The following is a 115,343-nucleotide window of genomic DNA, read 5'->3' as shown; positions in this document are numbered from 1 at the left end:
TCCGCGATAACGAATCTGTCATAGGTACCTTTTTGTAACTGTAATTCTCCAACAGATTTGCCACCTCGGAAGCAATTACTTCGTGCTGAGCGGATGGCTTGAGCTCCAACATCCCTTCTTCCAAATTCACACGGGGTTTTGATCCGCATGCAATAACAGAGAACAACGCAAGACCAAAAACAATATTCTTAAACATATAAGATAGTTTATTTAAATACATCGACTAAAATCCTTTTCCTAAGCCAAACGGTACTCTTCCAATTTTGGCTGCGCTAAACTTAGATAAATTTAGCTGCATATACAATAGCAATATTACTGAATATGATAGCACATTATCCTGCTCCGACACGCAACGAAGACTTTTTCTTCCAGTGGAAAAATACTGAAAATGAAGCAGAAAATAATTGCAGTATTTAAAATAATACACGGATTTTACTGCTTTTTGTTTTTATTTACTTTAAGATAACCAATTATCCCGCCAAATATTGTGCATGTCGGAGCCTATAATCATTAGAAGCCGTTACAGAGGGGTTTATCAAGCGTTAAGGATTGTTAAAATTTGCAACCGAGCGATGGATGGCCGACCTTCCACCATGTATCGCAGGTCTGGACAATTGTGGCTTATCTTCACATTAGTTGATTTGTTTCATGTGCTTACGAATTGTATTTGATACAGAATTTTGATAAGTTTGGTAAAATAGGGAAATAACTATATGCAGTTTGATAAGCAGGGAATTTTATATACACTGATTTTTTTAGGGCTATTTATCGGCATTCATGATGTTCAGGCACAGCAACAGGATGAACCCCTCGACCCTGCCGGTTATGTGACTAAATATGACCGCAGCTTTAACGGTATCGGTCCTCGGGTATACGTGCTGCCCGCTCCACGAACACGCGAGGAACTCCTGACGGATTCTTACAAAGAAAAAATAATCTTTCAAGATAGCATCGACAAAGCGCTCGACTTTCAACAGCTGGTCGATGAACTGAGACCGACTAGTAATGCCCCAAATATGCAGCATCTACTTGAACCCGAACCAAGCAGCGCGCAAGAATGGAATCTTCTGGTAGAAAAGGAAATTCAGCGGGAAAATTTCAGTGGTGCTTATGGTCTTCTCCACATTTACGCCGAATCTATTTTAAAGAAAGGAGATGTACAGGGAGCGTTGAATCTTCTGCAAAGTGCCTTGCAGCACGCTCAAAAAACAACACATACTTCGGACATTGCCACGATACAATATAACCTGGCCAATGTGTACCTCTTTAGCAAGAACGTACAACAAGCAGGATATTTCCAAGAAATATATTATAAAACAGCCATAAAGCGTGAAAGTATACTCGATCAGGCAAATGCGCTTACGAAGATTGCGCTCATACAAGCGTATGACAAGGATTACCGATCGGCAGAAAACAACATCATTCGTAAAGCGATACCCCTAATCAATAGAGCAAAGGCCTATGACCGGAAGATCATAGCTTGGCAGACCTTGGCCAAGATCTACCAACTGCAAAACAAACACACAGAAGCTCAGTGGTTTCTAATCCAAGCGCGTGATCTAGCAAGACGGCGACAACTGACAGAAGATCTTGCAGAAATCGAGTATATGTTGGCCAGCTCAAAATTCGTGCAAAAGAATTACAAGGTTGCGAAAAAGGAATTTATACAGGCAGACGAACTGGCAAAAATGGAGGATAACCGCTTACTTCGGCTTGCTATTGTGGATAAACTTGGTCAAATTTACATGTCGCAAAGCGATCTCGACGAAGCAGAAAACGCATTAAGTACTTATCAGGAACTACGTAACGAACTCTTCCAAGAATAGTGTATCAGCTGCCGGCTACGACATACCCTAACATGTAATCCTGGAACTTCTCATAGTATACCTGAAAAGATTGGGTTTTCCTGTCCTTTCTTAGCATCAAGGTCATGACACCTTGTGGTTTGTACTGGAACGGCAGAATACTCATGTCTTCAAGAAAGGAAACTCCTTTATTGCCCTGAAGCTTGTAAACGGCTTCTTTAGCACACCAACAAGCGTACAACTGCTCTACGTTATTGTCTTGTATAAAGGCGAGTTCGGTTGGTTTCATAAACTTTTCTTTTATGCGCAGAACTTTGTCTTTCACAATTTCTAGATCGATTCCGCATTCACCCTGCGTGCTCATCAGCACCCCGGCATAGTCAAAAGAATGTGTCAATGATATTTTAAATGGATAATCTGGTAAATAAGGTTTCCCGTTTGCATCGGAGGGGCAAGCGATATACTCTTCGGTTTTGAGCAAATAGCGCAGCAATACACGTGTGGCGAGCCAGTGTAATGTCCGCTTGCCTTTGCTTAGACTTTCCAGTTTTGCTTTTTCCCGTTCATCTAGCTGCAGACGAGCTAACAACTCTTCCGTTGTTTCTTCAATTTTCCAGATCGCGAACTTCGTTTCGCTATTTAATTCCCGAAGATAGACTAATCCCATGTTGATATCAGTTGATATATTGCCCGTTGCTAATAATGGTTATTGCAAACAATAAATGTAAGAAGTAAAACGTAAATAGCAAACACGTTGCAATAACTTATATAAACGATCGACATTTAATTGAAAAAGCAAAAATTGGTAAATGTTACTTTATAAGTTCAAAGTATAATTTCGTAAGGCAGGCAGCTTTTTTCAGTAAACATTTTAGTAGTACCTAGCAACGGAAATTGTATCAGTTTTTGCGACGGTTAGCCATACGTGATTTTACCTTTATGTCCCTTCCTCGATTTATGCTTACAAAACACGTTAAAGATGAAAAATATTGTCGTGTAAAATCCTTTGAATTATTCAAAATGTACTCTACCATAAAAAGTTGCTGAAATAGAAGCAATAGTGTATTTTTGATCTCCCTTTTCAGTGCGTAACGCGAGAGAGGATACTCATGCAACAACGATGATATTATCAGACAAAAGAATTTTAGAGGAAATTGAAAAAGGTACCATTGTAATTGAACCTTTCGACCGGAAGTGTTTAGGTACGAATTCCTACGATGTACACCTAGGCAAATACTTGGCCACATACAAAGATCCAGTACTGGATGCAAAAAAACACAACGAAATCGAACATTTTGAAATTCCGGAAACGGGATTTGTTTTGCAGCCGGGCACGCTATATCTGGGAGTTACATTAGAATATACTGAATCTCACGGCCATGTGCCGTTTTTAGAAGGTAAATCCAGTACGGGGCGTCTTGGCATAGACATTCACGCTACAGCGGGGAAAGGAGATGTTGGTTTTTGCAACACATGGACCTTAGAAATATCGGTCGCACAGCCGGTTCGCGTATACACGGGTATGCCAATTGGGCAACTGATCTATTTTGTCGTGGAAGGCGAAATCGAAACCATGTATAACAGCAAGGGTAATGCAAAATACAACAACAAGACGATCCGACCAGTGGAAAGTATGATGTGGAAAAATAAGTTTTAAGAGCGAGGCCACATGAGCCTCGCTTGCTTTTTATCCACCGAATTCCATTAGGTACGCTTTTAGAAACTCATCCAAATCACCATCTAAAACGGCCTGCGTATTGGAGGTTTCGACGCCCGTACGCAAATCTTTGACCAACTTATAAGGGTGCAACACATAGTTCCGAATCTGTGATCCCCATTCTATTTTCTTCTTTGACCCTTCTATCGCGGCGGACGCTTCTTGGCGTTTCCGCATTTCGATCTCGTAAAGTTGAGATTTCAACAACCGAAGCGCATTCTCCTTATTTTGGAGCTGGGAGCGTGATTCTTGGTTTTTGATGATGATACCGGTAGGTTTGTGATGCAGGCGAACGGCTGTCTCGACCTTATTGACATTCTGTCCCCCAGCGCCACCAGAACGAAACGTATCCCACTCTATTTCCGAATCTTTGACGTCAATTTCGATATTATCATCCACGAGGGGATAAACGTAGACCGACGCAAAAGAAGTATGTCGTTTGGCGTTAGAATCGAATGGTGAAATGCGAACCAATCGATGTACTCCGTTCTCGCCCTTCAAATAACCATATGCAAAATTTCCGGAAAACTGAAGAGTGACGGTTTTAATTCCAGCGACATCCCCTTCCTGGTAGTCCTGCTCGGTGACTTTGCATCCGTGCTTCTCGCCCCACATGATGTACATACGCATCAACATCGCTGCCCAATCACATGATTCTGTACCTCCAGCACCCGCTGTGATCTGCAAGATGGCATCAAGCTGATCTTCCTCGGCGCTGAGCATGTTCTTGAATTCCAGCTCTTCCACTTGCGTTAACGCCTGTCCGTATTGGTCGTTGGCATCTTGCTCACTCGCATCCCCTGATTGAAAAAATTCGTACATAACCCCGACATCATCGACCGAGGCCGCAACCTGGTCGAAGTGGTCAGTCCATACTTTCAGGTTTTTGATTTCGTGAAGCACTTTTTCAGCCGACTTAGGGTCATCCCAAAAATCTGTCTGTAAAGTTATTTCCGTCTTTTCAGCAATTTCTTCTTTTTTCGCATCAATGTCAAAGATGCCTCCTCAGGGACGCCACTCTGTCCCTCAAGTCTTGAATTTGTTCTTTCGTCATTCCCAAAAGTAAGTGTAAAACTTCAAAAATGTAGAATCAATCACCTTTTTATATTTAATGCCGTAAAAACTTCTGGGGACTAGGTGATGATATCGTTTAAATCTGCCAAGTTTTTTTGATCAAGCCTATAATACAACCTACATCAATACCCTTTTCACACCGATTTTGAAATTTGCATGGTAAGTACCATGCACAGACAGTTTGTGGTAGGTATATTTCTGATTTCCCAATTAATTTGCATGACTTGTCAGTATAGATCTTTTATGCCAAGGCTGGCTCCAGCGCTCCGAATAATACCTGTAGTGACTATAGCAGATCATAAAGTATTCAAGAAAGCATATAAAGAATCTTAAAGGAGAATTTTCATTATCAGAGCTTTTATTAGGAGTATTACTTCATTGGTTAAATGGGACGGACTCCAGGTCTTTGAAGAACCGGAGTCCGTGCTTTTTATTCAATAACTCGCGCCCTGGAAACAGCTTTTATTTTATTGCGGCCAGCCTGGCAAACATCTCAGCAATAGCAAACTGATCCAGCAGCCACTTTTTGTCCGCAGAAGCCTTCTCTGCAGACCAATCCTTTCCGAACAAACCATGTTGATCACGCATAAATGTCCAGGCGTGATCAAGGTTAGCTTTGAAAGCATTTACATATTGCGGGTTATTATCTTGGTGGTACAATTCAATATATCCTCTCAGCATAATGGCGATAAACCAATTGTCGCTCTTGCGTAGAACCGGATAAGCGACCGGCTGACTTTCCGTTTGATTCACCGAAAAAAAGTAGGATAATCCGGCCTTGGCAGACTCCTGCGCGTCGACCAGAAACTGCTTTTGTTTGGTAAGTTTATACAGTAGCGCACCAGCTTGAATCATCTGCCCCGTGTTGTATGGATATTTAGCTTTCTGAACTTTTCCTTCAAGGCTGATGTTGTCCCAATAGAGTTTATCACTTGGATCTTGCAAATTTTTCTTAGTCCAAGAGTATAGATCAACGGCTTTTGTTAGAAATGCTTTAGATTGTGTGGCTTGATACAACTTTAACAAATACACAACAGCGGGTGCGTTGGAACATGTATTTTTCGATTCCTTACGTTGTTCGCACCAATAGATGCCTCCTCCCAGCTTATTATCCATACCACTTTCCACAAAAGTCCATATCTCCTTTGCTTTATCCAAATAGGCTTGTTCCTTGGTGTGCAGGTAAAGGTCGACAAAATCGATTCCAAGCCAGATATTATCATCGTAAAAGCGATCCGATTCTGGCGCACTGTTCACATAAGAGGCGTACGCCACAGGCGTCCGTTGATCGTAATAGTTTTCCAATCCAGGCAGTACCTGTTGATCAATATGTTTTTTGAACTTCTGATGGTTGGAGGTTTCCAATAAGGCTACATAAGCAGATAGGCTGCCAGAAAACGGCCATAAGTAGGAATACGGATTAGATTTCTTTTCGTTATCCCCACCACCAAGATATGTAGCGCTATAGGTATCGTCATAGGGAAAAGTTTCCCGGAAAAGATGCGTACCATCGGAAACTCCATACCGTTTTTCGATCGTAGCAAGACTCTCCTCGGCACGTTCTTGATTCATCGATCCTTTAGATTTTTGTGCGTATAGGCCGGTTGCTAGTAACAAGGCTATACCTATCGCGACTGTTTTTTTCATCTTCATGTTCCTCTTATTTTTTTTCAAATAATGCTATACTCTCGAACAACATCGCGGCGCTGGTTTGACTTGTCAACTGTGTACTTCCAGCGGGCGGTTGTGTCCAAGATGGACCGAAGAGGAGAGTCTGTTGGTTGGTCCCCTGTGTCCACGCTATCCTTGCATTGTTGCGCAGGAAACTTTCGAACTTCAAGCGAAACGCTTCGGAGATACCTTCGCGCTGTAGGTATTGTACGAAGTAACGCATAAATATCCCTTTAAACAATCCTCCGTCCCCATCGCCTTCGTTTCTGAGTACATTATTACCCGGGTCAATACACTTGGAAATGGTATAGTTCGCTATTTTTTGTCCGTCGTTCAGGTATAATGGATCTTTAGTTATATCGAAAAGCTCAACGGCCGTACCCAAAAATGTACCCTGATTATAAGTCAAAGCAACAGTACTGATTACGTCGGTTTGGCCGTTTATATTGTCATACACCGCACCCGTGGCACGATCGAAAAGGATATCTTTTTGCCAGTCATATATGCGCCTAGCCCAGTCCAGGTATTCTTCTTCCTTGGTGAGCTTATAAAGCCGTGCAGCTAAAATACTGGCAGGACCGTTGGAGCAGGCATTTTTTGAGTACAGCATGTCCTTTTTCCAAGCTAGCCCTCCTCCTGCGTACTCGGTATTCCAAGCTTTTATGATATCCTCCCAGAGTAACATGACCGCATCCAGGTACTTCTGCTCCTTGGTAATCTCATAAAGGCGTAACATGGTAAGCGCATTCCATTCCATATCATCATAGAAAACATTGTAGTAGCTGCCTCCATTTTTTGTTTTCACACCGTCAAACCACTTCCCGAAGTAGGCACTATATTTCGGATCATTTGTTCGCAAATAAGCATCTATAACCACATCCATAGCATGGGCGTTTGGCCAGTAATGAAAGTCAAGATTTGATCCCTCGCTTCCGTAGTTAAAATATCCGTCGTTATTCCAGAACTGTTGTATCAGGGTATGCGTTGTTTGGTCAGCCATTTCCTCCCAGGAGACGGTCAGGTCGTCATTATATTGGTATTGGTCCTCTATTTTTCCGCAGCTCCAGCTACAAAGTACACCCAATAACATGACGAAAAAATTCCTTCGTTTCATCTTCTTTCCGTTAATTTACCGATACGATATGTGTATACTCCTTATCTCCTTGCAGGATCACCTGAATGGTTGTTGATTTGCCATCCACAGCATCGGCAAACTTCCACTTGTCATCCCACTGGGTGACCGCAGGGAGCAGTTTGATATGGTAGTAAGAAGGATCACTCGACGCGTTGGGACGACTGTCTGTTGGATTCTTAGCGCCGAGCTGCTCCACGGCCGTCTTGCCGTCGCTTATCGTCTGCAATTGGAATTTGTACCGTTCATCTTTTCCCCAGCTCTCTTGTCTAAAGTTTACCACACCCGTGCCGCTCCAGATGCCTTTACCCTGGTAAGGGAGATCGAAAAGCACTTTATTTTCTGGGGAAAACCATAAGCCCAGCGTTTTCACTTCGGTAAATTTTACCGTGGCGACATTGAAGTCCATTTCAATGCGATAAATGCCGGTACGCTCTGTTTGCATAGACGGGTCTTCTGTCGCTTCTTTCAATTTCACTTCATCGTCTGTGTAAAACATACGAGCATTCCCATCTCGTCGGTCTACAAAGACATATTTTTTACCTGCCTCCAGTTTCGTGTAGATTTCAAATTCACCGGGAGCTGTTTGCTTGAATGGAAGAGCGTTTGCGAGCGATGCACCCCCTTCGGATCCTTCGCCAGAAACATATACCGTATTTGGTATTTCTGCAAAGCCTTCCAGGCTGGTTATGTTAAGTTTCCGTACCGTTGTAGATTGTACGCGATTTACTCCTCGGGAAGAAATCACTGTCCATTGTACGTCTCCGCTTTCTCCAGGATTGATACCTGCCAACGCGGCCACGGTATTAAGAACCTTATGGGTTATATACGCGTTGTTGGCAAACCCCCGGTTATTGGACGTGAGCTTATACAGAGGTTTCGAAAAATCACCGCCAACTTTGTCAAATACGACTTCGTACAACGGGGCACCGCCATCTTGTACTAGAGCTGTCTCCCATTCGAAAAATAAGGAAGCAGTACTGGAACTCACCAGTTTGACGGCTTTGTTATCAAGGGGTTCAAATAAATTGTTTACAGCGGTGATCTCTACATCTGTATAGTTCATATCGTCTGTTTTGCATGCTCCAAACATGGATAACAATGTGCAAATGCAAATAAAATTAAATATTCTTTTCATGGCTTGTTAGCTTATATTTTTAGTTGGCGTGGCCTGGATTATTTGGTAACAAATTTCTGTTTAAGTCTGTTTGCGACTGGGGAAGAGACCATAAGTAGTCACGGTTTTCATCGAACCGGCGGGTATCCAGGCGAATATAGTCACTATTACCGTTGGCGAATCGCGCTCCATATACCGGTCCATCTAAATATTCTTTGCCTGCCTTCCAACGTATGATATCATAGTATCGCAATCCTTCTAAAGCGAGCTCGCTACGGCGTTCGTTACGGATTAAGGTTGTCAGATCCGCCGTTCCGACCGCCGAAGGGTAATCTAGAGCTGTAGATTCTGTGAAACCTGCTCGTTCACGGAGAGGACGTATAGTTTGATCCCACACTGTAGCATCAAATTGTCCGAGTTGCTGTTTTGCTTCCGCATACATGAGCAAAATATCTGCATAGCGAAACATGATAATATTCAGCCCTGCATCAAATGTTTGCGTCGCGGTTTGATCGTAATATTTTTTTACGTAGTATCCCGTCGGTGAAGTGTTGGCGGCGGCACCTGAATATATGTCCATCTTTTCTGTGTCGTTGCCCCCAGTGCCGGGTTTGGTAAAAATTGTGCGGGTAGTCCCATTAAAATCAGTCCATTGCCCACCGTGAAAGACAAGAGTAGCCTCCATACGAGGATCTCTATTGGTATAGGGGTCTGATTCCGAGTAGTCTGGATCATTAGCAATAGTAAAGCCTTTCAACGTTATGTAATTATCCGCTAGGCTCTGTAGAGGAGCATAAGCATTTAGACGAGCTCCCGCTGAAAGTGGAGCCGCATCATAAAGCTTTGCCCAAGTTTTTAAGGATGGAACGTAAGCATAGTCCAAGATGACTTCTTGGTTATACTCATTAGCAGCTTTAAAGAGACCAGCATAGTCTGGGAACAAGTCATAACTACCATATGTCTCCTGATCATTCATGAGGCTGTCGCAATAATCGGCCACCTTCTGCCAATTACTTTCGTAAAGGTATGCTCGAGCTTGGAATGCAAGGACAGCTCCACGGGTGATACGACCTCGATCGTCGACGGCTAAATCTTCACGTTTGGGTAACATTGGACTTATTGCCGACAATTCCTCATGGATAAAAGCCAAGATCGTTGACTTAGCTGTTCGCTTTATAGTTGCTGACTCTTCAACCGTGATATCTGAGGTGAAGAAAGGTACATCGCCGAAAAAATTTATCAATCGAAAATAAAGAAAAGCCCGAATAAACCGAATCTCGGCATTTTTTCGCTTTTTCCAGTTATCTGTTGCATCAGGAACTCGATCCATATTTGCCAAAAAAACGTGGCATGTTTTTAGACCCCCGTAGGCTTCTGACCATTCGGCACTTAAACGGCCAAGCGTGGGTGAGGAAATCCCATTCCGAATTGAGCGTTGATCAGTGTTAGATCGTCCTTCAAAAATATTATCACTCAACGCTTCGTCATTCCACATCTTATCCGCCGAATACATCTGATTGTAAGCCATATTAACCATCTGTTCCGCATTGGCCGTCGAGAGCCAGAAGTTGGCGTCGGTAAAGTCATCTGTCGGCAGCGGATCTAATGTATTACAGGAAAACAGGCTAGCTACTAGTATTCCTCCTCCGCATAAAAATTGAATTATTTTTTTCATGGTCGTATTGTTAAAACTGAATATCTAATCCTACACCGTAATATTTCAATGTCGGATAATTTCGCGCACTGTTGGCGCTCCCACTCATATTGCTATCGAACTCAGATGACTCGGGGTCTATCCAAGAGTTGAGACTGAACGTCAGTAGATTTTGAGCATTTACGAAAATACGTGCCTTTTCCAGATGAAGGCGACCTGCCCACTCACGCGGTATCGTATAACCCATCTGAATATTTTTGAGACGGGCATAGCTACCATTGAACATATAGATATCGGATTCCATTTGGTAATTATTCGTGGTTGATGTAGAGCCCGCAGCCGTCAATCTAGGCCAAGTTGCATCTGTGTTGGTTGGCGTCCAGTAGTCGAGCTGATGCTTGTAAATTGCATACGAATAGTTCTCATGAAATGGCTCTACCAATTCACCTCGAATCATCATATCGCGCTTACCAACACCTTGCCAAAACATGCTAAAATCGAATCCTTTGTAAGCCAAATCGTAAGTCAAGCCGAAACTATACCGTGGGAAACCATGACCGAGCACGAATCGATCTTTAGAATCTATTACGCCATCTCCATTACGATCAATATACCGAACATCACCAGGTTGCAGATCAGAAGCCGTCACGCCAACGGGTAAGGCAGCTGATTCAATTTCCTGCATATTCTGAAACAGCCCCTGAACTTTATAACCATAATACGAGTTTAGCGGCAACCCTTCTCGGATGATCTTCCGTATTCGATCAGCTTCGGAAAATTGTTCCTTTCCTTCAAAGTAAGTGACCCTGTTGTAGGAATCACCGATATTTGCTGAAATTCCATGCTGAAAATCGCCTGTACTGTTACGATATGCAAGCACAAGCTCCCACCCTTGGTTAGTCATCTCTCCAATATTGGTTTTGCTGAGTTGTGTACCAAAAGTTGAAGGGATGTCGGGCGTTATGAGAATATCAGTTGTATTCTTATGGAAGTAATCGAGGCTAGCTGTCAGTTTGTTCCTAAAAAAAGAGGCGTCCAATCCGATATTAAAGTTTTTGGTTTTCTCCCATCTTAGATTTTCATTCGCATATGTAAAACCCGCCCCGTTGACCGGTTTATTGTTAAACCCGTAACTATTATTCACTGTCTGATAGCGGGTCAAAAATTGATATGGATCCATATCCTGATTTCCAAGAACACCGTACGAAGAACGTATTTTCAACTCTCCAACCGATTCCCGGTAGGTTTCCATGAAATCTTCCTCTGATAATCGCCATCCAGCAGAAATTGACGGAAAAAATCCCCAACGGGTAGCCTTAGCAAACCGCGATGAACCATCGTAGCGGAATGTTGCTTCCAAAAAATAACGTTGGGCGAATGCATAATTCAACCTGCCGATCAGCGAAGTGATACTCGTTTCATACGTCCCGTCGAGGGATGTCCGACTAGTCGGATCGAACTCTGTACCCGTAGTTGGAGTACCTAAAATAGGATCCGTGAACTTCAACTTGATTTCATTTTGTCTTCGCGTATATGATTCATTGGTCGCTCCAAAAAGCCCTTTTACTTCGTGGCTTCCAAATGTTTTGTTATAATCAAGCATTAACTGATAATTAAGCATAGATGCTTTTTCGTTGAAATCTTCTGTATTGCGAGTAGAGTTAACGTATACTGAGGGTTTTTCAGCCGTTGCACTGGCATATAGCGGCACTTGAATACGACGTATAAATCGATGATCGGAATTGATATCTGCCCCGAAGACACCACGGAGTTTAAGGCCATCCATCAATTTGACATCAAGCGCGATATTCGCATTGAAATAATCATTTCCGTTTTTGGTATATCCTCCTTCCCGAAGTTCCGCAAGTGGATTTTGGTCTGTCAGCGCATTATTTATTAAATAATGTCCATTGTCTGCCTGCATGCGATAATAATAGTATGGAGGTATACGCGACGAGTTAATGATTGCATTTCCTGCCGTCGTACTGAGCCCGTTGTTACGTGCATAAGCCAAGATACCGCTCAGCTTAACGATGCCGATTTCAGTGGACAGGTTTGACCGAAGATTAAAGCGTTTTATGCCGTAGTCTTTGTTGCCCACAAAATTGCTCCGTTGGTCCAAATACCCTCCAGAGAAAAGGTAAGTGGAGCGGTCGCCACCACCTGATATGGTTACATTGTGATTTTGCTGGAGAGAAGACTTCATTATTTGGTCGTAATTCCATACTTCCGTAGCGCGGTTATCATAAAGGTCTTGTATCTGATCGGGAGTAAATTCCGGATCTTTTCCAACATTGGTCAATGCTAAATTTTTTAATGTGGCATTTTGATATCCCATGACCGGTGAAAAAAGAATTTGTGGATCTTGCATTCCAGTCAGCGCAGATAATGTAACACGCGGCTTTTGGTTCTGTTTTCCTGTCTTTGTAGTAACTAAAATCACCCCGTTGGCTGAACGGGAGCCGTAGATTGCTGCTGTACCGGCATCTTTTAGGACTGACACGTTCTCGATATCGGCAGGATTGAGTTTGTTGAGCGTACCTACGTCTGTTATTAACCCGTCAATAACCACCAACGGGCCGTTACTGTTCATTGTTGAAATACCACGAATGTTAATGTTCATCGTGTTACTATTCGGATCCATACTCCGCTGTTGTATATTCAAACTAGGAGAAGCCCCTTGAAGAGCCTGAGTAACGTTTGCAACGGGCCGATCCGCGATCGTTTTGGCATTAATCTGATCAACGGCACCGACGACAGATCTACGTGTTGTGGTACCATATCCTACCACAATAACCTCGTCCAATGACTGGTTGTCAGAAGACATACGAATAGTCAGTTCTGTTTCTTCTACAGACACCTCTGAATCGCTATATCCAACAAATGTTGCCCGCAACTTGTCTCCAATCTTGGCCTGGATGGCAAAATTACCCTGTACATCTGACATGGCCGAAACGGTGGTTCCAACGATCACTACAGTTGCTCCAGGAATAGGACTTCCATTTTCGTCGACTACTTTCCCCCGTACCGGCACCTGATCAGCCATGTGGCCCCATGCCCCACGCAATGTTGTCGCCTGTACGGCGGAAGTTGCCAAAAGCAATATACTGGCGAGCAGTATTAAATTCGACTTTCTAAACATATTGAATGGTTTATATTCTGGTTTTAAAAATTGTTAGCAAAACCGGATTAGCTATATAACTAAACCGGTTTAACAAATGTATTAGATATAATTTTATAATCCTAAAAAATCTTTATTTTTTTTGTTTGCCATGAAATGATCGATTTGTATGTTGGTAATGCCCCGGATAACGCAACGGTCTCTGGAGTTAGTTGAATTAAGGTTATCGCCCCAAAAAGCGCTTAGTACCAAAATTTAAAAAATCCAAAACAGATCGCATTTCAGCAATTAGGAATAGCAAAAACCTTATGAAAGTGTACCCAATTATTGATAGAACCTTCTAAAGCTCCTCCGAGAGCTGCCGTTTACGACCTTTGATGACCGACTAATCAAATTTCTTCTAACGTTTTTCCTTTTGTCTCGGGCAAAAACAGGATAAAGACAAAGGATACGATGACCATTGCGGCATAAAACAGGAAGATATAAAATCCCCCATCCGCGATGCCCTCAACGATTACCGGGAACAACCAGGATATGATGGCGGCGAATATCCAATGAGTAGTGCTACCAAGAGACGAGCCGGCGGAACGTATCTCGTTAGGAAAGATTTCCGCTAAAAAAACCCAAATAACAGCACCCTGCGACAACGCAAAAGATCCGATAAAACCAATGATATAAAACAGGAGCAATGAAGATTGTTGGCCTTTAAGACCATAAGCCGTCAATAATAGAAATATAAACATACCAATCGCTCCGAGTAATAATAATTTTTTACGCCCCACGTGATCGATGATCGTCATACCTAAGAAGGTAAATAAAACATTGGTACCGCCAATAAATATAGGTTGCAGATACGCAAGCTGCGCGTCGAATCCTGCCATTTCGAAAATTCGCGGAGCGTAGTAAAGGATCGCGTTAATACCCGTCATTTGGTTGAAAAATGCCAGAAGGACGGCAAATAGTATCGGTCTGCTATACTTCTTTTGCCAAAGGGATACTCTTGACGATCGCCCCAAATCTCTTTCCGCATCTAGTAAAGCATGTTGTCCGGTCTGACTGAACACGGTGCCAGCTTCCTCCATACGGTCATGTCGGCTTAGCCAACGTGGGCTTTCCGGAATATTCCTTAACAGAATGAAAAATAACGCTGAGGGTACGGCCATAATTCCAAGCATATACCGCCACGCCGCGTCTCCCGTACCGGCAAAAAGAAAATTTGTCAGATAAGCAATAAAAATCCCTGTAACGATCATAATCTGAAAAAGTCCGGTTAACTTGCCGCGGTTATGTGCCGGTGAAATTTCAGATATATAAACAGGCCCCACTACCGAGCTGATACCAACAGCGACTCCCCCTAAAAAGCGGAATAGCAGAAACATACTCCAAAACGGAGCGCAGCCACATCCTATTGCCGAAAACAAATATAAAAGTGCAATAGCGCGTAACACCGGCTTTCTTCCGTATTTTTCGGAAAATCGACCGGCAACTATTGCGCCGAATATTGTACCCAGTAGTGAAATAGATACCGTTAATCCGTGCCAGAAAGCGTCTAATTGCCACAGCTTTTGAATTATTTGCTCGGCCCCGGAGATTACCGCTGTTTCAAAACCAAACAGAAAGCCCCCTAAGGAAGCTATCAGTGCAAATTTCCATACATTTTTCATAGGTGAATAGTTGATGCTAGTCCAATAAATAAATTCCATTCGTCAAATGATGCCACGTATAATGGTACAGACATCCTATCTTGAACCGCGGACAAAAACCGCTCATGCGCCTTGGTAATACTTCCTCCTAGGACAATGCCCTCGGGCTGCAATGGAGCGATATAGGTACTGAGGAACTCAGCAAGAGCGGCAGCCAAAAATGCAAAGGCGGCACTCTTTGTTGACTCGTCTGTTTCATTGATCAGTAATGCTTTTACATTTTCAGGGCGTTGGAGGCCTAACCTTTCTACGTAGGTCAATATACCACGTGTAGAAATATAATCTTCCGCTATGCCTTCTCTAAATGGCGCGGATCCGTAATTTAAATCACGTACCTGCCGATGTTCATAGATCGCTGATCCCAGTCCTGTTCCCAAAGTTAGTCCGACGACACGCTTAGCCCCTAGGTTATGGTGATGGATCTCTCCCAGCAAAAATGCCTCGGCATCATTGAGAAAGTAAATATTTTCGCAAGGGACGTCAAATGTGGTACTGAAGTGGGATTTCACGTCCATATGCAACAAAGACTGATACTTGTGCATTCCATCCATTAAGCAAATACCCCTTTCATAATCGAAAGGACCAGGCATGGATACAAAAAAACCTTCAATGTTTTGGTTCTGTTCCTCCACAACACTTCTGATCACACGATCCCAGGTAGCCAATATTTGCTTCCGATCAGCCATGCTATCCACCTCGCCTCTCTCTTTTCGGATTGGGATAAAAATATCATTCTCTCTGTGCACTGCTGCAGCGGTGATATGAGATCCGCCGATGTCTAGGCAAATAATTACTGGCAATCCCATAGTTGATATTTGTGTACTAGATATTCGCCGACGGCGATAATACTGTTTTTCTGTGACATGATTTATAGCGGTTGATTAGCGCAACAGCAAAACCGGTTTTGCTGTTGCGGTAAAACTAGGATATTTCCAGTTGATCTCCAAATTTTTATTTTTGGTTTTTTCGTACGATTAGCTCGGCGGGGATTATTTTTTCTTCTAAAGGAGCACCTTTGTCTTTTAACTGCCTGACAAGCATTCCTACCACTTGTTCAGCAATTTTTTCTAATGGCTGGCGAACGCATGATACTTGGGGTTCGACTAGCTCGAAAATCTCGTGGTCATCGAAGGCCATTATACCTACAGAACGTTTATTTTTCAGATTTTTGATGGCTTTAAGCCCCGCAACACAAACATAGTTGGTACTAAAATACAGAGCATCAACCTGTGGGTTGTCTTGTAACCACTTGCCGATTACGACAGCGGGCCTATCATCTTTTTCAATGAAAGATGTCCGTAGTACGTAAGGCTTCAACTTCTTTTGTTCGATGGCATCGCTGTATCCCTGAAATCTGTCAAGCATCTGTGGTTGACCCGACGGGATGGTGATTAATCCAATATGCTTATATCCCTGATCAATAAGATATTCCACCGCATTTCGGCTGGCCTGATAGTTGTCTGTTCCTACGTAATTGGTGTCGATCTCGGGTATTTTACGATCAAAAACAACCAAGGGGATATTCTGCTTTATTATACGTTGTACATCAAATTCTTGCTTGTCTGTTGGGGCGAGAATAATACCATCGACATGTTTGTCCATCATGGTTTGTACTACTTCCGAAGCGATATCGTTTTTTCCAAGCGTGCTGCTGTAGAGTACCTGATATTCATACTTACGCAAATATTCCTCAATATATAAGGCGATGGGTCCGAAAAAGGAATCGCCTATATTCTCGACTATTAAACCAATCGTCCGTGACTTCCCGGTGGCTAAGCTTTTTGCTAATGCATTAGGTTTGTATCCTATTTCATCAATATAATCTAGAATACGCTTAGCAGAAGCCTTGCTAATACGACCCTGCTCAGCTTTTCCGTTAATTACCAATGATACGGTGGATTTCGATACCTTAAGGTGCTTAGCAATTTCACTTATGGACATAAAAACATGTGTTAGCCTACCAAAATACATATTTCCAGTGACATTTTTTTAATAGTGATTCCGTGGCATAATGATTCGTCTTACAAAGGGTTATCGCCAAGCACAGTTTTTTTTGAAAACTGCATTCCTTATCTTTGATCAAAATAAAAAAGACACTTATGTTTCCTAACGTAGATTTCACCACAACCCAAGCTTACAAATATTTAGCGGATCATTATATCTCCATCAACGAGAAGAGTATAAAGGACCTATTTGCGGAAGATCCGCAGCGGTTTGAAAAGTTCTCTCGACAGTTTGACGATATTCTCTTAGATTTTTCAAAGAACCGAATAAATGATGAGACGTTTGCACTGCTCATGCAGCTGGCAAAGGAGTGCCGATTGGAAGAAGCCATACAGTCGATGTTCAATGGTGAACGCATCAATGTGACTGAAGGCCGGCAAGTATTGCATACTGCTTTGCGCAATCAGTCAGAGCAACCGGTTATCGTAGACGGCGAAGATGTGATGCCAAAGGTTAAGGCTGTTCTTGCGCACATGAAAGATTTTACCAACCGTATTCTTTCTGGCGACTGGAAGGGTTATACTGGTAGGGAAATTACTGACGTTGTCAACATCGGAATTGGGGGCTCAGACCTTGGTCCTGTTATGGTCACAGAGGCATTAAAAGCGTATAAGACACGTCTAAACATGCACTTTGTATCGAATGTGGATGGCACCCATATCGCCGAAACGTTAAAGAATCTAAATCCAGAGACTACGTTGTTCCTGATCGCGTCCAAAACCTTTACGACGCAGGAAACGATGGCGAATGCATCTTCTGCAAAAGAATGGTTTTTAGGATCTGGCGCTGCGCAAGGAGACGTCGCTAAACATTTCGCTGCCTTAAGTACGAACGAAGAAGGTGTTGCTTCGTTTGGCATTGATACACAGAATATGTTTGAATTTTGGGATTGGGTCGGCGGTCGTTACTCCTTATGGTCTGCCATTGGTTTGTCAATATCTTTGGGAATTGGATACGATAACTTCGAGCAGCTTCTACAAGGTGCACATGCCACGGATGTGCATTTCCGCACCGAAGGATTCGAGGAGAATATTCCCGTCATCTTAGGCTTGCTAGGCGTATGGTACAATAACTTCTTTGATGCCGAAAGTCATGCGATTCTTCCATATGACCAATATTTACATCGTTTTGCCGCCTATTTCCAACAAGGTGATATGGAGAGTAACGGAAAATACATTGATCGCAATGGAAACCGTGTTGATTACCAAACGGGGCCTATCATCTGGGGAGAACCCGGCACGAACGGGCAGCACGCGTTCTACCAACTTATTCACCAAGGCACCAAACTTATTCCCTGTGATTTTATTGCACCGGCCGTTTCGCACAATGCGATTGGAAATCACCATCAACTCTTGCTATCCAACTTTTTCGCACAGACGGAAGCTTTGATGAATGGCAAAACAGAAGAAGAGGTGATTTCAGAATTACAAAAAGCCGGAAAGACCCTTGAGCAGGTGGAGGCTTTGAAGAACTTTAAGGTATTCGAAGGCAACCGACCGACAAACTCTTTCCTCATCAGGAAAATAACACCGTTTACACTCGGATCGCTCATCGCTTTGTACGAGCACAAGATTTTTGTCCAGGGTGTTATTTGGAATATCTTTAGTTTTGATCAGTGGGGCGTAGAACTTGGCAAACAATTAGCCAATAACATTCTTCCGGAATTACATGGATCGGAAGAGGTTACCACGCACGATTCTTCTACAAACGGACTGATCAATCAGTACAAAGCTTGGCGATAACCGCGTCAGCAGGCATATATAAAAGAGTAACCCAATCTTTGCAAGATTGGGTTACCTTAAGCGCTTGCTTCGAGCGATTACTATTTCCGATTGCTACCTCTGGTAATTCAGCGTTATAGTTTTGAATCGCTTCTTTTGCCAGAGTTTCAATTTCATTTAAACGATAAGGTAATACGGCTCATTACCGTTAAATTTCCAACTCTTCGTTATATCAAAATATTTTATGTTCAATCATCTGTTTCGGTAACTAAACCGGCAAATGAATTACCATTTCTAACGACTTCCTGCCTCATATATCTTAAAATTTATAGGTCCCAAAACATGTCCAAAAAGCATCAAAACTTGATTTACTCTTGTCAGACTTAAATTTTCCTTTCCCTGCTCAATTTTACGTATAACGGTCAAGGCGACCCCAGCATTTTCAGCTAAATCTTCCTGCGTAAGACTTAATTGTTTCCGTTTTAACTTTACAAATTCCGCAAGTGCATTCATAATTATATGCTTTTACATACCAAGATAACAAAAATATCACGCTATATGTAAAAGCATATAATACAAAGACTTGAACCATTTTTATATGCAAATAGATATAATCCATTATCTTTATGGATAGTCCGCTAAAAAATACGCCACCATTCTGGTCTAGTTGACGAAGAAATACGCAGGGTTAGTATTCACAATGTACGTGTGACGGAGTGTCGCTAACATCCCACCCACGTAAACAATGGGCGGGTTTTACGCTCCATTACGTAAAAATAGTAAAGAATGATGCGATGCTATTCCAGAAAAAAGATTTTTAGTATCAATAACGCACCATACAGGCTAATATCTTTTTTCTTAAACACAAGCTTCAAAGCACTGAGCGCCTTAGACCGAGCAAAATAGATGTTATTGGCCGTTGTACCTAATAACGCACAAATTTCTTGTGTATCCAATCCTTCCAGGTAAGCTAGACGAAACACCTCTGCTTGATATTTCGGTAGTTTTTCCAACTCATTTACGATTTGTTCAATCAACTCGCTGTAGATTATCTGAGTAAGTATATCCGAACGGTTTTCTATCTTATTCCACAAAAGCTCTTCGCCTAGGTCTACAGCTTTATAGTACGTAGAGTCAACATAATCGTAACATGCATTCCTCGTCACCAAATATAGATACGATTTCACGGCCTGAACCGAGACAGCTTTTGTGCGTCCCAGCCATAACTTACAAAAGGATTCAGAGACAATTTCCTCAGCCACCTCCCTGTTTTTTGTGATACTGTACGCAAAAAAATGTAGCCCCTCGGCAAACCTAGACATAAAATACCGCAGTCCAAGTTCGTTGCCAAACTGTAGCATTTGAAGGTGTTTTATACATTTAGCAGACTGTCTTTCGCTCTGTTTCACAAGTAGTATAAAAATACTGATTAATTTACGAAAATAAAGACCGAGTGCCGTTATGTTTTTGTTAAGGTAATGTGGCGCACAGGTGCCCGTGCGCTACATTATACCTATTTTATTATCTCAATTTATCATTTTTCCATACAAACCGCTCGCCCCAGAAAGGCAGTATAGTATTTTCGCAATTCACGCCGGGGAGATGTTTTAGCGTCTGGGTAATTGACGCCTGACCTTTAGGCTCGTGCCGCAACTCGATCAAATGGGACAACACCGCATAACGAGGGTTTACTAATCCTTTCTTTCTGCCTATGATATCGTTTTCCCTAGGAGCGCCCCATCGGAGTATCAGCATATCAACATCTCCCTGGACATTAGCGAAGCGATCCGATTCAAATCCCGAATCCCCACAGGACAGCACGGAGAAATTTCCAGAATCCTCTCCGCAGTCTACACGGATGGACATAACGAAATTAGGAAATTTTGGACTTCTCAGGTGACTGGAAATATCTGTACGGATCTCAAATGTGCCAATGTTGTAACTTGCTGCTTCTGTCGATTTATATTGCGTACAGCCCTCGTAAAAATTGGTGACAACAGGTTTTCCCGCTCTCACCATGGCTTCCATCAGTTTCCTATGGGCATGATCTCCATGATTATGCGTGATAACCAAAAAATCTAGGTATGGTGCGAACTGTTCGGCCAAACGATGTTCCACATCAATACCGAAACACCCCGATGGTGTCTTGACAATGAATCCCATATTGTAAAGTAGCCAAACCAATGCCGTCCCCTTTTTGACCTTCATGTTTTTCACCTCGTGAAGTACTTTGTCAAACGCCTCCCGGTAACAATAAATCATGGGTATTTGTGATTCCATCAGCACGGCTTCCCCTTCAGGTTTTTTCAAGTACTCTTTAAAGGTTTCGGCCTTCAAACTATCAGCGTAGACCTGAAACTTTTTTAAGAACATTAACCTTTCACCATCCAACAAAAATGGCGACGTTTTCCGGAACCCCTGCATTGTCTCCACTCCATCATGTATCCCTTGTTCCTTTTTCTGGGCAAAGCCAGCCTGACCTGTCAGCATGTCCAACAGAAAAATTGTCAGAATTATATATATATTTCTCATTGTACCGTATTTTATCTTTTTTTTACTATTGACCCACCACCTGATCCCCAGAGATCACCGTCTCTAGATAGTTGGGGGTAACCAATGTATCAATATCACTTTCGTTTATTAGATAGCGCGTCCTACTCCGAACGACGCCCCCTTTTTTGGGATTGACCAAGGTGAGCCGCTGCACTACGCGGATCTCATCGGTAAACTGTCCATTAGTTTGCTCATAGCTCACTAAATTGTCGACTGCACCGATCTTGTTGTCAAATTCTATAACTTGGTCCTTGGAAATAAAGCGTGCGAATGACGGCATAAGTGTTTGTACATAATTCTCACCATATACATATCCTCCTTTATTTGTCAACAACGATCTGTTTCCAAAAGCATCGACATTCCACGCCTCAATCAGCACATTTCCTTCTATGTCAGGCAGGGGTAACACGGCATAATAGCCTTCATCTCCGTCAAGCTTGTTACTTGCCGTATACTCGACCTTAACTGAATCTTTTGTCCCCGCAGCCGTATTCCAGCGCATCATGCAATAAGCTCTGTTCACATCTTCAGCCGGAAGTATACGTATTCCTACCCGTTGGTAGCCAGACTTAATATTCAACTCTTCTATACGGCCGGCATAGATGATGGGGCCTTTTTCAATATATTGATCCAATAGCTCGTCGGCATTATCGCAGCTGACACACATCGCGCAAAACACTGCGCCGATAATACGGGATATATTTTTCTTCATATAACAATAGTTCAAAACAGTTAATTAATAAGCCTGGATCACCTCACCGAACATCTTGAACTCATTGATCGTGTAAAAATTTTCGGTAGCAGTATAGCTCTCCATAAGTTGAATCCGCATGTAACGAAAAGAAGCAGTGGGTGTAGCCTCGGGGTTGACATTATCTTCTGAAATAGCATATTCCTGTCTGCTGTAAAAGTAATCGGTTTCTTCCTGCGTGATACTTGCCGGATTGGCCGGCATTTTCCCTACGTATTCACCGATTAATGTCCAGTCATCTGGAAATTTCGACCAGCGCGCCGCATTAGCGTCATTTGTTCCCCAAATCCTAAATCTTTTCACACTCGATCGGGAATACAAATAGCTTGACGAAGGCCGAGGGTAGATCTGTACACGACTAAGCCTCAGATCCTGATGCAGGTCGAAGGTCACATACACATCATTAAGATAGGTACGTTCCCCGCCGGGAGCCTGCATGTAAAATTTGCGGGCAAGAAAGTCGTTCGCAGTTGTTACTCCATTAAACATTGTCTGGGGTGCAAACGTCGCGCTATGTGTGGTTGCATCATTCTGTATTCCTGTTAGCGGATCAACCCCAAATTCTGCATAGTCTTTGCTTGTTGTTCCATATGTGGGATTAAAATAGGACACAGCTTCTATCCGATTAAAATCTATGATATCTTCCTTATAAGGTGTTATCAGCTGGATCAATGTGTCGGTTCTATTTCCCCATTTATCCGAAAGCACAAATCCAAATTTCTGCTCTATATTATCATATTGTCTCAAATAAGTAGCCGTATTCAAGGAGTCAGAACTATAGACCGTTTTAGAAGGATCTTCAATCAACGTTTTAACACCTTTTTGTATCTCATCTTCTGTTAACACGTGAATCGCAAAGCGGTGGGCCTGCTGGTTTTTCCACTCCAGCTTAACCCCACCGAACGCTGGCGAGGCAGCCAAACTTTGTCTTGCGATTTCTACGGGCGATAACAATGGTTTTTCCTTTACCTGCGTAACATCTGACCTATTGCCGCTCTCGTCTACCACGGCCAGATCAACAGTCACTTCATCCGTGCCTGTAAACCCCTCGACCAATATCTTATTGCTATAACGCGAAACCTTAAATTCCATTTGGCCACCCATTTTATTTCTGTATGTCGCAACAACCTGTGCATGGTTCGGATTTCCTGCAGGTAAGCTAAAATATATTTCTAAGCCGCCCGCTGCGGGCACCACTTTGTCCACGGTCAGTTTTTCTGGTCTATCGGTGCCTAGGTCCAACTGCTCTATCCCTAAATAGGAATCCATACATGACACAAGCATCAAGTTGCTTACCAATACGACTAATGTGTATATTAAATATCTCTTCATGATCATTTTCAAATTAGTTACCATCCAGGGTTTTGTACAAGATTTCTATTCTGAAGCAAGGTGTTTGTTTCTATTGGCATTAGATAATCTTTCATGGAAAACCGTGGCTGCACTAGAACTTTCAATACATAAAAATCTTTCTTATTCTCCCCTTCCTTATTCCATCCCGTAATTGGGCGGTTGTAGACCTGTTCGGCAAGAAGCCACCTCCGGACATCGTAATAGTAATGCCCTTCAAATGCCAGCTCATTGACCCGTTCCTGTCTGATTATTTGCCTTAACCCGTTTTGGGATTCTGGCTTTGACTTATATGGACCGGACGCATATTTGGACCAGCTTGCCACGACTCCCTCCATTCCCGATCGGGTGCGGATGACATCCAGATAGTGGTAGGCATTATTCCCCTTAGAATCTGTCGTATTTGGTCCCCCCATCTCGTTAAGACACTCGGCCAGGAGCAGATACATATCTGCTAAACGTACAATAGGGAAAGAATACGGTTCATATATCAACTCTACCCGCGTGGCTGTATAGGTGGTCTTAAGATGAGTTAGTTTCTTCGCTAAGTAACCTGACAAGGAATAAAACCCATAAGTCTCTCCGTATTTGAATCCGCTACCCATATGACGTATGAAATTGGGAAAAGCCGGATTGGAGAGCTGCTGTGACCGCCCTTCCCATATACCGCCGTCAAAGCCTACCGATGCATAAAACCGCAGCGAACGGTTGTGATGCAACAACGCTGTTTCTTGCCCGCTTTTAATAAAGTATTTACTGTGCTCTTCATCCGGCATCTGGGTGGTATACCTATTTTGGTACCAACCATTGGCCTCCCACTCCGCGTCTTCTTCTATAGGAACACCACTTGACGAGTAGAACGATTCAACCATATTCATTGTCGGCGCGTGGCGCTGTCCTATATCTGGGGCGCCAGATCCAGCCATATTGTCCCATTCAGAATTGCTTAGCATGCTGGCGAAACGTTGTAGCTGCCGGGTATTTTCATTGGTCGCCCAGATGATTTCTGGGTTCCAGGGTAGTGTTACCGCCTGCCTTAGGCTGACCATTGCCTTGGTTTCCGGACTGATATTAGTAGTGTTAACATCTGGAATTGCACCCGCACCCGCGTCTGTGGTCACCAGTATACTATGTCCATCTTCTTCTGCGGACACGACGGCCTCATCGCAGGCCTGAAGTGCACGTTGCCAACGCTGTCTGCTGTCACCGGCCGGGAAAAGGTCGATTCCACGCCCATCTTTAAACCCTGCGTAATAGTTGTTGTTATTAAACAATGGGCTAGCCGCAAGTACTAGCGTCTTAGCCTTTATACAACGGGCGATCGTTTTGGTAAAGCGTCCAAATTCCGTCGCCGGATCGAGTTCCGCTGACATAGGCAGTCCTTCGATGGCTTCGTCCAATAGCGCGACGATATAATCAGTTACTTTATCTACGGGCTCCCTGTATAATGCCAGTTCTTCTCCTTTGCTCGCAATTGGAATAACCTTATCTACTATAGGGATTGGACCGTAAAGCTGAAACAAATAGTAGTTCAGATATGCTTTAATAGTTGTAACTTCCGCAATCCATTTAGCTCTTTCCATTTCGTCCATATCCCGGGGCCCTCCATCCTCTAAGCTGATGTGTTCCAAAAAAACGTTACAATGACGTATTCCCTGCCAGATATTTTCGCTCGCACCGTTCTTCCCGTCCCAGAAATTCATATATGGATTGACTGCATTATTGCCATTAAAAAACATCAAAATGGTGTTGGGAACATGTGCCGGATTACCTCCGGGCATATTTCTTGGGTCGTATACAATATCACCACCTGCGGTGAGCCCCAACGTGTTGGCGGGGTTTGCAAAATCCGGAAGACTGGCATAGCAAGTAAACAGATACTTCTCGGCGTTAAATCGGTCTTTGAAAGCATCCTCCAATACAGGTTTGTCGTCAGGTAAAATATCCAGGTACTTATTGCAACCTGATACCGTCAGTAAGAGGACCGCTATCGATATATATATTATATTTCTCATATCCTTACGTCTATATTTCAATTAAAAATTAATCTGTACACCGAGGTTAAACACCTTTTGCAAGGGGTATGCAAGTCCGTTACCGCGCATTTCAGGATCCCATAGCTTGAAATCAGAAAGCGTAAGAAGATTCGTCCCACTTGCATAAACACGGGGGCTTACACCTTTGACATCCTTAAACTTATAGCCCATTTCCACCGATTTAAGGCGAATGAAGCTCGCCGATCGCATCCAATAATTACTGCGGACAAAATTGTTGCTGTTTCCAATGGACGTCGCCCCTGCCTCCGGTGAAAGTCGCGGCCATTGAGCGTACTCATTTCGGTTGGTTTCCGTCCATAAACTCTCCTTTATAAAGTTCAACATTGCTCTGTTTCCCCTCTTCCCGCCGGATGTCACATCGACGAAAGGAGCCATTGCATTGGCATCTAGGAAAAAAGAAAAGCGTGAAGACCCTTGTATAAATGCTGAGATATCAAAATTTTTGAATCCAAATGAACCTCCGATACCATATTGAATCTCTGGATTGGCCGGATAACCCATAGGGACAATATCATATTCATTGATCATACCATCGCCATTAATATCTCTGTATTTGATATCGCCTGCCTGATATACGCCGCCACTTCCGTTGACCATTTGTACTGGGGAATTGAGTACCTCATTATCATCAATAAATAACCGCTCAGCGACATAGCCCTGCGATTGACCTACCTTACGTCCGACGACGGATTTCCAGGGAGCAAAACCTGAATAATCCAATTCATCATATACCGTGATCTTTGAAGATCCATACGTAAAATTTCCTCGCAAAATATACCACATCCCATTATAGAAAGACTTGTTATAGTTTAGCGTTAAATCGAGTCCTTTTCCAACCGCTTCTCCGTAGTTCGTTCGCACACTAGAGCTCAACCCTACGATAGAAGGTATATCTTGCCGTACCTGCACGATGTTCGTGCGGTTTTCGTGATAAACTTCAGCGATCAACGAAAGCGCGTCGTTAAAGAAACCCAGCTCTAACGCTAAATTTGTTTTATATGACACTTCCCAGGTAATGTTTGGGTTTGCATAGCGCAAGATCTGTATGGTAGGGCGAGTAAATGTGGAATTTAGGTTATTACCAAAATAACCAGCATTAGGCCCATCGAGGTTGATGTTCGATGTAAAAAAGAAACGATCAAGATCGGAAACGATCACATCGTTACCAACCAGACCATAGGTTCCCCGCAATTTAAGTTTGGAGAATACAGGTTTCAGCTTCTGGAAAAAAGGCTCATCGGAAACCTGCCAACCAAGTCCGATCGACGGGAAAAAACCCCATCGGAAGCGGGGATCAAACCGTTCGGATCCGTTGACACCGAAATTGAGCTCTGCAAAATACTTGTTTGCATATCCATAGGTGAAGCGTCCTGCCAGAGCCACATTTCTGGATGGCAAAGAAGAGTCCAGGTTGCTGGGACTGCCATCCATTCGGTCCTTGATCGATCCGACCAACAAACCTCCCACGTCATGGCCTCCAAACCTGCGGTTGTACAAAACTGCGCCCTCCGCATATCCCCTTGCCTCGACAAACTTATTACCTGCGGAATAATCTATATGATCCGATCCCTGTTCCGGATTTAATATGGATAATTGGTAAGGATACGGATTTGTGGGGTCATAAGTTCCTTTTATATATTGATAATAAAATGGTTTATAACTCCGCTGGATATTAAAGCCAGAATAACGGGTAATACTTCCTATAAATCGTGCTTTTAAGCCCGGTGTCACAGATGCAAGATCTTGATGTAATTCCAACTGCGTCAGCAACGTATTGTTACGTACGTCCTCGTAGCCCTGCATAATGTCGGCATATGGATTAATATATCCTGGCGCTCCATTGCCGAAATCATCCCCCGAATAATTACCAAATAAAATTCTGTCTGCATATTGTGTATTGTAGTCCGGTTGATAGTATGCTGGAAATAGAACAGGATTGGCCAATAATGTTTTTCCGTAGGTGTTGGCGCCACCACTTCCGGATTCTCCGATAGGTCCTGTATAATCATCAAAATTGGCGCTTAGGCGAACCTTGGCTTCTAGCGTTTTGTGAAGGTAAAGGTTTACATTGGAGCGTACCGAATACTTTTTTAAGTTGATATTCGAGTTAAACGGATTCTTGTTATCCACTTTAAGGATACCATTGTCTTGTGAAAACGATCCCGCTAAGTAGTAGGTAGCGGCATTACCACCTCCTGTCAAATTGATATTAGTACGGTGATTTACTGAATAATCCCTCGTCAGGAGGTCTTTCCAATCCACTGCTGGGTATACATTCGGATTTCTATTCGGGTCCCTAGTAAAATCTATCTTACTCTGCGGATACATTAGTTCACCATACCGTGTCATGTGTGCTATATTGGCATATTCCATATAGCTGATGGGATCAGCCATATCCACTTTAGTAGTCGGAGTTGATACGGAACTTTCATGTCTGAAAGAGGTCTTTACGCGTCCTTTCTCTCCTTCTTTGGTGGTCACAAGAACCACACCGTTCGCTCCCCTGGCCCCATATAAAGCGGTAGCTGAAGCATCTTTTAGAATCGAAAAACTAGCAATGTCGTCTGGATTTAGCCGGGAAAGATCCTTAGAAGACATTTCTATATTATCTATCAGTATCAATGGTGCTGTTAAACCACTGCCAAATGACGTTACGCTGCGCACGAAAAACTGCGCGTCTTCTTCCCCCGGGGCACCAGTTGATTGATACGCCACCAGTCCTGCCATACGCCCGGCAAGCGCCGTGGTAAGGTTACTGGCCGGTGTACGCAGATCTTTAACATTGACCGTAGTGATAGATGACACTACGCTCTCTTTGGCCTGCCTTCCAAAGGCTACCACAACGGTTTCTTCTAGTTCGCGATTATCTTTATTAAGCCGCACATTGATAATTTTTGAAGTGCCGACCTTCACCCGCTGTGGCATGTAGCCTACCATGGAAAAAATGAGCGAGTCCTGCTCTTTTACCGACAGCTCGTACACACCGTCGGCATCCGTCCAGGTACCTACAGTAGATCCTTTGACAAGAACACTGACACCAGCGACGGAAGAGTCGTCGATAGCATCAGTCACTTTTCCCGTTACTTTGCTCTGTTGTTGGACGGGTCTTCTGATAGCAACTTCCTTGACAACCTCGGAGGTCACCATTTTGGGAGCTTTTTCAGCATATGGCCTAGGTTTAATGACGATAGTGTTCCCTTGCAGCAACCAAGCGGCAGGTTTACCCTGCAGCAACACGCCCATCGCCCGTTCGATAGGGAGATCACTGATCTCTGCGTATATCTTAATTCTACCGAGATCTCTGCTTTTGATAAAAAACTCATAGCCGGTCTGTTGCTGAATTGTTTTCATGGCCTGTAGCAAAGACATCCCGCTGGCTTTCAGTGTGACATCCTGAGCAACCCCCTCGGCCATTACTGTGGTCATGTTGAGCAAGATAAGTACAACTATCCATTTCATAATAAGGAAAAAACGGTTTACAGCGGGCCTACAGAGACCTACTGGTTTTGTGCTAAAATTCATACATTTGTACGGTTTAGATCATATTGTAATTTGTTAAAATGTAAATCCTCTCTTACCCAAGAGATAAATGATTGCGATAGATACTAAATCCATGACGGGCAGTGTTGGCGCATTGCCCGTTTTTCAGATCTATCTTTCTGTCGGTGGCATGTGCTAATTCATAATTGATTTTCGTTTTTTTAGTTAAAAATTGTGAGTTTATTTCTGTCGTGAAGCCGCTCCAATTTAAATTTTATGCCGCTGCTTTCAATTATTTTGAGCACCTCCTTTAAACTTTTACCGCGGCTAATGCTGGCGTAGAGATAAGTGGGTTTTACCTGCTGATCGATATCAAAATCAAAATCGTACCATCGGCTTAGTACTTTTAAAGCTTCCTGCAGTTCCACTTCTTCGAAAATAAATCGGTTGTCTTTCCACGCGATATACGGTCCAACGTCTACTTTTTTCTTATGTAACTTCTGACCGTCGTTAGATGCTTGTTCGCCCGGTTCCAAGGGTAATTTATCATCGCCTGCGTGTAAAAGCACTGATCCTTCTACTAGAGTTGTACGAACGTCATCTTGCTCATTAGCATAGGCCTTCAAATTGAACTGTGTGCCCAACACCTCAACCTCCTGATTTACGGTTTTTACCCGAAAGGGTATTTTTTCACCCTTCACGATTAGCGTTTCGACATCAAAGTAAGCTTCTCCTACAAGCTCCACGATTCGTGCATTTCCATTAAATGAAGAAGGATATTTTAATTTGGAATCGGCATTCAGCCAGACCTTTGTACCGTCTGACAAAGTAATCTGATACTGCCCCCCTTTGGGAGTTGATATAGTCGAATAGCTGGTCTCATCATTTTTTAGGTTGTGGATCAAAGTCCCGTCCTCATACTGCATCTCCTTTCCTAAGACAACCCCCTCCTGATCCTGGCGTAACTCTATGACATTTCCATCGGAAAGTGTAATATAGGCCTTATTACCGCCAGGCTTCAGATCTGCGACTGAAGTAGCCTGCAGTGTATGATGATCTTGGTTACGGTATACCAGTAAACCCACTGTTAAGACCGACAGGCACAATGCTGCGTAAGGCAAATAAGACAGGTACCGCCGCCAGATAGGCACATTGATAGTCGGCTTTTGATTGCCAGCGGAATATATTTTAGCCATGGTCTTCTCCTCAAATGTTTTGATCCAATCGGTCTTAACATTATACGTTCTAAAGGCCAAGCGATCTTTTAGGTCGCTAACTACCACTTCTTCGTCTTCGACCTTCCTAAGCAGTTCGGCATGCATTGGATCCTCGGCTCCCCATGCTTCCAGCATCTGAAGCTCTTGATCATTAATGGTACCATCCATCTTCTTCCTGAGTAAAAAGATGATATCAGGATTGCTTTCCAAGTCGTCCATATTGGCATTGTATCCGCTCATTCTATTAGTTCGTTAGCATATATACGGACGACTGAAAAAAATCTTAGAAAAAAAATGATTTTTTTTCAGAAATCGGTCAATAGAATAAAATGACGAATGATACGAGCGACACAATGATGATCAGTATTGAGGCCAACAAAATATTCACCGTTTCCAACGCTTATGCGTCCAGAGCCAACCATATGGTTCCTCCTTAATATTTTCTGTTAATAGGCCAATATACTTTCGGGTTATTTCTCCTTCTGCTGTAAGTTCAGCGTGGAAACATACCGGTACGCAGGCAATTTTGTAATTTCCTTTTGACAGCTGTGTAATATGGAGATAGATAACGGAATTGTGTCCTTTACGAGCTAATTTCTCCATACCTGAAAAGAAATATGTTGGCTGATTCAGAAAAGTAAACCTGTACTTTTTATCTTTTGTCCGTGGACTTTGGTCTGCAAGAAGAAGATAAACAGCAGGACTTGCGGTGGTAGATAACAACAAGCGGGCCACTGTGTTATCTGCTAATAACCTCATGCCGAAACGCGACCTCAGTTTGATCATCAACCTATCTATGACTACAGACCTAAGAGGTCTATAAACCGCATAGATTTGATGACTTATTTTGTGCGACATAAAATTTAACATCTCCCAGTTCCCGCAATGTCCTAAACAGACAATAACACTTCTGCCCGAATTTATATATTGGTCTATCAGTTCCAGGTTTTCAAATTTTAATTTCTTATCTAGCACAGCTACTGGAACAGAAACATTTTTTATAATTTCAGCAAAATAGGCGAGGAAGGAAGCATAAAATTTTTTCACGATGGCCTGTACCTCCCCGTACCGTTTTTCAGGAAAGGCGCGGGCAACGTTTTGATATACCACCGATTTTCTATATCCTACGCCATGATATACAAGGAAAGAAATGAAAGAAGCTATTGTATATAGAAATCCCATCGGCAGCAAACTTATAGCATACGTGACCATATAAAGAACCCAAAATGCCACAATCTGTAGGGCTTGCTTTATTTTCATGGCTTAAATTTCATTTTTAAACCAATGGATCCATAGGGAGAGACCGAAAAATGATAGTCATTATCACTGGCAAATACCCCTTTCAATGTTCTGTCACTATATGCGGCGGGACGGTAGAGGTTCAATCCCGCCATAGCCGTCACGGATAGTCCTTTTTTTCCAAGTTTTATTTCGGGACGGAATCCGGTAACGATATATTGATGAGAAAATATCTTGTCCTTGCCGTCCTTTTTCAATAAGGCTGCCTGTCCATTCATCTCCAGGGCATATGCCAATTTGAATTTCTCGCCAAACTGATAACTCGCCGATAATTCAAGCCCCTCGATCACTTCGATATTTACGTCGTATTTCCCATGGAGCTTCCATTTAACATAGACTGCCGGAAATATCATCGGATAACCTAACGAACTATTGATCGCCACACCTCCTCCAATATCCAAATTTGGGTTTAGGTGGCGGATAAAAATAAGCCCCCCACTTGCAAGCATATTTTTAAAAGAAATTTTAGATAAATCGATAGAAGGGGAAAATATCCCCATGCCTATACTTGCCCGCATGGACCATTTGTCGTCCAAGGGACGTAAATGATAAACTCCTAACTGTAAATTTAAAATTTCAGACACCATACTCTGAGAGAAGTTCGTGTTCTTCATGGAGACGTATGTCCCCCCGAAACCTACTCCCCATGCTGTTGGACGATTGTTCTCATTTAACTTCGTTGATAAAGGCATACTGAACGTTCCTTGGTACACTGCGGCCGAGCCTTTCGCATCACCAATCTTTTCCCTAGGTTTCTCACCCGGGGGTAAATAATAGTAACCTGAATTTCCAATGTACTCTGTCCTAAATGACACCTGCTGCGCTTTTGATACCAGTGATAATGACATAACCACTGTTGTCAAGAATAGTATGATAGATTTCACGATCTAGAATTGTTTATAAATAACCTGTTTTTTTAATAAAGAGTTATGACATGGTCGCTCGGCAGTCGTTTACAAGGATTTCGTAATGATCCGATGAAGGCGAACATGGCTGGACGGAAAGAAATGCTAAAGTGCTGGACAAACTTCGAAACTATTACGTACCGCGACTCCGGAACCGTTTTGTACAAGTCCGAACCTCGATACGTAATTAGTGCATACCAACTTCTTGATTCTTAAAATTTGTAGGCTAATCCGATAGATGTCACCTGAGTCTTCATCGAACCTCCGTTTGTTTTCTTCAGGTCTGCAAGGCCGAACTGGTAAGTTGCATTTATTTGCCAATTTTTACCCAAATCGTAACCGATAATACCACCAACACCGTAGTCCAGGCGGTTCATTGTGGATCTGCCTGTCGTACTGTTCGGCTTGAATAGGCTTACACCACTAGACTTGGCGGAGATACCATAACCGATATATGGACCAGCTCCAATAAACGCTTTTCCGCGGCCCAACTCGCCCTGTACAATCCCATATAATGGGATCTCCACACCGAAAGACTTGATTTTATCGGTTTGATTTCCCAGCTTTGAAGTCCTGTAATAAAAGTCGATACCAGATTGCAGCGCGAAATTCGGGCTGATATCATATTTGACGATACCTCCAAGCGAACCGCCAATGCTCATTTTACTGTTGCCCTCCACGCCACCGCTCAATCGATAATTGGAAAGGTTTGTTGCCGCCTTAAAACCGACTGACACAGGGAATTCTTGTGCTGACAATTGAGACGAGAAAATCCAAGCGCCCACTGCAAGAAAAAATGTAATTACGTTCTTTTTCATTGTTCTAAATTTTGATGTTATTTTTAATTCTGAACAAAAGAACGACAAACGGTGCGGCCACCGAACAAGTAAACGATGGGATTCAGATTGGAAAGGATGAAATGAAATATCCAAGGAGTGGATTTTCAATATCAGATTAACTACATTATACCATCCATCCACTTTAGAAAGTCCGGTACACGTACCCGACTTACCAAAACATCATGAGGGCATTCCGGTGAAAAGGAAAGTTTCAGCCGGCTGTTAAAGTACTTTGCAACATTTTCAATGGCTTTAACATTTCCTATACAATTACGGGATACACGAAAAAACAAACGGTTATCCACCTGTTGCTCCAGTTGGTCTAATGTGTAGTTAATAATATACCGCCTATCGTTGAATGTATGGAGAAAGACGACACCATCCTCACTATAAAAATGGGCGATATCCTTGGTTTCAATATAATGATAATTTTCACCTTTGGCTATTAGAAATCGATTTTTGGTATTAAGAGGCAAAAGATGCTCAAAATTTTTCGCCTTGTTTTTATGAGCATGTTTATGGAAGATATTTTCAAACTTGGTTAGCGCTGCCTCTAGTTCGTTCTCATCAAATGGTTTCAATAGATAATCGATACTATTGAGTTTAAACGCTTTTATAGCATGTTCGTCGTAAGCTGTAGTAAATATGACTGGTATGGTAATTTCTATATGGTTAAATATTTCGAAGCAGCTACCGTCTGCCAGACGGATATCCATCAGTATTAAATCAACACTAGATTCGTTAAGAAACCCAATGGTATCTATGACCGTTTTTGTTTGTTTCTCCAGTAGATAACCTGGACGTAATTTCATCATCATACGTTTTAATTCTTCGTATGCGAACCGCTCATCTTCTACTATCAAGTAATTCATGACTCTATATAAGGTATTTTTACAGTAAATATTTGTCTGGTATGCTCCACCTTGACTTCTTTAGCATGGATCTTATACTGCTCGGTAATGTACTTTAGTCCGATCCCCCTTTTGTCAGCACTGCCTGATGGTTGGATATTGTTGGTGACTGTGAGGTAACTGCTATCAATAGTAATGATAATATGTAATGGTGAGTCTTCGGTTGCGATGTTGTGTTTGAATGCATTCTCGATCAATAGTTGAAGGGTAAGCGGAATGATTTTGTTTTGTTCACTGAACACTAATTTATTTACCGTGTAAGTAAAAGAGCTCTCGAACCTCATCCTCATTAGGAATATATAAGACTCCAAAGCCTGCAATTCTTCCGCAATAGGTACTACAGGTTGTTGAGAGAGAGATAAAACGTACCGATAGGTTTTAGAAAGGGCTTTAGTGAATTTATTGGCGTTCTCGGGGTTTATGTAGATTAAGGAAGATAATACATTTAAAGAATTAAACAGAAAGTGAGGGTTAATCTGTGACCTCAATGTCTCGTGCTGAAATAGTAGGACCTTACGTTTTGCTTTTTCCGAATCAGCAATAGCTTTTTGTTCGGACTGGAAGTAATGGATCAGTTCGAATACTAACAGGATTGGAATGTTTGCTGCCATTGCGAAAGCGAATTTGACAGAAAAAGGAGGCAATCCGTGACGGGACACAAGAAATACATCGTATATCAGAAAATTGAATAGCAATAGTAGAAGTAGTGATATTAACGTTATACTTAAAATGTCGGCTAGAATACGCAGAAAAATATTCTTGGAATACGGCAAATATCTGTTCAAAAATAATAGCAGGCGATAATCTGCTATACACATCGCAAAGATGAAGACATAATGGGCTGATAACTGTACATGAAAATTATTCCACAGATCTTCTTTCATTAAAATAATGCTGAACAGCATTTGGCACAAAGCATATATCAATGTGGAGAAGAAAAAGATGAGCAGCCTCTTTATATTTATTTTTCCGATCTGAACCATTTATCAAAGGTAAAGTTTCTGTATAGGACTGATAAAAAAACTGACCGGCTTTCTGATGAACTTCATTATTTCATGGATGAATTGAATAGTTGATTAGCTAGATGCTTTAAGCTCATACATAAAAATATAAATCCATTTGTATTGACAAACGGATTAACCCTAAAAAAAGGCAATTCAAGTGTAAAAAATTACTGATATGCCTTTGATTTGAAATGATTCGCTTACTTAACAACCGTTGCTTCCAATTCCACCTTCAGGGTTTCGAATAGGCTCACAACTTCAAGTAAGGTCAATGCTTGTTTAGTTCCGTGTCTGGCAATCCAATCTTGAAATATTGAAAAATGAGGCCATAATTCTTCGGTTGATGTTGTATATACATTTAATCGAACGATGTTACTACAGGAGTATCCGGCCTCCGTAATTACGCGTTCAAGGTTAGCCAGACTTTTAATAAGCTGAGTTTTCATGTCTTCAGTACTGGATATTCCATCGTCATCGATGGCTGTCTGTCCTGAAACATATAATGTACCTTCTACATTTTTGACCTCAATTGCTTGGGTGTAACTTCTGGCATCTTGCCATTTCCATGGGTTTATTGCATTAATTTCCATACCTATAATGTTATAAATGAACAATACAAATATGGAAAGAGCGGAAATGAATAACGTTGATACTAGGCACATTTTTGATGTGACAAATATCACAGGCCTCTACTTAATGATTCTCGTGAGACACCTAGATAGGCTGCTAATTGACTTTTTGGCAATCTATTTTTTAGTTTGGGATACTGTTTTAAGAAATGTTCATAACGTTGCGCGGTATTTAACGTCAACCATGAAAGTATCCGCCGTTGTAATCCTAAAAAACCATGGTTAGCCTTTTCTAAGAAAAATCTAAGCATTTTAGGATGCTCATTGCATAATTTAATATAGTCATCATAATTTAATGCCAGTACAGTTGTATCTTCCAAACAAATTAAGGAAAGGGTAGCTGCTGTTCGGGTATAAAATGCATAAAAATCACTTTCCCACCAATCCTCCATAGCAAACGATACGATGTGCTCCTTACCGGATTGATCCAAATAAACCAATTTAGTGAGTCCGGAAATAATAAAATAATGATATTTCGCCTTATCGCCTTCATTAACCACATATTGGTGTTTTTTATATCTTTTTAACCGGAAATGACCGACTATAAATTCTTTATCTTCTGGAGTTAAAGAAATTACAGTCTCAATATGTTTAATTAATGTTTCAAAATTGGTATCCAATGCTATACGTATAAAATTTGTTTAAATAAACAATAATACAAAGAAATGTCGATGTATCGGAGCTACGAACAGTGATGTTACTATTAAAATACCTGGACAATTGCGCCGGTAAGGACGTCCGAGGCAGGAACTTTTATGCTCGTACTGCCAACACAGAGCTCACTTCTGTAACATCCACAGTGTGTGAACGAATGATTTTGCTCGTTGTTTGTTAGCCAAACGATTGCCGAAACTCTAAGGGAGATAGATTGGTTTTGATCTTAAATAACTTGTTGAATGATTGCACATGCTCAAAGCCAAGTTCATAGGCTATTTCACTAACAGTCAGACTTGTAGTGGAAAGCTTTTCTTTCGCTTTTCCGATGAGCATTTGCTGTATGTGCTGGCGGGTATTCAGTCCTGTTAATGATTTGAGTAATCCACTCAGATAATTCGCCGAAACATTCAGGGAGTCAGCGACAAACTGAACCGTCGGTAATCCCCTGTTTATGGGCTCCATGCTGTCTATATAATCATTTAATAAAGCCTCTAATTTTGACAAAATTTGGTGACTACCTTTTTTCCGCGTAATAAATTGACGGCTATAAAAACGTTCGGAATAGTTTAACAAGGTCTCAATATGGGAAATTATTATTTTTTGCGTGTATGCATCGATACTGGTGGCTATCTCGTTGTTTATATTTTGAAATATGGAGTCGATGATCTGTTGTTCCTGATCAGAAAGAAATAGTGCCTCGTTTATCGCATAATTGAAAAACTCATAATTTTTGATTGTATTTGCCAACGACGTATTCCAGATAAAATCCCGGTGAAAAAAAAATAACCATCCACTGCGGTTGCTGTTGGTTGATTCGCTTTCCACCACAATATTCAAAACTTGGTTCGGAGCAAGAAAAGACATTAAACCTTCATCAAAATCGTATTCCTGTTGTCCGTACATCAATTTGGCATCCAAATTTTTCTTCATTGCTATAGAATAAAAATTATGTAGCCAATTCACATTGTTGTGTTGTGGCGAATCTATTATTTGAGAATAGTCCACCAGGCTAATAAGTGGGTGCCTGGGACTCTCCAAGCACCTTAGCTTATGATACTCTGAAATGGTATTTATCTTCGTGATTTGATTTGCCATAGTTGTTCTGCTAAAACAAATTTACGAAATAGCTTATTGTTTTTTGGTAGATAACATTTTGATTTCTCGCACGGTTTGACCTCCCACCGCATAGTTATCGTCACCTACGATATCAAAAATAACATGTATGTATTCTACAGGGATTTGTGTGGCGGAATGAACACTTGCTGTAATTGATTTAACCAAATCCGTTTTTGCTTCTTCATTTAATGAAGCGGTTGTAATTTTTATACTTGGCATAAACTACTATATTAAAGATTGTAACCACCAGAAATTTCAATACGTTGTCCATTTATCCATTTTGCATCATCTGTACATAAAAAGGCAACCACACCACCAATGTCGTGAGGAACACCAACGCGACCGAGAGCAGTCTGTGAAGCAAGATTTGCATTCATTTCTTTATTGTCACGTACCGCACCGCCCATAATATCTGTTTCGACAGGCCCGGGAGCAATTACATTTGCACGTATTCCTCTTTTGCCTAATTCCTGTGCTTGATATTTGGTCAACGTCTCGATTGCTCCTTTCATTGAAGCATACGTGGCGAATCCCGGAGTTGAAAAACGGGCCAACCCAGTTGACACATTCACTACGCCGCCGTTATCATTAATGCTTCTAAGCAATTTCTGAGTGAGAAAAAAAGGTCCTTTAAAATGAATGTTTAACAAATCATCAAACTGATCTAGGCTAACATCTGAATAAGGGACATAATAAATGAATCCCGCATTATTGACAAGATAGTCTATTTTGTCTGTTCCGAAATTTATTTTCAATGAACGAGTTAATGAAGCAACAAAAAGATCCAAACCCGATACAACAGTCATATCCAATTCTAAAGCAATGGCTTTTTGTCCAATTTTTCCTATTTCAGATGTTACCTGTTTTGCTAATTCTTGATTGGAATGGTATGTAATTATTACATCTAATCCCTTTTTGGCGAGATTGATAGCCATATCTCTGCCCAGCCCCTTGTTACCTCCTGTAACTAATGCGATTTTGTTTGACATTTTCCTACGTTTTTAATTATAAACAATGATCAAATGTCGGTACATATTCGCTGTTAGACTTAGCCGAATCTAAGGATATTGTATCCGAAACCTGCCTTATATTTTATGCCTGATCTTTCCGGATTTCTAGGCTTATCTTAAATGAAACACTCCTTGGTCTTCACAAAGGAAGCGCTTGTACCCAATGTTATTTCTGATATCATAGCGCTCCCCGAATGGTTCAGATGCAGGCTTATCTATTTTTCGACAGTGTTAAACACGGCCCTAACAACTTCTAAATCTCCATTACCGAATGCTTTAACGACAGCATATGGATCCCAATATTCCCTATAAAAATTTATAAGGCCATCTTTTAGCGTAAATTGCATCACCCAATTTTGTTGATACAATTGCCCTGTGGTGGGAATACGGGTTTCTCCATAGACTTCCGCCCAATAAGTCTGTTCATCTACCTGATATACCCTGATGTTGTCATATTTTATATTTGGCATACTGGGCAGTCCACCTTTCAGATAGTTGTACCACTCGTCATAGTTCATGTTTGGGGTTGTACCGAGTGAGGATGCATAAGGGAATTCCACGGTAGTATCAGGATGAAATAAGCTGATGACCGCTTCAGCACTATCATTCAATCCCATTAATAGTTTGTTGAAAATTATTTCTCCTGCGTTTTTAATAAGATCTTGATCTTTTTCTAATTTAGTTACCATATTATTTAACGTGTTATACATAAATTGCTTTTAACAAAATTAGGCCTAATTTTATACATTAGAAAGTAGTCACCCCAAAGTATAGTATATACCTTTAAGTATAAATTGAACACAATGACCCATAACAAAGAAAAAAAAGTTGATAATTATTTGAAATTGCAGCAAGGCTTTTTGTCAAAGTCTAATCTAGACACAAGTTGTATATTAAATCAATCGCTTGCGCTCATCGCGAATAAATGGACATTACTTGTCCTAATGGCGTTAATGCAGGGGGTGAAACGAACAAACGAACTTCAAAAGCAAATTAATGACATTTCACCAAAGATGCTGAATGAAACGCTTAAGAGATTGGTTGATTACAAGATGGTACAACGGAAGGTGTATCCGGAGGTTCCGCCTCGTGTTGAGTATTGCCTAACAAAGTTTGGAAAAAGCACTGCTGACCCATTAGCCGCATTACTGGATTGGTCTGTAGAAAACGAAGAGATATTGCGGTCTCTTTTCGAGCGATTCAATCAGAAGGCTTAGTCTTCATTTTCTATGATCAGATCAAATACTTCCATAATGTTTGTCTCATTTTTCGTCCAGATGTCTCCCAATGTCGTAGCCTTTTTTATCGATATTCCTTTTGCTTCCAGTTTTTTAGCGGCTTTGAGCGAATCAAGCTGTAGTGCTTTGAACGCATCGGCAATGGAGGCTTTTGATATTCGCTTCAAAATTATGGTATCAACTTTTGGACTGTATTGTTGCTCCACGATAAATAGCAGGGATATTAGGGTCAAGGCCAAGGTGGCAGGCATGAAAACGCCTCTTTTGAAATGAATTTTCAGAGCTTTCCAATTAAGTATAACGTGAAAAATGGCACAAATAAAAAAGAATAAGCCTAAGAATTCGTGTACGACTTCCGTATAGCCGTCAAATAAATGAAAAAACATAAGCACACCAGAAATTCCAACGACAAGGAAAGTTAAGGAGATGAATGGAGTGACATAATTTCTGTTCAATTTCATAGCGTATGTATTTATTTAAGTTTTGAAAACCTGGTTTCAAGGTTTGAAAGCCATTGCACGCGCTTTTCTCGGTTTACTGATCTTACCGAGGTAAAACTGATCCAATGAAGGTTTTTATAGCCCATCGTCTTAAAAACGCTTTTGAGCATGACTCTTCGGATCAAGTTTCCAATGAGCAGAGCATATAAAATTTTTGGTTTATTCATGGTGGTGATGATGGTTATGCTGTTTAGATTTTTCAACAGCGGTACCAATCCAAAACCTCGGGGATGATGGTCATACATAACCCCGGGACCCAAAACCCGGTCAATAAAACCCTTGGTTGTCGCTGGCATAATGTCCCACCAAATAGGGAAAATGAAAATTAGGTGGTCAGCTTTTTTCAAACGTTCATTATAGTCGATCACCTGCGGGTCAATGGGTTGGTGATCGACAAATGCTTTTAAGTCTGCTTTTGACATTGCGGGATTAAATCCGTCATTGTCAAGATGCATCAGGTCAACTTCATGACCGGCGATTTGAAGTCCTTGGATTATAGATTGTAAGATAGCATTACAATAGCTACCTCCATTGGGGTGATTGAATACGATGACTGTTCTCATTTTTTTACTCTCTTACAGTACAAAATTGAGAAGCCAGTCCGCTGTCAGACGATAACAATTGTTAAGAAATTAGGACGGGCCTAGAAGAAAAAATTAGCAGAAATGGGATACAAAATTATCGCCTATTTCGGATTCTGCTTAATGAAACGGGTGTAATACCCAAATAAGAGGCTATATAGTGTTGAGGAATACGCCGGATAATATGTGGGTATTCTGCAACAAGTTCTTCATAGCGTTTCTGCGGATTGTTTTTCAGATAGGAATAGAATGTTTTTTGAGAATTTAAAAACCGTCTGAACAGATGTTTGTGCATTTCCTCCTTGACTTCGGGTAGATCTGCCAAAACATGCTGAAAATCTTTTTGGCTAAGGGTTTGTAAAATACAAGGTTCCAAACTTTCGATGCTATATAAACTCGCTTGGTTTGTCATGAAGCTTTCAATAGAGGATACGCGATCACCTTCAAAGAAAAATTGCGTGGTAATATCCATACCATCATTATTAATCCAGGTACGCAAACAGCCTTTCTCAATAAAATACATTGTTCTTGACATCTCTCCCTCCTGTAAAAGGATGGTTTTGGCAGGAACTTCCAAACGTTTAAATAGCGGTTTAAATTTATCCATTGCACCTGTCATTGCCATACCTTTAAATCAGCCGCATCAGTAATAGGTTCAGCATCGGTATGCTCTTGCTTTTTATAAAAATCAGTCATGAAATCACTCCCCCAATTTTCCATCATATCAACAAGTGGCAAAAGAGATTCACCCAATTCAGTTAAAAAGTACTCAACTTTGGGTGGAAGTACTGGATAAATAACTTTTTTTACTACGCCATATGCCTCCAGCTCTTTCAATTGTAAATTTAAAACTCTTTTGTTCGCAAGGGGATGTTTTTTCGCGAGATCACTGGGTCTTCGGATCCCTCGATTGATAGAGTCGATTAGGCAAGGTTTCCATTTACCGCCTATAATCTCAAACGTTATGCTAATTCCACAACTAAAATCTTTCGGTATTTTCTTCTCGTACATGCTATTTTTATTTAGGGATAAATCTACAACATATTTCGTTTTCAGTAGTATAGGGATAATATTATCCCTATACTAATATTTTTACCTATATTTTTTCACGTGTATAAGGTCAGTAATTTTGTCAAAACAATTCATCATAATAATTAAAAAAATGGAATTATCAAATAGAGACAAAGCTGAGGCTATACAAAATAGCATCGAAACAGAAACATTGGCAGAAGTGGGACTGATCAATCCAAATTCGTATAAGCAACATAATCCACATGTGGCAACAGGTCTACAGGCAATTTTAAATTTGCATGAGCAAATGCCTATGGATAAAGTTTATACAAATGTCGTTCGAAAATTTCAGGATGGCGATTTTGGATTTGTGCATGTGGACTACTTCCTCTTTGAACCCACAGTTGCTTTTGATATACACCGGTTCGAAAATGGTGTAAGTGTTGAACATTGGGATAATCTTCAGGTCACTCCAAAAAAGTTGAATAAAAGCGGAAGAACAATGACCGACGGAAAGACCAAGGCAAAAGATCACCATAAAACGGAGCTCAACAAAACCCTTGTAAAGAGCTATGTTAAAGACATTCTTATGGATAGGAAAATCGAGCTGGCACCAAATTATTTCAGAGCAGACGAATTGATCCAACATAATCCACATATGGGTGATGGGGTACAGGAATTCCTCGAGGTGCTGGAACAATGGGAGCATGAGGGGAAACCTCAAGTGTATAATAAAATACATAAAATACTCGGAGAGGGAAATTTTGTTCTCGTATTAAGTGAAGGCTTTTTTAAGGGAGATCATGTGGCATTCTACGACCTGTATCGAGTTGAAAATGATAAAATTGTGGAGCACTGGGACGTCGTTGAACGAATACCTGAACCCGAAAATCGGAAAAATGATAATGGCAAATTCTAAGAAGGATAGACGCTACACGATGGTCAATACCCTTTTTGTTGTTCTTCCGACAACGCTTATCACGGCAGTCCTATCAGGTTTTATGAAAGGGTGGACGGTTGATAATTGGACTGGTGAACTTCTTAAGTCATGGCTTTTTTCTCTGCCTATTGTCTATGCCTGCGTATTATTCTTATTGCCGTTAGCAAGTAAATTGACCAACAAAATCTTAGAAAGGAAAGAAAATGTATAACTAGGGCACATCCCTGGAGTTTACACGTTTTTGGGATGCTTCGTATGTATGCTTTAGTCCCCAAGTGTTAACGGTCCACTGACCTTAACGATAAGAATGTTGCTTAGCTATTGCTGAAATTGAGAAATGATATTGCCGATACGCAAAAAGAAAGGGACTATATCATATTCAACAATGATAAAGTCCCTTTCATTTTAGTGAGACCTATAGGAAACTTAGCTGAAGCTAATAGCCCACTCCCGTTCTCCTAGGCTGACGAATAGCCGGCCATTCTCCCCGGTTACCATCCGGCGTAGTAGGCAACACTCGGCGTTCACGATCAACCAGGGCACCTTCCTGCGCAGCTTTATAAGCTAAGACTGCCGTGAGTATAACATTGTATCGTAGATCTTCGAAGATTAACTTATCGTAAGTATCTAAGTTGGTATGCCAAGTATTAGTAAAATATCCCCACGATAAGGAACTCAACATAAAGGCAGGGACACCTGCTGCAATAAAGGACGCATGATCCGATCCGCCGCCACCAGGGCTGCCAGGAAATGTCGTTTTGATATCTTTGGTGATCTGGGTTGGGGCAGCCTGCAGCCAGCGGCCAAGAAAATCATAGGCATGTACAAAACCCGAACCATTGATCTGCTCAACCCGTCCTGTACCGTTGTCGAGGTTAAATACGGCCTGTGTTTTTTCTGTTATTGCTGGATTATCGAGTACGAACGCTCGAGATCCGTTCAAGCCCTGTTCTTCGCTCCCCCATAAGCCTACCAGGATGGTCCTTTTTGGATTTGGAAAAACCGCTTTTAAGACCCGTGCAACTTCCATCATGGCTAACGTGCCCGTACCATTATCGGTGGCTCCCGATCCACCTTCCCAAGAATCTAAGTGAGCAGATAAAATCACATATTCATCAGGAAATTCTGTTCCTTTGATCTGTGCAATGGTATTGAACGATGGAACATTTCCTAAATCCTTGGAACTTGTTTCGACCTTAATTTTTGGTGCCATACCGTTTTCTGCCAACCGGTAAAGTAGCCCATAATCTTCAAGTGAGATATCAACAGAGGGCACGCGCTGCGTGCGTGCACCGAAAATTTTGTTCGCCCCGAATTCTCGAGACCAGAAACTGGATACTATTCCAGCAGCACCTGCTTCCTCCAATTTTCCCGGCAACGAATTGGCCGATAAGCCGATAGCACGAAAACGCGCATCAAACGCTTTTACAAGGGAATCACGTTCACTTTTCATTCGGGCAAAAGATTCCTGCCGTGCATATTGCTCCCAATTATGATCCGGACGACCTGTCGGCTGGTACATTGATGTCAGCACATATTTTCCCTTAACCGCAGGAAGCCACTGCTGAAACTCTGCCGCGTTCTTAAAGTCAGGTAATGTAATCACCTCTCCTTCAATGGCCTTTCCTTTTGTGCTAGGACTCCATGCAAGCTGTGTTCCAGCCAAGGTTTTTAACCGCGGATACGTCATGTCTATATGAGAAATACCTCGCTCCCAACCGCGCCATTCGCCGAATTGTTGATTTTCCGCCGGGATACCCCAGCTTTGAAAAGTTTTAACGGCCCATTCATTGGCTTTATTCATGCCAGGCGTGCCCACCAAACGGGGGCCGACAACGTCTAACAATTCAAATGCTAGCCGTTCTAACTGGGAATTCTGTGTTGCCTCTCGAACGATGCTGGTCACCACGGGATCCGGCTGCTGTGCGACGGACCTTCCAATTTGCGCTTGCGTAGTGACTATTATGAGTAAACTGCTCCCACAGAGCCATGTGCGTAAGTTCCTTGATAAATGCATATAATATTGGATTAGTTATGCTCTAAATTTCGACATTTTACCTAATAAGTTGGTGTTTGTCCCCATAATTTTACGCTATGAAAGGGCTTACAGATTTATTGACGGTCTTCCAGCTGCTCTTTTTTTAGCGCCAAGCGTTTGTTTGCTTTATAGATTTTTACCGCAATCAGAAAATACGCGAGCAGTAACGGACCATATACGAGCCCCATGATTCCGAACAATGGTAAGCCAATTATGACCCCAACCACGGTGATCAATGGATGAATATCGCCCACTTTCTTAGCAATGACAAAACGCAGCACATTATCAATATTGATAACCAATCCAAATCCCCAAATCAATAGAGCCACACCTTGCCACGTCTGCCCTTGCGACAGTAAGATTAGCGCCGCAGGAACAAAAATCAAGGGTGGTCCCAATAGAGGAATAAAGGACAAGATGGCACATATAACTCCCCAAAACAACGGATCACGAACACCAAACAACATAAATCCCAATGAAAGACAAGCCCCTTGAACAATGGCAATGATGGTTTGCCCAATGATATTCGAATAAGTAATGTTCTTAAGTTCTGTGCCGAATACGAGCGCCTGCTCTTCGTCAAATGGCATGTAGTGAATGAAACTATTTTCGAAGCCTTTGTAGTTCACCAATAAGAAATACAGGATAAAATACATCACTGTGATCTCCAGGAAAACGTTTGCAGCTCCGCCCAGAACTGTTGTAAGCAAACTCCCAAAATATGCAGCACTGGCCTCCACCTGCTCTTTCAGTATATCCGGCTTACCAAGCTTATCCCCAGCAAACTTATTTACAGCATCTATGAGCTGTCGTACCCAATCCGGGTTTTCCTGCAACTCCATAGCCTTACGCACCAACATACTACCAATTCCTACGAAAGGCAGCACGATAATAAATACGGAAATAATAATTATTAAGACCGCCGAAAGCGGCTTTGGCCAGCGTCCACGTTCAATCAAATATCGATTTAATGTCCGGAACAGGGTGTACATGACCAAAGCGCCCAATATAGCTCCATATATGCCGCGCATAGCATACAGCAGGATGCCCCCAAGCACCACGACGATAAGGAGAATAATGAGATTTCTCTCCTTTTGTGAAAATACTGGATTGTTCATACAGATAGTGGATAATGCACGCTAATATCTGTATGAACAACCGTCTAAAAATTTGGTTTGCGCTTTTCCAGAAAAGCCCCAACTCCCTCGTGGAAGTCCGGTGTTGTGAACGCATGAGCGAAGGCCTCAATTTCAGCCGCATAGCCGAGTTCTGGCGCACGAAGACCCGTGTTTACCGCATTTATACCCGCAGTGAGCGCTGTAGCAGATCGACTATACATTTTTGAGAGAATCTCTTCGCATTTCACAGCAAGGTCTTTTGCTTCCACAACATGGTTCACTAGTCCCCATTGTAATGCGGACGTAGCATCCACCATATCTCCTGTTAGGATCATTTCCAGCGCTTTTCCTCGTCCCACCAATGCAGGAAGACGTTGCGTGCCACCATAGCCGGGAATCAACCCTAGCGACACCTCAGGCAATCCCATTTTTGCCTCTGCTACTGCCACGCGTACATGGCAGGCCATAGCCAGCTCCAGTCCGCCTCCTAACGCGAATCCATTAATGGCCGCAATGATCGGCTTAGGGAAATGGTAAAGCACATCCATAACCTCGTGATGCCCCCACTCCGCGAGCTGACGGGCCTCTTCCTGCGAAAGCCCGGTAAACTCGGCAATATCTGCCCCGGCAACAAACGCACGCTCTCCGGCGCCTGTCAATACAATTCCCCGGACACCATTGTCTGTCTTTAGCCGTCGGAGCACCTGTCCGAGCTCCTGTAAAGTATCCCGGTTTAACGCATTTAACTTTTCCGGCCTGTTCACCGTGAGGTAGGCTGTTTTATCTTTTATTTCCAGCAACAAATTTTTCCAAATTTCCATATCGCTAAAAGTTTAAATGAAGACTTAATCGGTAGCTATCTTTATCCACATTGGGTAATCCTAAGTAATTCAAACGTCGTACATATTCTACACGCAGTACACGCAGAATATTATCTATGCCGACTTTGCCCTCCCAATAGGGTGATCGGTCCATTACGTGTGTCATGACCTGTCCTTCTCTGTCCCGGTCAAATCGGATAACCGCATCGCTCAGATATGGATTGTTCGCATCTGTTAACCGGCCGTAAAACATCTTCACGCCCCATATCTCGCGTAAATTTAATTTTTTGATCAGTGGGATTTTGTTAAAAATGAACCCTTCTAGTTGATGTTCGAGTGAGAACCGTACATACTCGTCCGCTACGAATTCCATGCTTCGCATCATCGAAAAATCAATGATGTGGCGGTCTTCCTCCCGGAAAACGTCGGGAAGTTCGAGTAGCGGATAGGGAAGCGTGCCCCAAATTTTACCTCCAGCTACCGTCATATCAGCAAATCCGAGCTGCTTCAAGAAAAATCGCTTGGACACAAACGCCCGGAGGGCATCAAACGCATAGTCTCCATTCCAAAATCCTTTGAGCCCACGGTTGTACTGGAGGTTGAACACGGGATATTTTTCGACGATAGTGCTGCGAACAAGATTTCGGTAATAAAATTTTTCCTTGGGTGCCCACCGGAAAATAAGCTCCAACTCGTTCGTGTTTATGTTTGGAAGGTTGAGGGTGGGATCTCCCGATGAAATAAAAGAGAGATCACCGACTGCCCGGCGGCGGTGATGCAATAGTGATGTTTGTAAACTGATGTGATTACCAAATTCGATTAGGTGCTTCAATTGATAAGCATAGGTGTCCATCCACTTGGTGGGGCGGTTACTTCGTATGGACTGAAAAAAGCTATCGCCTTTTTTAAATCCAAGATTACGTCCGGGATCGAAGATATCATGTTGTATCGCCACTTGAAGGAAATGTGCGGGATATGAGGCCACAGACTTTCCATTCAAGGCCAATGTAGGCCTGATAAAATATTTAACTTGTTTATCCTGCATCCCGTAGGCTAGGTATCCTTCCAAAAATAGTCGCTCAGAAAACACGCCTGTTGTCCGTCCACCGATTCGGATGCGATTTCCTTCTATATTATTTTGCGAATACACGTATTCTACCGGACCAAATTCAACAGGTCCGGCGTTATAAAAACCTTGACCAACCAGGTACCCAATGGCCAGCATGGTATTAAATGTCCTGTTACTATTTAAGGAATCGATATTGACATATACCTTATCTTCCACGGGGGATAGTGCAATCGGACGCTGCTGTTTGACGATACCTTCATTGCTCTTAGCATTGACCAATATTTCCGTGGGTGCTCCAGCAAAAACCTCGTCAGAGAATGTTGGGGCAAAATTATAATCGTAATTGAGGGTCGTTTTTCGTCCATAGACCGCATCCCTTTTATTAGTCCCAAAAACAATATCCACATCGCTACGTTCCAAAAACATGTACTGCTCAGCGTTTGGCGCATAGCTTAGAGCGATCTGGATCTCGTTGATCCAGTTTAGGTTCGCTTCCTTATTAGCCCTCAATGTTGCCTGGCGAACAGCAAATCGGTTGTCCATTGTGATTTGCAGGGTACCACTCAGCAACAAATCGGTTTTATTGCGCGGTTCGAAATTTAACCGGATATAGCTTCCGTTATCCGTTTTTACGGTATCGACGATATAATATTTGTAAAAAACGGGCGCATTGTTGGCAATCGGACTAAGGAAGAGCTTATTGATCAAGAAAATATTCTCATCATAGATCTCCACATCTTGAAAGAGATATTGGAGATACGATTGTATATTATGGTTATTCACATAACGTGCATCAAAATCAGTTTGCTTAATGGATTTCACACGTTTCTTAAATGCTTTCGGATCATTTTTAGAGTATACGTCGCTTAACTGTTCCTGTAAAAAGATAGTAAGAAGGCGGTCACCAGGCGATGTCGTGGTATCCACGTTCTTAAAAAAGAACTCCAGGCTACCCAATCGGCTTTGATATTTTTCAGAGGGATTTACTAATCCGAACTGAAGTTTATCGTATTGCTGAAAGGTCAACCGGGGCTGGTTCTCCAAACGGTTTATCCGCTTATGCTTGATGACCTGATGGATGAGATCAACCGCGGGGTTTCTATTGTTATATTTTTTCCTATGCGAAATCTCTACCGCATCAATTAGCTGCTCATTGCGTGTTAGTGCTATTTTGATATCTTCTTTTACGGCAGAATAATTTACCTGAGCATCGCGATAGCCGATAGCCGACACAAGTAGCGTTAGAGGAGAATCATGCTGCGTTTGAAGCGTAAAGCGCCCACTGGAATCGCACGAGGTACCCTGTGATGTTCCGACCACCTTAATACTCGCTAATGCAATCCCATTTCCGCTTTCCTTATCAACAATATGCCCTGTTATTTTTTGTTGGGCCAAGCTCACCCCAAAAACCATGTTCAGGGTAAGTAAGCATACGATTATTTTCAACAAACTAAATTCCCTCATAATCAAAGTGACCCTGCATAAAGATACAATTTGTGGTAATAGATCAAAATGAAATTAGAAAAAACCTTCTACTCAGTAACTAATCACTAAAACTGTCTTAATGTTTAATAAATGTGACCCTTAAAACTTTTCATTACGCTTTCAAAACCTAATCCTTACGTTTTCTGTGAAAGGAGAACGCGTCCATCCAAGATCAAAACTCCAAAATCGGGAATGGGTTTTGTTCAACGTTCTTTAAGGGCGTAAACACCGGGGACAGACAAGATATCCGTAATTCTACGTAATATATGATCGTAGTGGTTATACGCTTTCAATTGGCTTGAGAGCGATCTAGCTTTGTATAGTAGTAAGCAAGTCTGCAGACAAATACATCTTACTAGGGGAATAACAAGGGTTGGTATTCCTAATTACTTACACAATTTAAATACAACTACCAATGGGAAAGTCAAAAACAATTGAGCAAAAAATGCAAGAGGACAAAAAGTTCCGTGAATACATGGATCAACTTGGCCAAGAAGCAAGAAAAGAAGAAGAAAGGATACTTGTCGATATCCGAAACACAGTATCTTCTCATTATGAAGAAAACAAGTGGGATCATGCTCGTTTATTTGGGGATAAAAAAAGTGATTTTCAAAACTACGATGATTGGAGTCTTTCGAGGGTAAATTCAATAGTGGATTCGATCGGTAATGCACTGAGTTCCGGAGACTATCCTTCAAAAAACGTCCCGGGATCGGAAGATGCAGACAAATCTACGGTTGACAAGGCGAAGGAATTTACAGGTGCATTTGCAGGAGACTATTCACTTATCATCGCTCGGGTTAAAACACTTATTTCGGGTGTGTTATCACAATTTGCCACCGCAAGTAAGGCTACACGAAAGAGCAGTTTCAATGATATTCCGTTATCTGGCGGATTACATCTTTTCTTCGGATCGACTGGAGAGGTATTTACACAAAACACCTTCTTTACGAACCAATTCATTGGATCCTTTCAGATCGTCTTTGAAGTCTATATGAGTGTTGATGAGGCAAAAGCAATTGGAATACAGCAAATATTACAAACTACGGAGTTCGAATTGAACCTAGTAAAAGAACAGATTATCGACGTACGTATTCAAGCGAAGAAATCGCTGCAAAAAATACTAGAGCAAGAACCTGAAAAATATGTCGCTACCAAAGCAACGTATGATCTGATCATTGAATCATTGAAAGCTGACCGTGCAGAACTTATGTTGGAGTATGACAAGTACAATCAGGTAACCAATGCGGTAGATTCCTTCATGTCCAATTCGTTGCTACTTGGAACCTCTAGTGATCTTGAAGTTAACCTGAAGACCATTTTCAACGACTGGGAGGTTGATCTTGCCAAGCGTTATATCGCTGAAAAATATCAAACTGCCAACGCATACTAGCTTAAATATCCAAGCAAAGAATACAGGCTATAGAGCGACTTTAGCCTGTATTCAATTTCAATAAAGGGTCCCCACTAATGGAAAAGAAATATATTATAATAGGCGGAGGTGCCGCAGGTATCGGCGCTGCGTACAAAATATTGGAAAGCTCCAAAACCGCAAAAGTCCATCTTTTCGAAGCCCAGAGTATCTTGGGTGGTCGAGCACGAACAGATGTCAACGCCATTAAAGGGTTGGCCTTCGACAAAGGATGTGTATACATACAAGATCCGAAAAATCCAAAAAACCCATGGCCTGGAATAGCCAAAGAGCTAGGTTTTGATACCGTAGTTGACAATACTGGTGCAGAGTTAAGAATTAAGGAAAACGGAATTTACCGGAACGATAGCATACATGGAATTCCTGAAATCAATGAGTTTGTTCAGTCAATCGAAGATCAGTTTGAGAGCCATAAGGATTTTCCTAACTTAACCGTATGCTGCCAGCCAAGAGTTTCCGATGAGCATGTTCAGTTGGCTCTAGGTCTTAGTCCATACGGCCCATTTACCGAATCGACCGAGCCATGGAACTACATCGCTTCCGACCGATTCCGGGAGGCTACTGGGAACTGGGGAAATAATTTATTTGTACGTAAAGGGTTAGGAACTCTGGTACGTCAGTATGGTGAGAATCTGTCCAATAAGTATGGAAAACGATTTCAAATAACATATAAATCAATCAAAACGATTAAGTACGGTCACTTCGACGATTCACAAAAAAATGATGACCAAAGTAGGGTTGTCACCGTTGTCGATAGTAGTGGACAAGAATATCAGGCAGATGCTTGCATCGTAACTATTCCCGTATCGTTATTAAAAAAGCGTACCGTTCAATTCATTCCCCCTTTGCCACTCCCTTATCAATTAGCGCTAAAATCGCTGATGCTGGGTTCATATAAAAAGATCGCTGTACAATTAAACAAGATGCCGATTGACATTAAGGACGATATCAATTACTATCTTTATAACGAAGATCCGCACGGAGTATGGCAATATTATCGCTTATCGTACTTCCCAAAAAACGTTCTGATAGTGCATACCGCCGGAAATTTCGCAGAACAACTCGACTTTTTTGATGAACGGGCTACATTTGACCTGTTTGCAGACAGCTTTAAAAAGGCATATAATGACCAAAAATTAACGTTCAATAGAAAATTTGGAACAACCAATTGGGACAATAATCAATACAGTTTAGGAGCATACTCGTATACGCAACCGTTTGGACATTCTTCGACCAGCACACTTGCCTTAGACGCAAGAAAACAGATGGCCAAACCGATTGGTCGATTGATTTATTTCGCTGGTGAGGCTTATAATTTAGAGGCGTACGGCACTTTGCATGGCGCTTACATAGATGGTCAAGAAGCCGCCGAAAACATGCTCCGTGATACGGACTAGCATAAACAGCAGAGAAGTATCTGCGGAATTTTTCGCTAGGCCATTGGGGGCAACGGATGAATATCGCTCATAATAGCATAAAGCACAATTCCTACGGTATTTTTTGCCCCTACCTTGTCCATAATATGCTGCCGATGGCTCTCAACGGTCCTTACACTAATGTACAACTTGTCTGCTATCTCTTGACTGGTACATTCTTGACATATCAACTTTAGCACATCTTGTTCTCTAGAGGAAAGTTTGTCCTTAGGAGACAACATTGGCCGTCTATTTGATGTGTTTAAGTATGATCTCAACATTTCATAATCCCGTGTCGTAAAATACAGCCCGTTTTTATGTACTGCATCGATCACTTCTAACAATTGTGCTTTAGTTGTATTTTTGGGAATGAACGCCGAAGTCCCTAATTTCATCATATGCCCAAGCACATTCTGTCTATAATGGGAGGAGAGAATAATTATCTTTATTTCACTGTACATGGACCTTAACCGTTCGATAACCTCGAAACCATCCATTGGCTTCATTTCTATGTCTAACAAAACAATATCAGGAATATCATCGACTAGCATTTCTGACATTCTGCTTAAGAACCTTAGACCGTCGGTTTCCGCTAATGTCACCTTTACATTTGGACAGGATGCCAATAGCACTGAAACACCTTCTACGAATAAAAATTCATCGTCAAGTAATGCAATTTTAACCATATCTTCTACTTTTTGGGTATGAGAACTAATAACCGGGTACCTCCATCGGCTTTAGTTTTCCATTTCCATCGTGCCTGAATGGAGTTAAGCCGCGATTCCATATTGTTAATACCCATTCCCTTTTCTATTCCACGAGAATCAAAACCAATTCCATTATCGGAAAGAACCAGAGAAAAATAAAAATCCGTATCTCTCAATTGAATCCACATATGGGATGCCTGAGCATGCTTTATAACATTGGTAAGAAATTCTTGGATGATTCGGTATATCTGTACTTCAAAAGCAATGTCGCGGGGGATATATAGACCTGTGATGTTTATCAGAACATTCAACTGGCCATCCACATGAGCTATCAAGTCTTCCAAACTAAGAATAAGTCCAAAATTCTCGAGAGAAGAGGGATATAGGCTATGGGACAAGTTTCTAGTAGTCTCGATCAATTTCGGCATTAGTTCTGCTATTATAGAACGAGATCTTTCATCTGACCATGCTTCCTCGTTAGTCACCCAAAGGAACATGATATTCAACTTATTACCAATTTCATCATGTAAGAGTTTGGCAATCTGCTTTCGTTCATTTTCTTGAACGAGGCTGAACTGAGAGGCTATTTCTTTCTGATGTGCGAGTTCCATTTCATGTTGAATTTTTCTTTCTCGTACAATCCGCTGTATGAAGGCTCGGTAAATCATGAACGCGATGATAAGGATGGTAGTCAAAACTACAATCAAAAGCACAATAAAGACAATATTTATCTTAATCTCTTTAATCGGTAAAATACATAAATAGATGAACCATATAAAATTGCCGAGAACGTATTGTTCAATCCCCATATCAGATATGAAATCCGAACACTTACCTCAGTTAGTTGATCCAGGAGCAAAAACAAAAACAAAGAGGTTGTATAATATAATATTACTACCCCGTAAAGCAAAAGGACCGGGGACAGCATATTTTCCTCACGAATATATTTCAGCAAAACAGTTGCCATGCCGGTAATTACTAGAAGATGTAATATTATTTTACTAAACCAAGGGGAAAACAAAGCTCCGCTTGACCACTTCTTGACTGCCTCAATAAATAGCAAGAAACCACCCAAGGTTGCTGCAAGTCTCCAACGTTTAGAAAATCCCAAGTTCAGAGCTATCCATTGTGATAAACAAAAGAATTCCAGAAAAACATATACAGGATATGTGAAACTAGTATCTTGCCATTCCAGCAAGTAAATAAAACATTTATTTAAACATTCAATGCACAACAAACCAAAAAGGAAAGCAACAAACCACTGAAGATTATTTGTTTGACGCACATGCGCAAAAACATACACAGAATAAACCGCTGCGAATAACAATAATCCATTGGATAGTACTAGGGAGCTAAAGTAGTAGACACTCATTGGACTACCAGGTGTTCCGCTCAAGTACCATATCTTTACAAAATGGAGGGCATGGCTGTGAGTAATCCTTACTGTTCATCACCGCAGGAGTAAAAATTTCTGATCCAACCAAAGGTTCTGATAAGGCCGTTTTCGGATCTTTGGTCGACACGAAGATCAAAGCGGGATAGGATTTCTGATAGATCATCGAAAACTTCAAGCCAAAAAGCGCCTGTACAGCCGTATAGTCTGTTCCCTTAATGGCTAAATCAACCGTCGGGACCCTGAAAAATCTAAATATCCCCTTCCCGCCATATTCTGAACATTCACGAAAAAACCAATCCAAACAATTGTCCTTCCATAATTCGATATCTTGCACACAAATTTCTTCAGGAAACAAAGGTTCATTAGATGTCGGAAGGTCTATCTCCTTGGTCAATTTACTTATCTTCAGGTCTGGTGTTAATATCGTTGTTTTTGTCGTTGTAACCGTATCTATTTCAATTATGGCCAAATTATTTTCCATAGGCGCATAGGGTACGTACACGTATTTTGATAATTTTCGTTCCTTTCCATTCTCGTCCAAGGGTTTGGCAATCAGAATAACCTTAGCGTGATGGACTCCAAAATAAGCATGGAAATAGTCAGAAGAATCCTTCAACAATTCCTGGCAATCGCCTTTTTCAAATTTAAACCCTGACCTAGGATCTATCAATTCTATTATATGCTCATATTTCAAGCGCATACTATTCCAGGCATCAATTGCTTGACTACACTCTTTCTCTTTAAGGAAATTGGTTTTCATGGTTTTGGTCTTTAAATATTTCCCTTAAAGATAGTAATAATAACATCAAGCACACGGATTTTATCCATCTCAATGGAAATATTCACATATCCTCAGATCAATCTCTTTTGATACATGCAGGAAACCATTCCAATCCAACTAATAATTAGGTACTCCGAGGCGAGCAAGTAGCAAACAAAACTACGTTTCGATACTTCGGTCGTCTAATGCATAGAGAATGCAAGAGCCATTCCCAGCCAGTACTGTTATCTTGGTTAGTTCAATAAACTTAGCAACAGATCAGGATAAATCCCCAAAGCAATCGTTAATATAGCTGCTACACTTAAAACAATCTTGTAGTTAACCGTAACGGTTTGGTATTCTGCTCCGCCAGGCTCTTCGGTCTTAAAGTACATACATACCACGACATGTAGATAATAATATACCGCAATAGCGGCATTGATCGCGGCTAAAACAAGCAACATGACGTTATACCCTTCCATAACATTGTTGAACATCATGAATTTTCCGATGAAACCTGCGGTCAGTGGAATTCCGGCAAGCGACAACATCGCGATGGTCAATACAAAAGCCAACCAAGGATCTTTCTTAGCAAGCCCATTGAACGATTCAAACTGGTCAGATCCAGTTTTACGCTTAACCAAGATAAGTGCTCCGAAGGCAATAACGGATGCCAAAGAGTACGCAGTAGCATAAATAAAAATACTGGCAGCGGAACTGGCGCCGATAGCTACTATTGCAAACAGCATGTAGCCTGCATGGGAAATACTGGAATACGCCATCATGCGCTTAAAGCTCGATTGCAATAATGCGGAGATATTTCCGACGAATAACGTGATGACAACGACCGTCAGTAGCACGGGTGTCCAAAATGAATCTAGTGGAACGAGCACGGTACTAAACAAACGCAAAAAGCCCACAAAAGAGGCCACCTTGACCACTGTACTCATGAAACTCGTGATCAGGATCGGCGCGCCGTCATACACGTCCGGCGTCCAAAAATGAAAAGGTGCCGCTCCTACCTTAAAACAAAGGCCGCACAGCATGAGTAGAATACCGCCATAAAACAGAGGAGAAATTTCCTCAGCAGACACTACATAATTCCGCAACCCTTCCAAATCAAATGTTCCTGAAGCACCATACATCAGTGTTATACCAAAAAGCAAGAAACCGGTCGAAAATGCGCCCATCAAGAAATATTTTAAAGCGGCCTCATTCGAAGCAAAGTCGCTTTTACGAATTCCGACAAGGATGTATAAGGCTACTGACATAATCTCAATCCCGACGAATAACATCGCAAAATTGTGATAAGCATTGACCAGCAAAGCTCCGGTAAGCGAAAATATTATCAAACAGTAGTACTCTGCTATATGATCACTGATCGTTCGGAAATATTCCTTCGACAGAAGAAGTATCAATCCGGTTATTATTAAGCACAGCGCCGAAAATGCCAACGCGAAACGGTCAAACACAACCATTCCATTGTAAACCGGTGCAGCTTCTGTGTTCCAACCCGAAAGGGTGAATCCCAACGCTACCAACAAGCCGATTAAGGTAACGGGAAGCAGTGCATTTTTCGCTTTAAACAGCCCTAGATACAAGAGCAAAATTCCCAATACACACAACGTAATTATCGCACCCATAATTTTTTACAATCGCTAATTAAAATTTAATTTGATTTAACAAGTTTGTCACTGACGCCTCGGACAGGTGCAGGATAACTTTCGGCCATATCCCAAGAAACAGTGTAAAGAACACAAGGACACTTAACACCACCAATTCATGTCCTTTGATATCGGCAATTGCTTCATGCTGTTCGGTTAAAGGTCCCAACATTGTTTTCTGATAAAAACGCAACATATACACAGCGCCCAATATTAATGTCAACCCACCAAAAACGGCATACCAAACACCAAAGTCAAACACGCCTTTCAGAAGCAGGAACTCGCCAATAAATCCATTAGTCAATGGTAGTCCGACTGCTCCCATCAATAAGATTAAAAAAGCCACCGCCAAGCGTGGCATACGTGCCGCTAACCCACCCCAATCCGATAGATTACGTCTTCCTGTGCGTTGCTGTAGGATGTCGATCACAAAGAACAAACCAACAACACTTAAACCGTGGTTAACCATCTGTATAACGGCTCCCTGGAGTCCTTCGGCATGCCAAGAGATGACTCCCGCCGAGATCAGACCGACGTGGGCGATCGAAGAGTAAGCAATTAGCCGTTTCGCATCCTGTTGTTTAAAGGCAATCAGAGACGCATAAACAATACCTACAATGCACAGTACCATAATTAACTGGCTATAGGCCATCACGCCGAACGGGGCAATAGGCAATAACCATCTGATCAATCCATAGATACCCATTTTAAGCATAATACCAGCTAACAACATGGTTCCAGCGGATGGCGCATGGGTGTACGTGTCGGGTTGCCAAGTATGAAAAGGAAAAATTGGAATTTTGATTGCAAATGCTAAAAAGAAGGCCCAAAATATCCATCGCTGGGTAGATTCTCGTAGATTCAATGCGACCAAATCATTCCATTCCAGGCTTCGTGTTGCTCCTTGATTGTATAAGAAAATCAGCGCCACCAGCATAAGAATACTACCGAAGAAAGTGTACACGAAAAATTTCAGATTGATTCGGATACGATCCCCGTCGCCCCAAAGGGCGCAAATGAAATAAATCGGGATAAGCGCGATCTCCCAGCCGACGTAGAAGGAAAACGCGTCCAATGCCAGAAAAACCAATAATAACCCTGTTTGCATAAAAGAAATCAGGGCATAAAAATTTCCTTTGTAGCCTTTTCCAAATGAACTTAATACAATAATTGGGATCAACCCGTTGGTTAATAAGACTAAAGGAAGGCTGATACCGTCTAATCCTATATGAAATTGAATACCTAAAGAGGCGATCCACATCCAACGTTGTTCAAACTGTATCGTAGCGTCAGGGGTAAATTCACATAGAAATGGTATCGACAAGCTTAATTCCAAAAGGCCGAAACCCAACGCGATCCATTTCGCTGGGCCACTCCCCTTCACGAAACATAACACCAACGCCGCAATAACGGGCACAAGAAGTAATATAAATAGGTTATCCATTAGCAAATTAAAAAATCAAGAGTTAATAGTCAAACATCCCTTTGCGGCCATTTATTTACGAACTTAAATTCGAAAAATTCCGTACACTAAAATTGCGATCACACTAATCACCATCATAATGATATAGAAGCCAACATGCCCACTTTGCAGTTGTCGAATTCCTTTTCCTGAACCTATAAAAAACTCGCCGATACCATTGACGAAACCATCAATACCCATCCGATCAACATAGGTATATAGGAATACCGAAAGTTTCTTAAGCGGACGCCCGATTACAGCTTCGTAAAACTCATCGATATACAATTTATGGTACGACCATTTGTACAACGTACCGGCCTCCTGACCATCGGCGCCAGGGATCTGTTCTTTCTTTACATAACGGTTATATGCGATTATCGCCATTAGAAGCGCGCCTGCCGTTGAAATTCCCATTAACAGATACTCCGTGGTATGACTTAAAGCCAACGGAGCGGTATGCAAACTCCCTTTATCCAATACTGGATTCAGAAATGTACTTAAGGCGTGATGGCCTCCTAGCGCTTCGGGGATATTCAGCCATCCTCCTACAATAGACAAAACTGCCAAAACAATTAGCGGTAAGGTCATTTGCCAAGGTGACTCATGCAGATGACTTCGTTGTTCATCAGAACCACGGAACGTTCCAAAGAACGTCAAGTAAAGCAAGCGAAACATGTAAAATGCCGTGCACAACGCGGTCAGGAATCCGACTCCCCATAACAGGGGTTGATGCTGAAAAGCATGCGCCAATATTTCGTCCTTGGAGAAGAATCCTGCGAAGGGCGGAATTCCACTAATGGCAATTGTACCGATCAACATGGTTGCGAACGTTATTGGAAGCGCCTTTCGCAGTCCTCCCATCCGGCGCATATCCTGTTCATGATGCATCGCGTGAATCACCGAACCTGCACCTAAAAATAATAGAGCCTTAAAAAAGGCATGAGTAAGGACATGAAAAAAAGCCCCGGTGAACGCACCTACCCCGAGGCCCAGAAACATGTATCCCAATTGAGATACCGTAGAATATGCTAATACTTTTTTGATGTCGTTCTGTGTCAATGCGATAAACGCAGCGATACAAGCAGTAGCAGCGCCAATGATGGCCATCACATCCATCGTTGTTGGCGCAAGCACAAATAAAATATTAGAACGTACAACCATGTAAATACCTGCAGTAACCATGGTTGCGGCATGAATCAGGGCGGAAACCGGCGTCGGGCCTGCCATCGCATCCGGAAGCCAAGTGAACAGCGGTATCTGGGCGGATTTACCTGTCGCGGCAACAAACAGCAGCATAGTGATAACAAGAAGTGCACTGTTTCCGACCGGCATTTCCCCAGCTTGTGCAAATACGGTGTTATATTCCAAACTGCCGAATGTCTCCAGGATAAAGAACATCGCAATCAGGAAACCAAGATCGCCAATACGGTTCATAACAAAAGCTTTTTTTGCTGCCGATGCATAAGAGGAATTCTTGAACCAAAAACCAATGAGCAGGTACGAACATAATCCTACCCCCTCCCAGCCAATAAACATGACCAAGTAATTAGACCCTAACACGAGAATCGTCATAAAGAAGATGAACAGGTTTAGATAGGCAAAAAATTTGCCAAAGCCTGTATCGGCAGCCATGTAGCTACATGAATACAAATGTATCAAAAAACCTACCCCCGTGATAATCAACAGCATGATCGCACTCAATGGATCCACCAAGAACGATAGGCCTACCTGAAGCTTCCCGACGGAAAACCAGTCAAACAGAGTCACCTGGTGGGCCACAGAAGCCCCCGTTGCCTGCGCAGCCGTTATATCTAAATAAAGGACTATACTCAGGACAAATGAGGCGAGGACAACGCCACAGCCTACGACGCCCGTAACGACTTTCGGCACGCTATTTCTCGTAAGTCCATTTACGACAAAACCTATCAAAGGGATCAAGGGGATCAGCCAAATTAATTCAGACATAGTTTTTTACTAAAAATCTCTACTCAATTACCAACGCAATTTGCTTAACGACTCAATATCCACGGATTTCGTGTTCCGGTATACCATGATGATAATGGCGAGCCCTACCGCTACTTCAGCAGCAGCCAACGCCATGATGAAAAATACGAACACCTGTCCGCTGGCGTCCCCCCGATATGCGGAGAAGGCTGCCAACAAAAGGTTAACGGCATTCAACATCAACTCAATAGACATCATAATGATGATCACATTACGACGGATAAGCACTCCTGTTACGCCAATAGCGAAAATAATACTACAAAAAATGATGTAGTGGTTCAATGGAACACCTTGAAGCTGTGTAACTATATTCTCCATTATGCTTTTTTAATGTCTTTTTTAGCTAGAAGCACCGCGCCAACCATAGCTGTTAGTAAAAGAATGGACGAAATTTCAAAAGGTAACAGGAATTCCTTAAACAATACCTTCCCAAGATTTTTCACCAATCCGATTTCTGCGTTTCCCGCCACCAGCTCGTTGGTAGGCTCGATCACCCGAAAGGCTCCCAAAAACGTAGCGATCAGGCACATACCTGCAATGGCCCCCATTGTCTTAACCAGATTGCTTTTCATGGGTTCTGTCTCTTCGTTCAAATTGAGCAACATAAGTACAAATAAGAATAAGACCATAATTGCCCCCATATACACGATAAAATTGACCACCGCTAAAAACTGTGCATTCAACAAGATGTAATGAATGGTCAACGTGAAAAAGGTAATCACCAAATACAACACGCTATGCACTGGGTTCTTGGTGAAGATAGTCATCAACGCAAAGAAAATAGCGAGAAATGCGACAAAATAAAATACGGACATCCTAATTCGTTTTTTCTTGGTTTAGTTTTTTAATATCGAACACGGGCTCGACCAATTTATCTTTCCCGTATATAAAATCCTTGCGTAAATACTCGGCCGTTACATGCGGACCATCCAGGTATATGGCTTCTTTTGGACAAGCCTCTTCACATAATCCGCAAAAAATGCAACGCAACATATTGATTTCGTAAACAGCGGCGTATTTTTCTTCCCGATACAAATGCATCTCCTCTTTCGTGCGTTCGGCAGCAATCATCGTAATGGCTTCTGCTGGGCACGACAATGCACATAGACCACAAGCTGTACAACGTTCCCGTCCCTGCTCGTCACGTTTGAGGGAATGCTGTCCCCTAAAATTTTTGGAATAAGGCCGTTGTTCCTCCGGATATTTGACCGTAGGAATTTTTTTGAAAAAATGCCGTATGGTAATCCCAAGGCCTTTCGCGATCGCGGGCAAATACATACGCTCCCAAAAATTCATCGGTTTTTGCTCGATTACTTTCTTTCTATTAGACAATGATTGCATAGTTTCTTTTTTTTGTGTGGGCAGCACTTGGCCAATCTGCTAACTAATATATTTTATGGCTACGGCAGTACCCGAACCGATCTTAAAAGTACGTGTCCTTAATTATGGTAATCACTCCTGTCAACACAATATTCGCTATTGCTAGGGGAATCAACATTTTCCAGCCCAAATTCATCAACTGATCATACCGAAAACGGGGCAAGGTCCAACGTATCCACATGAAAAAGAAGATAAATGCGAATATTTTCAGGAAGAAAACCAACACGCCAATAACGGTAATCCAGTTCTGCGAGAGCCCCAAATCATACATGAACGGAAAATTATATCCACCAAAATACAGAGCCGCCATTAATGCTGAAGACACAAACATATTAATGTATTCGGAGAACATGTAAAGTCCCAACTTCATAGAGGAATATTCTGTGTGATACCCGCCGACGAGCTCAGTCTCACATTCAGGTAAATCGAACGGCACGCGATTACATTCGGCAAATGCGCACGTCATGAAGATCAGGAATCCAAGGGGCTGAACCCAAATATTCCAATTTACAAAACCAGATTGTTGTGCGACAATTTCACCCATAGAAAGTGTTCCGGTGACCATCAGCAACGCTATAATGGATAGTCCCATTCCGATTTCATAACTGATACTTTGAGAAGCGGCCCGAATAGCTCCCATCAGCGAAAATTTATTGTTTGATGCCCAGCCACCGATCATAATACCGTATACACCAAGGGCTACAACGCCGAAAATATATAATATACCTACATTGATATCTGCCACCTGTAGAGAAATTTCACGTCCTCCAATAGTTAGACTCTGCCCCCATGGGATGACCGCGGAACTGATACAGGCTGTAATAATGGCCAAGGTAGGTCCTGCGACAAACAGCACCTTATGAGCTCCCGCGGGAATTATTTCTTCTTTAAAAAAGAACTTCCCCCCATCGCAAAGAGGCTGTAAAATACCGCCGATACCAGCTCTATTTGGACCGTACCGATCCTGCATAAAGCCAGCGATTTTCCGTTCAGCGAGGGTTGAGTACATCGCAATTACCAACGAAATGGTAAAGACGATAACCACCAAAATTAATTTTTCTAAAATAAAAGCTCCTTCCATATATGCTGCCTTATCTATTTCAATCGTTCCGTTCTTGCGAGTTGTTCCGCATTCGCACTTTGCAATGTAATGTCTGTCTGGATAACGGGCGGCGGCACAAATCTATCATAATGATTTGCCGTAATTACTGATTCTTTTTCGATCGGAGTCGGTTCCTCCAATACCCAATCGGCCGTCTGTTTCTTATCGAAGCGACAAGTATTGCATATAAAGTCTTCAACTTCATTAAATTCATCCTTTCTTCCGGTAACACGGAGTACTTCCTCTCCTTTGTACCATAAAGTCACTTTTCCTGAACAGGTCGGACAATCCCGATGTGCGTCCACTGGCTTGGTAAACCAAACTCTATTTTTGAACCGAAAAGTTTTGTCAGTCAAGGCTCCTACAGGACAAACATCGATCACATTACCAATAAATTCGTTATCCAATGCATTTTCAATGAATGTAGAGATTTCTGCATGATCGCCACGGCCAATAACACCATGTTCCCGTTTATCGGTCAATTGATTGGCCACATAGACACACCGATAGCATAAAATACAACGGTTCATATGCAATTGAATCTTATCCCCGATATCAATGCGGTCAAATGTGCGACGCTCGAATTCATACCGTGTTTGCTCGGCGCCATGTTCGTATCCCAGATCCTGCAACTTACATTCTCCTGCCTGATCGCAAATAGGACAATCCAAGGGATGATTAATCAACAACATCTCCACGACCCCTTTACGTGCCTCCACGACATCTGGCGAAGTGATGTTCTGCACCTCCATACCGTCCATTACCGTTGTGCGGCATGAAGCGACCAATTTAGGCATAGGACGAGGATCTTTCTCCGAGCCTTTGGAAACCTTGACCAAGCACGTTCGACACTTGCCGCCGCTACCTTCCAGTTTAGAGTAATAGCACATTGCTGGAGGCACGATATCTCCACCAATTGCGCGAGCGGCATTTAGGATAGTTGTCCCTGGTGTTACATCTATCGATATGCCATCTATGGTTACTTTAAATTTTCCTTCTTCAGCCATTTTATTCATTCAAAAATCAACAACTATATGCCGTGTAGCTAGGCTACCGGTGTTAACGGGTCAGCGTAATGTGCCAGTCCAAAGTTTCGAACTTGAGATTCCCCGGGATTCAAAATGTGCCATTCAAATTCGTCTCGGAAATGACGTATCGCGCTGGCCACCGGCCAAGCCGAGGCATCTCCCAATGGGCAAATTGTATTTCCATCTATCTTACGCTGAATATCCCATAACAAATCAATATCTGCTATGTCGCCGTGTCCATACTCAATTTTGTGCAGCACTTTCTCCATCCACCCCGTCCCCTCACGACATGGCGAACATTGCCCGCAACTTTCGTGATGGTAGAAACGCGTGAAATTCAACGTATTGCGCACAATACACTGATCCTCATCAAACGCTATAAATCCTCCCGATCCCATCGCCGTTCCTGTTACGAAGCCACCGTCAGCCAGTGACTCGTAGGTCATTAAGCGCGCATTTCCATTTGCCGTTTTCAGCGCAAGATTAGTCGGTAAAATAGGTACAGAAGATCCTCCTGCCACCACAGCCTTCAGGCGTTTACCGTTAGCAATTCCGCCACAGTATTCATCCGAATAAATAAATTCTTCAACCGGAAGACCTAATTCTATTTCGTAGACACCTGGACGCACCAGGTTACCCGAAGCGGAAATTAATTTTGTCCCAGTACTACGTTCGATCCCGATTTTGGCGTACTCCTCTCCCCCGTCGTTAATAATCGGTACCGTTGCGGCAATAGACTCGACATTGTTAACCACTGTGGGACAACCATAGAGTCCAGCCACAGCTGGGAATGGAGGTTTAATCCGGGGATTGCCACGTTTTCCTTCCAGCGACTCGAGCAAAGCCGTCTCTTCGCCACAGATGTAAGCCCCTCCTCCGGGCTGTACGTAAATTTCCAGATCATATCCCGTGCCCAGAATGTTTTTACCTAAAAATCCTGCGGCTTTAGCTTCCGCTATGGCTTGCTCCACAATCCGGATCTGAGGCATCATCTCGCCACGGATGTAGATATAGGAGGTATTCGCTCCTAATGCATAGCTGGAAACAATCATACCTTCAACCAGCGCATGCGGAATCTTCGTCATCAGGAAACGATCCTTAAAGGTTCCCGGTTCCGATTCATCACCATTGCAAACCAAATAGCGTGGCACGCCGTCCGGCTTAGCTAAAAAGCCCCACTTCATCCCTGTCGGGAAGCCTGCGCCTCCCCGGCCACGCAAGCCAGACTTCTTCACCTCCTCGACAACATCATCAGGAGACATCGTTTTTAAAGCTTTCTCCACAGCGCGGTATCCACCCATCTGACGATATACGTCAAACGTATTAATGCCCGGTACATCGATATGGTTTAACAGTAGTTTGCGTGCCATCTTATTTTGTTTGTGCTTTTTGCTTTAATTCTTCAATTAGTTTGTCGACACTTTCCTCCGTAAGGTTTTCATAGAATGTATATTCCGGCCCGATTTGTAGCACCGGCCCAAAACCACACGCGGCCACGCATTCTACTCCCCTCCATGAGAAGAGTCCATCGGCCGTCACTTCACCCTCCTTAACTCCGAGACGATCTTCCAAATGTTTCATAATTTGCTCTGCACCGACCAGGCAACATGGCCCTGTACGGCAAATTTCCAGTACGTACTTCCCCTTTGGCTGCAAAAAAAACATCGTATAGAATGTTGCAACTTCGTAAACCTCAATAGGCTTGATATGTAAATACGTAGCGACTTTGTCCATCGCATCCACGCTTAACCAACCAAATTCAGCCTGTACCAAATGTAGGATTGGTAGGAGGGCCGACTTTTGTCGAGCCTCGGGATATCGGCTGACAACTTCTGCGAACTTCTCCAGTAAAGAAGCCGAAAATTCAACCGTCATATTTTCCTGAACACTAAGCATCTAGTTCTCCTGCAATAACGTTTAAACTACTCATATTAATAATTGCATCCGATATCAACATACCACTACTCATGGGTGCAAACATCTGATAATTGATAAAGGACGGCCTACGGAAATGCAAGCGGTAGGGCGATCGTCCCCCATCGTGGATAAGATAGAATCCCAATTCACCATTTGCACCTTCTACGGAATGGTATACTTCCGATTGGGGCGTTTCCCATTCTCCCATAACGATCTTGAAATGGTAAATTAATGCCTCCATATTGGTATATACTTGCTCCTTTGGAGGCAAATAAAATTCTGGGACGTCGGCGTGAAATACGCCCACAGGTTCCTTCTTTATTTTTTCCATAGCTTGCTCGATGATACGAAGCGATTGCCACATTTCCTCATTGCGCACCATAAAGCGATCGTAAACATCGCCGGTGGTGCCAACTGGAATATCGAAATCAAACTCATCATAGGAACAATAAGGGGATACCACCCGAACGTCATAATCAACACCGGTCGCACGGAGGATCGGCCCTGACCAACTGTAGCTCAGGGCTTGTTCTGGCGTAACGGCGGCGACACCAGATGTCCGTTCAATAAAAATACGGTTACGCACAAATAAGTTTTCAAATTCTTTAAGAACTGGTGGGAACCGTTTGGTAAATTCCACTATTTTTTGAAATGCTACCTCATTAAAATCACGTTCGAAGCCACCAATACGACCAATATTTGTCGTCAAACGTGCGCCACAGATTTCCTCGAAAATTTCGTAAATAAACTCCCTCTCCTGCATCACGTATAAAAATCCAGAAAATGCACCGGTATCAACGCCTAGGATACCGTTACAGATAATGTGATCCGCGATCCGCGCAAGTTCCATAACGATGACACGCATGTACTGCACGCGTTTGGGAATCTCTATGTTCAAAAGCTTCTCGACAGTCATGTGCCAGCCCATATTATTAATAGGAGCGGAACAATAATTCAAGCGATCCGTCAAAGGCGTTATCTGATAAAAAGGCCGATGCTCAGCGATCTTTTCAAACGCCCGGTGAATATAACCTATGGTGGACACCCCACTCACAATCCGCTCTCCATCGATCTGCACCACGTTTTGGAAAACACCATGCGTTGCAGGGTGTGTAGGTCCAATGTTCAACGTGATCAGCTCATCCTGCGGATCATTGTCAAAGAACACAGATGCGTTTGGTGTTATTTTGGTTATCGGTTTACTCATCTTCTCTAGCTGTTATTAGCGTCCAAAATAAAAGTCTTTCTTGTCGACGCGATTGGGATCCTCCAAAGGATATTCCTTACGCATAGGGAACACCTCCAAATCGTCCATATTAAGAATCCGTCTTAGATCAGGATGTCCTTCAAATACAATCCCAAAAAAGTCATATGTCTCCCTTTCCATCCAATTCGCTCCTTCCCACAACGTGGTAGCTGTCGGAACGGTAGGATTTGGTCCAGCAACAAAGACTTTGATTCGTAAGCGAACATTCTGCAACATATTGTGCAGATGATAGACCACGCAGAATTCTTGCGCTTGTTTCGGATAATGAACCGCGGTAATGTCGGTTAAGTAATTGAACCGAAGCTCCGGATCGTCCTTTAAAAACTTCAACATATCGATACTGTCCTCCGGAGCGATGGATATGGTGAGTAAACCGTGGGGTTCCCCCAGCACGGAAAGCCGGTCATTGTATCGTTCTTGTAGACGGGAGATAATCGTCTGATTCGTCAACTTATCCATTTCCATTATCCGTTACAATTCCATACTTTTCCAAGAGAGCCTTGTACTCGGGCGTATTGCGCCGGTTTAACGACTCATTTTTTACGATTTCCTGCAACTTTAGGACTCCATCTAAAATAGCCTCTGGCCGTGGCGGGCAGCCCGGGACATACACATCGACTGGAATAATCTCGTCAATACCTTGTAATACAGAATAGGTATCAAAAATACCTCCGCTCGAGGCGCATGCTCCAACAGCTATCACCCAGCGGGGCTCGGCCATTTGGATATACACTTGTTTTAATACCGGCGCCATCTTTTTAGCAATCGTCCCCATAACCAACAACATATCAGCTTGCCTGGGCGAAAAACTAGGACGTTCTGCTCCAAAGCGCGCAAGGTCATAGGTTGACCCCATGGTAGCCATAAATTCAATACCGCAACAGGATGTTGCAAATGGCAAAGGCCATAGTGAGTTAGCCCGTGCCAATCCTATAGCTTTATCTAAAGTCGTTGCGAAAAATCCTGCTCCTTCCACCCCTGGAGGTGCTTCTGCCAATGTCACTTTGCTCATGACTATCGTTTTTTGGTTTATACTAAGTTTGATTTGATGGAGAGAGGGATCGCATACATATGTCGGCTGTCTGCACCGCTGTACAACACCCTCCTTGAAAACTCGTTTTCAGGACGATATGTATCAGTTTAGCAAAAACATTGTCACAATCTCATGGAAATTTGCAAATAGCAATCCCCATGACACGAACGATATGTTTAATCCCAGTCCAGTGCTTTTTTCTTGATGACGTAGATGAAGCCTAATAGAAGCAAGCCCATAAAAATGAACATCTCAATAAGCCCCTGTACACCAAATTCTCGAAAATTGACAGCCCAAGGATACATAAATATCACTTCCACATCAAATATCACGAACAAGATAGCAACTAAAAAATACTTAATGGAAAAGGGCTGCCGAGCATTCCCCACCACTTGAATACCGGATTCAAAGGCGCCGAGCTTGTTCTCTGTGCGAACTTTCGGGCCTATCAAATGAGTACCAATGATGGTCAATACACCAAAACCGATGGCTACACCTAATTGAATTAAAATAGGTATATAATCTACTGGAGTGCTACTTAGGTTTACACTTTCCATAATCACTAGTTTATTATCTGTTCTCTCTAACAAATATATCATTTTTTCCCAATAAAAAAAGGGACTGCAAGCAGTCCCTCGGTAATTTTAATGATATTTTAATCTTAGAGCTGGTCAACGAATTGTCCTGCAAATTCATTTGCCGGATCGATCTTGATCGTCTCTTGGAAATAGGTTTTTGCTTTCGCGTTATCCCCTTTTAAATAGTGGAAATAGCCTAGGTAATTGTTTGCATCTGTGATGTACGAATTTAGATTCGGATCTTCAGATTGTACCGTTTTCACAGCCTCTAACAACTGAGTAAATGAATCAACAAACAATCCTTTTGCGTTTTCAGGATCATACATTACACCATCCAAAGCCAATTCTGATAATCCTTTATAATATAAAGAGTTAATCAAGTACTTTTTCTTTACATCATCTTTCGTAGTACCAACTACGACACCGAACGCCTTAACCGCTTCATCCAATATCGGTTTTCCAGCGGCAATTTTAGTCGCTCCCAATTCAGGTGTAACCTCTTCGCCCTCTGCAGGAGAAACAATCTTTGAACCTTTACTGTATTGGCCTAACCCAATGAAATAGTTCGCATCAAAATAATAATCAGATTCTGGGTCAGAAGCAGGCAAACGGAAAATCTTTACCGCAGTTTCCACTTCACCATCCTGGTATTTTGCGAAGGCAGTTTCAGCGATTTCAGTCTCTAGGTTATCCTCTTCAGTCTGTTTTTCAATAGCCTGTTTTAACAACTCAAAGCCTTTCGTTTCGTCGCCGGCACTTACATTCGATAGACCTGCGTATAAGTAGTCACGAGGGATCAAACGTTCTGGTTGAACCTTCGAAAACAACGTGTTCATATATTCAGCAGCCTTTGCATAATCTTTATCCTGATTGTAGGCGATATAACCTAAATAACGGTATACTTTAGCATCTACACCTGGAGCATCAGCTAATTCTTGGGCAACTGTTTTCAATTCTTCGTAGTTCCCTGAATACACCAAGAAATCGGCGTAGCGTGTTTTCGCCTCTACCGAATTATCTCCCGTCAAGCTCAAGTATTTTTTATAATTTTCCACACCTTTTTGGTTGATCTCGCGGTATTGATCTTCCGGCGCTTTCAACGACGACAAGTAATACGTTTCCGCTAACTCACGATAAAGTGGGGCATAATCTGGATGTTCTTGCGTAAGCGCTGTTAACTGCTCGAGAACAACATCGTAGGCTTGAGCTCGTCTAGAAATCAGCGCTTGACCGATTTTCGGCGCTAACAAACTCTGATCCATATACTCCGCATCGCGGTAGTTAACAAATGCCTGGCTGCTTTCGCCCAACCCAGCATATGCATCTCCTAAGGCAACCAATATTGACGGATCTTTTTCATTTTTAGCTTTAGCTTGCGTCAAATATTCTATAGCCTTCGTATAGTCAGGTTTAGGCGCATCTATGTAACCCTCTCCAATATACAAAAGTGGTAAATAATCCTTTTTTCCGAGGCCGGCAACAGCAGTAGAGAATTTAGTCTCAGCAGCACTTTGGTTGCCATTCATCAAATCAACAATACCAAGACCGACATTGTTTAATTGTTCTTTTGGAGCATTTGTCAACCCTTGGTTGAACACGTAAGCAGCCGAATCTACCTTATCATTGATTAAATGTATCTTTCCTAGATAGAAGTAGTTTTCGCCATCCTTCGCTTTCTTCTCCACTAACCGCTGTAGCATGTCTTTCGCTTTATCATACTGCTCTGCAGTCATTGCTTCTTTAGCGTCTTTCAAGCTCTGCGCACTAACAGAACCGATTGTTCCAGCCAGTAATAGACTTAAAAATAATTTGCTGTTTGTCATAATTTATTCGTGTTCTACTTTATATTCTTGTTACTAAATGTTGTCTCTTACAATGATCTCTCGTCCTGGCATCGTCGCCGGAACTAATCCCGACCGAAGCACTATACGTTGCCCTCGATCGCCTGTGAGAAAAGCCGAGAATCCTATCCCCAACCCCATATTTGGCTGGTAATTCAACACATAAAACGTGCGTCGTAAAGGATATTGTCCTGTGGCGATGGTCGATTGATTTGGCTTGTAAAACTGTCTATCAGCCTTCTCTCCCTGTGTATTCTGCACGCTCAAGATACGAATATTATTTTTATTCTGAAATGTGGATATCAAATCCATATACTCATTATAGCCTAATATCCCAATCTTATCTGAGCCGTTTGCAACAGCTTGCAATACATTTGAAGCGGTTTTAGCCTCTTCAACATAATTTCCTGCGACCTTATCAATTTTACCGAGCTCTTTTAACTGCCTAAAACTGCTTGAATTAACATTGTCAAACACAAGTTTTCTACGATCAGCACTGTTTCCTTTCAGTGCTTCCACCAGATATTCAATAGTAACGCTCGTATCGGCCTGTTTAGTATTGTTGACAACCACTATTCCATCAGTCCATACCGGAAAAACGCGGGGCGTGATAGAACGCTGTTTAAAATACGCAGCTTCTGTCTCATTGAGTTCCCTTGCTAAAATCGCTACACTCGCCTTATCTGCCAGCAGTTCTTTCACAGCCAGCAGCTCAGGTTTCGCTAGAAACTGAATTTTGGCATTCGGATAGGCCGAGAGAAAAACCTCTTCCTGTTCTTTTAAAAGAGGATAAACGGACTCATCGACCGCCACATGCAATGTTCCAACTAGAATATCTTCTTTAGCCGTATTGGTTGATGCGCTATCCGTGCCTGCTGACTCGCTCTTATTTGAGCGCGAACAACTTAAGGCTGTGCATACCATCAGTAGAAAGAAAATTATTTTTATCGCTTTTCTCATCCCATAATAACTTATGTCTCTGACATCGCAGTTGACCCCACTTTGGAGAATCCACTACTATTTAGAATCGTTTATTTATATAATAGTTTAACCCGTATTCCTATTTACTAAAATTATTCTGCCACAGGCGAGCAAAACGCATAAAGGAATATACGATGAGCAATATCCCAAAAAAAGTCTTATACGTCGGATCTATCTCGATCGGAAAACCATCCCAAAAGATGATCAATAATCCCAACGTAAAGTAAAAAGCGAACATCGCTAGGCCTAAAATAGACAGAAATCGCTGGGTCGGCGATTTCTGACTAAATTTTCTTGTGCTGTTACGCAAACCACTCATGTTTTATTGTTGAAGGTTCAATGTAATAGGCAACGTATAGGCTACCCGAACAGGACGACCGTTCTGTATACCTGGCTTCCATTTTTTTGCCTTTTTTAACACATTGATTGCGGCTTGTCCTGTACCGTAAGACAAATCTTTAACGACTTTGATATCCGTTAAGCTTCCATCTCTTTCTACGACAAAAGATACCACAACCTGGCCTTTCACACCAGCATCGATTGCGCCTTGTGGATACGTGTAATTTTCTCCTACCCATTTACGGAAGGCGTTCAACCCTCCAATAGGTTCCGGATTTACTTCCACCGCGGTAAAAATCTTATCTGGGTTAGTACCATTTGGATCTCCAGTAGCACTACCTGTAATCTGGCCTTCCACTTTCTTGGGACCAAATTCACCTGTTGGTACACCTGCGGCTCCTTTTGTTCCCTTAAGGGTGATACGGGCCGGGGTTTTATTTTCCTTCTTTATTTCCTCTTGGGAAACAACCTCTTCTTTCACCTGGTTCTGCGGCACAACTTTAGGCTCTGGGAAACGCACCAAATCTTCGGCTGGTGGCTCCTGTGCAATACGTTGTGGCGGTTCTTCCTCCTGTGGAAGAGGTTCTTCTTCTTCTTCTGGCTCCGGAATTTCCAAATCCTCCAACGTAACCTCTGTGATTACTGGAGCTTCCTCTACGGGCTTATCTGGAAAAATCTTAATGTTAAACATTTTTGGAGCACTCAAAACAAGAACGGCTGCAGTGATCGTGAATAGACCAATATTGGTTGCCTTCGGCGCAAACTTACGCAGGTCATAGGCCCCATATTCTTTATTCCTATTCGCAAAAACGACGTCAAGCCATTCCTTTTTGAATATATCTAATTTAGAACCAAACATATTTTACTTGATTATGCGATTAGTCGTTAAAAAGACCGTCGCGTTTTAATACCTCTATTTCGTCACTGTTGATCTTAGAAATCATATAGCGTTTGATGTCAACGATCTTCATCTCATCTAAGATATCTACCAGATTACGTTGTACTGACTTCTCGCTAGGTCTGATTACTACAATTAGATCTTTCCCGCCTGCCCGCGCAGGAACCTCTTTTTGCATCTTCAATAGGACTTGACGGATACCTTCTTTACCATATTCTACTGTGGTAGGTGGATAAATAGGATTCTGCAATTGCCCATAATACCAAGAGATCTTATTATCGGATCCTAACAGCAATGTGATAGAACGATTGTCCGCGATTTCCAAATTATCATTCGCATCAATCTTATTCTTATCAGGCATCGCTACATCCATCGCCTGCGGTTTATTTAATGAAGTGGTCAACATGAAGAAGGTAATCAATAAGAACGCTAGGTCCACCATGGCTGTCAAATCGACTTTACCACCGTTTTTCTTGGCTCTTACCTTCCCGCCTTTGCCGCCCTTACCACTATCTTGATTTAATTCTGCCATTTTCTATTGTCCTTATATCATTATTCCGCCGCTCGCAAACCGGTTACAAAACTAAATTTGTTCTGCTTCTGGTTACGCAACGTCTCGATAATTAAATTAACAGTTGGATATTTTTCTTCCGCGTCCGCTTTGATGGCGACTTTCATCGGTCCCGGATCCACGAAATCCTTCTCGCCGTCCCGTGACCGGTTATACTCAATTGTCGCTTTCCGTGCTTCTTGAACCCAGGAATATAGCTCATTAGAGGCCGTCTCTGTACTATCTACGGGGATGCCCGGCTGAATATTTTCCTTGCGTTGTTCATTTGGAAGAGAAAGCAATTGACGCAAATTCTTGATTGGAACACCAAATTCGTCCAATTGTTTAAATTTCTCATATTCTTCTGCAGAAAAGGCAACACTATATCTCTGCGACATGTTCTTTAACGTGATCTCCCGAACTGTAGGATTTTTCACACCAAAAAATATTTTGCCATTCGCAACAGAAATAATCCCTAAGTTATCATCCGGCAGTTTATCCGGTGTCGTAGATGCCGGAGTATCTACCACTAAAACTTCTGGCTGGCGTGCTGTTGCCGTTAATACGAAGAATGTAAGAAGCAAGAACGATACGTCACACATCGCCGTCATGTCGATGGAGGTACTGGCTCTTTTTACTTTTGCTTTACCCATTTTTCTTTACTTCTTTTAATTAACAATTTCCTATTCTTTTAACTTAAGATGATTTTACTTCATACATTCCATAAAAGAATGCAAAAAAAATCATCTTCTTATTTGTGGTTAGCAGCGTACGTTTGTACGATAGAGAAACCAGCCTCGTCAATAGAATACGTTAAGTTGTCAATTTTCGCTGTCAAGATGTTATACATAACGATCGCAAATGTCGATGTTGCGATACCAGTCGCCGTGTTGATCAAGGCTTCAGAGATACCGTTCGCTAATTTTGCTGAATCTGGAGCACCACCTGTTGCAAGAGCCGAGAAGGCTTTGATCATACCGGTTACCGTTCCTAATAGACCAGTTAACGTACCGATTGATACCAGGGTAGCAATTACGTTCATGTTTTTCTCTAACATTGGCATCTCTAACGCTGTAGTTTCCTCAATTTCTTTTTGGATAGCTACAACAGATTTCTCAGCATCTAAGCCTGTGTTCGCAGAAACGTCTTTGTATTTTAACAAACCAGCTTTCACTACGTTCGCTACCGAACCTTTTTGCTTGTCACACTCAGCGATTGCTGAATCAATGTTACCACCATTGATTAATGTCTGAATTTTTCTAACGAAGTTACCTACGTTACCCGTACCAGCTGCTCTTCCAATTACAATAAAGCGCTCGATAGAGAATACCCATACCATTAAAAATAGACCGATTAACACAGGTACGATTACACCAGCGTGGTAAACCATTCCTAGGTAGTTACCTGGGTTAGGTTGATTTTCTGGGTTATTGTCGATAAAGTTTGAGGGGCTACCCATTACAAATTTCCATACAAGGTAACCTACAATGAAACAGATGATAATAGATAAACTCGCAAATAAATTACCTGAGTTTCCGCCTTCATTTTTAGCAGGAGCAGTAGTTTTTGGTGCGTTTGCCATTTTTACTAATTTTTAGATTTTTACTGTTGTTTAATATTAATGTTTAATTCAATTTGTGCAATTTAAAAGCCGTTATTTTGCTTTGTAGCAAAACAAATATACTATTTTGTATTAAAAATAAAATTTTCTCTGCATTAATTTGTACATCTGTCAATCAGCTCCGAACTAGATAAACCAGCAGCGGTTTCCTTTCCTTTCTAGTACGTTCATGCTACAAGCTTTAAACGCTGTTTAATACGATATATTTTACAATGAAAACCATTTTTTTTGGTTTATGCAAATTAAAAAATCATTAACTCGGAAAAATAAGTAAGTGTTCACTTACAGAAATACACTGGATTTAGATGCTTAAACATCTTCTTATCCGTGTCATTTTTTAACGATGTATCGTCAATAAGACGTCATAATTTAAGAATGCAACCGATTGTAAGTGGTTAGCCTCCAACCAATTTGACGCTATAACCTTCGACCTGTAATATTTCGAAAATTTTAGTCTTAAAATCACCTTGAATTAAAATTTCTCCATCTTTCGCCGCACCGCCCACACCACATTTCTGCTTCAACTTCTTCGCTAAATCATTTAAGTCTTCCTCTGAGCCGATATACCCCTGTACGATTGTAACAATCTTTCCTTTCCGTGCCTTGCGGTCCAGAAGAACTTTCAGCTTTTGCTTTCCAGGGGGCAGGGTTTCCTGTTCTTGCTGGCGCTCGGCATCTACGTATGCAAAGTCGTCGGCCGTAGAATAAACGATTCCTTCAAAACGCTGCTTTTTCTGTTTTGCCATATTAACAAATAATTTTTAGTGATTTATGTCTAATTGCAATTTCCAACTTTTCGCCCATTTCGACCGGTTCACCATCCACATGAACAGGACCTTTGCCATCCCGAACAATCTCTATTTTCTTCCCAGGAATGATTTCCACATATTCAGATTGGTCCGCACTCTTGTTAAAAAGATGAAAAACCATTTTAGGAAGGAGATACAGCGGAAATCTCTTTACGATACAAACATCAAGAATACCATCATTGATTGACGCCTGAGGCGCAATATATGCATTATTGCCGTATTGGGGTGAGTTGGCCACGCTGATCATGAATGCTTCCTTCCGATATTCTTTCCCGTCGATAACAAGCCGATAGATACTCGGCTTGAAATTACTCAGAACATTTATCGCCGAGCGAAGATAACCGATGGGACCACGTATGGTCTCCGTGGCAAAATGGTCACTCACGGATGCATCGAATCCTAAACCGGCAATATTAAAAAAGTTGCGCCCGTTGATTTCACCCGTATCTACTTCTACGGTATCAAATCTATTGATACGCCTAATCGCTGCTGATTCGTTTAGCGGAATACCCAAGTAGAGCGCCAATCCATTTCCCGATCCCTCCGGCACAATCCCCAAAGGCATGTCGGTTCCTAAAATAGCTGATCCCAATTCATTAATTGTGCCGTCGCCGCCAACAGCAACCACCGCGTCATATCCCTCTAGGATCGCAGACTTTCCAAGCTCATAGGCATGATTGGGGTGGTCAGTAATCTTGAACGTCGGATCAAACTTTTCCAGATCCAACACCTCCAAAACCTGTTTATTAAACGCTGTCTTCTTTTTCCCCCCAGATATCGGATTGATGACAAACAATATTCGCTTCCGTTTTCGCATAATTAACTAATGCCTTTTGAGCTTATAAAGATAGCTAATTTTCGGAGTTAAAGATTATTTATAACCCGTTGTACATATTAGCAATGCAAACTTTGAATTGATTGATATTACTTTAAAGTTTGTTCTTGTTGATATACTGAATGACATTCGTGGCGGCAATCTTTGTCAATATTAATGGAGCTAAAATCGTTAATGATTTCGAATAATACGCTGACAATAACTGATCCTACATCGAGAGAGGAAGCCTCAATTTTAGAATTCCTGAACACGCCGAATTGAAGATCGCATTCCTTTTTAGTTGTTTACATATCTTCTAAAGACAATGCTAAATACGCTACCCGAAAGTTAGCAAGTTCCTTCTTTATCACGACCGATTTTGATCTTAGCTTAATCAAGTCAATTTCTTTAGGATTACGTTTGACTTCAGCAATAAATGCCTCTCGGTCCATATCGTTTAAGGCAACAATATCGATTTCATTCTGCTTTTTGTTATCCCAATATTCCCCTATTTCAGTAATGCGGTATTGGGAGACCAATTTTTCCCGAAAATAGTTTTCTAGGACCGCTCCGCTATATTGCTCGTACCCGGATTCTATAATTTCCTTAAGTAAGTCATATCTCGCGATTTCGATCAAAGACTGATTAGGATATATGAATCTGAACCAAAATTGTAAATAATTATCATTTAACGCCCATTTTACATTTCTACTATTCGGTTTTGAAAAAAGTGGACGTTTACGTACGATCAAGGAATAGTCCTCTTCCAAATTGACAAGGTATGCACCTGTATTCTTTCCGACTATGGAATCAATCTCCCTTTGAGACGTCTTACCCGAAGCAATCAACTGAAGAATAGAAAAATATGTTCCATATTCTCTTCCAAATTCGCTGATTAACAATTCTTTTCCTTCTGTCAAAAATGGAGAGTCCATTCGACAAATAAATTCGAGGAACTCATCTTTATTTTTAGCCTTCGCGTCCATTAAGAGTTCTATATATTTTGCCACCCCACCCGTAACAGCATAAAGGCATAGCAAATCCTCGTTTTTATAGTTCGGATTGTAATCCGTCAAAATTTCTTTAACAGTATCAACTTTGAACGATTGCAAAATCAGCTTAGAAGTCAATCGGCCAAATAGAGGCTCTTTATTATGTTCAAAGATTCTTGTCATTAAGGAATATACAGACCCACAGACGATGAGATTAATTTTACTTTTATACTGATCCCAAACAAATTGAATATCACTAAAAATAGAAGGGTTCACGTACTCAAATTCCTGAAACTCGTCGATAATTAACGTAAAATGCTCGTCTATAGCATACTTCATCACTTGCTCAAATAAATCTTTAAATGACGCAACTGTCCCAAATATTTTTAATCCGATCTGCTCAAGCAATCTTTGAAACTCTGAGCACAGTAAATGCTCATTTTTTCTCATGACAAATAAATAAGCAACTTTCTTACCTTTAACCGACTCCATCAATAGCGATGTTTTGCCAATTCTTCGCCTACCTACAACAACCTGAAAACAAGCTGTTTCATGCGATTGAGCATCGTTTTTTTCTAACAATTTTAACTCTACATCCCTATTATAAAACTTCATAAATGATCCGTTTTAAAATTAGTAAAAAACTTGCCACGCACTAAAATAACAATCATTAAGTTAATGGTCATTAAATTAATATCGATTAAAAAATACATAATGGGATTATTACTTTTGATAAGAAGTGTGATTTTTTTATCGATGCAGCAAACAGTCATTAATAGTTTTAAATAGTTATTTGGGAGTTAAACGCTTCATTTTAGGCAAAGTTAAATCGACACAAATTTGAAAAAGATACCATATATAGAAGAAAGAATCGTACTTTTGTCGCTGTAAAATGTGGACTGATTTGCGTGCGGCATATATCGATGCCTAAGGAGATTGCAACCACGGTAAAAAAGTGCTAAAATTAAACGACAACTGTTTTTCCACTTCTACTTGGCTACTCTCCTTGCTGATCATCAAAATAAAGTTAAATGGCATATTTATTTACTTCTGAATCGGTGTCTGAAGGGCACCCTGATAAAGTAGCAGATCAAATTTCTGATGCTTTAATTGATAATTTTTTAGCGTGGGATGATGACGCTCGTGTAGCTATCGAAACATTGGTTACCACGGGACAAGTTGTCTTAGCTGGTGAGGTCAAATCCAAAATCTATCTGGATGTGCAGAAAATTACCCGCTCTGTAATCGAAAAGATAGGATATACCAAATCGGAATACATGTTCGAAGCGAATTCTTGCGGTGTATTATCTGCGATTCACGAACAATCTGCGGATATCAATCAGGGTGTCGACAGAAAAACAAAGCAGGAACAAGGAGCCGGAGATCAAGGCATCATGTTCGGCTACGCTAATAACGAAACAGAGAACTTCATGCCATTGGCGCTAGATCTGGCACATCGACTTTTGTACGAACTGGCAGCGTTACGTCGCGAGAATAAGGAGATTACTTACCTTCGCCCAGATGCAAAGTCGCAAGTAACCCTGGAATATAGCGACGATCACAAACCACAACGGATCGATACTATTGTCATCTCTACACAACACGATGATTTTGATTCGGAGCCGGCTATGTTGGCAAAGATCACAGAAGACATCAAGAATATCCTCATTCCACGTGTAAAAGCACAGCTAAAGCCTGAGTTGCAAGCATTGTTCAGTGAGAAAATCAAGTTCCACGTGAACCCAACAGGAAAATTCGTTATAGGTGGACCGCACGGAGACACCGGACTAACCGGACGTAAGATTATTGTCGACACGTATGGTGGAAAAGGAGCTCATGGAGGCGGAGCCTTCTCCGGCAAAGATCCTTCCAAGGTGGACCGATCAGCAGCGTATGCGACCAGGCATATTGCAAAAAATCTGGTTGCTGCAGGCGTAGCGGACGAGATTTTGGTACAAATATCGTATGCTATCGGCGTGAAAGATCCAATGGGAATTTATGTGAATACTTATGGAACCAGCAAAGTGGCACTAAGCGATGGGGAAATAGCAACGAAAATCTCTGAGCTGTTTGACATGACACCGTATGGCATCGAAACTCGTCTGGGTCTTCGAAATCCCATCTACTCAGAGACTGCAGCCTACGGACATATGGGCCGCACTCCCCGGACGGAAACCAAAACGTTCGAAAGCTCCACAGGTGAGCAGAAGACAATAGAAGTAGAACTATTTACGTGGGAAAAACTAGATTACGTAGATAAGATAAAAGAAGCCTTTACTCTGTAGGTAAGCAAAAAAAGACAATTATAATATTCTTTATAAGAAAAGTCTCCGATAAGATTATTCGGAGACTTTTCTGGTTAATTCTAGCCGAAGCAATTTTTTTCGCCTTCTTAGAATTAAAAGAAATATACATACGAGCATGATTGAAGAGATGTCTTACCTGCCCCATTTTTCTGCTAACATCTTCATATAGAATCCCCCCACAACACTACGCGCCTTAAAGTTCTCACGAATGCCGTCCCGTGTGTCATAGAAATCGTTCAGCGGCACGCGGGACGGTGTTTCTATGGCATGTCGAAAAACCGGATCTATAAATTTCTTGAAGGTCGCCTGATCGTCTGTCAGAACCGCCGTCCATAATATCCAGTCATTTTTTGTGTAATTCTTCCGACTGTCCAACGGTAAGCCAAAACGATTCATTCTTGGCAGATAATATGCAATTTCCTTAACAAGGACCTCTTTGGGGAACAGATCGAAATCCAATACCTTATCCCATACGAGATTATATTTCTGGCTCCAGGTGTTCGGATCATCAAATGTAAGCGCATAATGGTCTCCGGCATCTGCCATATCCATCCATTTGGGCACCATTCCCTCTGCCACTTTCCGGTATCGATCAGCGATATCTTTCTTTCCCAACATGCCGGCAAGTCGCGCGTAGCTTGCTATTCCCATAATCGCCTTTAACGAAAGATTAGCATTGCGCGCAAGGTGACCGGCAAAATCGTCGGTACAAAGCTGGGTTTTCGGATCGAGACCTTCTTTGACAAGATAATCCACCCATTTGGTAAGTATAGCCCAGTGCTGCGCTGCATAACTCGCATCACCTTGCGCTTGGGCTATCGCCGCGGTCATAATAAGCATATTTCCCGATTCCTCCACAGGCATCGGTTCTCCATACGTCTGTCCATTAGCAAGTGGATAGGTTCCCAGATCATGTGCCGCCCATGGATGTGGATACTTCCCGCTTTCACTGAAATGAAAGATACCGTTTAGCATGCCCTGCAGCAAAACAGGGTTATAAATCAAATACAAGGGCGATGAGGGATAGGTCACATCAACCGTGTTAATAAATCCTCCACTATTATTCTCTTTGGAGAGCCACAAAACCTCCTTGTCAGGACTCTCCACCAAGGTGTGCGCTGCGACACTTTGTCTATAAGCCAAAACACAGAGATGGGCATACTCCTCTCCACCGGCTCGGTTCGCTTGCTGCCAAAGCGTTTGATCGAAACGAGCGCACCTCTGCATCAATTTTTCATAATCATCTAAGGCAGCATGTAACTGGGACTCAAAAGAACGGTCCCCATTTCTGTTCCACCAAGGCCGTAGATCCTGATTAAAATACTGAATAGCAACTACTTCGTCATATCCGATGGTCAAAAAGCGCTGGACCGGCGTCGAACCAACGATACCTAAAGAAATTTCGGTGTTCAGCGATAGCGATTTTCCGCGATACGGATCGTCATTTTTGTTCGTATCATGTCCCGATATATATTGTCGCACATCTTTCCCTTCAGGTGCTGCAACGTAAAGGTATCCCCAGTCAATGCGCATATCGTCGGCAGCTTTCTGTAAGATCGGCTGTTCGACCGTGCCCACTTTCAGGATAGAGAGACCTTCGTCCTTATACGCCCATCCTTGGACTTCCTGTTGGTCTGCTATATACACCGCAATATCCGAAGATACCTCCTGATGGACTTTAATACGGTGCTTCTTTCCGTCCTTAGAGGCAACCTGGTAGGAGATGTAAGAAATAGGCCGTGCAAGAAGATCAAGATCGTCCATTAAAAGGGGTGAGGTAAAGGTGATCTTCAGGGCAACACCACCACAATCGAACGTATAGATCGTTTGTGTCGCATGCACATCCACCCCGGTTTGTCGCGCAATGCCTACATTTTCCTCATCAGATCGCATTTTACTTACCAGGTCAAAATCTAGAAACCGACCACCGGCTGTATTTTTCAGGTGTATGGCAAGAACATTTTTACCTGCACGGAGTAGCCCCCTGGCTCTAGAGGAAATATCAAAATATTCAAAGCGGTTATTCCAGCCTTCTTTTTCAAATACAAGTTTTCCATTCAGGTATACTTCTATATTATCGTCGTGGTGTAACTTAAGATACAGCGGCTCATCCTGATTTACTTTACTCAGAGAGAATTCCCGTCTAACCCATATGTTATCTGATTCCCAAGATGTGCCAGATACCAATTTATTATCAGAAATTGGCAACCGCCCATCCTTCCAACCTAAAGCCTTAAAGTCAAAGACATTCCAACCACCGGATTGAGCTTGTTCTGTATATTTAACTGTGTTTCCTTCATCTGCACTTGCCTCCGACATAATGCTTTGGTAACGCGGAGCTTCCATACCCATAAAGCGATACATGGTTCCGTCGACCTCAAGATAACCCGTCATGCCATGCGGCACACCGGTCCAATGTTCTGTCGGTTTATCAGTCAGCACATCACTCGTTGACCAAATACTGAAATTTGGATTATGGGTCACCAAAGGATAAGCTGGAGCTTTCCGAGTTTGATGCTGCGCATAAGACATCAACACACTGAAAACCGATGCGATGAGCCATAAGTTTATAAATATCCTTCTCTTCCTAAATTTCATAACTTTCATCATTTTACTTAACATGTGTGTAGCGGTAGGTATAATAGTATCATATTACCTACCCGCTGTAATTACTAAAAAAAGTATTCCCTATATTTTCGCTTACATTGTATCAATCCGTCTTCCGTTTACCACAAAAATTTCACTTCAACCCCATCGGGGTTATTCTCAAAACCCAACAGATAGGTCTTTGATGTTTCATCCCAGTTCTGTTGATCAAATACCTGAACTCCGCTTATCGTCACGCTTTTAGGCCGGCGAGGCAGCAGCACCCGAGATATGTTCGTCGTTTCTATAGGGCTTTTGGCAAGGTAAGCGTAACTCGAGCCACTGATCTTTTCGTCATAAACGCGACTGGCAGCAGCCAGCACCTGGGGCTTATATTTGTCTTTCACCAAGTCAACGTTAAAAAAATATGCTTGTTCACCAGGGGAAATAGATCGACTACGATATACCGGAAGTTTTGGATCAAAAAGGTCGATCAACGTCCCGCTAATAGTATATTTATCTTGGTTGACACTTTCATCCAGCACAGCCACGAGCTCAAACGGACCGCGTCGCAGGTAAAAGTGATTTTTGAACTTCAATTTACCTCCTCCGGCAGCTTGATAACGTTCTTGAACCAATTTGGTCAGTTGCTGACTGTTATTGGTTTCAAGAATAAAATCTTTAGGATCTACCCGCATGATCTGAACAGATCCTTTACCGAAAGCATACAAGCCGTTCTTTGCTCCGGACATAATGCCCATTTTTTCAAAAAGGTGATCTGCCGGAGCCCGATAAGAATTGCCTTGGGTATTCCACCATTCCTGCACCGTTTGAAACGGATCATTATCCGTACCGCAATAAACCAATTGCCCACCAGATTTGACCCATTCGGCCAATTGTTCGTGCGCAACCGGATCCAAAGGCTTCATATTCGCGTAGGTCATAAGCAAAACTTTGGTATCCGCTAGTGCTTGTTTGTATCCTAAATTCTCAATATGCACAGTCTTTACCGGCACACCGCATTTCAAGAATGGAAGCGCCAAACCATAAAAATTCGCCAACTGGGGGTCGTCATAGCCTTGGTGTGTTGGAAATCGTTGGAACATCAGCGAATTAGCCATCAGCACCGATATCCCTTCGCTGCCCGACAATCGATTCTCGCTCAATGGCATTTGGTTCAAAGAGTTGATCATAACCTGCATTTGCGTAGAATAATCCCGAGGAATTCGCTGCTTTCGATCACTGTTCGGATCGGTCCGGTAAAGCCCTTCATAAATGCGTTCGGGCCAAGGCATAACCTCGTAGTCGGCAATATTCGGATACAATAGCTGCGCCACAAAAGTGGCTTGATAATTGATTTTATAATCTAGCCAGTCTTTAGCCCGATCTTCTATAGGATCGGTTAAGAAAAACATTTTCCTCCCAGTAGGGGCTGTCATGGAGGCCATCGAACCATATTCTAGGTAAGCTGTTTCAAACACCCGTTCTTTTTGCCTGCCATTAAAATAGTTGGGCTCTCTGGAGGTACCTGTCCACACCTGAGCGATATAGCCATCCACGACCGGCAGAGAAGCCAAGCTAGCCTCCGGTGAAACAATCATCCATTGAGCATAGTTGACAAGTGAATGCGTAGGAACATAGCATTTTACGTCCATACCTTTAGATTTCCCATAGGCTTTGGCATAAGTGAATACGTCCTGCAGAGCTTTGTAATAAAGGTGGTACTTGAGTTTATTGGAAAGGTACGTATTCTCTGGAGATTCGTGCTGTGGGCGCCAGTCAAAACCATAATATCTCTTCCATTCCCGTTTGAAAGATTCACTATATCCTGCCCTTGCCCAAAATTCCGGCTCTTCCATAAAAATAGCATCTATTCCGGCGTCAATAACAGGTTTTACATGACGTTCTTTTAGATAATTAAGAAAATTGTCGGTGGGCACGATGTATGGAACCATATGCCCATGCCATATGGTGTCTTGTGTTTGTGTTACCTGTCCTTCGTCCAGATGCCACCGCCCGTCCCATTGTCCTGTAAAATAGTCTTGATATTCGCCCCATGCGATGCCAGTCATAAAATGAATGGTATACCCTCGATCTTTCCAAGATTTGACTCGTTCGGCGAACGGCAAACGGCGGTGTTTATCGGAAGGGTTTCCTCCCACGCCGTAGATCATCACCGCATCGGCACGGTTGTCGATCGTAGGGCGCCATTCCCGGGATGTCTGAAACGTTGTTTTTACTTTATCAGTTTTTTGCTGTGCCATCGCCGATCCGCTTCCTAACAGACAGGCTATTCCTACATATATCTTCCAGTATGTCATGTCATTCGATTTACTATCAATTACTTGACGAATACTTCTTTTGCATCGGTGTAGTTATAACGTCTTGTACCGCTTCCCGCCGGCGTATCGTAGTTGATACGGGCAGCTGCTCGGATAAAAACAATGCGGCCTGACGGAATAGTTCCGTTTGATTCGATCGTAACGGTCTCTCCCAGCAAACTATTAAAAGATGATCCCGTATAATCGATTGCGCTGGTCCAGCGTTCATCTCTTGCACGATAGCCTACCGTAGAGGAATAGCTTACAAACAACTGTATATCCGTGATATTTTGGAAGCTACTACTATATCCCCCCATGGGTTCTATTTTTTCACGGAATTCATTTTCCGAAACACCTCGGGTAACACGAACTTTCGCCTGTATCTTGCCGTTAATGACCTGGGGTTCACCTACCCATTCCACGTTCAGGAATGGTTGTACCTCAAACTTGACCTGAGTTACTCCTTCGATATCTATATCTTTTGTTTCATCAGCGATGGGCACACCACGTTCATCCTCTCTCAACAATGGGATAAACGGACCGTCGACTTGAACATTATATGTTCCTTTAAAAACTTTAGTATGCTGAAAAGTTCCGTTTGGCATACAGAAAAAGTCAGGATTAGGGGTCACATTATCGCCCCAGCTGGTTTCAATCAGCCGTACCCTGATCCCTTCACTTCCCTGGTCGGTCAGCACCGGCTTTCCAGTGGCTACATCGACCACTTCTCCTTGCAGTGTTTCCTCCGGCGCTGGATAATTATCCAGTTCAAATAGATTGCAGGAAGCCAAAAACAAAAGAGATGTTAACGATATAAATATGTTTGTCTTTTTCATCTGATTATTTTTATAATTTCTGTGTTCAATTAGTTTTACTTCTGCATCATCATCGATTAGGTTGCTGATCTATCACCGCACTCTTTGAGACCTCGCCCCCTGGAATTGCAAAATAATAGTCGATTATATTGTATTCAAAGGTTTTCAAACTCACCCATTGAAATCTAGCATCGAAAAAGTATTTCCCGCTATTAGTAGAAAAGAATGGGTAAAGCCCTCGGAAACGATAACGAATATTATTACTAAATGCATCTTTGTTTCTATTTTCACCCCAGAAACCGTTCCGTCCTTCGTAGTGCTGCACTCTCCATCGGCGGATATCCCATTTAGACTTATGTTCCAGTGCTAGCTCTTTACGTCTTTCCTTACGCACAATATTACGGCCGCTTTCGGTTGGTGTAATTTGGCCCGCCAGCAATGATGCTCCCGCCCGCTCCCTAATAGCATTAACCGCCTGGGTAGCCACTTGCATGAGGTCCGAACCGTCAGGCGATCCCTCTCCTGCGAGCGATAGTTCAACAGCGGCTTCAGCAGCATTCAACAATACTTCAGCATAACGCATCAAAACAAAATGCTGATCCGATCTACCTTCCCCTGCGACGAAAGACGGGTCAGGGTTCAACCATTTCCTTCCGTAAAGACCAGTTAAGCTTCCTTCGCCATTATCATAAAATGGCCCATTAGCACCGGCAGCAGTCATTTGCCCACCATTGTAATTAACCAGCTCTTGCGCATTTCCTTCTCTGGGACTCAGATATAGTGTTTTTGGACTCGCTCTATAGACATCCAGATTTTGATATCTGTTTTCAGCCGCTTGATACGAGTAATCATTAAAGAATGGGCGTATGGGCAAGGCACCGGTATACACACCCGCTCGCACCTCAATATCTGTACCTTTGAATCGATCGCCCGGAAAAATAACATAAGCCCGCAGCCTAGGTTCGGCATCTTTAAAAAAATCCATTGGTGTGTCATACATCAAATATTCACCTTGCGTATTGGAATTACCGGTGGTCACTTTGATGGTGCCATCCGGATATCGGTCAAATCCTTCGAAGAGCTCCATAAAGTCGAGGGTAGGACATGTTCCTGATGCGAGCGGCGCTTTAAAGATAAAAGGTGCACTATAAGCGTCGTATCCATGCGTGGATATAGGAAAGGTGTATTCCTTGATGTAAATGTTCTCCGGACTTTCCAGATCACTGAACATATCGACCATATTTTGATATTGCGCCTCCGGGTTATCTGCTGCCCATTTCTTTTTATAAAGCTCATACTTACCCTCCTGCATAATTTTCCGGGCAGCCAGATAGGCCTCCCTGAAATATTTCTTTGATGCCGCCTGCCATGCGTTTTCTGCGAAGCCGATAACGCGTACACCCGTCTTCTCGCCTAGTCCAGTAAGACGACCGGGTACCGTTTCATTGTATTTGGCGACACTACCAGCGTAGAGCATGGCTTCTGATTTAAAGGCCAGAGCAACATATTTATTGGCGTAACCTCTTTTTGGACTTGCCGGCAACAGCAATTGAGCCGCTTGATCAAAATCAGATAGCACCTGATTCCAGGTCTCTTCCTCGCTAGCTCGAGGCACTTCCAAGGCCGCCTGTTCTGCCGGATACTGGATAACTTTAGTCACTAGTGGCACACCACCAAATCGTCTGGCCATCGCGTTAAAGACAATAGCTCTGACGAAGTACGCTTCGCCCAAGTAATGATTGTAAATATCTTCGGGAAATGAATCCCCGTACTCCGGCAACGTTTCAATTAGGTAATTGGCATCCCGTAGCAAGGTCATGGCCTTTCCCCAATAAGGTGTTCGCTCGCCCCTGAATGCCGTACTAATGCCGTCGCGGTTAAGAGCCTCACCAGTACCTTCAATGCCCATTGCCGCTAGCCACCCGTTAAATTCTACACCCCACTCGGCCATGTATTTGAAATCTTCAAACGGCATATTACTATACATTCTTGCCATGTAAACGTCCATGCCCGACTCACTGCTAAGCAGGTTTTCATCACCAATAATATTCTTAGGCGGGATATCCAAAAAATCTGAACACGAGGCGAATAGCACGCTAAAAGCCAACGCAAACTGAACTATTTTTTTCATACAATTACTTTTTGTCTTGATAAGGTCCATAACACAAACGGAATTAAAAAGCGAGTGAAAGTCCCGCGGTGAACGTTTTGTTCAACGGATAAAGCCGTCCCAAATCATCTTCCGGGTGCTCTGGGTCAACGAACTTCACCTTGGTAAAGGTGAACATATTGTAGGCGTTTGCAAACACCCTTACATTCATGGATGACCCCGCACGGAATTTAGGTAGGGTATACCCTAGTTCAATACTCTTAAGACGCAGGTAGGTCGTGCTCACACGGTTAAATGTGGAGGTTTCAAAAGGGTAGTTACCCGAGAATCCGTAATACCCACTGGTCCATTCAATGGAAGGATCCCAAGGGTCCGCTTGCGCATCTACCGGTCGCCAACGATCGGTATACTGTTCGAGCACACCGCCTCCATTGCTTCCCCAGATAGCATACAACGGCTCTCTATACTGCATAGAGCCCAACGCGGAGCCTTGCAATAGGAAGCTCATGTCAAAATTTTTGTAATTGGCATCAAAGCTGAAGCTGAAATTTAACCAAGGAGTGCTGTCAAAAGCTAAGGGATGCATGTCTAAGCCATTAATCTCACCATCGCCATTCCAATCTTCGTATTTGTAATCACCGGGTAAAATATCACGATCTTTGTATATCGGATAACTTCTGATATCATCCCAGTCCAGATAACGACCAGCACCGGCGTACCCGAATTGCATACCCTGATTCCGGTTATTCAGGTTATCATTACGCCATCGATCATAAGAATTTCCCCAAGGCCCTTTCTCCGAACCCACCAAATGTTTCTGTCTGGTTATGGTTGCGATCGCTTTCATCCGGTAGGATAGATCGCCAATTTTATTACGGTGCGAAATCTCTACATCCATCCCGAAATGCTTATCACTATCCAGGTTTTCACGCGGAGCTGTAGCGCCGACAACCGTAGGTAGCTCACCAGATCGACGCGCAAAAAGGCCTTTTCTTTCCCGCTCAAAATAATCTACGGCAAAACCAAAAAGGCCATTCCATCCTTCAAAATCGGCACCTACATTTAAGGTATGCGAAGTGAACCATGTGCTCATCTGGTTCGGCAGTGCCAGCGTTGAGACGCCATATATAAATTCGTTACCAAACATGTAACCTGGAGCGTATTGGTTATAATATCCATTTTCCGCATTTCCCGAAGTCGCTGGGTAAATATATCCAGTCGCCCAGTCGTATTCTAATGAGCCGTCATCACCCAACACCCCGTAACTTCCACGGAGTTTCAACTGGTTCACAAAGGACATCGCTGACCAATTTTTAAAGAAAGGCTCTTCTGAGATACGCCATCCTACGGATGCCGAAGGAAAGAACCCCCATTGGCGACCCGGTACAAACTTCGACGAACCATCGTAACGGAATTGTGCTTCGGCGATATAGCGATCGCCAAAGGTATAATTCACCCTACCAAATACGGCAGAATTGGCTAATTCATAAATGTCATTCAGCGAGCTGTTCATTCCTCCCTGTTGGTCCTGGGCAACACCGCCAAAAAGATAATCCATGGCGAAGGCCAGATTTCGCTGAGCATAAAAATTATCGCCCATCTGTTTCTGTACTTCGGTTCCCAGTAGTCCTGAGACATGGTGTTCGCTATTGAATGTCCGGTTGTAATTTGCAATAAACTGACCCAACATTTGTTGCCTGTTAAACATTTCACGTCGTATCTGGTTCGGAGAGCTTATATTATATAATTTCGGGTCATACGCGTTAGTTACAGGATTATAAGCATACTGATAGTATTCGCGGCGATTGATGTTGTTATCATCTGTGCGATAATCGTAACTTACCAAAGCTTTTACTGACAATCCCTTAAGTGCATCTTTAAGCGTTCCAAAATCATAATTCAAACTGGCGGAGGATTGAAAATATCGCTGGGCGTACTTACGGTAACCAGAAATATCAGAGGTCATCTTTGCCACGCTATTTTCCTCGAGATCCAATCCTTCATAATTGAGCATGGTGTTACCCGGGTCGGCATACGCTGGAATGAGTACACCCTGCCGCCAATAGTTCCGAATGATATCGACCGAAGAAGAATAAGGACTGTTTCGTTTGTCTAATATACCACTTAGGTTGAGGTCAAAGGTGAGGCCCTTGGCAATTTCTGTACTTATATTCGAGCGAAGATTTACTTTATGATAGTTCAGGTCTCCGGATTTGAAAAATCCTTCTTGGTACAAGTATCCCATACCGATGTAGTACTGTGTTTTATCTCCACCACCGGTTATGCTCAAATCTGACTGACTTTGCGGCGCATAGTCTGAAAAGAGTAGCGATGTCCAGTCCGTGGTGCGGCTCTCTCCTGTTCTAAACGCTTCAAACCGCTCGTCTGTATAAATAATATCGTAGGGCGATCCAATATTGTTCCGAGCCATCTCATTGTAAATGGTCATTGTTTCATAAGGGTCGGCCAGTACCGGCAACCCCGACGGTTTCTGAAAAGTATAGGCACTGCTGAGCGAGATGCTTGCCTTGTCCGATTTTGTCCCTTTTTTTGTGGTGACAAGAACAACACCGTTCGCCGCGCGCACACCGTAAATAGCGGCAGAGGCATCTTTCAGCACCGATATATCTTCAATATCATTGGGGTTAAGGCGCTGGAAATCCGCTGTGGTTCGGGGTACGCCATCAATAACCACTAGTGGACTTCCTAGCCCTCGGATGTCGAAGCTATTATTGAAAGACCCTGGTTCTGCGCTGCGTTGCCAAACTCTTACTCCCGGAACACGACCAGTCAGCATATTCTGCGGGTTTTCGTTTTTAGTGCGCATCATTTCCTCCCCTTTGATTCCCGAAACAGCACCGGTCAGAGAGACTTTACGCTGTGTTCCGTATCCGACAACGACGACCTCTTCCAATGCAGACTCGTCCTCTTGCAAAACAACGTCTATACGATTTCTTGTGCCAACAGTTTCTTCCACTCCGATAAAACCCACATAGGAGTATTGCAAAACGGCTCCTTGCGGCGTCTGAATACTGTACTGTCCTTCAGCATTGGTGCTGGTAGCAATTTGTGTGCTCGAGCCTTTCACCGATACGGATACGCCGACAAGCGGTTGCCCATCCGAACTTGTAACGATCCCGGATACGTCAACATTTTGTGCCAACGACACCGCAGGAATGAAGAGAAGTACAAGCAATGCCGTGTGCATAACTATTCTCATTTCCATCTTTAATTTCTTTATCATACAGGTTTTTTTTTAACACTATTGATTAGCTATTTTGTTTGTTCATATCTGGACAAAACTGCGTACTCAGCTGCGAAAGCGAAGGTAAACATGCCTTCTGTATCATTTTTGCCACGATCGCGGTTCCAACCGACCAACAAGTTTGTCGGCAAAAATCCGTTGTAGAAAAAGCGTTCGTAGGCATAATCTAAATTACTCTGAAACGCTGCGATATATTCCCCAGATTCTCTGTATGCAGGATAAAGGTCAACATAACCTCTCATGAGCACGCCGTTGAACCAGTTTCTAAAACCACTAATATCAAAAGTGTAATAGTCAGCGACGTTCACCCCTTTTTTTGCAAAATACGAGAAGGTTGCATTTGCCAATGCCGTGCCTTCCTCGCGATACTTGTCATCTCCCGTCACCCGGTACAGATCCGCCGCCCCGGACAGCATAGTACCACTATTATAGGTTATTGCCGGTCCAACTCGATCACGACAAGTAATGCCTCTACGATAGCTCACACCGTCGATTTGTTCCAATTGTGGAGACCCCGGTGTACATCCACCCATCATATCGTCATATACGCCATCGCTACGAAGAAGGGCTCCTTTCTGCCAATCGTAGATTTTTTTAGCAAACATGAGATAATAGTCCGCTTTACTCATTTGTTTTTGTCTTCGCGTTCTTCGATCGGTCATATCAATATAATGGTGCGTTACGGCATCGCTTTTTCCTTTATAAAGTTCATGCAACCAAACCAACGGACTTATCATTGGACCATTACTACAAGCATGCTTAGTAACATATCCAGGTCCCCAGGAAATACCTCCTACTTCATTACCGTTCTCATCAATTGTGCAGTCCCAACCATCGAGCACATATTCGGTAAGGTATTCCGCCTTATTTAAAAACTCCATCTTACCCGTTACTTTATACGCTTCAAGAAATTCGCGGATCAGCCACATCTGGTCGTCATAAACGTTTTCGATACCCTCGACTCTTGCTCCGCCTTTTGAGTTTCCACGATTTACGCCATACACCGTCCACTCGTTGGAGCCGGTGTAGGAAGTAAGGGTAAACGTCCCCAAATAATACTCAGCTCCGTCGTAAAGCTTCATTAGTTCTTGCTCGTAACGGTTAAAATGGGCATCATATCGCGAGGGGTCACCTTTTTCTTTTTCCGTCTCTAGCGCGTGCAATATTGCTGTAACAGCTTCAATGGCACTCGTGTACATCCACACACTCCCTATTTCATCCGACCTTCTATCTGTATAAGGATTGTAGTACCTAGCCATGGTCATTCCTTCCCCCGAAAAATAGGCTTCGAGTGCGTTATCTGTTATTTCCATGGCGCGAGTCAAAGATCGGGTAGCGAGATTTGTGTCCTCAGGCGGTGTTGTTCCGTCATCGCTCTTTGCCTTATCACAGGCACATATGAAGAAGCACAGTAGGCTTCCAATTGCGACAATTATATTTTTTTTCATCAGTTAGTTTATTTTAATATTGTGTATAACCAATTTATTCTCTCCTGTATTTGCTTCACCATTGTATACACCAAGTGCTAACGTCACATCGGTACCGTTAAATGCAGAGAGATCATAGGAAAACAAAGCGTATCCCTCCGGATTGCCCGCCCCACCGTCACCATGCTTGAATCGCCAACATCCATCGTCAGCCGGTGATGCTTCTTGTGCAGTATTTGATGCTGGCGAAAGATGTGTCACGGTCCCGTCGTTCCCAATCGCCGTCAGTTTAAAATAGGTAAAGTTGCTACCGAAATTACGGGTACTGAGTGTCAGCCTGTTGCTACCACCGGCGATCGAAAATTTAGCATACATATATGCCTCGGGAACCTTGGTATCTACTTCCGGGGTATTACGTGTTTTGATGATGTAGCCTTCTGAAGGAAATACTTCTGGATCTTTTTTCAACGGCATGAACATCCATTCGGAGGCTATATGAGATACGTTTCTCCATGCACGATATGCATCAACATAGTTATCACGATTACCGCTTATCGGACTCAGACCAGTGAACATTTTTTTGGTATGCGGCATCGTGGATCTCGCGGTTTGTTGAGAAAGCTTCCAACCGTTAATGACTTCTGTCCCGGGAAGCCAATCCCAGTTCTCCACCTTTCTGTCGGCAAATCGGATTGCCCTTAAAACGACCTGTTTCCAGTAATCTCCCGTCGATTGCCTATATATTCCAATGGCAATGATAACTTCCTTACCGACGTACGCGCTCAAATCAAAATCGAAATCTGCATAACCTCCAGCGTGGGTCCGTATCTCACCCACCTTTTCAGTTTTTGGCTGTGGGGCACTCAAGTCGACAACCTGTACGCCAAAATAAGCCGGAGCCGCAGCATCTGCATTATGGGTTTGAGCTCTTAGCGAAAGAATTTTGTTCTCTTCGGTGATCAATTTGCTGCCATATACGAAAGAGTCGAAAACATCCATATCTGCTGGGTTATTCCGCTCATCTCCGTTATTACGGATCTGCAAAGTAGTGCCCTCATTCTGTTCCTGCCACGCACCTCTGAAGTCCAGCGTACTCATATAATTACAAGCCCAGTCCCAATGTGGGTAAGCATCAGCGTTTCTTCCTCCCCGGTATTCGTTATAATACCATTTTTCAGCACCTTGTAAATCAACAGCAGTTAATCCCGGAAGGAGCTCTTCACTTCCCATTTGGATGTTAAGGGTCACCACACCGTCGACAAAATCAGCTGGCGAGATTGTTCGCACGATAGTGACGTACCCGGCTTTTGTGAAAGAGACGTTATATGAATTTTCAATTAGGTTAGGAATCACAAATCTTCCATTGTTATCGCTAATTACTGTTCCGCCAACCGCGCCAATAGAGACAGTTACCCCGGACAATGGCTGACCCGCATTGAGCGCATCGGTTACGGTTCCTATAATCCGGGCAGAAGCACTTACCAAATCTACATCGACCGTCGCCACCCCTCCTTCATTGAAACCAGCTGCAGTAACAGTTAGACCAACGGCCATCCACCCGTCTTTTTCAAAGGTGACCGCATGTGTCCTGTAAGTAACATCGACAAAGCTATATTTCCCGTCATCTCCGCTCATGGTGACCTGATCTTCTTCATTGATACCAGAGAGCGTAATTTTTACCCCAGAAATAGGCTCGCCATTAGCATCAGTAACGGTACCGATAACTTGGCCACGTCGGCTATCCGGAGAATCGTGCTCCTTTTTACAGCCCATATGTAACATGATCATAAACGTGATCATTGCCACATGTAGTAATTTTTTTAGGTTTTGCATCAGATTAATTTTAAAGGTCAGTGAAGTATTTTTAGGTTATTTGGATTTCAGGTTATTTTTTTCGATAATTCATTTTAAGCCGGCTCATTATTGGTGGTAAGCAATTTACAAATGTCCCTCCAGTTGGTGCTTAGCTAGGACAGCGTATTGTGACGCGTAGGTAAACATAAACATGCCTTCTACACCCTGACGCTGTTTTTCCTCTGTCCATCCTTTCAACAAATCTGTCGGCAGGAAACCTTCTTGATGAAAATGGTCAAATCCATAATCCAGATTACGCTGAAAGGCCATCAAATAATCGCCGACCGCAGTATCCAGCGCAGCAGCCTCATGATAGCCACGCAGAAGTATACCATTAAACCAGTTATTAAAACCGGTCGTTTCGAAACTGTAGTAATCCGCGACATCCTTTCCCAATACTGCAAATTGCCGGAAACTGTTTCTAGCTAATTCCTTACCATCTCGGGCATATTTCGGTTCTCCCGTTGCACGGTACAGATCTACCGCGCCGGACAACATCGTCCCGCTGTTATAGGTATAGGCCTTACCAACGGGCTTTGTTAAAGGGGTATTTGTACGGTACCGTTGGCCATCCACTTGCTCATAGCGGATATCACAATTCGGCACACATCCGCCCATCATGTCGGCATAAACACCTTCCGCATTCAGCAGGCTCTCTTTTTGCCAGTCATAAATAGCCTGTGCGTATTTCAGATAGTATTGCTGTTTGTCCACAAGTACTACGCGACGCGTTTTCCGATCGCGCTCGTCAATAAAATGATGCTCGATTTTATCAGATTTTCCCTTATAGTGTTCATGCAACCAGACCAAGGGGCTGATCAATGGCCCATTACTGCAAGCGTGTTTTGTCGTATAACCTGGCCCCCAAGGTATCCCCCCGTTTTCTTTTCCATTGCTATCCCGGGTTGCGTCCCATCCATCAAGTACATAAGCGGTCAGATATTCAGCTTTTTGCAAGAATGCGCGCTTTCCGGTCAATTTATACGAATCCAGCAACTCCCGGATAAGCCACATCTGATCGTCATAAACGTTAAGGACACCAGTGACGTTGGCTTGCCCTTTTTTATTAACACGATCAACAGCATACACAGACCATACTTTGCTCTGTGTATAGGAAACAAGCTCAAAAGTACCCAGATAATAGTCGGCTCCAGCGTAAAACTTGTCCAATAGCCTCAGATAACGCGCGTAATGGCTGTCATAAAGATCATTTTCGCCTCTTTCACGGGCGGCTTTCAGTCCAGACAGGACGGCATTCACTGCTTCAATACCCGCTGTATACATCCATACAGAAGCACGTTCATCGGATTTAGCTTTGGTGAATGGATTATAAAATCGGCGCATTTCGAACGTATTCGGGTCAAAATAGGATGCTATTGCGACATCGATCAAGTCGACGGAACGTTCCAGATTTCGAGCAGCCAGTGAACGCGGGTGTTCGACTTTCGCTTCAACGGAGACTGGTAATGGCATTTCAAAGCGACTTGGCAAAACAATTGCCGCCGAGGCGCAACTAATTGCTATGGTGCTAGAAATGGCCATGAAAAAACACTTCATTTCGAAACAAGGTTTATAAATACAATTTTAATTGGTGAAACTGTCTGCCGACGCATTTCACAGGAAAAATAGCATGGTAGGTGTTAAAACTAGGGTTAAAAAGTAGCTATTAACCGCTAAAAAAAACATTAACCCCTATTCTGTCCTATCGCCAGCGTACAGGCTATCTGGCGCTGTAACTGGCCTTTCTGCCAACCACCACTAATTTTTTTACATAATATTAGCTACCTTTACAACAGGTTGTAAATTGTTATAACCTATTTGTGACAACGATAAGTCGAGACATGCAAACTGACCGAACGCTATATTCCATATTTTGTCTTTTTATTTTAGTGACCTTACAGGTACTACCTGGTAATGTATTAGGACAAGGAATCCGCTTTACAGGAAGTAGTCAACCCATAGAGAAACGAACCTCCGCTACTTTTTTTTCGGACGCAGCATTTACCTTTCACGATCGATTTGCGATCGATTTTGACCTGCAATTGCCCATTAATAGTACGATGGGTTATATCATCCGGATTAAAGAAAAAGACCAAGGGTCTATCCTTAATTTGCATTATGAAAAAGAAGGCGAGCACGCGATATTCCGCTTAAACGAAGAAGGTAAAGCCAATTTGATTACCTTGCAGATTCCGATTAAGCATCTTGTAGAACAGCACTGGTTTCCGGTACGGATCGTGTATGAACTGCGAGAGGGGAAAATTGAATTACAGGTGGCCCGTAAAACACCTCAGTTTGCTAAGGTACCCATCGAATCCCCTTATACTCCTAATATCACCTTTGGACGGAGCGATTATATGATTGATGTTCCTTCTTTTTCGCTTAGGAATCTTCGCATCGGCAATAAGCAGAGAGAAATCGTCTTCCCTTTGCGGGAAAGCAAAGGAGACAAACTCCATAGTGCCTCCGGCGAGGTAATGGGAAAGGTTACAAATGGCACTTGGCTTTTAAACGATGCCTATCATTGGCATAAACATACAACGATGCGTTCTTCCACGCCTTCGGGTGCAACTTATGATTTTAAAACTAAAACGATTTACTATTTCAATCAAGATTCTTTAGCTACCTATGAAATTCAAACAGGACAAGAACGAAGCGTTCGTTTTCCAGCCTCCTGCCCTGTGGAAATCAAGCTCGGAACCAACTTTCTGGTGCCCAGCGAGAATAGGCTGTACCTTTACGAAACCCATTATACAACCTCTTATTCTGGTCCTACGGTCGCAAGTTTAGATTTGGATAGTTTCAGTTGGCGAATAGAAAGCAATGATTATCTGCAACGTGAATTAAATCACCACGCCTCTTCTTATCTTGCCGATAGCCGTCAATTAATGCTATTTGGCGGTTACGGTGCTATGGTTTATAGCAATGATCTGCTATTTTATAATTTAAAGGATAAAAAATGGTCAAAAGCCCGTATGCAGGGAGATTCTATCTTGCCCAGATATTTCACTTCTTCGGGACGATCAGCAGTTGATCAGAAAATCTACATCTTTGGCGGCATGGGCAACGAGTCGGGACAGCATGTCGTCGGACGAAAATATTTCTATGACCTCTATAGTTTAGACCCGACAAGCAGAAAAATATCAAAACTCTGGAATGTCGATCGCAAGGATAGCCCGTTTGTACCAGCGCGAGGGCTGATTATCCCGGATTCCAACTGGATCTATATGCTTGGCTATCCCGAGCATCTAACACACTCTTTTATTAAATTACGTAGGTTTGCCATTCAGGACGGCAGATACGAAGAGCTTGGCGATTCTATTCCGATTTATTCCGATAGGATAAGTACGCATGCCAATTTATATTTTGACCCTAACCTGAATAAGCTGATCGCCTTGGTGCAAGAGTCCGATGATGATGTTCGATCAAGCCTTACGGTGTACAGTTTAGATTTCCCGGCAATAAATGCCGCACAACTGCATGCTTTCCCCCCTTCCAGCACTCAGAAAAATATAGGCCTCTACCTATTGCTATTAGGTCTTGGCATAGCGTTTTTGGGTATCCTCCTATATAGATGGTTTCGTCGTCCCAAGCAATATCATCTTGATACGGTAATTTCCGATCATCAAATACCCGAACAACAGCCACGAAACCGCATTTATCTCTTTGGTGACTATACCGTTCTAGACAATCGCGGAATGGATATTTCCCATCTCTTCAGTACACGCCTGCAACAGGTTTTCTGTCTGGTGCTTTTCCATAGTTATAATAACGGCATCAGTTCCAACCTGCTGACGCATCTCTTATGGCCAGACAAGCCAAAAGATAAAGCGAAGACCTCAAGGGGAGTAGCCATCAATAATCTTCGAAAGGTTTTGAGCGGATTGGATGGGGTAGAAATTGTCTACGAAGACGGACATTACCGCGTCGTGTTCGAACCGACCTGCTATTGTGACTATTGGAGCCTGCAGGAGTTTCTTTCTCAAAATGCAGATATATTGTCACCAGAAATTATAAAGATTCTGGAACGTGGGGAGTTCCTACTCGGCATGGACGATCCTATATTCGACAAATCCAAACATGATATCGAAAGCATGTTAATCGAAAGGCTCGAAAAGCGAATAACAAAAAGTCGTGCGGATAAAGACTGGGCAGCCTTACTTCTTGCTTCAGAAGCGTTAATTATGATGGACGCGACAAACGAACAAGCATTGGAACACGGGCTCTATGCCTTGCAGAAGGAAAAGCTCGAAACCCGTGCCAGAACTTTTTATAAACGCTTCGCCGAGAATTATCGGCGTTTGATGGGCGAAGATTACGCCTACAGTTTTGAAGACGTTTGGCTACGAACGACACAGTAAAATCGACAACTTTGATCGTCGAGAAATCCAACTTTGTGATATATATTCTTTAGTTTTCGATCATACCGAAACAAAAAAAAGTACGGATTGATTTTGAAATAACCATTGTCTATAACGGAATCAGGTCAATTTTGAGTTTTCCCCGTAGCAGTGATTATTTTAAAATCCAAGAAGGAATCGCTGTTTAATCAGCAGGTTATGAACGATATAAATCGAACGTTCTACAACAGACCTCTTGCCTTAATCTCTAAATATTTATTAATAGTATTGATGGTCAAATTTTCAGGCGCAGTATAAATTGTTTGGATACCCTGACGGTGCAGTTCCTGAATAATTAGGTGCTTTTCATACACAAACTTCTGCGCTATTATCTGATTATACACATCAATCGTTTTCTTTCCTTCCTGTTTTGCCATATCAATAAGTTCCGTATTCTTGAAAACGACAACGACAACGATATGGGTTTTAGCTAGCATACGTAAATAGGCCATCTGCCTTGTTAACGCATCTATGGTCTCGAAATTGGTGTACAACATAAGTAACGACCGTTTATTGATGTGCTTATTGCAAAAAGCATATAAGTTACCAAATTCAGACTCTTCATAAGCCGTCTGAATATTGTACAATCTTTCTGAGATAAGCTGCATCTGGTTGTTGCGTCTCTCTGCCGGGATATGGTTTCCAACAATACTAGAAAAGGTCAGCATGCCTGCACGGTCCTGCTTTAGGATGGCCGCACTGGACAATACCAATGCCGAATTAATCGCATAATCAAGAAGAGTTAGTCCATTGAAAGGCATTCGCATCACCCTCCCGGTATCGATCAGTGCATAAATAGGCTGCGATTTTTCTTCTTGATATTGGTTGACCAAAAGCTTCTTATGTTTAGCCGTAGCCTTCCAATTCAGGTGTCTGTATTCATCACCACGTACATACTCGCGGATATGATCAAATTCTAGTGTTGCACCAATTTTACGAATTCGCTTAATTCCCATTTCCATTAAACGGTCCGTTGTTGCAAGGAGCTGATATTTCCGCATCTGTATAAATGAAGGATAGCAGGCGATCATATTCGCTTTTGTCAACGTGAATTTACGTTCGAAAAGGCCCACTGTAGACAGCAAGGCATGACATTTGTCAAAAATGTATATGCCCCTCGAGGTGGGACGGACGGAATACAAAATAGATTTTACCTGTCCGGGCTGCAACCCAAGTGAAAATTCTGTAGCTCTTAATTGCAGCTGCGCAGGGAACTCCTCGAGCAGTCTGACATTCACCTTAGTGGGATAAGTACTTATCAACTCGATTTCCAGGTCATTATCATCGCCGTTTGAAAGTTTTTCCGGATACTTCCGGGTGATGACAAGCTTATTTTTCCCTGCATAAAGAGAAACGATATCCAATGCGCACACCGCGACAAATAGCCAGAATAGTACTACCGTGGGAATAAATAAGATATTTAAAAAAAAGGATACCACGAAGAAGATGGCTAATGAAAGCGCACCATAGAAAAATAAATTTCGAAAGTACAGACTGCGGATGAAATGCATTATCTAGGAATTTCGATGCTATCAACTAATTGTCTAATAATATAATCACTAGTAAACCCTTCCATCTCCTTTTCGGGCGTTAATACAACCCGATGTCCCAATATGCTCGGTGCTACATACTTCACATCATCGGGTGTAATAAAATCTCGCCCCGAGAGTGCCGCCGTAGACTTTGCCCCTTCCAGAATGGCAATTGATGCTCTCGGCGAAGCTCCTAGATAGAGATTCGGATTAGATCGTGTTTGGAACACGATTTGGGCAATGTAATTAAAAATATCTTCATGAACATATACCAATCTGACCAAATGCTGAAAATGAAGAATCTCGTCAATACCGACAACAGGAAGGACTTGCTCTTCCTTGTTTTTTTCTTTCTGTGCGTGGTGCTCACGGAGGATCTCGATCTCCTGCTCCAGTTGAGGATAACCGACGTTGATCTTGAAAAGAAAGCGATCTAACTGTGCTTCAGGAAGACGATATGTCCCCTCGTGTTCTATAGGGTTTTGGGTAGCAAAAACGACAAAAGGAGCGGGCACAGAATACGTAGTACCGTCGACGGTCACTTGCCTTTCTGACATACATTCAAATAAAGATGATTGCGTTTTCGCCGGAGCTCTATTGATTTCGTCAATTAAAACAATATGCCCAAAAATAGGTCCTTTTTTGAATTGAAACTCATTGGTCTTTAAATCGAGGATAGAAGAGCCTGTCACGTCAGATGGCATGAGATCCGGCGTAAACTGGATCCGTTTAAATTCTCCTTGAATACTTCTCGCAATTAGTTTTGCCGTTAATGTTTTAGCCACACCGGGCATGCCCTCTATTAAAGAATGACCTGCTGCAAGAATAGAAATAAGAAGCTTGTTAATGACATCATCCTGTCCCACAATTACTTTTTTTACCTCATGTTTCACCGCATCCATTTTTTCCTTCAAAGCCGTAAGGTCTATTCGGTTTTCGAAATTGGGTTCATATTTGTTTTCTAATTCGCTCATAGCATATTGGCATTATGTTTAAACTCTTCTATATCTTTATTTAATTCTACCAACTCTTTATCGGTCGATATCTTCGTTTTCTTACACCTGATCACTCGCGCAGTGATATACTCGCACAAAGAAAGCGCGACACCAGATTTTAGGGCCAACTGCTGAGCAAAATCCTCCTCCTCTAGTTTTAGGATATCAAGCTGAAAATGCGTACGCAGTTCATACAAAAAATATTCGATCTTCTTTTGTACCAAATTTCCCGGATGTCCACTTTCATAATACAATGTCGCAATCGTCTTGGCAAACTCACGTGACAGATTGGGTTCAGGCGGGATGACTGGAACCGCCTTTTGTTCCCTTTTGCTCCTAAAGAGTAGGAAAAGGATTAAGCTAAAAAGCAGAATGTACCAAGCTTGGCGTAATCCAGCATGCTGCAGCAACACACGGAGCGGGGTTCTAGCCTGTTGCCCAGTGGAATGGCCATCATACCAATAAACCTGCTGGCGCGTTATAAATTTCAATGCAGATGAAGCATACATAAAGTTTCGCCGCTGCAAAAAGTAGTAGTTCGTAAACATAAGTGGCTCGAGATGCAATAGGAATCGTCCTTTCCCGCGTTTCACTTCCAAAAAATTCGGAACTTCACGTCCTTCGGCCTCAAAATAACCGATAATGGATACACCAATCGTATCCAAATCGTAAAATAGACCGGGATATTCCAGATCTTTATAGAATGCTGTTCTACCATCATTTAGCATAAATGCCCTATCCTTTGTATCAATCACATCATCGAAATTTTGAGGATAATAGTAATGCTGCTCTATCCCCAATGTGTCAAGGAAATTAACGGGCAGGCTATTGGACGAGATAAATACTTCGCCACCGCGCTCCGCAAAAGCAATCAATTCCTTAGTAACCTCTTTTCCCTCGTAAAATTGATCCACGATATATACTAGACTGCTATTTTCCTTCCCCCGCAAAAAGTCGCGCAAATAGGTATAGTTCGTAGCCGTGACGTCGGTTACTTCGGCGCCTTGTTCCCCTAGGATGCGAGGAAGTTCCTGCCGGACAACGTACAATCCAAAGGGTATTTTGTCCCGTTGATCATACGTTCTGGTCCAATCCACTTGCTTATCGCTTGTCACGTCAATCAATGCAATGACCAGAATGGTCAGACCAACTAAAACAAGGCCAAACTTTCCTGCATTTTTCATCGCCACTTATTTTGAAATTCTAAGAAATAGCTGGCATACTTTTCATACCTGGCCCTGTCAAGCTGCGTATTGCCGTACCATACCCGATCAAAAACCCTAATGGTCCGGGCAAAATCTTCCTTTAAATCCGTTTGCTGCAATTCCTCGATCAGCTCGACGCTCGTTTTGGTATATTTCCAACGGAAGAGTTCGCGTCGTGCCAACAACTGTATGTTCAATAAACTAAGATATCGAATAGCAAGGACATAGTCTTCTTTTTGCTTTGCCTTTTCGATGTAATCCATGAGATTGATGTCCAGTAAATTTTTCTCCACAAAACGGATTTCATCCTGCGTCCCCTCCTCACTGTCACTAGGCACAAGTAATCGCTTTCCTGAAAAGAAGGTCTTGTAAGCAATCCAGACCAACAATACCACAGCTACAACTCCCAGGATATGATAGATTAGATCTGTAAACTTGAAATATTCTACATCTGGAAATAAATTTGCCAACCAACGTTGCAGCCGGCTCCATACTTTCTGCAAAAAGCTAATTTGATACGGACTAGTTTCGTCATAGTTGAATTCTTCAGCACGATACCTATTTATTGTAGCCCAGTAGCTTGCCGTATCGACTTTTGGAATATCATTTATACGCGGAATTTCTGCGTAATATCCCTCCTCCATAAAGTTGTCCACCTCCAATGGATCGGAAGAATCCTTTATCAACACACTGTCTCCAAGGATCGGTCCTGCGATACTATCTTGGGCACGGAGCACAGGCAGACAACATAGCCATAACAAAATGAACAAGCTAACTCGCACTTTCCCCTCCTATATGTTTAATTTTATCATATACATCCTCGCCGTAGGCAACCTCTTTGGCTGTTTCATAGATTATTCCCGAAACCAGTACAGAGAACATATAATACACGATGTAAAGTAGGATAAGAAGTGTTGCGCCAGCGGCAACCAAGAAGCGTCCAAAAAAACTATCAAAGAACGTGTCCTCAAAGCCGATCGTATTATAAGCGATCACTCCCAATATCAATGTAGGCATAAGCGATAGCATCATTAGCAGGACCTGAAACACAAAACTTACCACATAAGAAGAAATACTATAATCTATAATCTTTTTCTTTAAGATGGAAAACGACTGTTGAATGGCATTACCTGCCTCCATATATCCTTCCCGGTAGAACATAAATGCACTGAAAAACCAGACTCCCACAAACGACCCAAGGATACCTGCAGCAAAACTTCCAATCAATGGAATGAACATCAGAATAAACATGGCAATCACCAGTGGGACGAATAGTATGCAGAAGGCTACGATGGCAACAACCAAAAAGCGTAGGTACTTTCCAAAATGCGAACGGAAGGACCGCCAAACATCAACTGAACCAAAAGCCGTGCCTTTCGAATTCTTCAACAAAATAAAGTATTCGATCGCAAGCCCGAAAAATACCAAGCTCACCATCAGTAATGCAACAGCTACTAAAAGTGCGACTACAATAATTTCTGGAGTTTCTGTCAAACTTTCGCTCCTGGTTAGGTTTATCTTTGTCGTTCCATAATAAATCAGGGCCAGCATCACACACAAAGGGACTACAGACAGGCTCAGAATGGTTTGAAAAAAATGTCTCAAAACCAACCGCAATAGGTTGATAAAATCTTGGACGATCTCGCCCATTTTACGTTCTTTACGAAATTCGAAATCTATTTCCATCCGTGTATTCTTGCCAGCCTCAAGGGCCTAATGATATAAAAATATACGATTGCAGCGAAAGATACGATGATAACAGCCAGACAGAGCCAGATCGACACCTGATAATGCCTGGTCACGAATCCCTCTAAGAATCCAGCTACGATAAAAAAGGGAACGGTGCTTATCAAGACCTTCGATGCTGTTTTCATCATGCGCTTAAAGGACTCCAAACGCGTATACGATTTCGGGAACAATATGCTATTACCAACGGCTAAACCACATCCACCTGCAACAACAATAACGGACAATTCTATTGCCCCATGGATCCAAATCGCGGACATAGCCTCCCGCATAACGTCGTACTGGAAGAACATCTGGTGAAAGGCGCCCACCATAATACCATTGCTAAAAAGAATATATCCAGCTCCTACACTAAAAAAGATACCAAATGCAAATGCTAGGAAGGCTACCCGTACATTATTGATTGTTATAGCTAGAGCAGACCCGACTTCACTACCTCCTGCATATACGCCGGCCGGATTTCCCGACTCAATATTGGCAATACTCATATCAACATAGTAATCGCCCAGGATCAGTCGAACAAAGTCCAGATCATACTGAGCCGACAAAAAACCTATTGCAATGGCCAAACAAAAAATCATCAAGGAATAGCACAACGGCCTCCTTATATGCCAAATGGCTTCCGGGATATCGTACGCTAAAAAACGGCGAATTTGGTTTTCAGAAGACTTCTGATCACGATACAATTGTTGATGTGCCAATATAGCCAACTCGTTCAAATAATCTTTAGTCTTAGATTGCGGATAGAAGGTCTGCGCATATGCTAGATCATTGGTCAATTCCATGTAGTTCGACGCCAGAACATCAGGCTCAACATCGATCTTATTTCGCAAGTTACTTTCAATCAAGATCCATTTCTCTTTATTTCGCTCGATGAAGGACGCCTCTCTCATATATTGATTTTAATCCGGTATATCCAAACTTAAATAATTTGCATTTCTTCAACAAAATAATTAGTTTCATAAAAGTAAGAAAGTATATGAAGTATCTTCATTTGTCCTTGAATTTTTTTTCGCTATAACATTTTGAGAAAATAGTAATCGCACTGCTATGCATACCCTTTTTATTAACACACCACAAAACGTACGTTTTGAATACAATTTAGCCTCTTTAGGCTCGAGAATCATAGCTTTCGGTATTGACTATTTCCTGATCATCTGCTATGCTTTCTTCACCTACTTTACGCTAAGCTACCTCGGTTTATTTAGAAATGCAGATAATTGGCTTATAGCGGGCATTTATATGTTATTTCTCTTACCAGCATTTTTCTATACGCTATGGATGGAGACTTTTTTTCATGGACAGACAGTGGGCAAGATGATCATGAAAATAAAAGTCGTAAAAATCGATGGAACCCGCGCCAGCGTGTATCAGTACTTTATCAGATGGGTCTGTACCATTATTGACATTTTCTTATGTGCAGGTGCTTTAGGTATATGTAGCATTGTGGCCACTGAAAAGGCGCAGCGCATCGGTGATATCGCCGCAGACACAGCTGTAATCAGCACAAAACAGAACACCGCCATTCAACAAACTCTCCTAGCGGAAATCACGCAAGAATACCATGTTACTTTCCCAGAGGTTATGCGCTTATCGGATAAAGATGCCAACACGATTAAAGAGGTGTACAAAAAAGGCTACGAACGAAAAGATTATAACATTATTCTAGCACTAAGTAATAAGTTGGTAGAAATATTAGACGTCAAACCGCAGATGCGGCCCGAGGAGTTCATCGATATTGTTATAAAGGATTACTATTATACATATCGCGACAAAACTTTCTGAACGCCCAAAACTGCTCCATAGTCTATATGCTGTCGCTCCCTTATATAAAAGTTTTCATTGCAAACGGATAAAAGCTTCCATTACAAATGAAAAACTTTTGTACATCTTAGAACCTATCGACGATTTGTTGGATGGATTTGCTCCGTTCAAATACGATTCAAACTTCTTTCTATTTTAAAATTTGCTGATTAACAGAGACCGTCCGAAATAGCTATGAAAAATATGCAATAAATTTGAAGACCGATTAAAGATGGAAAGGCATTACGTTTGGAATGTCAAAAGCAATACAGCTCATCCACTAAGCACATACCGGTAAATCGTTTCTGTTATAAAGAGTTTGCACTAGTGGATAAGCAGTCCCGAAACTGTATTTCTGTTATCTTTCGTAAGGTTTAATTATTTGTCTTACGTCCCAATTTTTGTATTGAGAATCTACTGCGCGTTTTATAGAATTTCGATTTTTAAACTGGAATAATTCACTACTATTAAAATATAGAGCACATTAAAACGCTAAAATACCCATTGCACATAATTGATATTCTTATTGTCCGCAAGATATTTTTTTTCATAATACGTCTTAATTGATAATACTTGGTCAACCAAATCAGAATTATACAGATCCGTTGTTTGCTTTAATTTTTTTAAATCGAGCATATCAATTTGCTCCAATGTATATGCGTAAAACCCGTCATTGTCAGTTTTTAGATGCATACATCCATTCTCCTTCAAAAGCAGCTTATATCGTTCCAGAAATTTAGGATTTGTTAGACGTTTCTTCTCGCGGCTTTCTTGCGGTTGGGGATCCGGGAATGTAATCCATATCTCGGAGACTTCTCCCTCAGCAAAGTGCTCTAAGATTGTCTCAATTTGGATTCGTAGAAAACCGACGTTAGTAATACCGTCTTCAAGTGCTGTCTTCGCTCCACGCCAAATACGATTGCCTTTGTAATCGATTCCAATAAAATTTTTTTCAGGGAACAGCTTCGCAAGATTAACGGTATACTCGCCTTTGCCACAGGCCAACTCTAGGACTACAGGGTTATTATTGCCAAAAAATTTAGGCGCCCACTGTCCTTTAAGCTCCTTTCCTGCATCCAACTGGACAACATTCTTAAAAGTAGCAACCTCTGCAAACTTTCTTAACTTATCCTTACCCATTTTCTAATATTTTGTCCGCAAAAATAACCTTATATTTGCAGGAATCAATAGTTTGAAGTGGAAAAAGAAGCTAAAATATTTGTTGCAGGCCACCGCGGGATGGTTGGGTCGGCGATCGTTCGTGCATTGAAAAAATCTGGCTACAAGAATATAATTTGCCGCACCTCGAAAGAGTTAGATCTTCGAGATCAAGCTGCTGTGACCTCGTTCTTTAACGCGGAAAAACCAGATTATGTTTTCCTTGCAGCAGCAAAGGTAGGCGGTATTATAGCAAACAACACGTATCGGGCTGACTTTATTTATGAAAATATCGCCATCCAGACCAACGTGATCCACCAATCATACAAAAACGATGTTAAAAAACTTCTCTTTTTAGGCTCGAGCTGTATCTACCCAAAGCTTGCTCCTCAACCCTTAAAGGAAGACTACTTACTTACCGGCACCCTAGAACCGACAAATGAACCGTACGCTATTGCTAAAATAGCCGGGATAAAAATGTGTGAAGCCTATCGCGCCCAGTACGGATGTAATTTTATCTCAGCCATGCCTACTAACTTATATGGCATTAACGATAACTATCATCCACAGAACTCACATGTTCTCCCCGCATTGATCAGGCGATTTCATGAAGCAAAAGAAACAGGACTGAGTAGGGTAACGATTTGGGGAACCGGAACGCCTCTTCGAGAATTCCTTTACTCGGATGACCTAGGTGAAGCATGTGTATTTCTGATGGAAAATTACAATGAAGAGCAATTCATCAATGTGGGAGTCGGTGAAGACATCAGCATCCGTGATTTAGCCTATTTGATCAAAGAAATTGTTGGTTTTAATGGCGATGTTGACTTTGATTCGCAAAAACCCGACGGAACTCCGAGAAAGCTCATGGATGTCACCAAACTGCACTCACTAGGGTGGAAACACAAGACATCACTCGTGGAAGGAATAAAACTTGCCTATAAAGATTTTTTGACGAAATAACTGGCACAATGGAGGTTTCAAAGCAGGGCACCGCGGCCTGTTTTTTATCTTGATAAACCATTGTCGGAATAAAGCTTTTTTTTATAGAAGTATTACTTCATTCTTAGGTAGAATTAGGAAGAGCAGGTATCCCAAGCAATCAACCTGCTCTTTCTTTTGCGCGGTCTTCTTCATATATTAGCTCTACCAAATCAATTGATTATGAAAATGTTAATTATTGCCTTTTTTGTTTTTACGGCAATCAACTCCTCAGCTCAGTTTAAAAATATTAAATGGGGCATGAACAAGGCTCAAGTAATACGATTAGATTCGCTTAAGAATCCGGTGGACTCTGGTAATTTCCTGACTGTTATTGAAAACGACGGCTATTTTAACAACGAGAAGATTTATGAATTTGAGAAAGACTCTCTAGTTTCCGTTGCGCATATAAGGCAGCGAGTGGACAAAAAAGCGAATACCGAAAAATATACGGTTGATGAATTTAAAGCAGTTTACTCTGCGTTTGTAAATACGGGATACGGAGAACCTTATAAAATGGCTTTTGGGGGGCCGACATATGCCGCTTGGAAAACACCTAGTCATAAACTGTTAATTGAAGTTGTTTATAATGAAAAAGACGGCTTTGCCCTACGAACGGACTATATTGAACCTAACTCTATAATCATAGGGCTTGAAAAATAACCCGATAATTGCCAGCAAGAACCTAAAAAAGCGCCCCCCCCTTGGAGTCTAATCTTATCCGCTTTGATATTTTCGCACTATCATATTCATATGCCAATCTGGTATCGAAATTTCTGTGCGATTCTGTTGTACATGAGGAGTCGGCATAATATCGATAGGAACATTTTTTTGCAGATAACATTTTAACTTCAACACCCTTGCTTGTCGAAAGCAGCTTAGTGCGACATTGATTTTCAGAAAAATATTCAAACTTCTAGGCAATGTCGCCAACTATAACACAAGAAACAACTTTAAGGATTAATGATGTCGATTACCGTGGAAGCTTCTGTTCACTGGCTTCACAAACACACAAACAATAGTGCGAAAGTTTCTTATTAGTGTTGAAGATAAAGCCTGAGCCGATTAAATATCTATTAGTTCACGACGAGAATCAAAAGGTACCGATGATTTACACTAACGATAGCCTTTATCTTGAATTAGTATCGCCAAGTGTCCCTTGTAGGTTAGCATAATGCTCTTCTATTGTATCAGTCTCCGCAGTCACAACCGCCTTCTTTTTCTTCTTTTTCTTCGGCTTGATAAAATCCGTGATCTTACTGAGAATACTACTTATTTTATTTTGATTGACCTGCCCAATGGCTGTCTCAGAGGCTAACAGAACCAAAGCTTTTTTTACCCAACCAGCATTACGCAATAGGGTAGAGTTTAAAACAAGGGGAGCTCCGATCTGTAAAACGTTTGTAAGCCAATCGGCATCCTTTCCCTGTGTTGCCTTGCCTATTCCGGTAACCACCCCGCGAACCATTCCAGCTCCAGGGATACTTGCCGTGAGATTACGGATAAATCTTGCAGGCGCCTCTATTTTGTGCTTCAAAAGACCGAATTGATCTGACAGGTACGCTTCTTGTTCGCGTTTTCTCAAATTGATGCGAGCAATCTCGCTTTTTAGATCCTGCAGGTTATTTATTTTCTGTGAATTCTTCATGTCCGTTTGATTTCGTTTTCTCCTCTTCTACCATTTCTTCGTCCTCATCTCCGTCCCATTTGCTTGCGAGCTTTCTAATGGTCATATCCATAAAAATATTTTCCAGTTTCGGTTCGAATGCCCTAATAAGCAAGACTATGATAAAAAATATAACCCCGGTCAGTAGAAATCCAAGAGCGTTGCTGCCTAACAACTCACCGAGAAAAAATCCCAAAGCCATAGAGCAAAAGAAAACTATAAAAAGCGTCAACACGACTTTGGTTACATCTAGTACCAATGACCCCGCTATCCTTGATCCCTTAGCAAGGGCTTTTAGTTGTAACAGCTTAATCTGCGTATCAACGTATTCCTTACCTTTCTGGAAAGTCCCATTAAACGAAAATTTTTCCTCTTCCATGAATTTATAATTATAGGAAAGCGGAGCTGCGCTACTTCGAACAACATCTGTCATCAGCAAACAGATTGGCAGCTCACTAAACTCCCTCCTCGTTTATCAATAGAAAGCTAAGCTCTCTGGTTATGCGTGTTCTTCTATCTCATCATCTATGGCGCTCTCTGCTTTAGAAGCCTTCGTTCTCACAGCAGCCATCAACTTCTCTTTCAAATCGCTTAGTTGATCAAATTGCTCCTCAGCACGCTCCTTTATAGCTTCCCCTAAATCGGCCAATGATTCGTTAAGTTTTTCCCTAGTTTCGGAGCCTTTATCTGGCGCAAATAACAATCCTAATACTGCTCCAGCCGCTAGTCCGGCCAATAACGCTGTAACTATTTTACCGTTCTCGTTCATCCTATTAAATTTTTAAATTTCACTTCTTAGACGACATATGAATAACAAATGATCTCGTCAATCGTTTTAAAAATACGAAAAGAATCTGTTTTCGTATTATCGAAATACAGCAAAAACTCTTCCAAACGAGTTTTTGACAGTAATGGCGTTTGAAACATACCGTAAAGCCGAAATTGCTTACAGAAATACAAGCACCTAGTTTGTGTAAGGTTCAAAATGATTTACGCCTCTCATCGGTACTTGTGAACATAGACAATTGGAGATCAACGCTTCTCATCCATAATCTTTACATTTCATTATGATTTGTGAAGATTATAATCCGCCCTAAAACGAACGTGATTTCGTGAAACCGTTACTCCGTCTCAGCATAGCTCAATTAATTGCAAAAAAATGCTTTCTCGAGTTTGTCTCTCCCTGGACATTTGACTTTTGATATCTGCTGAATCCGCATTGTCAATTTATAAACGGATTATATTAAAAATATTTGAAATCTACGAATTACAGTTCACATGCGGGCAAAAAAAAACATTGATTACAGCATAATAAGCTAAAACGATAATGCAGTTCGTCATCTCACTATATGCCAACAACAAATCTATAAAGCGCAGCTATTTCACTGGCCTGAAGAATTATCTGCCCCATAAATAATTTTAAAGTTCGAAATGAGACAATTTCACAATAAATTGAGATAATTTGAAGATTTTTTGGATCGATAACCAATTAGCTTTGATGTTGATTGTAAACTTAACTAACCTACCTATGATCGTAAAAACGTTTACATGCCTATTAACATTGCCGTGCATCGTAGTCGCCGGCTTGCTTGCTGGAGCTGTTCCGGCGATAGGAGCTGTAACACCGACCGTCCCCTTGATGCAACAGTCAAAGCAACAAACGGTACGAGGAACTGTTAAAGACGCACAAGGAATTGCATTACAAGGCGTAACTGTAGAGTCAAAGCAAAATCCTGCGGAGGGAACCACAACAGATCAAGACGGTACCTTTAGTTTTAGCTTGTCCTTGACCGATACTATTATTATTTTCCGTTCAGTTGGCTACAAAACATTGGAGATCCAGACACAAGCTGGGACCATGGACGTGACATTGCAAAAAGATGACGCTAGCATCGAAGAGGTGGTTGTCGTAGGATACGGAACCCAAAAGAAAGAGTCCGTTACGGGAGCTATATCCTCTGTTCGGTCAGAAGATTTAGCCAGATCCCTTTCGGCGACAACTTCCGGAGCACTAGTTGGAAAGATTGCTGGTGTAAATAGTAGGATGCCTGACGGACGTCCCGGTGCCGCGACCAATATCAACATTCGAAATATGGGCGACCCCCTTTATGTGATCGATGGTGTGCAAAAAGATGCCGGACAATTCAATAACTTGGACTTTAATGATATCGAGTCTATATCGGTACTCAAAGACGCCTCAGCAGCTATTTACGGCGTTCGGGCCGCTAATGGCGTGGTGGTAGTGACAACAAAAAAAGGTAAAAGAGGTGGACAAAGCCAATTCAGTATTAACAGTTATTATGGATGGCAAAGTATGTTTCGCTTTCCTCGACCGGCTAGTGTGTCTACCTATATTAAAAGTTATATACAGTCGGATGCTATCTTAGGGGTAGCCGACCCGAAATACACAATGGAAGATCTTGCCAAGTGGGAGGAAGCCAGCGAAAAGGGATACCGACCTTTTGATTGGTATGACTATATTCTAGAGACCGCCCCGCAAAGGTATATTTCAGGAGCCGCGAGCGGCGGTTCGGATAAAATTAACTACTACCTTAGCGCCGGCCATCTCGATCAGAAATCAATCATACGGAACTATGGCGGTTTTAATAGAACCAATGTACAGCTTAATTTAGATGCTGATATTTCCAGTAGACTAAAAGTTGGCGGAAATCTTAACGGAAGGATTGAAAAGCGGCGCCAGCCCGGAGTACCAGGTGCTGACGACACATGGCAAGCCTTATTCGCTATTTACAGAAATCTTCCGACAGCCCGTCCTTTTGCTAACGATAACCCTTTATATCCTGCACGAACGGCCGCTAATACGGAAACAAACTTCGGCATGTTAAATTATGATCTCTCTGGAGAATATCAGGAAACCTGGCGTGTCATGCAATTGAATTTTAATGCGGAGTATAAATTGACAGATGATTTGAAATTCCGTGGCTTGGTAGGCTATTATTTAGCGAATAAATGGATGGATAATCAAGAGTTCACTTATAAACTTTATGACTATGACGAGGCTACCGATACTTACCCCGTCGTTTTTAGTATGGATAATCCGTGGCGCGAGCGGGATATTCGGCAAGTGGAAGAACTCAGTTATCAGGCCACATTAAACTATTCAAAAAAGTTCGGAAAGAACAACCTGAACGCCGTGCTAGCCGCTGAGGCGATACAACGCGATGAACCCCGATTCTGGATGCATGATCGGCCGGCATCAAACAGATTGTCTTTAATATACTTCCAAACTATGGACGATTTTGACGATGTGGGGATCAATACACAGGCTCGCGCGGGCTTTGCAGGACGCTTTAACTATGACTACGATGGAAAATATCTTTTGGAGGTAGCAGGCCGCTATGACGGTTCATGGAAATTCCCCCCGGGAAGCCGCTGGGGGTTCTTTCCATCTGTATCTGCGGGCTGGCGTATTGCTCAGGAAAACTTTGTGAAAGATTCGTTTATCGGTAACACCTTCCAGGATCTGAAACTACGAGCATCGTATGGTGTTTTAGGCGATGATGATCTGGACGATTGGGGGTATTTTGCGTTCGGTTTCTTACCGGGTTATACATACAATCAGGGCGGATCGACTATTGACGGTAATTACGTAGTGGGAGCACAACCTCGAGGCCTCCCGGTGACGACCTTGTCTTGGATCCGTGCTAATACGTTTGATGTGGGAATAGATTTCACCCTCATCAATGGAAAGCTATCAGGAACATTAGACTATTTCAACCGTAAACGTACAGGGCTGCCAGCATCTCGGAACGATATCTTAATTCCGTGGGAAATGGGATTCAGCTTACCTTACGAGAATTTAAACTCTGACATTCACCGAGGCGTAGACGGTAGTGTCATGTGGCGAAGTAATGCCGGAAAAGTCAATTACTTTGTAGGTGGAAATTTTACCTACGCACGCCAATTGGACGGCCAACAGTATAAACCTCGCTTCGGCAACGCATGGAATGTATACCGCAACTCGATCACTGATCGATATGCTTTTTTGAATTGGGGGTTGCATGCCACAGGTCAATTCCAGAGCTGGCAAGAGATCGAAAGCTACACGGTTGACAATGACCGTCAAGGCAATACCACGCTCCGGCCAGGGGATATCAAGTATGAAGACGTAAACGGTGATAAGGTCATTAACCATCTCGACGAACGACCTATAGGTTACCGTCAGGGCGGGTTACCGTACTTGAATTTTGCGCTCAATCTGGGGATACAATACAAGGGTTTTGATATTGCCATGGATTTAACTGGTGCCTCTTTTGCATCCTACAGAGCAAACTGGGAGGGAATGTTACCGTTCCATGACGGTGGTAACAATGCTGCATACTACATGGAAAATCAATGGATGCTGAGCGATATCACAGATCCAAACAGTGAATTAATTCCTGGCAAGTTCCCGACACTTATCCGGGGCAATCAAAACCACAGTAATTACTGGCACAGCGATTTTTGGCTAATGAATGTCACGTATTTAAAACTCAGAAATCTACAAGTAGGTTATTCCCTTCCTTCATCACTGACGCAACGGTGGGGCATTAAGAACCTCCGCATTTACTCCATGATGCAAAACCTCTTCAGCATTGATAACCTAGGGAAGATGAAGATAGATCCTGAGCTCACTGCAGACTCGGGCATTCAATATCCAACTAATAAGGTAATTAACGTGGGATTCAACATAACTTTCTAGACATGAAGAAATTTTTCATTTGTATATATATTTTCAGCATGATGATGCTGATAAGCAGCTGTTCGAAATTTTTGGATCGTGAATCACAGTCTATCCTGCCTGAGGAATCGGTATATTCCGACGAAAAAATGATTTTGGCCGTTCTGGCCAATTATTACGGGAGGATGGACTGGGGGCAGCACTTAGCAGATCCCGGTTCTTTTGCCCTACTTGACGAAGCCGCTTTTTCTTCTGGCGGTCCGAACAATATGCAAAACTTCGGCGATGCCATCTGGAGGGTCTATGATTACACATTCATCCGAAACCTGAACGAGTTCTTACAAGGAGTCAAGGGATCGACGCTTGGAGAAGAGACCAAGCGCAATTACGAGGGCGAGGCACGCTTTATCCGGGCGTGGGTATACTTTAATATGGTAAAAGGACTAGGAGGGGTGCCTTTGGTGGGTGATAAAGTTTATAACTATGAGCCGGGTATGAATCCCGGAGATCTACAGATCGCCCGTGCCACAGAGCAAGCGTCCTACGAATATATCATCGAAGAGTGTTCGGCAGCGGCCGAAATGTTAACTGCGGAGAAGAGAATCAATTCTGCACGAGCAAATAAGTGGACCGCCCTGGCGCTAAAAGCTAGAGCAGCGTTATACGCTGCCTCCATCGCCAAATATAATGCGCGAACACCGGACGTTAAGACCGCGCAAGGCGAGGTAGGAATACCAGCATCGGAAGCTTCCCGTTTCTATGAGATTGCCTACAAGACCGCGCTCACCATTATACAGGAAAGTCCCTATAGCCTGTATGAAAAAAATGCCGATAAAGGACGGAATTTTTACGAGGCAGTGAGCAGTAAGGGAAACGAAGAAGTCATTTGGGCTAGGGATTACAAATATCCGGGACAGACACACCCCTTTACCAACAATGCTATAGCATCATCTGTAAGGGGAGATATTGATGCTAATATTGTAACGCCTATTTTAAACCTAGTTGAAGATTTTGAATATACAGATAACCGCAATGGTGCGTTGAAGTTGCGGGATACAAACGGCGATTTCATTTACTATACAAACCCGCAGGACGTTTTTGCGAACAAGGATCCAAGGCTCTACGGAACAATAATCTACTCAGGCGCAGATTTTGGCGGAACTGCTATAACTTATCAAGCGGGCGTTCGTTACCTTGAAAATGG

At 42.4% G+C, this 115,343-nt stretch carries 99 protein-coding genes (2 of these 99 only partly in view); 15 read left to right on the top strand and 84 right to left on the bottom strand.

The window, feature by feature from the left end; all coding sequences use genetic code 11:
• Positions 1–196: the beginning of a carboxy terminal-processing peptidase gene (locus ACFSR5_RS17070; protein ID WP_380905679.1), read on the bottom strand. Its footprint begins 1,925 nt before the window's first position; only the first 196 of its 2,121 coding nucleotides appear in the window; the start codon lies at positions 194–196; the stop codon falls past the left edge of the window.
• 517 nt (positions 197–713) lie between these two features.
• Here ACFSR5_RS17070 and ACFSR5_RS17065 point away from each other — a divergent pair.
• Entirely contained in the window at positions 714–1,826 is a 1,113-nt protein-coding gene (locus ACFSR5_RS17065; protein WP_380905678.1) for a tetratricopeptide repeat protein, read from the top strand.
• Positions 1,827–1,830: 4 nt separating this feature from the next.
• On the opposite strand, the gene ACFSR5_RS17060 is transcribed toward ACFSR5_RS17065, so the two are convergent.
• Positions 1,831–2,472, bottom strand: coding sequence for a 4'-phosphopantetheinyl transferase family protein (locus ACFSR5_RS17060; protein WP_380905677.1), 642 nt, complete (start codon positions 2,470–2,472; stop codon positions 1,831–1,833).
• A 453-nt stretch (positions 2,473–2,925) separates the two neighbouring features.
• On the opposite strand from ACFSR5_RS17060, the gene dcd reads away from it, so the two are divergent.
• Positions 2,926–3,462, top strand: a complete 537-nt coding sequence (gene dcd, locus ACFSR5_RS17055; RefSeq protein WP_380905676.1) for a dCTP deaminase — start codon at positions 2,926–2,928, stop codon at positions 3,460–3,462.
• A gap of 30 nt (positions 3,463–3,492) precedes the next feature.
• Here dcd and prfB read toward each other — a convergent pair.
• The 9 genes from prfB to ACFSR5_RS17010 form a co-directional block, all read right to left on the bottom strand.
• A protein-coding gene (gene prfB / locus ACFSR5_RS17050) for a peptide chain release factor 2 (protein ID WP_380905675.1) occupies positions 3,493–4,576 on the bottom strand; the annotation gives its coding sequence in 2 pieces (ribosomal slippage) (positions 3,493–4,515 and positions 4,517–4,576; 1,083 coding nt in all).
• Between the two features lie 482 nt (positions 4,577–5,058).
• On the bottom strand, positions 5,059–6,249 hold the full coding sequence (locus ACFSR5_RS17045) for a glycoside hydrolase family 76 protein (RefSeq protein WP_380905674.1): 1,191 nt from the start codon (positions 6,247–6,249) through the stop codon (positions 5,059–5,061).
• Between the two features lie 7 nt (positions 6,250–6,256).
• Positions 6,257–7,381 (bottom strand): glycoside hydrolase family 76 protein, encoded by a 1,125-nt coding sequence (locus ACFSR5_RS17040; protein ID WP_380905673.1) that lies wholly within the window; start codon positions 7,379–7,381, stop codon positions 6,257–6,259.
• Between the two features lie 10 nt (positions 7,382–7,391).
• A complete protein-coding gene (locus ACFSR5_RS17035; RefSeq protein WP_380905672.1) occupies positions 7,392–8,465 on the bottom strand; it encodes a SusE domain-containing protein in 1,074 nt (357 codons plus the stop codon).
• 91 nt (positions 8,466–8,556) lie between these two features.
• The gene (locus tag ACFSR5_RS17030) at positions 8,557–10,191 is read right to left on the bottom strand and encodes a RagB/SusD family nutrient uptake outer membrane protein (RefSeq protein WP_380905671.1); all 1,635 of its coding nucleotides are present in this window, start codon (positions 10,189–10,191) and stop codon (positions 8,557–8,559) included.
• 10 nt (positions 10,192–10,201) lie between these two features.
• Positions 10,202–13,312: a SusC/RagA family TonB-linked outer membrane protein gene (locus tag ACFSR5_RS17025; protein ID WP_380905670.1), complete on the bottom strand. Its 3,111-nt coding sequence runs from the start codon at positions 13,310–13,312 to the stop codon at positions 10,202–10,204.
• Between the two features lie 368 nt (positions 13,313–13,680).
• Positions 13,681–14,955 (bottom strand): sugar porter family MFS transporter, encoded by a 1,275-nt coding sequence (locus ACFSR5_RS17020; protein WP_380905669.1) that lies wholly within the window; start codon positions 14,953–14,955, stop codon positions 13,681–13,683.
• Positions 14,952–15,800 (bottom strand): ROK family protein, encoded by an 849-nt coding sequence (locus ACFSR5_RS17015; protein ID WP_380905668.1) that lies wholly within the window; start codon positions 15,798–15,800, stop codon positions 14,952–14,954. Before ACFSR5_RS17015 ends, ACFSR5_RS17020 begins: the two co-directional genes overlap by 4 nt.
• A gap of 145 nt (positions 15,801–15,945) precedes the next feature.
• A complete protein-coding gene (locus tag ACFSR5_RS17010) occupies positions 15,946–16,935 on the bottom strand; it encodes a LacI family DNA-binding transcriptional regulator (RefSeq protein WP_380905667.1) in 990 nt (329 codons plus the stop codon).
• Between the two features lie 158 nt (positions 16,936–17,093).
• Here ACFSR5_RS17010 and pgi point away from each other — a divergent pair, with 158 nt between their 5' ends.
• Complete coding sequence (pgi, locus tag ACFSR5_RS17005; protein ID WP_380905666.1) at positions 17,094–18,740, top strand: glucose-6-phosphate isomerase; 1,647 nt, start codon at positions 17,094–17,096, stop codon at positions 18,738–18,740.
• 273 nt (positions 18,741–19,013) lie between these two features.
• Here the strand turns inward: pgi and ACFSR5_RS17000 are convergent, their stop codons facing one another.
• The 19 genes from ACFSR5_RS17000 to ACFSR5_RS16910 form a co-directional block, all read right to left on the bottom strand.
• Positions 19,014–19,232: a helix-turn-helix domain-containing protein gene (locus ACFSR5_RS17000; protein ID WP_380905665.1), complete on the bottom strand. Its 219-nt coding sequence runs from the start codon at positions 19,230–19,232 to the stop codon at positions 19,014–19,016.
• Positions 19,233–19,516: 284 nt separating this feature from the next.
• Positions 19,517–20,080 (bottom strand): RNA polymerase sigma factor, encoded by a 564-nt coding sequence (locus tag ACFSR5_RS16995; RefSeq protein WP_380905664.1) that lies wholly within the window; start codon positions 20,078–20,080, stop codon positions 19,517–19,519.
• A 160-nt stretch (positions 20,081–20,240) separates the two neighbouring features.
• Entirely contained in the window at positions 20,241–21,251 is a 1,011-nt protein-coding gene (locus ACFSR5_RS16990; protein WP_380905663.1) for a hypothetical protein, read from the bottom strand.
• A gap of 25 nt (positions 21,252–21,276) precedes the next feature.
• Entirely contained in the window at positions 21,277–21,984 is a 708-nt protein-coding gene (locus ACFSR5_RS16985; RefSeq protein WP_380905662.1) for a DUF4998 domain-containing protein, read from the bottom strand.
• Between the two features lie 24 nt (positions 21,985–22,008).
• On the bottom strand, positions 22,009–23,355 hold the full coding sequence (locus tag ACFSR5_RS16980; protein ID WP_380905661.1) for a DUF5126 domain-containing protein: 1,347 nt from the start codon (positions 23,353–23,355) through the stop codon (positions 22,009–22,011).
• Positions 23,356–23,372: 17 nt separating this feature from the next.
• Positions 23,373–25,388 (bottom strand): RagB/SusD family nutrient uptake outer membrane protein, encoded by a 2,016-nt coding sequence (locus ACFSR5_RS16975; RefSeq protein WP_380905660.1) that lies wholly within the window; start codon positions 25,386–25,388, stop codon positions 23,373–23,375.
• Positions 25,389–25,409: 21 nt separating this feature from the next.
• Positions 25,410–28,889, bottom strand: coding sequence for a SusC/RagA family TonB-linked outer membrane protein (locus tag ACFSR5_RS16970; protein ID WP_380905659.1), 3,480 nt, complete (start codon positions 28,887–28,889; stop codon positions 25,410–25,412).
• 242 nt (positions 28,890–29,131) lie between these two features.
• The gene (locus tag ACFSR5_RS16965) at positions 29,132–30,367 is read right to left on the bottom strand and encodes a FecR family protein (RefSeq protein WP_380905658.1); all 1,236 of its coding nucleotides are present in this window, start codon (positions 30,365–30,367) and stop codon (positions 29,132–29,134) included.
• 144 nt (positions 30,368–30,511) lie between these two features.
• Positions 30,512–31,387 carry a lysophospholipid acyltransferase family protein gene (locus ACFSR5_RS16960; protein ID WP_380905657.1) on the bottom strand — a complete coding sequence of 292 codons (876 nt, stop codon included), beginning with the start codon at positions 31,385–31,387 and terminating at the stop codon, positions 30,512–30,514.
• The gene (locus ACFSR5_RS16955; RefSeq protein ID WP_380905656.1) at positions 31,384–32,274 is read right to left on the bottom strand and encodes a DUF6268 family outer membrane beta-barrel protein; all 891 of its coding nucleotides are present in this window, start codon (positions 32,272–32,274) and stop codon (positions 31,384–31,386) included. The genes ACFSR5_RS16960 and ACFSR5_RS16955 overlap by 4 nt, the downstream gene beginning before the upstream one ends.
• Positions 32,275–32,543: 269 nt before the next feature.
• On the bottom strand, positions 32,544–33,149 hold the full coding sequence (locus ACFSR5_RS16950; protein ID WP_380905655.1) for a porin family protein: 606 nt from the start codon (positions 33,147–33,149) through the stop codon (positions 32,544–32,546).
• A 140-nt stretch (positions 33,150–33,289) separates the two neighbouring features.
• Positions 33,290–34,042, bottom strand: a complete 753-nt coding sequence (locus tag ACFSR5_RS16945) for a LytR/AlgR family response regulator transcription factor (protein WP_380905654.1) — start codon at positions 34,040–34,042, stop codon at positions 33,290–33,292.
• Positions 34,039–34,965 carry a sensor histidine kinase gene (locus ACFSR5_RS16940; RefSeq protein ID WP_380905653.1) on the bottom strand — a complete coding sequence of 309 codons (927 nt, stop codon included), beginning with the start codon at positions 34,963–34,965 and terminating at the stop codon, positions 34,039–34,041. Before ACFSR5_RS16940 ends, ACFSR5_RS16945 begins: the two co-directional genes overlap by 4 nt.
• A gap of 320 nt (positions 34,966–35,285) precedes the next feature.
• Positions 35,286–35,675, bottom strand: coding sequence for a RidA family protein (locus ACFSR5_RS16935; protein ID WP_380905652.1), 390 nt, complete (start codon positions 35,673–35,675; stop codon positions 35,286–35,288).
• An 89-nt stretch (positions 35,676–35,764) separates the two neighbouring features.
• Positions 35,765–36,334, bottom strand: a complete 570-nt coding sequence (locus ACFSR5_RS16930; RefSeq protein ID WP_380905651.1) for a Crp/Fnr family transcriptional regulator — start codon at positions 36,332–36,334, stop codon at positions 35,765–35,767.
• A gap of 211 nt (positions 36,335–36,545) precedes the next feature.
• A complete protein-coding gene (locus ACFSR5_RS16925; protein WP_380905650.1) occupies positions 36,546–37,301 on the bottom strand; it encodes a helix-turn-helix domain-containing protein in 756 nt (251 codons plus the stop codon).
• A 198-nt stretch (positions 37,302–37,499) separates the two neighbouring features.
• Positions 37,500–37,706 (bottom strand): tautomerase family protein, encoded by a 207-nt coding sequence (locus tag ACFSR5_RS16920; RefSeq protein WP_380905649.1) that lies wholly within the window; start codon positions 37,704–37,706, stop codon positions 37,500–37,502.
• 11 nt (positions 37,707–37,717) lie between these two features.
• Positions 37,718–38,476 (bottom strand): SDR family NAD(P)-dependent oxidoreductase, encoded by a 759-nt coding sequence (locus tag ACFSR5_RS16915; protein ID WP_380905648.1) that lies wholly within the window; start codon positions 38,474–38,476, stop codon positions 37,718–37,720.
• A 236-nt stretch (positions 38,477–38,712) separates the two neighbouring features.
• Positions 38,713–39,186, bottom strand: coding sequence for a nuclear transport factor 2 family protein (locus tag ACFSR5_RS16910; protein ID WP_380905647.1), 474 nt, complete (start codon positions 39,184–39,186; stop codon positions 38,713–38,715).
• 114 nt (positions 39,187–39,300) lie between these two features.
• Here ACFSR5_RS16910 and ACFSR5_RS16905 point away from each other — a divergent pair, with 114 nt between their 5' ends.
• Positions 39,301–39,714: a winged helix-turn-helix transcriptional regulator gene (locus tag ACFSR5_RS16905; RefSeq protein WP_380905646.1), complete on the top strand. Its 414-nt coding sequence runs from the start codon at positions 39,301–39,303 to the stop codon at positions 39,712–39,714.
• On the opposite strand, the gene ACFSR5_RS16900 is transcribed toward ACFSR5_RS16905, so the two are convergent.
• The 4 genes from ACFSR5_RS16900 to ACFSR5_RS16885 all read right to left on the bottom strand — a co-directional run bounded on the left by ACFSR5_RS16900 (position 39,711) and on the right by ACFSR5_RS16885 (position 41,827).
• The gene (locus ACFSR5_RS16900; protein ID WP_380905645.1) at positions 39,711–40,196 is read right to left on the bottom strand and encodes a DUF4405 domain-containing protein; all 486 of its coding nucleotides are present in this window, start codon (positions 40,194–40,196) and stop codon (positions 39,711–39,713) included. The two genes, ACFSR5_RS16905 and ACFSR5_RS16900, sit on opposite strands and share 4 nt — an antisense overlap.
• 11 nt (positions 40,197–40,207) lie before the next feature.
• Positions 40,208–40,798, bottom strand: a complete 591-nt coding sequence (locus ACFSR5_RS16895; protein WP_380905644.1) for an NAD(P)H-dependent oxidoreductase — start codon at positions 40,796–40,798, stop codon at positions 40,208–40,210.
• Between the two features lie 115 nt (positions 40,799–40,913).
• Positions 40,914–41,441 (bottom strand): Crp/Fnr family transcriptional regulator, encoded by a 528-nt coding sequence (locus tag ACFSR5_RS16890; RefSeq protein WP_380905643.1) that lies wholly within the window; start codon positions 41,439–41,441, stop codon positions 40,914–40,916.
• A complete protein-coding gene (locus tag ACFSR5_RS16885; RefSeq protein ID WP_380905642.1) occupies positions 41,432–41,827 on the bottom strand; it encodes a winged helix-turn-helix transcriptional regulator in 396 nt (131 codons plus the stop codon). The genes ACFSR5_RS16890 and ACFSR5_RS16885 overlap by 10 nt, the downstream gene beginning before the upstream one ends.
• Before the next feature lie 151 nt (positions 41,828–41,978).
• Between ACFSR5_RS16885 and ACFSR5_RS16880 the strand changes: the two genes are divergently transcribed.
• Both ACFSR5_RS16880 and ACFSR5_RS16875 read left to right on the top strand, forming a co-directional pair.
• Positions 41,979–42,746 (top strand): nuclear transport factor 2 family protein, encoded by a 768-nt coding sequence (locus tag ACFSR5_RS16880; RefSeq protein ID WP_380905641.1) that lies wholly within the window; start codon positions 41,979–41,981, stop codon positions 42,744–42,746.
• Positions 42,733–42,978: a DUF2798 domain-containing protein gene (locus ACFSR5_RS16875; RefSeq protein WP_380905640.1), complete on the top strand. Its 246-nt coding sequence runs from the start codon at positions 42,733–42,735 to the stop codon at positions 42,976–42,978. The genes ACFSR5_RS16880 and ACFSR5_RS16875 overlap by 14 nt, the downstream gene beginning before the upstream one ends.
• A gap of 225 nt (positions 42,979–43,203) precedes the next feature.
• Here ACFSR5_RS16875 and ACFSR5_RS16870 read toward each other — a convergent pair whose 3' ends face one another.
• The 4 genes from ACFSR5_RS16870 to ACFSR5_RS16855 all read right to left on the bottom strand — a co-directional run bounded on the left by ACFSR5_RS16870 (position 43,204) and on the right by ACFSR5_RS16855 (position 49,277).
• The gene (locus ACFSR5_RS16870) at positions 43,204–44,784 is read right to left on the bottom strand and encodes a M20/M25/M40 family metallo-hydrolase (protein ID WP_380905639.1); all 1,581 of its coding nucleotides are present in this window, start codon (positions 44,782–44,784) and stop codon (positions 43,204–43,206) included.
• A 95-nt stretch (positions 44,785–44,879) separates the two neighbouring features.
• Positions 44,880–45,923, bottom strand: a complete 1,044-nt coding sequence (locus ACFSR5_RS16865) for an AI-2E family transporter (RefSeq protein ID WP_380905638.1) — start codon at positions 45,921–45,923, stop codon at positions 44,880–44,882.
• A gap of 44 nt (positions 45,924–45,967) precedes the next feature.
• Positions 45,968–46,744: an enoyl-CoA hydratase/isomerase family protein gene (locus ACFSR5_RS16860; RefSeq protein ID WP_380905637.1), complete on the bottom strand. Its 777-nt coding sequence runs from the start codon at positions 46,742–46,744 to the stop codon at positions 45,968–45,970.
• 4 nt (positions 46,745–46,748) lie between these two features.
• Positions 46,749–49,277 carry a DUF5686 and carboxypeptidase-like regulatory domain-containing protein gene (locus ACFSR5_RS16855; protein WP_380905636.1) on the bottom strand — a complete coding sequence of 843 codons (2,529 nt, stop codon included), beginning with the start codon at positions 49,275–49,277 and terminating at the stop codon, positions 46,749–46,751.
• Positions 49,278–49,713: 436 nt separating this feature from the next.
• Here ACFSR5_RS16855 and ACFSR5_RS16850 point away from each other — a divergent pair, with 436 nt between their 5' ends.
• Both ACFSR5_RS16850 and ACFSR5_RS16845 read left to right on the top strand, forming a co-directional pair.
• Positions 49,714–50,691: a hypothetical protein gene (locus tag ACFSR5_RS16850; protein WP_380905635.1), complete on the top strand. Its 978-nt coding sequence runs from the start codon at positions 49,714–49,716 to the stop codon at positions 50,689–50,691.
• 77 nt (positions 50,692–50,768) lie between these two features.
• Entirely contained in the window at positions 50,769–52,127 is a 1,359-nt protein-coding gene (locus ACFSR5_RS16845) for a flavin monoamine oxidase family protein (protein WP_380905634.1), read from the top strand.
• Between the two features lie 35 nt (positions 52,128–52,162).
• On the opposite strand, the gene ACFSR5_RS16840 is transcribed toward ACFSR5_RS16845, so the two are convergent.
• From ACFSR5_RS16840 to ACFSR5_RS16705, 28 genes are all read right to left on the bottom strand, one after another.
• Entirely contained in the window at positions 52,163–52,831 is a 669-nt protein-coding gene (locus ACFSR5_RS16840; RefSeq protein WP_380905633.1) for a response regulator, read from the bottom strand.
• A 5-nt stretch (positions 52,832–52,836) separates the two neighbouring features.
• Positions 52,837–53,463 (bottom strand): sensor histidine kinase, encoded by a 627-nt coding sequence (locus tag ACFSR5_RS16835; RefSeq protein ID WP_380905632.1) that lies wholly within the window; start codon positions 53,461–53,463, stop codon positions 52,837–52,839.
• Between the two features lie 116 nt (positions 53,464–53,579).
• Positions 53,580–54,248 (bottom strand): hypothetical protein, encoded by a 669-nt coding sequence (locus ACFSR5_RS16830; RefSeq protein WP_380905631.1) that lies wholly within the window; start codon positions 54,246–54,248, stop codon positions 53,580–53,582.
• Complete coding sequence (locus ACFSR5_RS16825; RefSeq protein ID WP_380905630.1) at positions 54,229–55,008, bottom strand: hypothetical protein; 780 nt, start codon at positions 55,006–55,008, stop codon at positions 54,229–54,231. Before ACFSR5_RS16825 ends, ACFSR5_RS16830 begins: the two co-directional genes overlap by 20 nt.
• Before the next feature lie 254 nt (positions 55,009–55,262).
• The gene (locus tag ACFSR5_RS16820; protein ID WP_380905629.1) at positions 55,263–56,651 is read right to left on the bottom strand and encodes an NADH-quinone oxidoreductase subunit N; all 1,389 of its coding nucleotides are present in this window, start codon (positions 56,649–56,651) and stop codon (positions 55,263–55,265) included.
• Positions 56,652–56,670: 19 nt separating this feature from the next.
• Positions 56,671–58,116 carry a complex I subunit 4 family protein gene (locus ACFSR5_RS16815; RefSeq protein WP_380905628.1) on the bottom strand — a complete coding sequence of 482 codons (1,446 nt, stop codon included), beginning with the start codon at positions 58,114–58,116 and terminating at the stop codon, positions 56,671–56,673.
• Positions 58,117–58,179: 63 nt separating this feature from the next.
• Entirely contained in the window at positions 58,180–60,099 is a 1,920-nt protein-coding gene (gene nuoL, locus ACFSR5_RS16810; protein WP_380905627.1) for an NADH-quinone oxidoreductase subunit L, read from the bottom strand.
• Positions 60,100–60,126: 27 nt separating this feature from the next.
• Positions 60,127–60,456 carry an NADH-quinone oxidoreductase subunit NuoK gene (nuoK, locus tag ACFSR5_RS16805; RefSeq protein WP_380905626.1) on the bottom strand — a complete coding sequence of 110 codons (330 nt, stop codon included), beginning with the start codon at positions 60,454–60,456 and terminating at the stop codon, positions 60,127–60,129.
• Complete coding sequence (locus ACFSR5_RS16800; protein WP_380905625.1) at positions 60,456–60,953, bottom strand: NADH-quinone oxidoreductase subunit J family protein; 498 nt, start codon at positions 60,951–60,953, stop codon at positions 60,456–60,458. The genes nuoK and ACFSR5_RS16800 overlap by 1 nt, the downstream gene beginning before the upstream one ends.
• 1 nt (position 60,954) lies before the next feature.
• Positions 60,955–61,479 carry a NuoI/complex I 23 kDa subunit family protein gene (locus tag ACFSR5_RS16795; protein ID WP_380905624.1) on the bottom strand — a complete coding sequence of 175 codons (525 nt, stop codon included), beginning with the start codon at positions 61,477–61,479 and terminating at the stop codon, positions 60,955–60,957.
• A gap of 82 nt (positions 61,480–61,561) precedes the next feature.
• A complete protein-coding gene (gene nuoH / locus ACFSR5_RS16790) occupies positions 61,562–62,599 on the bottom strand; it encodes an NADH-quinone oxidoreductase subunit NuoH (protein ID WP_380905623.1) in 1,038 nt (345 codons plus the stop codon).
• Between the two features lie 14 nt (positions 62,600–62,613).
• Positions 62,614–63,627 carry a 2Fe-2S iron-sulfur cluster-binding protein gene (locus tag ACFSR5_RS16785; protein ID WP_380905622.1) on the bottom strand — a complete coding sequence of 338 codons (1,014 nt, stop codon included), beginning with the start codon at positions 63,625–63,627 and terminating at the stop codon, positions 62,614–62,616.
• 38 nt (positions 63,628–63,665) lie between these two features.
• The gene (nuoF, locus tag ACFSR5_RS16780) at positions 63,666–65,018 is read right to left on the bottom strand and encodes an NADH-quinone oxidoreductase subunit NuoF (RefSeq protein ID WP_380905621.1); all 1,353 of its coding nucleotides are present in this window, start codon (positions 65,016–65,018) and stop codon (positions 63,666–63,668) included.
• Position 65,019: 1 nt separating this feature from the next.
• The gene (locus ACFSR5_RS16775; RefSeq protein ID WP_380905620.1) at positions 65,020–65,544 is read right to left on the bottom strand and encodes an NADH-quinone oxidoreductase subunit NuoE family protein; all 525 of its coding nucleotides are present in this window, start codon (positions 65,542–65,544) and stop codon (positions 65,020–65,022) included.
• Positions 65,537–66,772, bottom strand: a complete 1,236-nt coding sequence (locus ACFSR5_RS16770; RefSeq protein WP_380905619.1) for an NADH-quinone oxidoreductase subunit D — start codon at positions 66,770–66,772, stop codon at positions 65,537–65,539. Before ACFSR5_RS16770 ends, ACFSR5_RS16775 begins: the two co-directional genes overlap by 8 nt.
• A 15-nt stretch (positions 66,773–66,787) precedes the next feature.
• On the bottom strand, positions 66,788–67,291 hold the full coding sequence (locus ACFSR5_RS16765; protein ID WP_380905618.1) for an NADH-quinone oxidoreductase subunit C: 504 nt from the start codon (positions 67,289–67,291) through the stop codon (positions 66,788–66,790).
• Entirely contained in the window at positions 67,284–67,844 is a 561-nt protein-coding gene (locus ACFSR5_RS16760; protein WP_148908797.1) for an NADH-quinone oxidoreductase subunit B, read from the bottom strand. The genes ACFSR5_RS16765 and ACFSR5_RS16760 overlap by 8 nt, the downstream gene beginning before the upstream one ends.
• Before the next feature lie 197 nt (positions 67,845–68,041).
• On the bottom strand, positions 68,042–68,422 hold the full coding sequence (locus ACFSR5_RS16755) for an NADH-quinone oxidoreductase subunit A (protein WP_380905617.1): 381 nt from the start codon (positions 68,420–68,422) through the stop codon (positions 68,042–68,044).
• 104 nt (positions 68,423–68,526) lie between these two features.
• Positions 68,527–70,266, bottom strand: coding sequence for a tetratricopeptide repeat protein (locus ACFSR5_RS16750; protein ID WP_380905616.1), 1,740 nt, complete (start codon positions 70,264–70,266; stop codon positions 68,527–68,529).
• 33 nt (positions 70,267–70,299) lie between these two features.
• On the bottom strand, positions 70,300–71,244 hold the full coding sequence (locus ACFSR5_RS16745; protein WP_380905615.1) for a PstS family phosphate ABC transporter substrate-binding protein: 945 nt from the start codon (positions 71,242–71,244) through the stop codon (positions 70,300–70,302).
• A gap of 100 nt (positions 71,245–71,344) precedes the next feature.
• A complete protein-coding gene (locus ACFSR5_RS16740) occupies positions 71,345–71,584 on the bottom strand; it encodes a hypothetical protein (protein ID WP_380905614.1) in 240 nt (79 codons plus the stop codon).
• A 3-nt stretch (positions 71,585–71,587) separates the two neighbouring features.
• The gene (locus ACFSR5_RS16735; RefSeq protein WP_380905613.1) at positions 71,588–72,463 is read right to left on the bottom strand and encodes an energy transducer TonB; all 876 of its coding nucleotides are present in this window, start codon (positions 72,461–72,463) and stop codon (positions 71,588–71,590) included.
• Positions 72,464–72,482: 19 nt separating this feature from the next.
• On the bottom strand, positions 72,483–73,034 hold the full coding sequence (locus ACFSR5_RS16730) for an ExbD/TolR family protein (protein ID WP_380905612.1): 552 nt from the start codon (positions 73,032–73,034) through the stop codon (positions 72,483–72,485).
• Between the two features lie 20 nt (positions 73,035–73,054).
• Positions 73,055–73,705 carry an ExbD/TolR family protein gene (locus ACFSR5_RS16725; protein WP_380905611.1) on the bottom strand — a complete coding sequence of 217 codons (651 nt, stop codon included), beginning with the start codon at positions 73,703–73,705 and terminating at the stop codon, positions 73,055–73,057.
• Positions 73,706–73,803: 98 nt separating this feature from the next.
• Positions 73,804–74,634 carry a MotA/TolQ/ExbB proton channel family protein gene (locus ACFSR5_RS16720; RefSeq protein ID WP_380905610.1) on the bottom strand — a complete coding sequence of 277 codons (831 nt, stop codon included), beginning with the start codon at positions 74,632–74,634 and terminating at the stop codon, positions 73,804–73,806.
• Between the two features lie 434 nt (positions 74,635–75,068).
• Entirely contained in the window at positions 75,069–75,419 is a 351-nt protein-coding gene (locus ACFSR5_RS16715; protein ID WP_380905609.1) for a translation initiation factor, read from the bottom strand.
• Position 75,420: 1 nt separating this feature from the next.
• Positions 75,421–76,299 (bottom strand): diacylglycerol/lipid kinase family protein, encoded by an 879-nt coding sequence (locus ACFSR5_RS16710; RefSeq protein ID WP_380905608.1) that lies wholly within the window; start codon positions 76,297–76,299, stop codon positions 75,421–75,423.
• Between the two features lie 302 nt (positions 76,300–76,601).
• On the bottom strand, positions 76,602–77,903 hold the full coding sequence (locus ACFSR5_RS16705; protein WP_380905607.1) for an ATP-binding protein: 1,302 nt from the start codon (positions 77,901–77,903) through the stop codon (positions 76,602–76,604).
• 416 nt (positions 77,904–78,319) lie between these two features.
• On the opposite strand from ACFSR5_RS16705, the gene metK reads away from it, so the two are divergent.
• Positions 78,320–79,573 (top strand): methionine adenosyltransferase, encoded by a 1,254-nt coding sequence (gene metK / locus ACFSR5_RS16700; RefSeq protein ID WP_380905606.1) that lies wholly within the window; start codon positions 78,320–78,322, stop codon positions 79,571–79,573.
• A 153-nt stretch (positions 79,574–79,726) separates the two neighbouring features.
• Here metK and ACFSR5_RS16695 read toward each other — a convergent pair whose 3' ends face one another.
• The 8 genes from ACFSR5_RS16695 to ACFSR5_RS16660 all read right to left on the bottom strand — a co-directional run bounded on the left by ACFSR5_RS16695 (position 79,727) and on the right by ACFSR5_RS16660 (position 95,529).
• On the bottom strand, positions 79,727–82,192 hold the full coding sequence (locus tag ACFSR5_RS16695) for a glutaminase family protein (RefSeq protein WP_380905605.1): 2,466 nt from the start codon (positions 82,190–82,192) through the stop codon (positions 79,727–79,729).
• 128 nt (positions 82,193–82,320) lie between these two features.
• The gene (locus ACFSR5_RS16690) at positions 82,321–84,501 is read right to left on the bottom strand and encodes a hypothetical protein (RefSeq protein WP_380905604.1); all 2,181 of its coding nucleotides are present in this window, start codon (positions 84,499–84,501) and stop codon (positions 82,321–82,323) included.
• A gap of 20 nt (positions 84,502–84,521) precedes the next feature.
• A complete protein-coding gene (locus ACFSR5_RS16685) occupies positions 84,522–85,337 on the bottom strand; it encodes a DUF3823 domain-containing protein (protein WP_380905603.1) in 816 nt (271 codons plus the stop codon).
• 49 nt (positions 85,338–85,386) lie between these two features.
• Positions 85,387–87,447 (bottom strand): RagB/SusD family nutrient uptake outer membrane protein, encoded by a 2,061-nt coding sequence (locus ACFSR5_RS16680; RefSeq protein ID WP_380905602.1) that lies wholly within the window; start codon positions 87,445–87,447, stop codon positions 85,387–85,389.
• Between the two features lie 43 nt (positions 87,448–87,490).
• The gene (locus ACFSR5_RS16675) at positions 87,491–90,670 is read right to left on the bottom strand and encodes a SusC/RagA family TonB-linked outer membrane protein (RefSeq protein WP_380905601.1); all 3,180 of its coding nucleotides are present in this window, start codon (positions 90,668–90,670) and stop codon (positions 87,491–87,493) included.
• 29 nt (positions 90,671–90,699) lie between these two features.
• A complete protein-coding gene (locus ACFSR5_RS16670) occupies positions 90,700–92,139 on the bottom strand; it encodes a glycoside hydrolase family 76 protein (RefSeq protein WP_380905600.1) in 1,440 nt (479 codons plus the stop codon).
• A 3-nt stretch (positions 92,140–92,142) separates the two neighbouring features.
• The gene (locus tag ACFSR5_RS16665) at positions 92,143–93,951 is read right to left on the bottom strand and encodes an MSCRAMM family protein (protein ID WP_380905599.1); all 1,809 of its coding nucleotides are present in this window, start codon (positions 93,949–93,951) and stop codon (positions 92,143–92,145) included.
• Positions 93,952–94,056: 105 nt separating this feature from the next.
• Complete coding sequence (locus ACFSR5_RS16660) at positions 94,057–95,529, bottom strand: glycoside hydrolase family 76 protein (RefSeq protein ID WP_380905598.1); 1,473 nt, start codon at positions 95,527–95,529, stop codon at positions 94,057–94,059.
• 284 nt (positions 95,530–95,813) lie between these two features.
• On the opposite strand from ACFSR5_RS16660, the gene ACFSR5_RS16655 reads away from it, so the two are divergent.
• The gene (locus tag ACFSR5_RS16655; RefSeq protein WP_380905597.1) at positions 95,814–98,333 is read left to right on the top strand and encodes a Kelch repeat-containing protein; all 2,520 of its coding nucleotides are present in this window, start codon (positions 95,814–95,816) and stop codon (positions 98,331–98,333) included.
• Between the two features lie 221 nt (positions 98,334–98,554).
• Here ACFSR5_RS16655 and ACFSR5_RS16650 read toward each other — a convergent pair whose 3' ends face one another.
• From ACFSR5_RS16650 to ACFSR5_RS16625, 6 genes are read right to left on the bottom strand one after another with little or no spacing between them, the layout of a single operon-like run.
• Complete coding sequence (locus ACFSR5_RS16650; protein WP_380905596.1) at positions 98,555–99,883, bottom strand: DUF58 domain-containing protein; 1,329 nt, start codon at positions 99,881–99,883, stop codon at positions 98,555–98,557.
• Positions 99,883–100,878: an AAA family ATPase gene (locus ACFSR5_RS16645; protein WP_380905595.1), complete on the bottom strand. Its 996-nt coding sequence runs from the start codon at positions 100,876–100,878 to the stop codon at positions 99,883–99,885. Before ACFSR5_RS16645 ends, ACFSR5_RS16650 begins: the two co-directional genes overlap by 1 nt.
• Complete coding sequence (locus tag ACFSR5_RS16640) at positions 100,875–102,083, bottom strand: DUF4350 domain-containing protein (RefSeq protein ID WP_380905594.1); 1,209 nt, start codon at positions 102,081–102,083, stop codon at positions 100,875–100,877. The genes ACFSR5_RS16645 and ACFSR5_RS16640 overlap by 4 nt, the downstream gene beginning before the upstream one ends.
• On the bottom strand, positions 102,080–102,874 hold the full coding sequence (locus tag ACFSR5_RS16635) for a DUF4129 domain-containing protein (RefSeq protein ID WP_380905593.1): 795 nt from the start codon (positions 102,872–102,874) through the stop codon (positions 102,080–102,082). Before ACFSR5_RS16635 ends, ACFSR5_RS16640 begins: the two co-directional genes overlap by 4 nt.
• Position 102,875: 1 nt before the next feature.
• Complete coding sequence (locus ACFSR5_RS16630; protein WP_380905592.1) at positions 102,876–103,790, bottom strand: ABC transporter permease; 915 nt, start codon at positions 103,788–103,790, stop codon at positions 102,876–102,878.
• Positions 103,781–104,743: a stage II sporulation protein M gene (locus tag ACFSR5_RS16625; protein WP_380905591.1), complete on the bottom strand. Its 963-nt coding sequence runs from the start codon at positions 104,741–104,743 to the stop codon at positions 103,781–103,783. The genes ACFSR5_RS16630 and ACFSR5_RS16625 overlap by 10 nt, the downstream gene beginning before the upstream one ends.
• 157 nt (positions 104,744–104,900) lie before the next feature.
• Between ACFSR5_RS16625 and ACFSR5_RS16620 the strand changes: the two genes are divergently transcribed.
• Positions 104,901–105,635 carry an RDD family protein gene (locus ACFSR5_RS16620; protein WP_380905590.1) on the top strand — a complete coding sequence of 245 codons (735 nt, stop codon included), beginning with the start codon at positions 104,901–104,903 and terminating at the stop codon, positions 105,633–105,635.
• Positions 105,636–106,145: 510 nt separating this feature from the next.
• Here ACFSR5_RS16620 and trmB read toward each other — a convergent pair.
• Positions 106,146–106,793: a tRNA (guanosine(46)-N7)-methyltransferase TrmB gene (trmB, locus tag ACFSR5_RS16615; protein ID WP_380905589.1), complete on the bottom strand. Its 648-nt coding sequence runs from the start codon at positions 106,791–106,793 to the stop codon at positions 106,146–106,148.
• Between the two features lie 57 nt (positions 106,794–106,850).
• Here trmB and fcl point away from each other — a divergent pair, with 57 nt between their 5' ends.
• Both fcl and ACFSR5_RS16605 read left to right on the top strand, forming a co-directional pair.
• The gene (fcl, locus tag ACFSR5_RS16610) at positions 106,851–107,774 is read left to right on the top strand and encodes a GDP-L-fucose synthase (protein WP_380905588.1); all 924 of its coding nucleotides are present in this window, start codon (positions 106,851–106,853) and stop codon (positions 107,772–107,774) included.
• 201 nt (positions 107,775–107,975) lie between these two features.
• Positions 107,976–108,455 carry a hypothetical protein gene (locus tag ACFSR5_RS16605; RefSeq protein WP_380905587.1) on the top strand — a complete coding sequence of 160 codons (480 nt, stop codon included), beginning with the start codon at positions 107,976–107,978 and terminating at the stop codon, positions 108,453–108,455.
• A gap of 466 nt (positions 108,456–108,921) precedes the next feature.
• Here the strand turns inward: ACFSR5_RS16605 and ACFSR5_RS16600 are convergent, their stop codons facing one another.
• The 3 genes from ACFSR5_RS16600 to ACFSR5_RS16590 all read right to left on the bottom strand — a co-directional run bounded on the left by ACFSR5_RS16600 (position 108,922) and on the right by ACFSR5_RS16590 (position 110,227).
• Positions 108,922–109,440 (bottom strand): hypothetical protein, encoded by a 519-nt coding sequence (locus ACFSR5_RS16600; RefSeq protein ID WP_380905586.1) that lies wholly within the window; start codon positions 109,438–109,440, stop codon positions 108,922–108,924.
• On the bottom strand, positions 109,415–109,891 hold the full coding sequence (locus tag ACFSR5_RS16595) for a phage holin family protein (protein WP_380905585.1): 477 nt from the start codon (positions 109,889–109,891) through the stop codon (positions 109,415–109,417). The genes ACFSR5_RS16600 and ACFSR5_RS16595 overlap by 26 nt, the downstream gene beginning before the upstream one ends.
• Positions 109,892–109,957: 66 nt before the next feature.
• The gene (locus tag ACFSR5_RS16590; RefSeq protein ID WP_380905584.1) at positions 109,958–110,227 is read right to left on the bottom strand and encodes a YtxH domain-containing protein; all 270 of its coding nucleotides are present in this window, start codon (positions 110,225–110,227) and stop codon (positions 109,958–109,960) included.
• Positions 110,228–110,920: 693 nt separating this feature from the next.
• Between ACFSR5_RS16590 and ACFSR5_RS16585 the strand changes: the two genes are divergently transcribed.
• Together ACFSR5_RS16585 and ACFSR5_RS16580 are read left to right on the top strand one after the other, a co-directional pair.
• Positions 110,921–114,160, top strand: a complete 3,240-nt coding sequence (locus tag ACFSR5_RS16585; RefSeq protein WP_380905583.1) for a SusC/RagA family TonB-linked outer membrane protein — start codon at positions 110,921–110,923, stop codon at positions 114,158–114,160.
• 2 nt (positions 114,161–114,162) lie between these two features.
• Positions 114,163–115,343: the 5' portion of a RagB/SusD family nutrient uptake outer membrane protein gene (locus ACFSR5_RS16580; protein ID WP_380905582.1), read on the top strand. The gene runs 634 nt beyond the window's last position; the window shows 1,181 of its 1,815 coding nt (coding positions 1–1,181); its start codon is at positions 114,163–114,165; the stop codon falls past the right edge of the window.

The sequence above is a fragment of the Sphingobacterium suaedae genome (assembly GCF_042684625.1).
Taxonomy (GTDB): domain Bacteria; phylum Bacteroidota; class Bacteroidia; order Sphingobacteriales; family Sphingobacteriaceae; genus Sphingobacterium; species Sphingobacterium suaedae.
Note: the sequence above shows the minus strand (reverse complement) of the source record. Positions and strands in the feature narration are given on the sequence as shown.

What these genes read in the sequence shown, in the direction of transcription:
- ACFSR5_RS16955 (WP_380905656.1), bottom strand. Translation starts at nt 32,274, where the DNA reads ATGTCATTATCACTGGTATCAAAAGCGCAGCAGGTGTCATTTAGGACA.
- nuoH (WP_380905623.1), bottom strand. Translation starts at nt 62,599, where the DNA reads ATGGAAGGAGCTTTTATTTTAGAAAAATTAATTTTGGTGGTTATCGTC.
- ACFSR5_RS16920 (WP_380905649.1), bottom strand. Translation starts at nt 37,706, where the DNA reads ATGCCAAGTATAAAAATTACAACCGCTTCATTAAATGAAGAAGCAAAA.
- ACFSR5_RS16755 (WP_380905617.1), bottom strand. Translation starts at nt 68,422, where the DNA reads ATGGAAAGTGTAAACCTAAGTAGCACTCCAGTAGATTATATACCTATT.
- ACFSR5_RS16850 (WP_380905635.1), top strand. Translation starts at nt 49,714, where the DNA reads ATGGGAAAGTCAAAAACAATTGAGCAAAAAATGCAAGAGGACAAAAAG.
- ACFSR5_RS16685 (WP_380905603.1), bottom strand. Translation starts at nt 85,337, where the DNA reads ATGAAAAAGACAAACATATTTATATCGTTAACATCTCTTTTGTTTTTG.
- ACFSR5_RS16750 (WP_380905616.1), bottom strand. Translation starts at nt 70,266, where the DNA reads ATGACAAACAGCAAATTATTTTTAAGTCTATTACTGGCTGGAACAATC.
- ACFSR5_RS16945 (WP_380905654.1), bottom strand. Translation starts at nt 34,042, where the DNA reads ATGAATTACTTGATAGTAGAAGATGAGCGGTTCGCATACGAAGAATTA.
- ACFSR5_RS16670 (WP_380905600.1), bottom strand. Translation starts at nt 92,139, where the DNA reads ATGAAAAAAAATATAATTGTCGCAATTGGAAGCCTACTGTGCTTCTTC.
- ACFSR5_RS16940 (WP_380905653.1), bottom strand. Translation starts at nt 34,965, where the DNA reads ATGAAAGAAGATCTGTGGAATAATTTTCATGTACAGTTATCAGCCCAT.
- ACFSR5_RS17025 (WP_380905670.1), bottom strand. Translation starts at nt 13,312, where the DNA reads ATGTTTAGAAAGTCGAATTTAATACTGCTCGCCAGTATATTGCTTTTG.
- ACFSR5_RS16630 (WP_380905592.1), bottom strand. Translation starts at nt 103,790, where the DNA reads ATGGAAATAGATTTCGAATTTCGTAAAGAACGTAAAATGGGCGAGATC.
- ACFSR5_RS16885 (WP_380905642.1), bottom strand. Translation starts at nt 41,827, where the DNA reads ATGTACGAGAAGAAAATACCGAAAGATTTTAGTTGTGGAATTAGCATA.
- ACFSR5_RS16900 (WP_380905645.1), bottom strand. Translation starts at nt 40,196, where the DNA reads ATGAAATTGAACAGAAATTATGTCACTCCATTCATCTCCTTAACTTTC.
- ACFSR5_RS16835 (WP_380905632.1), bottom strand. Translation starts at nt 53,463, where the DNA reads ATGGAACTCGCACATCAGAAAGAAATAGCCTCTCAGTTCAGCCTCGTT.
- ACFSR5_RS16680 (WP_380905602.1), bottom strand. Translation starts at nt 87,447, where the DNA reads ATGAAAAAAATAGTTCAGTTTGCGTTGGCTTTTAGCGTGCTATTCGCC.
- ACFSR5_RS16970 (WP_380905659.1), bottom strand. Translation starts at nt 28,889, where the DNA reads ATGAAATGGATAGTTGTACTTATCTTGCTCAACATGACCACAGTAATG.
- ACFSR5_RS16730 (WP_380905612.1), bottom strand. Translation starts at nt 73,034, where the DNA reads ATGGCAGAATTAAATCAAGATAGTGGTAAGGGCGGCAAAGGCGGGAAG.
- ACFSR5_RS16655 (WP_380905597.1), top strand. Translation starts at nt 95,814, where the DNA reads ATGCAAACTGACCGAACGCTATATTCCATATTTTGTCTTTTTATTTTA.
- ACFSR5_RS16725 (WP_380905611.1), bottom strand. Translation starts at nt 73,705, where the DNA reads ATGGGTAAAGCAAAAGTAAAAAGAGCCAGTACCTCCATCGACATGACG.
- ACFSR5_RS16975 (WP_380905660.1), bottom strand. Translation starts at nt 25,388, where the DNA reads ATGAGAAATATAATATATATATCGATAGCGGTCCTCTTACTGACGGTA.
- ACFSR5_RS17020 (WP_380905669.1), bottom strand. Translation starts at nt 14,955, where the DNA reads ATGAAAAATGTATGGAAATTTGCACTGATAGCTTCCTTAGGGGGCTTT.
- ACFSR5_RS16720 (WP_380905610.1), bottom strand. Translation starts at nt 74,634, where the DNA reads ATGGCAAACGCACCAAAAACTACTGCTCCTGCTAAAAATGAAGGCGGA.
- ACFSR5_RS16855 (WP_380905636.1), bottom strand. Translation starts at nt 49,277, where the DNA reads ATGAGGGAATTTAGTTTGTTGAAAATAATCGTATGCTTACTTACCCTG.
- ACFSR5_RS16965 (WP_380905658.1), bottom strand. Translation starts at nt 30,367, where the DNA reads ATGAGCGGATACAATGCCAATATGGACGACTTGGAAAGCAATCCTGAT.
- ACFSR5_RS16910 (WP_380905647.1), bottom strand. Translation starts at nt 39,186, where the DNA reads ATGGTAACTAAATTAGAAAAAGATCAAGATCTTATTAAAAACGCAGGA.
- nuoK (WP_380905626.1), bottom strand. Translation starts at nt 60,456, where the DNA reads ATGGAGAATATAGTTACACAGCTTCAAGGTGTTCCATTGAACCACTAC.
- ACFSR5_RS16935 (WP_380905652.1), bottom strand. Translation starts at nt 35,675, where the DNA reads ATGGAAATTAATGCAATAAACCCATGGAAATGGCAAGATGCCAGAAGT.
- ACFSR5_RS16795 (WP_380905624.1), bottom strand. Translation starts at nt 61,479, where the DNA reads ATGCAATCATTGTCTAATAGAAAGAAAGTAATCGAGCAAAAACCGATG.
- ACFSR5_RS16865 (WP_380905638.1), bottom strand. Translation starts at nt 45,923, where the DNA reads ATGAACAATCCAGTATTTTCACAAAAGGAGAGAAATCTCATTATTCTC.
- pgi (WP_380905666.1), top strand. Translation starts at nt 17,094, where the DNA reads ATGTTTCCTAACGTAGATTTCACCACAACCCAAGCTTACAAATATTTA.
- ACFSR5_RS16870 (WP_380905639.1), bottom strand. Translation starts at nt 44,784, where the DNA reads ATGCATTTATCAAGGAACTTACGCACATGGCTCTGTGGGAGCAGTTTA.
- ACFSR5_RS16860 (WP_380905637.1), bottom strand. Translation starts at nt 46,744, where the DNA reads ATGGAAATTTGGAAAAATTTGTTGCTGGAAATAAAAGATAAAACAGCC.
- ACFSR5_RS16800 (WP_380905625.1), bottom strand. Translation starts at nt 60,953, where the DNA reads ATGTCCGTATTTTATTTTGTCGCATTTCTCGCTATTTTCTTTGCGTTG.
- ACFSR5_RS16660 (WP_380905598.1), bottom strand. Translation starts at nt 95,529, where the DNA reads ATGAAGTGTTTTTTCATGGCCATTTCTAGCACCATAGCAATTAGTTGC.
- ACFSR5_RS16620 (WP_380905590.1), top strand. Translation starts at nt 104,901, where the DNA reads ATGCATACCCTTTTTATTAACACACCACAAAACGTACGTTTTGAATAC.
- ACFSR5_RS16625 (WP_380905591.1), bottom strand. Translation starts at nt 104,743, where the DNA reads ATGAGAGAGGCGTCCTTCATCGAGCGAAATAAAGAGAAATGGATCTTG.
- ACFSR5_RS16675 (WP_380905601.1), bottom strand. Translation starts at nt 90,670, where the DNA reads ATGATAAAGAAATTAAAGATGGAAATGAGAATAGTTATGCACACGGCA.
- ACFSR5_RS16590 (WP_380905584.1), bottom strand. Translation starts at nt 110,227, where the DNA reads ATGAACGAGAACGGTAAAATAGTTACAGCGTTATTGGCCGGACTAGCG.
- ACFSR5_RS16785 (WP_380905622.1), bottom strand. Translation starts at nt 63,627, where the DNA reads ATGGCTGAAGAAGGAAAATTTAAAGTAACCATAGATGGCATATCGATA.
- ACFSR5_RS17065 (WP_380905678.1), top strand. Translation starts at nt 714, where the DNA reads ATGCAGTTTGATAAGCAGGGAATTTTATATACACTGATTTTTTTAGGG.
- ACFSR5_RS16770 (WP_380905619.1), bottom strand. Translation starts at nt 66,772, where the DNA reads ATGAGTAAACCGATAACCAAAATAACACCAAACGCATCTGTGTTCTTT.
- ACFSR5_RS16880 (WP_380905641.1), top strand. Translation starts at nt 41,979, where the DNA reads ATGGAATTATCAAATAGAGACAAAGCTGAGGCTATACAAAATAGCATC.
- dcd (WP_380905676.1), top strand. Translation starts at nt 2,926, where the DNA reads ATGATATTATCAGACAAAAGAATTTTAGAGGAAATTGAAAAAGGTACC.
- ACFSR5_RS16710 (WP_380905608.1), bottom strand. Translation starts at nt 76,299, where the DNA reads ATGCGAAAACGGAAGCGAATATTGTTTGTCATCAATCCGATATCTGGG.
- ACFSR5_RS17040 (WP_380905673.1), bottom strand. Translation starts at nt 7,381, where the DNA reads ATGAAACGAAGGAATTTTTTCGTCATGTTATTGGGTGTACTTTGTAGC.
- ACFSR5_RS16705 (WP_380905607.1), bottom strand. Translation starts at nt 77,903, where the DNA reads ATGAAGTTTTATAATAGGGATGTAGAGTTAAAATTGTTAGAAAAAAAC.
- ACFSR5_RS16605 (WP_380905587.1), top strand. Translation starts at nt 107,976, where the DNA reads ATGAAAATGTTAATTATTGCCTTTTTTGTTTTTACGGCAATCAACTCC.
- ACFSR5_RS16740 (WP_380905614.1), bottom strand. Translation starts at nt 71,584, where the DNA reads ATGAGTGGTTTGCGTAACAGCACAAGAAAATTTAGTCAGAAATCGCCG.
- ACFSR5_RS16715 (WP_380905609.1), bottom strand. Translation starts at nt 75,419, where the DNA reads ATGGCAAAACAGAAAAAGCAGCGTTTTGAAGGAATCGTTTATTCTACG.
- ACFSR5_RS17000 (WP_380905665.1), bottom strand. Translation starts at nt 19,232, where the DNA reads ATGAATGCACTTGCGGAATTTGTAAAGTTAAAACGGAAACAATTAAGT.
- ACFSR5_RS16890 (WP_380905643.1), bottom strand. Translation starts at nt 41,441, where the DNA reads ATGGCAATGACAGGTGCAATGGATAAATTTAAACCGCTATTTAAACGT.
- ACFSR5_RS16815 (WP_380905628.1), bottom strand. Translation starts at nt 58,116, where the DNA reads ATGGATAACCTATTTATATTACTTCTTGTGCCCGTTATTGCGGCGTTG.
- ACFSR5_RS16990 (WP_380905663.1), bottom strand. Translation starts at nt 21,251, where the DNA reads ATGAGAAATATATATATAATTCTGACAATTTTTCTGTTGGACATGCTG.
- ACFSR5_RS16915 (WP_380905648.1), bottom strand. Translation starts at nt 38,476, where the DNA reads ATGTCAAACAAAATCGCATTAGTTACAGGAGGTAACAAGGGGCTGGGC.
- ACFSR5_RS16905 (WP_380905646.1), top strand. Translation starts at nt 39,301, where the DNA reads ATGACCCATAACAAAGAAAAAAAAGTTGATAATTATTTGAAATTGCAG.
- ACFSR5_RS16645 (WP_380905595.1), bottom strand. Translation starts at nt 100,878, where the DNA reads ATGAGCGAATTAGAAAACAAATATGAACCCAATTTCGAAAACCGAATA.
- ACFSR5_RS16980 (WP_380905661.1), bottom strand. Translation starts at nt 23,355, where the DNA reads ATGAAGAGATATTTAATATACACATTAGTCGTATTGGTAAGCAACTTG.
- ACFSR5_RS16875 (WP_380905640.1), top strand. Translation starts at nt 42,733, where the DNA reads ATGGCAAATTCTAAGAAGGATAGACGCTACACGATGGTCAATACCCTT.
- nuoL (WP_380905627.1), bottom strand. Translation starts at nt 60,099, where the DNA reads ATGTCTGAATTAATTTGGCTGATCCCCTTGATCCCTTTGATAGGTTTT.
- ACFSR5_RS16960 (WP_380905657.1), bottom strand. Translation starts at nt 31,387, where the DNA reads ATGAAAATAAAGCAAGCCCTACAGATTGTGGCATTTTGGGTTCTTTAT.
- ACFSR5_RS16695 (WP_380905605.1), bottom strand. Translation starts at nt 82,192, where the DNA reads ATGAAATTTAGGAAGAGAAGGATATTTATAAACTTATGGCTCATCGCA.
- ACFSR5_RS16820 (WP_380905629.1), bottom strand. Translation starts at nt 56,651, where the DNA reads ATGGGTGCGATAATTACGTTGTGTGTATTGGGAATTTTGCTCTTGTAT.
- ACFSR5_RS16665 (WP_380905599.1), bottom strand. Translation starts at nt 93,951, where the DNA reads ATGCAAAACCTAAAAAAATTACTACATGTGGCAATGATCACGTTTATG.
- ACFSR5_RS17030 (WP_380905671.1), bottom strand. Translation starts at nt 10,191, where the DNA reads ATGAAAAAAATAATTCAATTTTTATGCGGAGGAGGAATACTAGTAGCT.
- ACFSR5_RS16985 (WP_380905662.1), bottom strand. Translation starts at nt 21,984, where the DNA reads ATGAAGAAAAATATATCCCGTATTATCGGCGCAGTGTTTTGCGCGATG.
- ACFSR5_RS16735 (WP_380905613.1), bottom strand. Translation starts at nt 72,463, where the DNA reads ATGTTTGGTTCTAAATTAGATATATTCAAAAAGGAATGGCTTGACGTC.
- ACFSR5_RS16690 (WP_380905604.1), bottom strand. Translation starts at nt 84,501, where the DNA reads ATGACATACTGGAAGATATATGTAGGAATAGCCTGTCTGTTAGGAAGC.
- ACFSR5_RS17060 (WP_380905677.1), bottom strand. Translation starts at nt 2,472, where the DNA reads ATGGGATTAGTCTATCTTCGGGAATTAAATAGCGAAACGAAGTTCGCG.
- ACFSR5_RS16650 (WP_380905596.1), bottom strand. Translation starts at nt 99,883, where the DNA reads ATGCATTTCATCCGCAGTCTGTACTTTCGAAATTTATTTTTCTATGGT.
- ACFSR5_RS17045 (WP_380905674.1), bottom strand. Translation starts at nt 6,249, where the DNA reads ATGAAGATGAAAAAAACAGTCGCGATAGGTATAGCCTTGTTACTAGCA.
- ACFSR5_RS16760 (WP_148908797.1), bottom strand. Translation starts at nt 67,844, where the DNA reads ATGAGCAAAGTGACATTGGCAGAAGCACCTCCAGGGGTGGAAGGAGCA.
- ACFSR5_RS16925 (WP_380905650.1), bottom strand. Translation starts at nt 37,301, where the DNA reads ATGAAGAAAAATTTGGATGCCAAATTGATGTACGGACAACAGGAATAC.
- trmB (WP_380905589.1), bottom strand. Translation starts at nt 106,793, where the DNA reads ATGGGTAAGGATAAGTTAAGAAAGTTTGCAGAGGTTGCTACTTTTAAG.
- ACFSR5_RS16765 (WP_380905618.1), bottom strand. Translation starts at nt 67,291, where the DNA reads ATGGATAAGTTGACGAATCAGACGATTATCTCCCGTCTACAAGAACGA.
- ACFSR5_RS16825 (WP_380905630.1), bottom strand. Translation starts at nt 55,008, where the DNA reads ATGAAAACCAATTTCCTTAAAGAGAAAGAGTGTAGTCAAGCAATTGAT.
- ACFSR5_RS16640 (WP_380905594.1), bottom strand. Translation starts at nt 102,083, where the DNA reads ATGAAAAATGCAGGAAAGTTTGGCCTTGTTTTAGTTGGTCTGACCATT.
- ACFSR5_RS16845 (WP_380905634.1), top strand. Translation starts at nt 50,769, where the DNA reads ATGGAAAAGAAATATATTATAATAGGCGGAGGTGCCGCAGGTATCGGC.
- ACFSR5_RS17015 (WP_380905668.1), bottom strand. Translation starts at nt 15,800, where the DNA reads ATGGGATTGCCAGTAATTATTTGCCTAGACATCGGCGGATCTCATATC.
- ACFSR5_RS17010 (WP_380905667.1), bottom strand. Translation starts at nt 16,935, where the DNA reads ATGTCCATAAGTGAAATTGCTAAGCACCTTAAGGTATCGAAATCCACC.
- ACFSR5_RS16995 (WP_380905664.1), bottom strand. Translation starts at nt 20,080, where the DNA reads ATGCTACAGTTTGGCAACGAACTTGGACTGCGGTATTTTATGTCTAGG.
- metK (WP_380905606.1), top strand. Translation starts at nt 78,320, where the DNA reads ATGGCATATTTATTTACTTCTGAATCGGTGTCTGAAGGGCACCCTGAT.
- ACFSR5_RS16775 (WP_380905620.1), bottom strand. Translation starts at nt 65,544, where the DNA reads ATGCTTAGTGTTCAGGAAAATATGACGGTTGAATTTTCGGCTTCTTTA.
- ACFSR5_RS16745 (WP_380905615.1), bottom strand. Translation starts at nt 71,244, where the DNA reads ATGAGAAAAGCGATAAAAATAATTTTCTTTCTACTGATGGTATGCACA.
- ACFSR5_RS16895 (WP_380905644.1), bottom strand. Translation starts at nt 40,798, where the DNA reads ATGAGAACAGTCATCGTATTCAATCACCCCAATGGAGGTAGCTATTGT.
- ACFSR5_RS16950 (WP_380905655.1), bottom strand. Translation starts at nt 33,149, where the DNA reads ATGAAAAAGAACGTAATTACATTTTTTCTTGCAGTGGGCGCTTGGATT.
- ACFSR5_RS17035 (WP_380905672.1), bottom strand. Translation starts at nt 8,465, where the DNA reads ATGAACTATACAGATGTAGAGATCACCGCTGTAAACAATTTATTTGAA.
- ACFSR5_RS16595 (WP_380905585.1), bottom strand. Translation starts at nt 109,891, where the DNA reads ATGACAGATGTTGTTCGAAGTAGCGCAGCTCCGCTTTCCTATAATTAT.
- ACFSR5_RS16600 (WP_380905586.1), bottom strand. Translation starts at nt 109,440, where the DNA reads ATGAAGAATTCACAGAAAATAAATAACCTGCAGGATCTAAAAAGCGAG.
- ACFSR5_RS16840 (WP_380905633.1), bottom strand. Translation starts at nt 52,831, where the DNA reads ATGGTTAAAATTGCATTACTTGACGATGAATTTTTATTCGTAGAAGGT.
- nuoF (WP_380905621.1), bottom strand. Translation starts at nt 65,018, where the DNA reads ATGGCACGCAAACTACTGTTAAACCATATCGATGTACCGGGCATTAAT.